The sequence below is a fragment of the Duganella sp. GW822-FHT06D06 genome, assembly GCF_058799615.1.
The window spans coordinates 285,868-399,011 of sequence record NZ_JBXALQ010000003.1 but is presented as its reverse complement, the minus strand read 5'-3'; the positions used below and the strand labels follow the sequence as shown (position 1 = coordinate 399,011).

Annotated in this window: 100 protein-coding genes, 4 tRNA genes and 1 pseudogene (2 of these 105 only partly in view); 72 read left to right on the top strand and 33 right to left on the bottom strand. The window is 63.3% G+C overall.

Annotated features, from left to right (window positions below; all coding sequences use genetic code 11):
- A protein-coding gene (locus tag AC1RMD_RS07915) for a GGDEF domain-containing protein (protein WP_492925335.1) crosses the window boundary here: on the bottom strand, positions 1–731 show its 5' portion. 1,090 nt of this gene lie to the left of the window's left edge; only the first 731 of its 1,821 coding nucleotides appear in the window; it begins with the start codon at positions 729–731; the stop codon falls past the left edge of the window.
- Positions 732–897: 166 nt separating this feature from the next.
- Between AC1RMD_RS07915 and AC1RMD_RS07910 the strand changes: the two genes are divergently transcribed.
- The 6 genes from AC1RMD_RS07910 to AC1RMD_RS07885 all read left to right on the top strand — a co-directional run bounded on the left by AC1RMD_RS07910 (position 898) and on the right by AC1RMD_RS07885 (position 11,399).
- A complete protein-coding gene (locus tag AC1RMD_RS07910; RefSeq protein WP_492925333.1) occupies positions 898–1,542 on the top strand; it encodes a methylamine utilization protein in 645 nt (214 codons plus the stop codon).
- Positions 1,543–1,556: 14 nt separating this feature from the next.
- Entirely contained in the window at positions 1,557–3,974 is a 2,418-nt protein-coding gene (locus AC1RMD_RS07905; RefSeq protein ID WP_492925331.1) for a putative bifunctional diguanylate cyclase/phosphodiesterase, read from the top strand.
- Between the two features lie 232 nt (positions 3,975–4,206).
- A complete protein-coding gene (locus AC1RMD_RS07900) occupies positions 4,207–5,205 on the top strand; it encodes a DUF5694 domain-containing protein (RefSeq protein WP_492925329.1) in 999 nt (332 codons plus the stop codon).
- Between the two features lie 157 nt (positions 5,206–5,362).
- Positions 5,363–7,534, top strand: coding sequence for a prolyl oligopeptidase family serine peptidase (locus tag AC1RMD_RS07895; RefSeq protein WP_492925327.1), 2,172 nt, complete (start codon positions 5,363–5,365; stop codon positions 7,532–7,534).
- Entirely contained in the window at positions 7,531–10,014 is a 2,484-nt protein-coding gene (locus tag AC1RMD_RS07890; protein WP_492925325.1) for a zinc-dependent metalloprotease, read from the top strand. The genes AC1RMD_RS07895 and AC1RMD_RS07890 overlap by 4 nt, the downstream gene beginning before the upstream one ends.
- A gap of 182 nt (positions 10,015–10,196) precedes the next feature.
- Positions 10,197–11,399: an ammonium transporter gene (locus AC1RMD_RS07885; RefSeq protein ID WP_492925323.1), complete on the top strand. Its 1,203-nt coding sequence runs from the start codon at positions 10,197–10,199 to the stop codon at positions 11,397–11,399.
- Positions 11,400–11,402: 3 nt separating this feature from the next.
- Here AC1RMD_RS07885 and AC1RMD_RS07880 read toward each other — a convergent pair whose 3' ends face one another.
- Positions 11,403–11,978 (bottom strand): XRE family transcriptional regulator, encoded by a 576-nt coding sequence (locus AC1RMD_RS07880; RefSeq protein ID WP_020703322.1) that lies wholly within the window; start codon positions 11,976–11,978, stop codon positions 11,403–11,405.
- A 171-nt stretch (positions 11,979–12,149) separates the two neighbouring features.
- Between AC1RMD_RS07880 and kbl the strand changes: the two genes are divergently transcribed.
- Genes kbl through AC1RMD_RS07865 form a run of 3 tightly spaced genes read left to right on the top strand, consistent with a single transcriptional unit; the run spans position 12,150 to position 15,788 of the window.
- Positions 12,150–13,355, top strand: a complete 1,206-nt coding sequence (gene kbl / locus AC1RMD_RS07875; protein ID WP_492925320.1) for a glycine C-acetyltransferase — start codon at positions 12,150–12,152, stop codon at positions 13,353–13,355.
- 26 nt (positions 13,356–13,381) lie between these two features.
- On the top strand, positions 13,382–14,353 hold the full coding sequence (locus AC1RMD_RS07870; protein WP_492925318.1) for an NAD-dependent epimerase/dehydratase family protein: 972 nt from the start codon (positions 13,382–13,384) through the stop codon (positions 14,351–14,353).
- A gap of 31 nt (positions 14,354–14,384) precedes the next feature.
- Positions 14,385–15,788, top strand: a complete 1,404-nt coding sequence (locus AC1RMD_RS07865) for an L-serine ammonia-lyase (protein WP_492925316.1) — start codon at positions 14,385–14,387, stop codon at positions 15,786–15,788.
- Here AC1RMD_RS07865 and AC1RMD_RS07860 read toward each other — a convergent pair whose 3' ends face one another.
- Entirely contained in the window at positions 15,789–18,539 is a 2,751-nt protein-coding gene (locus AC1RMD_RS07860; protein WP_492925314.1) for a putative bifunctional diguanylate cyclase/phosphodiesterase, read from the bottom strand.
- 190 nt (positions 18,540–18,729) lie between these two features.
- Here AC1RMD_RS07860 and thrC point away from each other — a divergent pair, with 190 nt between their 5' ends.
- The 3 genes from thrC to moaD are packed head-to-tail and all read left to right on the top strand — an operon-like array spanning position 18,730 to position 21,679.
- Positions 18,730–20,208 (top strand): threonine synthase, encoded by a 1,479-nt coding sequence (gene thrC / locus AC1RMD_RS07855; RefSeq protein WP_492925312.1) that lies wholly within the window; start codon positions 18,730–18,732, stop codon positions 20,206–20,208.
- 2 nt (positions 20,209–20,210) lie between these two features.
- Complete coding sequence (locus AC1RMD_RS07850) at positions 20,211–21,425, top strand: molybdopterin molybdotransferase MoeA (protein WP_492925310.1); 1,215 nt, start codon at positions 20,211–20,213, stop codon at positions 21,423–21,425.
- Positions 21,425–21,679, top strand: coding sequence for a molybdopterin converting factor subunit 1 (moaD, locus tag AC1RMD_RS07845; RefSeq protein WP_492925308.1), 255 nt, complete (start codon positions 21,425–21,427; stop codon positions 21,677–21,679). Before AC1RMD_RS07850 ends, moaD begins: the two co-directional genes overlap by 1 nt.
- A 1-nt stretch (position 21,680) precedes the next feature.
- Here the strand turns inward: moaD and AC1RMD_RS07840 are convergent, their stop codons facing one another.
- Positions 21,681–21,929 (bottom strand): hypothetical protein, encoded by a 249-nt coding sequence (locus AC1RMD_RS07840; RefSeq protein WP_492925306.1) that lies wholly within the window; start codon positions 21,927–21,929, stop codon positions 21,681–21,683.
- A gap of 38 nt (positions 21,930–21,967) precedes the next feature.
- Between AC1RMD_RS07840 and AC1RMD_RS07835 the strand changes: the two genes are divergently transcribed.
- The gene (locus AC1RMD_RS07835; RefSeq protein ID WP_492925304.1) at positions 21,968–23,221 is read left to right on the top strand and encodes a TIGR03862 family flavoprotein; all 1,254 of its coding nucleotides are present in this window, start codon (positions 21,968–21,970) and stop codon (positions 23,219–23,221) included.
- Here the strand turns inward: AC1RMD_RS07835 and AC1RMD_RS07830 are convergent.
- The 5 genes from AC1RMD_RS07830 to hpnD all read right to left on the bottom strand — a co-directional run bounded on the left by AC1RMD_RS07830 (position 23,208) and on the right by hpnD (position 27,321).
- Positions 23,208–24,014, bottom strand: a complete 807-nt coding sequence (locus tag AC1RMD_RS07830; protein ID WP_492925302.1) for a head GIN domain-containing protein — start codon at positions 24,012–24,014, stop codon at positions 23,208–23,210. The two genes, AC1RMD_RS07835 and AC1RMD_RS07830, sit on opposite strands and share 14 nt — an antisense overlap.
- 12 nt (positions 24,015–24,026) lie before the next feature.
- A complete protein-coding gene (locus AC1RMD_RS07825) occupies positions 24,027–24,824 on the bottom strand; it encodes a DUF1700 domain-containing protein (RefSeq protein ID WP_492925300.1) in 798 nt (265 codons plus the stop codon).
- 4 nt (positions 24,825–24,828) lie between these two features.
- Complete coding sequence (locus AC1RMD_RS07820) at positions 24,829–24,966, bottom strand: hypothetical protein (RefSeq protein WP_492925298.1); 138 nt, start codon at positions 24,964–24,966, stop codon at positions 24,829–24,831.
- A gap of 116 nt (positions 24,967–25,082) precedes the next feature.
- Positions 25,083–26,480 (bottom strand): hydroxysqualene dehydroxylase HpnE, encoded by a 1,398-nt coding sequence (gene hpnE, locus AC1RMD_RS07815; RefSeq protein WP_492925296.1) that lies wholly within the window; start codon positions 26,478–26,480, stop codon positions 25,083–25,085.
- A 7-nt stretch (positions 26,481–26,487) separates the two neighbouring features.
- On the bottom strand, positions 26,488–27,321 hold the full coding sequence (gene hpnD, locus AC1RMD_RS07810; protein WP_492925294.1) for a presqualene diphosphate synthase HpnD: 834 nt from the start codon (positions 27,319–27,321) through the stop codon (positions 26,488–26,490).
- 146 nt (positions 27,322–27,467) lie between these two features.
- Here hpnD and AC1RMD_RS07805 point away from each other — a divergent pair, with 146 nt between their 5' ends.
- Entirely contained in the window at positions 27,468–27,902 is a 435-nt protein-coding gene (locus tag AC1RMD_RS07805; protein ID WP_492925292.1) for a VOC family protein, read from the top strand.
- A complete protein-coding gene (locus AC1RMD_RS07800; protein ID WP_492925291.1) occupies positions 27,899–28,303 on the top strand; it encodes a VOC family protein in 405 nt (134 codons plus the stop codon). The genes AC1RMD_RS07805 and AC1RMD_RS07800 overlap by 4 nt, the downstream gene beginning before the upstream one ends.
- 16 nt (positions 28,304–28,319) lie before the next feature.
- Here the strand turns inward: AC1RMD_RS07800 and AC1RMD_RS07795 are convergent, their stop codons facing one another.
- Both AC1RMD_RS07795 and hpnC read right to left on the bottom strand, forming a co-directional pair.
- Entirely contained in the window at positions 28,320–28,484 is a 165-nt protein-coding gene (locus AC1RMD_RS07795) for a hypothetical protein (RefSeq protein ID WP_492925290.1), read from the bottom strand.
- A gap of 111 nt (positions 28,485–28,595) precedes the next feature.
- Complete coding sequence (gene hpnC / locus AC1RMD_RS07790) at positions 28,596–29,414, bottom strand: squalene synthase HpnC (protein ID WP_492925289.1); 819 nt, start codon at positions 29,412–29,414, stop codon at positions 28,596–28,598.
- 207 nt (positions 29,415–29,621) lie between these two features.
- Here hpnC and AC1RMD_RS07785 point away from each other — a divergent pair, with 207 nt between their 5' ends.
- The 14 genes from AC1RMD_RS07785 to AC1RMD_RS07720 all read left to right on the top strand — a co-directional run bounded on the left by AC1RMD_RS07785 (position 29,622) and on the right by AC1RMD_RS07720 (position 44,773).
- Complete coding sequence (locus tag AC1RMD_RS07785) at positions 29,622–30,707, top strand: efflux RND transporter periplasmic adaptor subunit (protein WP_492925287.1); 1,086 nt, start codon at positions 29,622–29,624, stop codon at positions 30,705–30,707.
- On the top strand, positions 30,704–33,793 hold the full coding sequence (locus AC1RMD_RS07780; RefSeq protein WP_492925285.1) for an efflux RND transporter permease subunit: 3,090 nt from the start codon (positions 30,704–30,706) through the stop codon (positions 33,791–33,793). Before AC1RMD_RS07785 ends, AC1RMD_RS07780 begins: the two co-directional genes overlap by 4 nt.
- Positions 33,794–33,955: 162 nt before the next feature.
- A tRNA-Leu gene (locus tag AC1RMD_RS07775) sits at positions 33,956–34,042 on the top strand.
- 32 nt (positions 34,043–34,074) lie between these two features.
- Entirely contained in the window at positions 34,075–35,415 is a 1,341-nt protein-coding gene (gene tig, locus AC1RMD_RS07770; protein ID WP_492925283.1) for a trigger factor, read from the top strand.
- 83 nt (positions 35,416–35,498) lie between these two features.
- Positions 35,499–36,116, top strand: coding sequence for an ATP-dependent Clp endopeptidase proteolytic subunit ClpP (clpP, locus tag AC1RMD_RS07765; RefSeq protein WP_408014816.1), 618 nt, complete (start codon positions 35,499–35,501; stop codon positions 36,114–36,116).
- Positions 36,117–36,289: 173 nt separating this feature from the next.
- The gene (gene clpX / locus AC1RMD_RS07760; RefSeq protein ID WP_008448338.1) at positions 36,290–37,558 is read left to right on the top strand and encodes an ATP-dependent Clp protease ATP-binding subunit ClpX; all 1,269 of its coding nucleotides are present in this window, start codon (positions 36,290–36,292) and stop codon (positions 37,556–37,558) included.
- 283 nt (positions 37,559–37,841) lie between these two features.
- Positions 37,842–40,253, top strand: coding sequence for an endopeptidase La (lon, locus tag AC1RMD_RS07755; RefSeq protein WP_492925280.1), 2,412 nt, complete (start codon positions 37,842–37,844; stop codon positions 40,251–40,253).
- A 213-nt stretch (positions 40,254–40,466) separates the two neighbouring features.
- On the top strand, positions 40,467–40,739 hold the full coding sequence (locus AC1RMD_RS07750; protein ID WP_020703299.1) for an HU family DNA-binding protein: 273 nt from the start codon (positions 40,467–40,469) through the stop codon (positions 40,737–40,739).
- A 60-nt stretch (positions 40,740–40,799) separates the two neighbouring features.
- Positions 40,800–40,875 (top strand) — tRNA-Val (locus AC1RMD_RS07745).
- A 39-nt stretch (positions 40,876–40,914) separates the two neighbouring features.
- Positions 40,915–40,991, top strand: a tRNA-Asp gene (locus AC1RMD_RS07740).
- A gap of 25 nt (positions 40,992–41,016) precedes the next feature.
- Positions 41,017–41,093, top strand: a tRNA-Asp gene (locus AC1RMD_RS07735).
- A gap of 238 nt (positions 41,094–41,331) precedes the next feature.
- Positions 41,332–41,922, top strand: a complete 591-nt coding sequence (locus AC1RMD_RS07730; protein ID WP_492925278.1) for an FxDxF family PEP-CTERM protein — start codon at positions 41,332–41,334, stop codon at positions 41,920–41,922.
- 191 nt (positions 41,923–42,113) lie between these two features.
- Positions 42,114–44,024 carry a SurA N-terminal domain-containing protein gene (locus AC1RMD_RS07725; protein WP_492925276.1) on the top strand — a complete coding sequence of 637 codons (1,911 nt, stop codon included), beginning with the start codon at positions 42,114–42,116 and terminating at the stop codon, positions 44,022–44,024.
- A 233-nt stretch (positions 44,025–44,257) separates the two neighbouring features.
- On the top strand, positions 44,258–44,773 hold the full coding sequence (locus tag AC1RMD_RS07720; RefSeq protein ID WP_492925274.1) for an FxDxF family PEP-CTERM protein: 516 nt from the start codon (positions 44,258–44,260) through the stop codon (positions 44,771–44,773).
- A 67-nt stretch (positions 44,774–44,840) separates the two neighbouring features.
- On the opposite strand, the gene mnmH is transcribed toward AC1RMD_RS07720, so the two are convergent.
- Both mnmH and AC1RMD_RS07710 read right to left on the bottom strand, forming a co-directional pair.
- The gene (mnmH, locus tag AC1RMD_RS07715) at positions 44,841–45,905 is read right to left on the bottom strand and encodes a tRNA 2-selenouridine(34) synthase MnmH (protein WP_492925272.1); all 1,065 of its coding nucleotides are present in this window, start codon (positions 45,903–45,905) and stop codon (positions 44,841–44,843) included.
- Positions 45,902–46,564, bottom strand: coding sequence for an arylesterase (locus AC1RMD_RS07710; RefSeq protein ID WP_492925270.1), 663 nt, complete (start codon positions 46,562–46,564; stop codon positions 45,902–45,904). The genes mnmH and AC1RMD_RS07710 overlap by 4 nt, the downstream gene beginning before the upstream one ends.
- 31 nt (positions 46,565–46,595) lie before the next feature.
- Between AC1RMD_RS07710 and AC1RMD_RS07705 the strand changes: the two genes are divergently transcribed.
- Complete coding sequence (locus AC1RMD_RS07705; RefSeq protein ID WP_492925654.1) at positions 46,596–47,324, top strand: ABC transporter ATP-binding protein; 729 nt, start codon at positions 46,596–46,598, stop codon at positions 47,322–47,324.
- A gap of 61 nt (positions 47,325–47,385) precedes the next feature.
- Positions 47,386–48,882 carry a S41 family peptidase gene (locus AC1RMD_RS07700; RefSeq protein WP_492925268.1) on the top strand — a complete coding sequence of 499 codons (1,497 nt, stop codon included), beginning with the start codon at positions 47,386–47,388 and terminating at the stop codon, positions 48,880–48,882.
- 14 nt (positions 48,883–48,896) lie between these two features.
- Here the strand turns inward: AC1RMD_RS07700 and AC1RMD_RS07695 are convergent, their stop codons facing one another.
- Positions 48,897–50,402 carry an NAD(P)H-hydrate dehydratase gene (locus tag AC1RMD_RS07695; protein WP_492925266.1) on the bottom strand — a complete coding sequence of 502 codons (1,506 nt, stop codon included), beginning with the start codon at positions 50,400–50,402 and terminating at the stop codon, positions 48,897–48,899.
- A gap of 97 nt (positions 50,403–50,499) precedes the next feature.
- Between AC1RMD_RS07695 and AC1RMD_RS07690 the strand changes: the two genes are divergently transcribed.
- The 5 genes from AC1RMD_RS07690 to AC1RMD_RS07670 all read left to right on the top strand — a co-directional run bounded on the left by AC1RMD_RS07690 (position 50,500) and on the right by AC1RMD_RS07670 (position 55,714).
- Complete coding sequence (locus AC1RMD_RS07690) at positions 50,500–54,132, top strand: hydantoinase B/oxoprolinase family protein (RefSeq protein ID WP_492925264.1); 3,633 nt, start codon at positions 50,500–50,502, stop codon at positions 54,130–54,132.
- Complete coding sequence (locus AC1RMD_RS07685) at positions 54,129–54,662, top strand: GNAT family N-acetyltransferase (RefSeq protein ID WP_492925262.1); 534 nt, start codon at positions 54,129–54,131, stop codon at positions 54,660–54,662. Before AC1RMD_RS07690 ends, AC1RMD_RS07685 begins: the two co-directional genes overlap by 4 nt.
- A gap of 50 nt (positions 54,663–54,712) precedes the next feature.
- Positions 54,713–54,925 carry a helix-turn-helix domain-containing protein gene (locus tag AC1RMD_RS07680; RefSeq protein WP_492925260.1) on the top strand — a complete coding sequence of 71 codons (213 nt, stop codon included), beginning with the start codon at positions 54,713–54,715 and terminating at the stop codon, positions 54,923–54,925.
- A 21-nt stretch (positions 54,926–54,946) separates the two neighbouring features.
- On the top strand, positions 54,947–55,453 hold the full coding sequence (locus tag AC1RMD_RS07675; protein WP_492925258.1) for a Clp protease N-terminal domain-containing protein: 507 nt from the start codon (positions 54,947–54,949) through the stop codon (positions 55,451–55,453).
- Positions 55,454–55,576: 123 nt separating this feature from the next.
- Complete coding sequence (locus AC1RMD_RS07670; protein ID WP_332852201.1) at positions 55,577–55,714, top strand: hypothetical protein; 138 nt, start codon at positions 55,577–55,579, stop codon at positions 55,712–55,714.
- Here the strand turns inward: AC1RMD_RS07670 and AC1RMD_RS07665 are convergent, their stop codons facing one another.
- A complete protein-coding gene (locus AC1RMD_RS07665) occupies positions 55,715–57,355 on the bottom strand; it encodes a response regulator (protein ID WP_492925256.1) in 1,641 nt (546 codons plus the stop codon).
- Between the two features lie 268 nt (positions 57,356–57,623).
- Between AC1RMD_RS07665 and purL the strand changes: the two genes are divergently transcribed.
- Entirely contained in the window at positions 57,624–61,709 is a 4,086-nt protein-coding gene (purL, locus tag AC1RMD_RS07660; protein ID WP_492925254.1) for a phosphoribosylformylglycinamidine synthase, read from the top strand.
- A 34-nt stretch (positions 61,710–61,743) separates the two neighbouring features.
- Here the strand turns inward: purL and AC1RMD_RS07655 are convergent, their stop codons facing one another.
- Entirely contained in the window at positions 61,744–62,379 is a 636-nt protein-coding gene (locus AC1RMD_RS07655; RefSeq protein ID WP_492925252.1) for a hypothetical protein, read from the bottom strand.
- Between the two features lie 92 nt (positions 62,380–62,471).
- On the opposite strand from AC1RMD_RS07655, the gene AC1RMD_RS07650 reads away from it, so the two are divergent.
- The gene (locus tag AC1RMD_RS07650) at positions 62,472–63,488 is read left to right on the top strand and encodes an AraC family transcriptional regulator (protein ID WP_492925250.1); all 1,017 of its coding nucleotides are present in this window, start codon (positions 62,472–62,474) and stop codon (positions 63,486–63,488) included.
- Here the strand turns inward: AC1RMD_RS07650 and AC1RMD_RS07645 are convergent.
- From AC1RMD_RS07645 to AC1RMD_RS07615, 7 genes are all read right to left on the bottom strand, one after another.
- Positions 63,447–64,115 carry a DNA alkylation repair protein gene (locus AC1RMD_RS07645; RefSeq protein ID WP_492925248.1) on the bottom strand — a complete coding sequence of 223 codons (669 nt, stop codon included), beginning with the start codon at positions 64,113–64,115 and terminating at the stop codon, positions 63,447–63,449. The two genes, AC1RMD_RS07650 and AC1RMD_RS07645, sit on opposite strands and share 42 nt — an antisense overlap.
- 148 nt (positions 64,116–64,263) lie before the next feature.
- Positions 64,264–65,040, bottom strand: coding sequence for a peptidylprolyl isomerase (locus tag AC1RMD_RS07640; protein ID WP_492925246.1), 777 nt, complete (start codon positions 65,038–65,040; stop codon positions 64,264–64,266).
- 103 nt (positions 65,041–65,143) lie between these two features.
- Positions 65,144–65,923, bottom strand: a complete 780-nt coding sequence (locus AC1RMD_RS07635; RefSeq protein WP_217945215.1) for a peptidylprolyl isomerase — start codon at positions 65,921–65,923, stop codon at positions 65,144–65,146.
- 122 nt (positions 65,924–66,045) lie between these two features.
- Positions 66,046–66,318: a BolA family protein gene (locus AC1RMD_RS07630; RefSeq protein ID WP_492925244.1), complete on the bottom strand. Its 273-nt coding sequence runs from the start codon at positions 66,316–66,318 to the stop codon at positions 66,046–66,048.
- Entirely contained in the window at positions 66,315–66,944 is a 630-nt protein-coding gene (locus AC1RMD_RS07625) for a septation protein A (RefSeq protein ID WP_492925242.1), read from the bottom strand. Before AC1RMD_RS07625 ends, AC1RMD_RS07630 begins: the two co-directional genes overlap by 4 nt.
- A 13-nt stretch (positions 66,945–66,957) precedes the next feature.
- Complete coding sequence (msrB, locus tag AC1RMD_RS07620) at positions 66,958–67,353, bottom strand: peptide-methionine (R)-S-oxide reductase MsrB (RefSeq protein ID WP_492925240.1); 396 nt, start codon at positions 67,351–67,353, stop codon at positions 66,958–66,960.
- A 14-nt stretch (positions 67,354–67,367) separates the two neighbouring features.
- Complete coding sequence (locus AC1RMD_RS07615; protein WP_492925238.1) at positions 67,368–68,765, bottom strand: protein adenylyltransferase SelO; 1,398 nt, start codon at positions 68,763–68,765, stop codon at positions 67,368–67,370.
- A gap of 227 nt (positions 68,766–68,992) precedes the next feature.
- On the opposite strand from AC1RMD_RS07615, the gene AC1RMD_RS07610 reads away from it, so the two are divergent.
- The 4 genes from AC1RMD_RS07610 (at position 68,993) to AC1RMD_RS07595 (ending at position 76,614) form a co-directional block, all read left to right on the top strand.
- On the top strand, positions 68,993–70,639 hold the full coding sequence (locus AC1RMD_RS07610) for a 3-(methylthio)propionyl-CoA ligase (RefSeq protein ID WP_492925236.1): 1,647 nt from the start codon (positions 68,993–68,995) through the stop codon (positions 70,637–70,639).
- Between the two features lie 390 nt (positions 70,640–71,029).
- Positions 71,030–73,588: a TonB-dependent receptor gene (locus AC1RMD_RS07605; protein ID WP_492925234.1), complete on the top strand. Its 2,559-nt coding sequence runs from the start codon at positions 71,030–71,032 to the stop codon at positions 73,586–73,588.
- 833 nt (positions 73,589–74,421) lie between these two features.
- On the top strand, positions 74,422–75,435 hold the full coding sequence (locus tag AC1RMD_RS07600) for a porin (protein ID WP_492925232.1): 1,014 nt from the start codon (positions 74,422–74,424) through the stop codon (positions 75,433–75,435).
- Positions 75,436–75,525: 90 nt separating this feature from the next.
- Positions 75,526–76,614, top strand: coding sequence for a type II asparaginase (locus AC1RMD_RS07595; protein WP_492925230.1), 1,089 nt, complete (start codon positions 75,526–75,528; stop codon positions 76,612–76,614).
- 52 nt (positions 76,615–76,666) lie between these two features.
- Here the strand turns inward: AC1RMD_RS07595 and AC1RMD_RS07590 are convergent, their stop codons facing one another.
- On the bottom strand, positions 76,667–77,359 hold the full coding sequence (locus AC1RMD_RS07590; protein ID WP_492925228.1) for a DUF4197 domain-containing protein: 693 nt from the start codon (positions 77,357–77,359) through the stop codon (positions 76,667–76,669).
- 275 nt (positions 77,360–77,634) lie between these two features.
- Between AC1RMD_RS07590 and AC1RMD_RS07585 the strand changes: the two genes are divergently transcribed.
- On the top strand, positions 77,635–79,722 hold the full coding sequence (locus AC1RMD_RS07585) for a 3-hydroxyacyl-CoA dehydrogenase NAD-binding domain-containing protein (RefSeq protein WP_492925226.1): 2,088 nt from the start codon (positions 77,635–77,637) through the stop codon (positions 79,720–79,722).
- A gap of 353 nt (positions 79,723–80,075) precedes the next feature.
- On the opposite strand, the gene AC1RMD_RS07580 is transcribed toward AC1RMD_RS07585, so the two are convergent.
- Both AC1RMD_RS07580 and AC1RMD_RS07575 read right to left on the bottom strand, forming a co-directional pair.
- Positions 80,076–81,140, bottom strand: coding sequence for an early set domain-containing protein (locus tag AC1RMD_RS07580; RefSeq protein ID WP_492925224.1), 1,065 nt, complete (start codon positions 81,138–81,140; stop codon positions 80,076–80,078).
- 414 nt (positions 81,141–81,554) lie between these two features.
- Positions 81,555–83,252 carry an MFS transporter gene (locus AC1RMD_RS07575; RefSeq protein ID WP_492925222.1) on the bottom strand — a complete coding sequence of 566 codons (1,698 nt, stop codon included), beginning with the start codon at positions 83,250–83,252 and terminating at the stop codon, positions 81,555–81,557.
- A 198-nt stretch (positions 83,253–83,450) separates the two neighbouring features.
- On the opposite strand from AC1RMD_RS07575, the gene AC1RMD_RS07570 reads away from it, so the two are divergent.
- The 6 genes from AC1RMD_RS07570 to AC1RMD_RS07545 are packed head-to-tail and all read left to right on the top strand — an operon-like array spanning position 83,451 to position 89,579.
- A complete protein-coding gene (locus AC1RMD_RS07570) occupies positions 83,451–84,629 on the top strand; it encodes an acetyl-CoA C-acyltransferase (protein WP_492925221.1) in 1,179 nt (392 codons plus the stop codon).
- 3 nt (positions 84,630–84,632) lie between these two features.
- The gene (locus AC1RMD_RS07565; RefSeq protein ID WP_492925219.1) at positions 84,633–86,534 is read left to right on the top strand and encodes an acyl-CoA dehydrogenase; all 1,902 of its coding nucleotides are present in this window, start codon (positions 84,633–84,635) and stop codon (positions 86,532–86,534) included.
- Positions 86,535–86,560: 26 nt separating this feature from the next.
- Positions 86,561–86,863: a Dabb family protein gene (locus tag AC1RMD_RS07560; RefSeq protein ID WP_492925217.1), complete on the top strand. Its 303-nt coding sequence runs from the start codon at positions 86,561–86,563 to the stop codon at positions 86,861–86,863.
- A gap of 18 nt (positions 86,864–86,881) precedes the next feature.
- Positions 86,882–87,664, top strand: a complete 783-nt coding sequence (locus tag AC1RMD_RS07555; protein ID WP_492925215.1) for an SDR family oxidoreductase — start codon at positions 86,882–86,884, stop codon at positions 87,662–87,664.
- Between the two features lie 2 nt (positions 87,665–87,666).
- Positions 87,667–88,674 (top strand): NADP-dependent oxidoreductase, encoded by a 1,008-nt coding sequence (locus AC1RMD_RS07550; protein WP_492925213.1) that lies wholly within the window; start codon positions 87,667–87,669, stop codon positions 88,672–88,674.
- Complete coding sequence (locus AC1RMD_RS07545) at positions 88,674–89,579, top strand: SDR family oxidoreductase (RefSeq protein ID WP_492925211.1); 906 nt, start codon at positions 88,674–88,676, stop codon at positions 89,577–89,579. Before AC1RMD_RS07550 ends, AC1RMD_RS07545 begins: the two co-directional genes overlap by 1 nt.
- A 162-nt stretch (positions 89,580–89,741) precedes the next feature.
- Here the strand turns inward: AC1RMD_RS07545 and AC1RMD_RS07540 are convergent.
- A pseudogene (locus AC1RMD_RS07540) lies at positions 89,742–90,439 on the bottom strand (Crp/Fnr family transcriptional regulator); the annotation flags it as partial.
- Positions 90,440–90,649: 210 nt separating this feature from the next.
- On the opposite strand from AC1RMD_RS07540, the gene AC1RMD_RS07535 reads away from it, so the two are divergent.
- The 13 genes from AC1RMD_RS07535 to AC1RMD_RS07475 all read left to right on the top strand — a co-directional run bounded on the left by AC1RMD_RS07535 (position 90,650) and on the right by AC1RMD_RS07475 (position 100,970).
- Entirely contained in the window at positions 90,650–91,306 is a 657-nt protein-coding gene (locus AC1RMD_RS07535) for a BON domain-containing protein (RefSeq protein WP_492925209.1), read from the top strand.
- A 91-nt stretch (positions 91,307–91,397) separates the two neighbouring features.
- Entirely contained in the window at positions 91,398–91,925 is a 528-nt protein-coding gene (locus tag AC1RMD_RS07530; RefSeq protein ID WP_492925207.1) for an FxDxF family PEP-CTERM protein, read from the top strand.
- Between the two features lie 108 nt (positions 91,926–92,033).
- Complete coding sequence (locus AC1RMD_RS07525) at positions 92,034–92,471, top strand: hypothetical protein (RefSeq protein WP_492925205.1); 438 nt, start codon at positions 92,034–92,036, stop codon at positions 92,469–92,471.
- Positions 92,472–92,481: 10 nt separating this feature from the next.
- Positions 92,482–92,751: a hypothetical protein gene (locus AC1RMD_RS07520; RefSeq protein ID WP_492925203.1), complete on the top strand. Its 270-nt coding sequence runs from the start codon at positions 92,482–92,484 to the stop codon at positions 92,749–92,751.
- Positions 92,720–94,153, top strand: a complete 1,434-nt coding sequence (locus AC1RMD_RS07515; protein ID WP_492925201.1) for a putative bifunctional diguanylate cyclase/phosphodiesterase — start codon at positions 92,720–92,722, stop codon at positions 94,151–94,153. Before AC1RMD_RS07520 ends, AC1RMD_RS07515 begins: the two co-directional genes overlap by 32 nt.
- A gap of 106 nt (positions 94,154–94,259) precedes the next feature.
- Positions 94,260–95,609: a hybrid sensor histidine kinase/response regulator gene (locus AC1RMD_RS07510; RefSeq protein WP_492925199.1), complete on the top strand. Its 1,350-nt coding sequence runs from the start codon at positions 94,260–94,262 to the stop codon at positions 95,607–95,609.
- A 63-nt stretch (positions 95,610–95,672) separates the two neighbouring features.
- Positions 95,673–96,074, top strand: coding sequence for a hypothetical protein (locus AC1RMD_RS07505; RefSeq protein ID WP_492925197.1), 402 nt, complete (start codon positions 95,673–95,675; stop codon positions 96,072–96,074).
- Positions 96,071–97,516: a DUF7125 family protein gene (locus AC1RMD_RS07500; protein ID WP_492925195.1), complete on the top strand. Its 1,446-nt coding sequence runs from the start codon at positions 96,071–96,073 to the stop codon at positions 97,514–97,516. Before AC1RMD_RS07505 ends, AC1RMD_RS07500 begins: the two co-directional genes overlap by 4 nt.
- A gap of 253 nt (positions 97,517–97,769) precedes the next feature.
- The gene (locus AC1RMD_RS07495) at positions 97,770–98,204 is read left to right on the top strand and encodes a GNAT family N-acetyltransferase (RefSeq protein ID WP_492925193.1); all 435 of its coding nucleotides are present in this window, start codon (positions 97,770–97,772) and stop codon (positions 98,202–98,204) included.
- Between the two features lie 138 nt (positions 98,205–98,342).
- Positions 98,343–99,140, top strand: coding sequence for an alpha/beta fold hydrolase (locus AC1RMD_RS07490; protein ID WP_492925191.1), 798 nt, complete (start codon positions 98,343–98,345; stop codon positions 99,138–99,140).
- 221 nt (positions 99,141–99,361) lie between these two features.
- Positions 99,362–99,817 (top strand): SpoIIAA family protein, encoded by a 456-nt coding sequence (locus AC1RMD_RS07485; RefSeq protein ID WP_492925189.1) that lies wholly within the window; start codon positions 99,362–99,364, stop codon positions 99,815–99,817.
- Positions 99,818–99,950: 133 nt separating this feature from the next.
- Positions 99,951–100,325: a YajD family HNH nuclease gene (locus AC1RMD_RS07480; RefSeq protein WP_492925187.1), complete on the top strand. Its 375-nt coding sequence runs from the start codon at positions 99,951–99,953 to the stop codon at positions 100,323–100,325.
- Positions 100,326–100,424: 99 nt separating this feature from the next.
- Positions 100,425–100,970: a DUF4256 domain-containing protein gene (locus AC1RMD_RS07475; RefSeq protein WP_492925185.1), complete on the top strand. Its 546-nt coding sequence runs from the start codon at positions 100,425–100,427 to the stop codon at positions 100,968–100,970.
- Between the two features lie 31 nt (positions 100,971–101,001).
- Here the strand turns inward: AC1RMD_RS07475 and AC1RMD_RS07470 are convergent, their stop codons facing one another.
- The 4 genes from AC1RMD_RS07470 to ygfZ form a co-directional block, all read right to left on the bottom strand.
- Complete coding sequence (locus AC1RMD_RS07470; RefSeq protein ID WP_492925183.1) at positions 101,002–101,793, bottom strand: hypothetical protein; 792 nt, start codon at positions 101,791–101,793, stop codon at positions 101,002–101,004.
- Between the two features lie 82 nt (positions 101,794–101,875).
- A complete protein-coding gene (locus AC1RMD_RS07465) occupies positions 101,876–102,619 on the bottom strand; it encodes an NRDE family protein (RefSeq protein WP_492925181.1) in 744 nt (247 codons plus the stop codon).
- Complete coding sequence (locus AC1RMD_RS07460; RefSeq protein WP_492925179.1) at positions 102,610–102,897, bottom strand: DUF4936 family protein; 288 nt, start codon at positions 102,895–102,897, stop codon at positions 102,610–102,612. Before AC1RMD_RS07460 ends, AC1RMD_RS07465 begins: the two co-directional genes overlap by 10 nt.
- A gap of 1 nt (position 102,898) precedes the next feature.
- Positions 102,899–103,915, bottom strand: coding sequence for a CAF17-like 4Fe-4S cluster assembly/insertion protein YgfZ (gene ygfZ, locus AC1RMD_RS07455; RefSeq protein WP_492925177.1), 1,017 nt, complete (start codon positions 103,913–103,915; stop codon positions 102,899–102,901).
- A 155-nt stretch (positions 103,916–104,070) separates the two neighbouring features.
- On the opposite strand from ygfZ, the gene mltG reads away from it, so the two are divergent.
- Genes mltG through AC1RMD_RS07430 form a run of 5 tightly spaced genes read left to right on the top strand, consistent with a single transcriptional unit; the run spans position 104,071 to position 107,720 of the window.
- Positions 104,071–105,060: an endolytic transglycosylase MltG gene (mltG, locus tag AC1RMD_RS07450; RefSeq protein ID WP_492925175.1), complete on the top strand. Its 990-nt coding sequence runs from the start codon at positions 104,071–104,073 to the stop codon at positions 105,058–105,060.
- Between the two features lie 14 nt (positions 105,061–105,074).
- Entirely contained in the window at positions 105,075–105,698 is a 624-nt protein-coding gene (gene tmk, locus AC1RMD_RS07445) for a dTMP kinase (RefSeq protein ID WP_492925173.1), read from the top strand.
- A 42-nt stretch (positions 105,699–105,740) separates the two neighbouring features.
- Entirely contained in the window at positions 105,741–106,775 is a 1,035-nt protein-coding gene (locus tag AC1RMD_RS07440) for a DNA polymerase III subunit delta' (protein WP_492925171.1), read from the top strand.
- A 10-nt stretch (positions 106,776–106,785) separates the two neighbouring features.
- Complete coding sequence (locus AC1RMD_RS07435; protein WP_036622204.1) at positions 106,786–107,169, top strand: PilZ domain-containing protein; 384 nt, start codon at positions 106,786–106,788, stop codon at positions 107,167–107,169.
- 29 nt (positions 107,170–107,198) lie between these two features.
- Positions 107,199–107,720, top strand: coding sequence for a GNAT family N-acetyltransferase (locus AC1RMD_RS07430; protein WP_492925168.1), 522 nt, complete (start codon positions 107,199–107,201; stop codon positions 107,718–107,720).
- A 3-nt stretch (positions 107,721–107,723) separates the two neighbouring features.
- Here the strand turns inward: AC1RMD_RS07430 and AC1RMD_RS07425 are convergent, their stop codons facing one another.
- The gene (locus tag AC1RMD_RS07425) at positions 107,724–108,731 is read right to left on the bottom strand and encodes an alpha/beta fold hydrolase (RefSeq protein ID WP_492925166.1); all 1,008 of its coding nucleotides are present in this window, start codon (positions 108,729–108,731) and stop codon (positions 107,724–107,726) included.
- Between the two features lie 68 nt (positions 108,732–108,799).
- Between AC1RMD_RS07425 and AC1RMD_RS07420 the strand changes: the two genes are divergently transcribed.
- The 5 genes from AC1RMD_RS07420 to AC1RMD_RS07400 all read left to right on the top strand — a co-directional run bounded on the left by AC1RMD_RS07420 (position 108,800) and on the right by AC1RMD_RS07400 (position 111,957).
- On the top strand, positions 108,800–109,579 hold the full coding sequence (locus AC1RMD_RS07420) for a TatD family hydrolase (RefSeq protein WP_332852249.1): 780 nt from the start codon (positions 108,800–108,802) through the stop codon (positions 109,577–109,579).
- Positions 109,580–109,586: 7 nt separating this feature from the next.
- Positions 109,587–110,258 carry an ankyrin repeat domain-containing protein gene (locus AC1RMD_RS07415; protein WP_492925164.1) on the top strand — a complete coding sequence of 224 codons (672 nt, stop codon included), beginning with the start codon at positions 109,587–109,589 and terminating at the stop codon, positions 110,256–110,258.
- A gap of 135 nt (positions 110,259–110,393) precedes the next feature.
- Positions 110,394–111,317 carry a class I SAM-dependent methyltransferase gene (locus AC1RMD_RS07410; protein WP_492925162.1) on the top strand — a complete coding sequence of 308 codons (924 nt, stop codon included), beginning with the start codon at positions 110,394–110,396 and terminating at the stop codon, positions 111,315–111,317.
- A 59-nt stretch (positions 111,318–111,376) separates the two neighbouring features.
- Positions 111,377–111,625, top strand: a complete 249-nt coding sequence (locus AC1RMD_RS07405; protein WP_492925160.1) for a hypothetical protein — start codon at positions 111,377–111,379, stop codon at positions 111,623–111,625.
- A 131-nt stretch (positions 111,626–111,756) separates the two neighbouring features.
- Positions 111,757–111,957 (top strand): hypothetical protein, encoded by a 201-nt coding sequence (locus AC1RMD_RS07400; RefSeq protein WP_020703231.1) that lies wholly within the window; start codon positions 111,757–111,759, stop codon positions 111,955–111,957.
- Positions 111,958–111,969: 12 nt separating this feature from the next.
- On the opposite strand, the gene AC1RMD_RS07395 is transcribed toward AC1RMD_RS07400, so the two are convergent.
- Positions 111,970–113,144, bottom strand: partial view of a methyl-accepting chemotaxis protein gene (locus tag AC1RMD_RS07395; protein ID WP_492925158.1) — the 3' portion only. 436 nt of this gene lie beyond the right edge of the window; only the last 1,175 of its 1,611 coding nucleotides appear in the window; its start codon lies off the right edge, out of view — the gene reads right to left on this strand; its stop codon occupies positions 111,970–111,972.

Below are 113,144 nucleotides of genomic sequence, written 5' to 3'. Positions count from 1 at the left end.
CCGACGTCGCGCAGCACCAGCAGCTCGGCCTGGGTCTCGATGCCTTCGGCGATCACCAGCGTGTTGGACTTCTCGGCGATCTCCTGGATCGAACGCACGAACTGCAGCTTGACCGGATCGTGGTTGATGCCCTGGATAAAATGCATGTCGATCTTGACATACTCGGGCCGCAGCTCCGACCACAGCCGCAAGCTGGAGAAGCCTTCGCCGAGGTCGTCGATGGCGATCTGGAATCCCATGTTACGGTAGTGCAGTACCGCTTCGCGCATCAGCTCGTAGTCGTAGGTCGGCTGGTTCTCGGTCAGTTCGATGATGACGCGGTCCGGGTGGATGCCGATCTGGTGGATGTACTCCAGCGTCTCGCCGTGCGGCGCGTTGCGTTGCAGCAGGCATTCCGGGCTGACATTGAGGAACAGCTTGCCGGGCAGTTCAAGCTCGGCAAAGCGCTCCAGCACCACGCGCCGGCACAGGTGTTCGACCTCGACCGTCAAGTCGTTGGCGCGCGCCACCTTGAACAGATTCATCGGCGAGTGCAGCGGGCTGTCGGACGGCCCCCGTATCAAGCCTTCATAGGCGATGATTTCGCCGCTCTGCATGTGTACAATCGGCTGGAACAGCGCGCTCAGCTGACGGCGCGCCAGGATATCGTACAGGTGGGCGCGCAACACCGCCTCCTCGTCCTCGGCCTTGGGCGGAAGATAGATGATGTTGGGGCTGAGTACGGAATTCACGGTGAATGCTTGCCAAAAGTCGGTTTAACTGTACGATCTTAATGTGCTTTTGTGACCATATGATGACGTGCGGAAATAATCTGCGGCATAGCGCGAAAAACCGCGCCGTAGATTATTGCCCACGCGCTACAATCTAAGCTGTCCAACTTTCGAGACCAGGCTTCCCATGCACCGTCGCGCCGTCCGCCAAACCCTGTCGACCTTGTTATTGCTGAGCACGGCAAGCGCTGGCGCCACCGGCGTCACGGTGCAGGTATTGGACGCGGGCGGCAAGGCCCTGGCCGATACCGTGGTCTATGTCGAGCCGGAAGGCGGTCCGGCCAGCGGGCGCGCGCCGGCCACGGCCGAAATCGAGCAGAAGGGGCTGAAATTCGTGCCCCTGGTCAGCGTGGTGCAGACCGGCGCCAAGATCTTTTTCCCGAACAACGACAAGGTCAGGCACCACATCTATTCGTTCTCGCCGGCCCACAAGTTCGACCAGAAGCTGTATTCCGGCCAGTCGGCCCTGCCGCAGGTATTCGACAAGGCGGGCACGGTGGTGTTGGGTTGTAATATCCATGACAAAATGCTGGCCTATGTCAAGATTGTCGATACGCCGTACTTCGCCAAGACCGACGCCTCCGGCGCCGCCCGCATCGAGCTGCCGGCCGGCGGCAAGTACGTGGTCAAGGCCTGGCACTACAACACGGTCGGCGGCGCCACGCCGGAGCAGGTGGTGACGGTGAAGGCGGGCGAGGCGCCGGCCAGCGCCGCCTTCAAGCTGCCGATGAAACCGATCGTGGCCGACGACCCGTCGTCGGCCACGTATTAAAGGGTAGCCCGAGCATGCGCATGCGCTTCCGCAGCCTGGAGAGCCGTATCGTCACACTGTTCCTGGTGTTGATCGTGGCTGTGCAGGTGATCGGCCTGCTGGTGATCCAGCGCGGCATCGACAACAATGCGCGCCTGTCCATCAGCAGTGAACTGGGCAACGGTTCCAAGGTGTTCCGCCGCCTGCTGGACCAGAACGCGCAAAACCTGCGCTTCGGCGCCCGCCTGCTGGCGCGCGACACCGCCTTTGTCACCACCATCGGCAACAACGACGAGAACGATCGCGGCACCATCCTGTCGGCGCTGGACAACAGCGGCAAACGCATCAAGGCCTCGCTGTCGATGCTGATCACGGCCGACCGCAAGATCAGCGTCGCCACCAACAACAGCCAGGCGGCCGCGCTGGAGAAGCAGGTCGCCGGCATGCTCGACGCCGCCGAATCCTCGGTGGGCGCCAGCGGCATCGCCATCGTCGAACACCGGCCTTACCAGATCGTCGTCATGCCCATCCTGGCGCCGAGGACCATCGGCTGGATCGTCATGACCTTCCCGATCGACCGCCAGCTGGCCAGCGACATGCGTGAAATCAGCGCGCTGGACACCGCCGTGCTGACCCGCGACGCCCAAGGAAAATGGCTGGCCGTGGGCTCGACCTTCTCCGCCCCGGTCACGCAGAGCGTGGTCGACCAGCTGCAAGCCTTGCCCGGCACGCCGGTCGGCCCGTTCGACCTGACGCTGTCCGCCGGCCAGTACAGCGCGCGCCTGCTGGCGATCGGCCAGGATGACGGCCAGACCGCCAACGTCCTGCTGGCCCGTTCGATCGACGAGGCGACCGCCGAGTACAGCCGTCTTGAACGCTGGCTGATCGGCCTGACGCTGGGCGGCATCTTGATTTCGGCGTTGGCCATCGTGCTCACCGCCAAGCGCATCGCGCAGCCGATCAGCGAGCTGGCCGTCACCGCCAAGCGCCTGGAGCAGGGCGACTACAAGGGCCAGATCGACACCAGCCGCGAAGACGAAATCGGCGCGCTGGCGCATGCCTTCGACGCCATGCGCGAAGGGATCGCCAAGCGCGAACAGGAAATCCGCCGCCTGGCGTACTGGGACACGCTGACCAACCTGCCGAACCGCGCGCAGTTCGTGCTGCTGCTGAACGATGCGCTGGCCGATGCCGCCAGGCGCGAGGAAACCGTGTTCGTGCTGATGATGGACCTGGACCGCTTCAAGCACGTCAACGACGTGATGGGCCACAGCTTCGGCGACGCCTTGCTGCGCCAGGTGGCCGGCCGCCTGCAGCTGCTGCTGGCCAATCGGCGGCAATCGTCGGCGCAGGTGGCGCGCCTGGGCGGCGACGAATTCGCGGTGCTGCTGCCGGCTTCCGACCTCGATTCCGCGCGGCGCATGGCGGCCGAGATCCTGCAGGCGCTGGAGACGCCGCTGTCGCTGGAAGACCAGACGGTGGACATCGGCGCCGGCCTGGGCATCGCCGGCTACCCGGAACACGGCAACGACGGCGAGGCCTTGCTGAGCATGGCCGAGGTGGCGATGTACGCTGCCAAGCAGCGCAACGACGGCGCCGTGGTGTACGACGCGGCGATGGACAAGTCCAGTGAGAAGAGCCTGTCGCTGTTGACGGAGCTGCGCAACGCGATTGAGCGCGACGAGTTCCGCCTGCATGTGCAGCCGAAGATCAAGCTCGATACCGGCGAGGTGGTGGGCATGGAATCGCTGGTGCGCTGGGCGCATCCGGAGCGCGGCAATGTGTTCCCCGACGAGTTCATTCCCTTCGCCGAGCAGACCGGCTTTATCCGCGTGCTGACCCGCTGGGTGATGGAGAAATCGGCGCAGCTGTGCCAGGAGCTGACGGCCAAAGGCTATCCGCTCAAGGTGTCGGTCAACCTGTCCACGCGCGATCTGCTGGACCAGGACTTGCCGGCCAAGTTCGCCGAAACACTGGCGCGTTACCAGCTGGCGCCAAGCTCGTTCTGTCTGGAGATCACCGAGAGCGCCATCATGGACGACCCGGTGCGCGCCCAGCACACGCTGGAGCGGCTGAGCGCCATGGGCGTGGATCTGTCGATCGACGATTTCGGCACCGGTTATTCGTCGCTGGCCTACCTCAAGCGCCTGCCTGTGAATGAACTGAAGATCGACAAGTCCTTCGTGCTGAACATGGAGAACGACGTCGGCGACACCAAGATCGTCCGCTCCACCATCGACCTTGGCCACAACATGGGCCTGCGCGTGGTGGCCGAGGGCATCGAGAGCGAGGCCGTCTGGCGCCTGCTGGCTGACCTGGGCTGCGACCAGGGGCAAGGCTACTTCATGAGCCGTCCGATCCCCGGCGACCAGCTGATCGCGTGGCTGGAGAAGTGGCAGGCGCCGACCGCAAACGCGGCGCCGGACTACAACGCCGTCGATATCGGCAGCTGAATTTTCAGCGAGCCCCATCCTGCTCCATCCAGCTCCATCCCGGAAATTCGCATTTCGGTTGGCTGAATCTGCATTACGTCGCATTGTCTGTTACACCACTTCGCGGCCTCCTTAAGCTAGCGCGATTCCAATTATCCCAGGAGGCCCCATGCAGCGTCTACTCGCCGGTATCTTTGTTGCTGCCGTATTTCACGGTAACCTAAGCGCCGCTGAATTGTCCGCTCCGGCGTTCATGCCTGCCGCATTCAAGCTGCAAAGGGGACAGCCGAACGAGCTGATGGTGCTTGGCACCGCCCATCTGTCGCAATTGCCGAAGTCCTTCGATCCCGTCAATCTGAGCCTGCTGATGGACCGCCTCGCGGGCTGGCAGCCCAAGGCCATCGCCATCGAGGCGCTGTCCGGGGCGCAGTGCGCGTATTTGCGCAGCTATCCCGAGCGCTATGACGATACCGTCAAGACCTATTGCTGGGACCCGGCGCCGGCCGCCAGCGCCACCGGCCTGGGCGTGCCCGCCGCAACCGCGCAAGTGGACCGGATGCTGGCCGCGTGGCCGGCGGCGCCGACGGCCGGACAGCGGCGCAAGCTGGCATCGCTGTTGCTGGCGGCCGGCGAACCCGCCTCCGCAACGGTGCAGTGGCTGCGCCTGCCGCCCAGCGAGCGGCACGCCGGCGACGGCCTGAACGACAAGCTGGTGGAGATCCTGGACGGGCTGCGCCTGAAGCGCAATGAAGACTACCTGATCGCCGCCGCCCTGGCGGCCCGCTGCGGCCATGAGCGGGTGTACCCGATGGATGACCACACGGCCGACTCCAACGTCGCCGATGAAAAAGCCTACGGCGCGGCGATCATGAAAGCCTGGGATAACCCGTACAACGCGGCGCGCAAGCGCCAGGACGACGCCCTGCGCGACGGGCTGGCGACACCGGCCGGCGTGCTGGCGCTGTACCGGGCGTATAACAGCGCCGGCGCCGCCGAGCAGGTCTTCCGCGGCGACTTCGGCGCGGCGCTGGAAGAGCCGTCGCCCCAGCATTTCGGCCGCGGCTACGTCAGCTATTGGGAGGCGCGCAATTTGCGGATGGCCTCCAGCATCCGCGAGGCGTCGGCCTTGCAAGCTGGCAGCCGTACCCTGGTCGTCGTCGGCGCGTCGCACAAAGGCTACCTGGAAGCCTACCTGAACGCGATGCACGACGTCCGCATCGTCAGCACGGACGCCCTCTTGCGCGCCGAATAAAACACGCCGATAACGCATTCCTATCATTGCTTATTTGTCACAAAGCAAGCTATGATCGACCGCGTGGCGGGGTGTAAGCACCCGTGTCATTGAACGCCGGCGGCGCCGTAGCCCGGTCCGCCGCTTCCGAATATTCTTCGATCTTATGGACTTTCGCATGAAGCATTTGAAATGCGCGGCCCTGGCGGCCGCCGTGCTGCTGGCGCACAGCGCCTCCGCCCAAACCTGCGCCGTTTCCGGCCCCGGCATGAACTACCCGGTCACCCGCACCGTCGACCAGACCGACGACTACCATGGCGTCAAGGTGGCCGATCCCTACCGCTGGCTGGAAGACGCCAACAGCGACGAGACCCACGCCTGGGTCGTCGCGCAGAACAAGCTGACCCAGGACTACCTGTCGCAGATCCCCGGCCGCGACGCCATCAAGACCCGCCTGACCAAGCTGTGGAACTTCGAGCGTTTCAGCGTGCCGTTCAAGGAAGGCGGCCGTTACTTCTACAGCCGCAACGACGGCCTGCAAAACCAGGCGGTGCTGTACACGATGAAGACGCTGGCCGACGTGCCGCGCATGCTGCTCGATCCGAACACGCTGGCCGCCGACGGCACCGTCGCGCTGGCCGGCCTGGCGGTGAGCCCGAACGGCAAATACCTCGCCTACAGCACCGCCGCTTCCGGCTCCGACTGGAACGAGATCAAGGTGCGCGACATCGACAGCGGCAAGGACGTCGATGACCACATCAAGTGGGTCAAGTTCTCCAGCACCGCATGGCTGCACGACGGCTCCGGCTTCTTCTACAGCCGTTACGACGAGCCGAAGGAAGCGACCAAGCTGGCCGACGTCAACTACTTCCAGAAGCTGTACTTCCACAAGATCGGCACGCCGCAAAGCGCGGACACGCTGGTCTACGACCGTCCCGACCACAAGGACTGGGGCTTCGGCGGCGAAGTCACCGAAGATGGCCGCTTCCTGATCATCACCGCTTCGCAAGGCACGGAGAACAAGAACCGCGTCTACTACAAGGACCTGTCGCGCAAGGACGCCAAGGTGGTGCCGTTGCTGGAGGAGTTCGACGCATCGTATAACTTCATCGGCAACGACGGCCTGGTGTTCTGGTTCCGCACCGAGCGCAATGCGCCGCGCGGCCGCATCGTCGCCATCGACACCCGCAAGCCTGGTGTGCTGAACTGGAAGCAGATCGTGCCGGAGACCGCCAGCACCATGGTGTCGGCGTCGATCGTCAACAACCAGCTGCTGGTGGACTACCTGAGCGACGCCCACAGCGTGGTCAAGGTGTTCGACCTCAAAGGCAAGCCGCTGCACGACCTCGAGCTGCCTGGCCTGGGTTCGGCGGGCGGCTTCGGCGGCAAGCGTGGCGATGCGGAGACCTTCTATTCGTACACCAGCTTCACCACCCCGACCACCATCTACCGCTACGACCTGAAGGCCAACAAGAGCAGCGTGTATCGCCAGGCGAAAGTGGACTTCGACCCGGCCGCGTTTGAAACCCGCCAGGAGTTCTTCACCAGCCGCGACGGCACCAAGGTGCCGATGTTCATCGTCTCCAAAAAAGGCCTGAAGCTCGATGGCAGCAACCCGACCTACCTGTACGGCTACGGCGGCTTCAATGTGTCGCTGACGCCGTCGTTCTCGGTCGCCAACCTGGCCTGGTTGGAAATGGGCGGCGTCTACGTGATGGCCAACCTGCGCGGCGGCGGCGAGTACGGCGAATCGTGGCACGCGGCCGGCACCAAGCTGCAGAAGCAGAATGTGTTCGACGACTTCATCGGCGCAGCCGAGTGGCTGGTCGCGCACAAGGTGACGTCGCCGGCCAAGCTGTCCATCGGCGGCGGCAGCAACGGCGGCCTGCTGGTCGGCGCGGCGATGACGCAGCGTCCCGATTTGTTCGCGGCGGCGATCCCGCAGGTGGGCGTGCTGGATATGCTGCGCTTCCATAAATTCACCATCGGCTGGGCGTGGACTTCGGACTACGGCTCGTCCGACAACGCCGAGGAGTTCAAGGCGCTGGTCAAGTACTCGCCGCTGCACAACCTGAAGAAGGGCACCTGCTACCCGGCGACCATGATCACCACCGCCGATCACGACGACCGCGTGGTGCCGGCCCACAGCTTCAAGTTCGCCGCGACCGCGCAGGCCGACCAGGCGGGCGCCGCGCCTATCCTGATCCGCATCGACAGCAAGGCGGGCCACGGCGCCGGCAAGCCGACCACCAAGCAGATCGAGGAAGTGGCGGACCGCTGGGGCTTCCTGAGCCGGGCGTTGAAGATGGATGGTGCGACGGCGGCCGTCAAAGCGGCAGGCCAGCAGTGAGGGCCGCGCCAGTCGCCGGGCCGCTGCTGTGCGCCATCCTGATGCTGGGCGTGGCGCCGGCGGCGCCGGCGCTGGCGGCAGCCGCCGAAGGCGCGCCCGCGCCTTCGGCAAAGAAGATCGCCGATGTCACGCGCGGCCTGCAAGCGCAGCCGGGCTTCATCGACCTGTGGCGCGACACGGACAAGGGCAGGGTGCTGCTGTCCGTGTCGGCGCTGCAGCAACCCTTTCTGTTATTGAGTTCCTTGCCTTATGCGCTGGGCTCGAACGACGTTGGCCTGGACCGCGGCCAACCGGGCGAGATGCGCATGGTGCATTTCGAGAGGCACGGTGCGCGCCTGTTCCTCGTGCAGGAAAATACCAACTTCATCGCCGCCTCGGCCGACAAGGATGAACGCGCCGCCGTCACCGAATCGTTCGCCAGCGGCGTGCTGTGGTCCGGCGAAATCCTTGCCAGCGAAGGCGAGCGCCATCTGATCGATTTCTCCAGCTTCCTGCTGGCGGATCGCCACGGCGTCGGCGCGCGGCTGACCGCCACCAAGCAGGGTGCGTATCAGATCGATGCGGCGCGCAGCGCGGTGCTGGCGGAGCAGGCCAAGGCCTTCCCCGACAACGTCGAACTGGAAGCGCTGCTGACATTTGGCGGCCCCGGACAAGCCGAGTATGTGCGCCAGGTCGCGGCCGACGCCAACAGCCTGTCGCTGCGCCAGCGCATCAGCATGGTGCGCCTGCCTGCGGCGGGCTGGCAACCGCGCACTTATCACCCATATTCCGGCGGCTTCGACGTCAACTACTACGATTTCGCCACGCCGCTCGCCAGCAGCATCGACGTGCACTGGCAGGTGCGGCACCGCCTCGAGAAAACCGATCCGTCGGCGGCGCTCAGCACCGTCAAGAAGCCCATCGTCTACTACGTCGACCGTGGCGCGCCGGAGCCGGTGCGCTCGGCGTTGATCGCCGGCGCTTCATGGTGGGCCAGCGCCTTCGAGAAGGCCGGCTTCAAGGACGCCTACCGCGTAGAACTTCTGCCGGAAGGCGTGGATGCGATGGACATCCGCTACAACGTGATCCACTGGGTGCACCGCGCCACGCGCGGCTGGTCCTACGGGAACGCGCTGGCCGATCCGCGCACCGGCCAGATTATCCGGGGCGCCGTCACGCTCGGCTCGCAGCGCGTGCGCCAGGACATCCTGATCGCCGAGAGCCTGCTCGCGCCGTACGGCAAGAACGCCCCGGCCGACAAGCAGAAGCTGGCCGAGGCGATGGCGTTGGCGCGCCTGCGCCAGCTGGCCGCCCATGAAGTCGGCCACACGCTGGGCTTTGCCCACAACTTCGCGGCCAGCCGCATGGGCAATGGCTCGGTGATGGACTATCCGCATCCCATCCTCAAGCTGGACGCCAAGGGCAATGTCGATATCGCCGACGCCTACGGCGTCGGCGTCGGCCCGTGGGACGACTACATCGTCAAATACATCTACGGCGATTTCGGCGGCGGTGCGCAGGAACAGGCCGCGCTGGCCAAGCTGCGCGCCGACGCGCGCGCGGCCGGCATGCTGTACTCCGGCGACCAGGACGACCGCTCGCCCGGCTCCAGCCATCCGGACGGCTTGTTGTGGGACTTCGGCCCGGACTCGATCAAGACCTGGGACCAACTTGGCGCCGTGCGCCAACGCGCGCTGCAGACCTTCTCGGTCGACGTGCTGCCGGATGCCCGGCAGATCGGCGAACTGGAAGCGCGGCTGGTGCCGGTCTACCTGCTGCAACGCTACCAGGGCGAAGCGCTGGCGCGCCTGATCGGCGGCGGCGATTTCGATTACGCCAGCAGCGGCGAGGTCAAGGCCGGCCTGGCCAAGGCCGGCATCAAGGCCACGCCGGCCGCCGTGCAGCGCCAAGCCCTGAACCGGCTGGCGGACAGCCTGCGCGCCGAATACCTGGCGCTGCCGGCCGGCGTGCTCGATATCCTGACGCCACCGGCGATGGGCCATGAGCGTAGCCGCGAATACTTCGCCACCCGCATGGATACGGTGTTCGACGCCTTCTCGGTCGCCGAGGCGGGCGCCGCGCAGACCGTCGGCTTCCTGCTCGATCCGGCCCGCATCAACCGCGTCGCCTGGCAGCACGCGCGCGATGCGCAGCAGCCCGGTGTGCAGGAAGTGCTGTCGCTGCTGCTACAAAAGACCTGGAAGCGCGAGCCGGTGCCGGCCTCCGTGGCCGGCGGCGAGGCGGTGCAACTGGCGGCCAACTGGGTGGTGATCGACGCCACCTTGCATCTGCTCGATGGCGGCAAGCTGCACCCCCAGGTCGACGCGCAAGTGCGCCAGGCCGCGCGCGAACTGGCGCAATGGCTGCAAAAGAACCCCGGCAAAGGGGTTGCCGCCGACAGCCGCAAGCAGGCGGCAGGGCTGATTACTGCCTACCTGACAGATCCGCGCAGCGTCAAACTGCGCGCCATGCCCCTTATCCCACCCGGCGCACCGATCTGACCACAAATACCGTGCGCACCAAAATGACGCCTTATTTCGGTGCGCACGGCCTTGGTGCAAGTTCATGCACAAAATAAAAACACCTTGAAATCAAGTACTTAAAATTTGCACCAAATTGGAACGATTATTGCTTTTATCGATACTCGTAACTAATTTTTGCATTATTTTGGGGAGAGATTTTGATGGGTGGATACAAAGACGGCGCCGACGCATTGTTCATATTGCTTGGCGCCATCATGATTTTGGCCATGCATGCGGGCTTCGCGTTCCTGGAGTTGGGCACGGTGCGCAAGAAAAACCAGGTCAACGCGCTGGTCAAGATCCTGGTGGATTTCGCGGTATCGACGATCGCCTACTTTTTCGTCGGCTACAGCATCGCGTATGGCGTCAATTTCTTCTCCTCGGCCGAGGTGCTGGCCGCCAAGAACGGCTATGAGCTGGTTAAATTCTTCTTCCTGCTGACGTTTGCCGCCGCCATCCCGGCGATCATCTCGGGCGGCATCGCCGAGCGGGCGCGCTTCCATCCGCAATTGATCGCCACCGCGCTGCTGGTCGGCCTGGTCTATCCGTTCTTCGAGGGGATCGTCTGGAACCACCGCTTCGGCGTGCAGGAATGGCTGGCGTCCGCGTTTGGCGCCGAGTTCCACGACTTCGCCGGCTCGGTGGTGGTGCATGCGGTCGGCGGCTGGATCGCGCTGCCGGCGGTGCTGCTGCTGGGCGCGCGCCGTGGCCGCTACATGAAGAACGGCGCCATCGCCGCCCATCCGCCGTCGTCGATTCCCTTCCTGGCGCTGGGCGCGTGGATCTTGACGGTGGGCTGGTTCGGCTTCAACGTCATGAGCGCGCAGGCGTTGGACAAGATGAATGGCCTGGTCGCCGTCAACTCGCTGATGGCGATGGTCGGCGGCACGCTGGTCGCGCTGCTGATGGGGAAAAACGATCCCGGTTTCGTTTACAACGGCCCGCTGGCCGGCCTGGTGGCCGTCTGTGCCGGCTCCGACCTGATGCACCCGCTGGGCGCGCTGGCCACCGGTTGCATCGCGGGCGCCGTGTTTGTCTGGATGTTCACCCTGGCGCAGAACAAATGGAAGATCGACGACGTGCTGGGGGTATGGCCGTTGCACGGCCTGTGCGGCGCCTGGGGCGGTATCGCGGCGGGGATCTTCGGCCAGAAGGCGCTGGGCGGCATCGGCGGCGTGTCGTTCGCCGCGCAGTTGGGCGGCACCTTGCTCGGCGTGGCGATCGCGCTGGTGGGCGGCTTCGCCATCTACGGCGTGCTGAAGGCCACGCTGGGCCTGCGCCTGGACCCGGAAGAAGAGTTCCAGGGCGCCGACCTGGCTATCCACCGCATCAGCTCCACGCCGGAGCGTGAATCGAACTGGTAGCAATTAACGGTGTATCACCACCAGCAGCGCCTTCGCCTCGGTCTTGCCGACGTTGCGGATGATGTGCTGCTGGTCCCCCGGGTAGCGCGCCGTGCTGCCCAGCTTCATCTTCTTCTTGTCCGGTCCGACCTCCACTTCCACTGTCCCGTGCAGCAGCGTCAGGTGCTCCTGCGCGCCGGGATCGTGTCCCTGCGAAGCCAGTTCGCCACCCGGCGCCAGCGTCAGTTCATACCACTCGTACTTGCTGGCCAGTTCCAGCGGACCCAGGATGCGCAGCACGTAACCGGCGTGATGGCCGGGCAGGGTGGGGATCTCGTGCGCCTCGATCACGCGGACGGTCTCCGTCTGCCGTTCGGCCGTCGCCAGCAATTCGCCGATCTGCACGCCGAGCGCATTGGCCAGCCGCCAGGTGATGGCGATGGTCGGATTCGCCTTCTCACGTTCGATTTGGGACAACATCGATTTGGAGACGCCGGCGATGCGCGACAGGTCTTCCAGTGTCAGGCCACGGGCCAGGCGCAGCCGCTGGAGCGCGGCGCCCACTTCTGGAGGGGCATTCGTCGAAACGGGAGTTTTCATTGTTTTATTCGGCAGATAGGCTAAATTTCAAGTGAATCGCTGCGCGCGCATGGCTTGCGCAGTGCACTGGTGTTCTGTAAAATTCGATATATTGAATTTTAGTTCGACATAGCGGATTTCGCATAAGGCAGTGTAATTGCGGTGAAATCGTACCACACACAGGGACCCATCATGACCATTCCAGCTAAAACCAGCTTCTTCAGCGGCCTGCAACAGAACCTCGACCAGTTGCGCGAGCAGGGCCTCTACAAGCCAGAGCGCGTTCTGGCTTCGCGCCAGGGCGCGGAAGTGACGAGCGAAGATGGTCGAATGCTGATCAATATGTGCGCCAACAACTACCTGGGCCTGTCCGGCCAGGAATGGGTGGCGCAGGCCGCCATCGAGGCAACTGAGAAGTATGGTTACGGCCTGTCGTCGGTACGTTTCATCTGCGGCACCCAGACCGTGCACAAGCAGCTGGAGCAGGCGATCTCCAAGTTCCTCGGCACCGAAGACACCATCCTGTACGCGGCCGCCTTCGACGCCAACGGCGGCGTGTTCGAGCCGCTGTTCGACGAGAACGACGCCATCATCTCGGACGCGCTGAACCACGCCTCCATCATCGACGGCATCCGCCTGTGCAAGGCCGCGCGCTTCCGCTACGCCCACAACGACATGGCCGACCTGGAAGTGCAGCTGCAGGCGGCCGCCGGCAAGCGCCATAAAGTGATCGTCACCGACGGCGTGTTCTCGATGGACGGCACCATCGCCCAGCTGGACCGGATCTGCGACCTGGCCGACAAGTATGGCGCGCTGGTGATGATCGACGAATGCCACGCCTCCGGCTTCATGGGCGCGACCGGCCGCGGCACCCACGAGCACCACAACGTCATGGGCCGCATCGACATCATCACCGGCACCCTGGGCAAGGCCCTGGGCGGCGCGATGGGCGGCTTCACCTCGGCGCGCAAGGAAGTGATCGACATGCTGCGCCAGAAGTCGCGTCCTTACCTGTTCTCGAACACGCTGGCGCCGTCGATCGCCGGCGCTTCGCTGGCCGTGTTGCAAAAGCTGTCGGAATCGACCGAGCTGCGCGACCGCCTGCACGAAAACACCGCTTTCTTCCGCAAGGAGATCGAGCGTATCGGCTTCACCATCAAGCCGGGTACGCACCCTGTAGTTCCTGTCATGTTGTTCGACGCGCCCGTCGCGCAGAAATTCGCGGCACGAATGTATGAGCTGGGCGTTCTGCTCAGCGGCTTCTTCTACCCCGTGGTCCCGATGGGCCAGGCGCGGGTGCGTGTCCAACTGTCCGCGGCCCACACCCGCGAGCAGCTGGAAACCGTGCTCAAAGCATTCGAACAGGCAGGCCGTGAGCTCGGCCTGCTGAAGAACTAAACATGAAAATCGTCAGGAACAATAATATGAACACTCAAGTACGCATCCTCGTCATCGGCGCCAATGGCCAGATCGGCAGCGAGCTGGTAGAGGCGCTGGCCGCCCAGCACGGCGCGCAGAACGTCATCGCCGCCGACATCAGCCCGACCAATCTGTACAACGCGGCGCGCTACACCACGCTCAACGTGCTCGATAAGGTCGCGCTGTCGGCGCTGGTCGCCGACGAAGGCATCACCCAGGTCTACCAGCTGGCGGCGATGCTGTCGGCCACCGGCGAAGCGGCGCCGCTGAAAGCCTGGACGCTGAACATGGACGGCCTGCTGAACATCCTGGAAGTGGCGCGTGAGCGCGGCGCCATCGGCAAGCCGCTGCGCATTTTCTGGCCTTCGTCGATCGCCGCCTTCGGCCCGAACACCCCGGCCGTCGACACGCCGCAAACCACGGTGATGGATCCGACCACGATCTACGGCATCAGCAAGCTGGCCGGCGAGCGCCTGTGCGAGTACTACTTCATCAAGTACGGCGTGGACGTGCGTTCGATCCGCTACCCGGGCATCATCAGCTTCAAGTCGCCTCCGGGCGGCGGCACCACCGACTACGCCATCGCCATCTTCCACTCGGCGCTGCGCGGCGAGCGCTATGAATGCTTCCTCGGCCCGCAGACCGCGCTGCCGATGATCTACATGCCCGATGCGATCCGCGCCACCATCGAATTAATGGACGCGCCGGTCGAGCAAGTGAAGGTGCGGTCGGCATACAATGTGGCCGGCGTGTCGTTCAATCCGGAGCAGCTGGCCGCGGCGATCACCCGTGCGCTGCCGGACTTCAAGATCGGCTATAAACCCGACAGCCGTCAGGCGATCGCCGACACCTGGCCGCAAAGCCTGGACGACGCCACCGCCAGCGCCGACTGGGGCTGGAAAGCCCGCATCGGCGTTGACGAGATGGTCGCCGACATGCTGGCCAACGTCGATGTCCACCTGGGCAAAGCGGCATAATTCAACCCACTATAAAAAAGCGAGACAACTGATGGACATGAGCGTATTCGACCTGTTTAAAATCGGCATCGGGCCGTCGAGTTCCCACACCGTGGGACCGATGGTGGCGGCCCGCCGTTTTCTTCTCGATAGCGCTCCGCTGGACGACGTCACCGGCGTCACCGCCGAGCTGTATGGCTCGCTGGCGCTGACCGGCATCGGCCACGCCACCGACAAGGCGGTGATCCTCGGTCTGATGGGCGAAACCCCTCAGGATGTGGTGCCGACCAGCGTCGACCCGCAACTGGCGAAAGCTGAAGCGGCGGGTGAGCTTTTGTTGTTGGGCGCCCACAAAGTGCCGTTCAAGCGCGGCACAAACTTGATCTTCCACATGGCCGAATCGTTGGCCGAGCACCCGAACGGCATGCGCTTCACGCTGACCCGCGCCGACGGCAGCACCTTCGGCAAGGTGTACTACTCGGTCGGCGGCGGCTTCATTAAAGAGGAGGGCGAAGCCCACCAGGCCGCGCCGACGGTGGGCAGCGCGCCCGCCGCCGCGATCCCGTTCGCCTTCGACACCATGGACCAGTTGCTGGCCCACGGCGAACGCACCGGCCTGACCATCCCGCAGATGCTGCGCACGAACGAAAACGTCAAACGCACGGACGAGGAAGTGAACGCCGGCATCGACAAGATCTGGCAGGTCATGCACGACTGCATCGCCCACGGCCTGGACACGCCGGGCCAACTGCCGGGCGGCTTGAACGTCAAGCGCCGCGCCGCCAATCTGTGGAAGCAGGCCAGCGACGCCAAGGCCTCCGACAACCGCGCCAACGACTTGCCGCACGACGCGTTGCATCAGGTCAGCCTGTACGCGATGGCGGTCAACGAAGAAAACGCCGCCGGCGGCCGTGTCGTCACGGCGCCGACCAACGGCGCGGCGGGCATCATCCCCGCGGTGCTGCGCTACTACGCGGAAGACTGCAAACCGAGCGACCCGGTCACCGGCGTGCGCAACTTCATGCTGACGGCGGCCGCCATCGGCATGCTGTGCAAGCGTAACGCCTCGATCTCCGGCGCCGAAATCGGCTGTCAGGGCGAAGTGGGCGTAGCCTGCGCGATGGCGGCGGCCGGGCTGGTGGCGGCGCTGGGCGGCAGCAACGCCCAGATCGAGAACGCGGCCGAAATCGGCATCGAACACCACCTCGGCATGACCTGCGATCCGATCGGCGGCCTGGTGCAGATTCCCTGCATCGAGCGCAACGGCATGGGCGCGGTCAAGGCGATCACCGCCGCCTCGCTGGCGTTGAAGGGCGACGGCACCCACTTCGTCAGCCTCGACGAAGTGATCGAAACCATGCGCCAGACCGGCGCCGACATGCAGGCCAAGTACAAGGAAACCTCGTTGGGCGGCCTGGCGATCCATGTGATCACCGTCAACCACGCGGCCTGCTGATTATCCGGGGCGGATCGATTCCAGCATCAGCTGCTGGAACGCCGCCGGCAGCACTGGCTTGCTGAAGTAATAGCCCTGCACCTCGTCGCAGTGCTGTTCATGCAGGAAGGCCAGTTGCTCGATGGTTTCCACGCCTTCCGCGATCGTCTTCAGCCCCATGCTGCGCGCCATGTTGATGATGGCGCTGACGATGGCCCGGTCTTCGACATCGGTGCTGATGTCGCGGACGAAGGACTGGTCGATCTTCAGCTTGTAGACCTTGAACTTCTTCAGATGGCTCAGCGACGAAAAACCTGTGCCAAAATCGTCGATCGACATGCGCACGCCGCGTTCGTGCATCTCGTTCATGATCGCGATCGCGCCCTGCGGATCGTTCACCGCCACCGCCTCTGTCAGCTCCAGCTCCAGGTATTCGGGCGGCAGGCCTTCTTCTTCCAGTATCCGCGAGATCAGCTCCGGCAGCTCGCGGTTGCGGAACTGGATCGCCGACAGGTTGACCGCCATGACGACCGGCGGCAGGCCCTGATCCAGCCAGGCGCGCGCCTGGCGCACGGCCTGGCGCAGCACCCAGCTGCCGATCGACTGTATCAAGCCGCTTTCCTCGGCGGCTGGAATGAATTCCGCCGGCGACACCGGCCCCAGTTCCGGTGTGCTCCAGCGCAGCAGCGCCTCCGCGCCGACGATGCGCCGGTCGTCCAGCGATAACTGCGGCTGGTAGACCACATGCATTTGCTCGCGCTCCAGTGCATAGCGCAGCGCGTTGACCAGTTGCAGGTGGCGCGCGGCGCGCTGCTGCATGGCGGCGGTGAAGAAACGCAGCCCATGCCGGCCGCTGTTCTTGGCCTGATACATGGCGGCGTCGGCCCTTTGCAGCAGGGTTTCCATGTCGGCGCCGTCGGCCGGGTACATGGCCACGCCTATCGATCCCGTCACTTTCAGGTCGTGCGGTCCGACGCGGAACGGCTGGTCGATCAGCTCCAGCAGCTTGCTCGCCACATCGGCCGCTTCGTCGGCATTCACCTGTTGTAGCACGAAGATAAACTCGTCGCCGCCCAGCCGCGCGACGATGTCCTGTTCGCGCAGTCCGCCGCGCAGACGCTTGGCCAGTTCGCACAGCAACTCGTCGCCGACGCTGTGGCCCAGCGAGTCGTTGATGTCCTTGAAGTGGTCCAGGTCCAGCATCATCATCGCCAACGGCGCCTGGTTGCGGCGCGCCATGGCAAGTGCCAGGTGGGTGTGCTCCTGCAGCTGCGCGCGGTTCGGCAGGCCGGTCAGGGGATCGAAGTGCGCCAGGTACTGTATGCGTTCCTCGGCCCGCTTGCGGTCGGCCTGCTGGTCGAAGTTCTTCAGCGCGAACTCGACATCCAGCTGCATTTCCAGCAACAGTGTGCGTACCTCGTCGTCAAAGGCGTTGATCGTGCTGGCGTAGTGCGAGAACATGCCGACCACGCGGCCATTGCGGCGCAGCGGTATCGCCGCCGACGCCGCCCAGCCGTAGCGGGCGCCGATCTCATGCCAGGCCGTCGTTTCCGGCGCGTTGACGAAGTCCTGGCACCAATAGGGCTCGGCGCTGCGGAAGGCCAGGCCGATCGGGCCTTGTCCCTGCGGCACGTCGGCGTCCAGCGAGATGCGCAGGTTGGCCAGGTATTCGGTGCCGCTGCCGGCGGCGGCGGTCCTTGTGATGCTGCCGCTGGCATGATCGATCGTGCCGATCCAGGCCATCGCCATGCCGCCGTGGGTGACCACCGCCTGACAAATCTGTTCGAACAGTTCGGTCTCGCTGCGGCAGCGCACGATGGCCTGGTTGCACAGGCTGAGCGCCGAATACAGGCGGCTGACGCGCCGCATGTGCTCCAGCGCCGCTTCGCGTTCGCGGTCCAGCCGCGCCAGGCTTTGCTGGGTTTCGGCCAGCCAGCCCCAGACGCTGTTGCCGGCGTTGGGCGCCACCGCCAGCGGCGCGGCGAAGTCGCCCCGGCCCAGGCGTTCGATGGCGGCGCGCAGTTGATCGACGCCGCAGCCCAGTGCCGCGTCCAGGTTGCGCTTGGTGCGCCACAGGAGCACCACCAGCAGCAGCGAGATCAGCGCGAACACGGCACGGGCGATGCGGGCGTCGAAGGCCGCGTCCTCGACGGCCTCCCGGGTGCGCCGGTCGACGCTGGCGTTGACTTCGGCGATGGGCCGCATGATGCCCGCCTTGGCTTGATGGTAGGCGCCGTCGTAGAGCATGGCCACGGCGGCGGCAGGCACCTGCGCGCCGGCGCTGGCTCGCATGGCGATGGCCGCGTGCTCGGTGCCTGTCAGCTGGTCCGACTGCTGCTTGGCCGCCGAGAGGTGGGCCATTTCCTCGCCGCTGAATCCGGCCCGGCGCATCATCTCCAGCAGTGGGATGGCGGCGCCGGCGGCGCGCGGACGGCGCGTCGGCTCCAGCACCAGGTCCCAGTAGACATTGTCGTAGCTTTGCGGACGCGCAGCGCGGCCATCGCGGATCTCGATGATTTCCTGATAATGCAGCCGATACCGCTCATCGCCGGTGACCACGAAGCTGCGCGCCATGCGGGTCAGGTCGTCCGACGACTGGCGCAGTTCATCGACCATATTGTGGGACAGATAGCGCTGTTCATTGGCCTGGTCGATGCGCCTTTCCGTCCAGACATAGACCGCAAAAGCCAGGATGGCGATGAGCAGGCACCCCAGGCATAGCCAAAGAAAGTCTGCAAAACGGAGCGGCTGGCGGGTGTCTGGCGAGGTCATTGCATGGAGAGTCGTCGAGGCGTGGCATTTAGTATAAGGGCTTGGCCGAGCGCAAGGCCAGCCCCGCAGCCGGCGCCGATAGACATAAAACAACGCCGATTTCACGGGAATCGGCCGGGCGCACTATAATATCCGCTCGCTTTGTACCGTTCTGCCTTTTATCCGTCAGCTCAACCGGACTTTCTAATCTATGCAATACGTGTCTACCCGCGCCGCCGCTTCGGCCGCCGCCTCGTCTTCCCAACAATTCTCCGACATCCTTCTGGGTGGCCTGGCCGTCGACGGCGGCCTGTTCCTGCCGGCTTCGTACCCGCAAGTGACCGGCGCCGAGCTCGATGCATGGCGCCAGCTGTCCTATGCCGACCTGGCCTACGAGATCCTGAAGAAGTTCGCGACCGATATTCCGGATGCCGACCTGCGCGCCTTGACCGCCAAGACCTACACCAAGGAAGTCTACAAGAACGCCCGCCAGGGCGAAAAAGCCAGCCAGATCACGCCGCTGCGCATGCTGGAAGAGGGCGCCAACGGCACCAGACTGATGTTGCAGGCGCTGTCCAACGGCCCGACCCTGGCCTTCAAGGACATGGCGATGCAATTGCTGGGCAATCTGTTCGAATACACGCTGACCAGGCAGAACGCGCAACTGAACATCTTCGGCGCCACCTCCGGCGACACCGGCAGCGCCGCCGAATACGCCATGCGCGGCAAGCAGGGCATCCGCGTCTTCATGCTGTCGCCGCACAAGAAAATGAGCGCCTTCCAGACCGCGCAGATGTTCTCGCTGCAGGACCCGAACATCTTCAACATCGCCATCGAAGGCGTGTTCGACGACGCCCAGGACATGGTCAAGGCGGTCTCCAACGACCTGCCGTTCAAGGCCAAGCAGAAGATCGGCACCGTCAATTCGATCAACTGGGCGCGCGTGGTGGCGCAGGTGGTGTACTACTTCCGCGGCTACCTGGCGGCGACCACGTCGAACGACCAGAAGGTGTCGTTCACCGTGCCGTCGGGGAACTTCGGCAATATCTGCGCCGGCCACATCGCCCGCATGATGGGCCTGCCGATCGCCAAGCTGGTCGCCGCCACCAACGAAAACGACGTGCTCGATGAGTTCTTCCGCACCGGCGTCTACCGCGTGCGCAAGTCGGCCGAGACCTACCACACCAGCAGCCCGTCGATGGACATTTCCAAGGCGTCCAACTTCGAGCGCTTCATCTACGACCTGGTGGGCCGCGACGGCGAGCGCACCCGCGCGCTGTTCCAGAAGGTGGAAACCCACGGCGGCTTCGACCTGTCCGGCAAGCCGGGCGCCGACGGCGACGAGTTCAAGCAGGTGGGCAAGTACGGCTTCAAGTCCGGCAAGTCCACCCACGAAGACCGCCTGAACACCATCCGCGACGTGGCCGACGACTACGGCATCGTCATCGACACCCACACCGCCGACGGCATCAAGGTCGCGCGCGAGAACCTGGAGCCCGGCGTGACGATGATCGTGCTGGAAACCGCGCTGGCCGCCAAGTTCAACGAGACCATCCTCGATGCGCTGGGCGAGGACGCCGAACGTCCGGAAGGCTTCGAGAACATCGAGGACCTGCCGCAGAAGTTCGTCGTCATGCCGCCGGACGTGGAGAAGATGAAAGCCTACATCGCGGCCAACACCGGTCTGTAACGATGAGCGCACACAAGCCCCTGCTGCCGGTCGGCGAAGCGCTGGCCCTGATGGCCGCCGCCGCGCGGCCGGTGACCGAAGTGGAAACCGTGCCGACGCTGACGGCCAACGGCCGCGTGCTGGCGAAGGCGCAGGTATCGGGCATGAATGTGCCGGGCATGGACAACACGCAGATGGACGGCTATGCGGTGCGCGCCGCCGATTGCGTCAGCGGCAACGCCGCGCTGACGGTGTCGCAGCGCATACCGGCCGGCCACGTCGGCCAACCCTTGCTGCCGGGGACCGCTGCGCGCATCTTCACCGGTGCGCTGATACCGGAAGGCGCCGACGCTGTCGTCATGCAGGAACAGTGCGAGCTGGCGGGCAATGTGGTGACGGTCCGCCACGCGCCCAAGTCCGGCGAATGGATACGCCGCGCCGGCGAGGACATCACCAACGGCAGCATCATCCTGCCGGCCGGTACGCGCCTGCGCAGCCAGGAGCTGGGCCTGGCCGCTTCGGTCGGCCTGGCCGAGCTGCCGGTCAGGCGTCGGCTGCACGTGGCCGTGTTCTTCACCGGCGACGAGCTGGCGATGCCGGGCGAGCCGCTGGCGCCCGGCGCCGTCTACAACTCCAACCGCTTCACTTTGCGCGCGCTGCTGGAAAACCTGGGCTGCGAGATCACCGACTTCGGCATCGTGCCCGACTCCCTGGACGCCACCCGTTCGGTGCTGCGCGAGTGCGCGCAAGGGCATGACCTGATCATCACCTCCGGCGGCGTCTCGGTCGGCGAGGAGGATCACATCAAGCCGGCCGTCGAGGCGGAGGGCAAGCTGAATATGTGGCAGATCGCCGTCAAGCCGGGCAAGCCGCTGGCGTTCGGCGAGGTGGGGCAGGCCTTCTTTGTCGGCTTGCCTGGCAATCCGGTGTCGAGCTTCATCACTTTCCTGATGTTTGTGCGTCCGTTCATCCTGCGCCTGCAAGGCGTGACGGAGCTGCTGGCGCCGCGCGCGTTCATGATGCGCGCCGACTTCAACTGGCCCAAGGCCGACAAACGCAACGAGTTCCTGCGCGCGCGCATCAATGCCGCCGGCGGGCTCGAATTGTTCAATAACCAGAGTTCGGGCGTGCTGACGTCGACCGTGTGGGGCGATGGCGTGATCGACAATCCGCCCGGCCAGACCATCGCGGCCGGCGACACGGTTCGATTCATACCGTTTAGCGAGTTGATGCACTGATGGCTGTTACCGTAAAATTTTTCGCCAGCGTGCGCGAGTCGCTGGGCGCGTCGTCCGAGACGCTGGAGTTGCCGGCAGGCGTGGCCACGGTCGGCGCCCTGCGCGCCCACCTGGCCGCGCGCGGCGACGCCTGGCAGCAGGCCTTGGGCAGCCCGGCCTTGCGCATGGCTTGCAACCAGCTGATGTGCGGCGCCGACACGGCGCTGGCCGATGGCGCCGAGGTGGCGTTCTTCCCGCCGGTGACGGGCGGCTAGGCTACGGCTTCTTGCCCTTGCCGGCGTTGCGGGCGGCGCCCAGATCGTCGCACATGCCGCAGGCCTTGGCGTTGCAGTAGCGGCGCCAGGCCGCATAGGTGAAGATGCCTGCCGCCGCCAGCGCCCACACGGCGGCGCTCAGATAATCCTCGCGCGTGGTCGAGCCTTTGATCCATTCCACCGCCGCCAGTATCACGAACAAAGGCACGGCGGCCTGCAAATAGCGTTTAATCCAAAACATCGCGCCCATCTTGTCTCCTGTAACTATGCTTCTATCGGACCGAATTCATGCAGTCTAGTTTGACACCTTTTCGCGTTGCCGTCATCGGTGGCGGTCCCGCCGGCCTGATGGCCGCCCAAACCCTGGCGCGGGGCGGGGCGCAAGTCGACGTTTATGACGCGATGCCTTCGGTCGGCCGCAAGTTCCTGCTGGCCGGGCGCGGCGGCATGAACATCACCCACGCCGAGCCGTATGCGGATTTCGTCACGCGCTACGGCAAGGGCGCCGCGCCGCTGCGCGCCATGCTCGACGCCTTCGGCCCGCAGGATGTGCGCGACTGGGTGCATGGGCTGGGCGTCGATACCTTCGTCGGCACCTCGGGCCGTGTGTTCCCGGTCGACATGAAGGCGGCGCCGCTGCTGCGCGCATGGCTGCATCGCCTGCGCGAGAGCGGCGTGCAGTTCCACATGCGCCACCGCTGGCTGGGCTGGCGCGACGACGCGCTGGTGCTGAACACGCCCGACGGCGAGCTGCTGATGCGCGCCGACGCGGTGGTGCTGGCGTTGGGCGGCGGCAGCTGGGCGCGACTGGGCTCGGACGGCGCGTGGCTGCCTGTGCTGGCTGAACGCGGCGTCGGCGTGGCGCCGCTGGCGCCGGCCAACTGCGGCTTCGACGTCGACTGGAGCGAGCATTTCAGCAGCCGCCACGCGGGCGAACCGCTGACCACCGTCGCCATCATCTCCACCGGCGCGGATGGCAAGGAGTTCCGCAAGCAGGGCCAGTTCGTCGTCACCCAGGGCGGGGTCGAGGGCAGCTTGATCTATGCGCTGTCGGCCGCCTTGCGCGAGCAGATCGGCGCCGACGGCGGCGCCACGATCCACCTGGACCTGTTGCCGGACTTGCCGGCGCAACGGGTGGCGGACGAGGTGGCGCGGCCGCGCGGCGCGCGCTCGATGGCCAGCCATCTGCAAAGCCGCCTGGGCATCAAGGGCGTCAAGGCCGGCTTGCTGCGCGAGTGTTTGAGCAAGGAACGCTACGCCGACGAGGACCAGCTGGCGCAGGCGATCAAGCGCTTGCCGCTGCGCCTGCTGCGCGCCCGTCCGATCGACGAGGCGATCAGCAGCGCCGGCGGCGTGCGTTGGGATGCGCTGGAAGGGGCGATGCTGAAATCCGCGCCGGGCGTGTTCGTGGCGGGCGAGATGGTCGACTGGGAAGCGCCGACCGGCGGCTATCTGCTGACGGCCTGCCTGGCCGGCGGCCAGGCGGCGGGACGCGATGTGCTGGCCTGGCTGGGCCGCAAGCAGGCGACTATTCCCAGGTGACGTCGCCGGAACCGGTGCGGCTGACGTTGCGGTGGTCCGGATTGCCCATGACGCGGATATCGCCGCTGCCGCGCAAGGTCAGGTCCGCCGACTGCTTGGCGAAGACATGGCTGGTGCCCGAACCCTTCAGGTTGACCGTCACCTTGTCCGACGACAGGTGGCGCGCATCGAGGTCGCCGGAACCGGTCAGTTCCGCGTTCAGCGTCTTGCAGCTGCCGGACGACGTAATCTGGCCCGAGCCCACCATCTCCAGTTCCACGTTCTCGCTGCTGCCTGCGTTCAGGGTCAGGTGGCCGCTGCCGTGGGCGCTGGCGGTCAGTTCGCGATAACGTCCGGTGAAGTTGACGTTGCCGGAACCGTGCAGTTGCAACTCCAGCTTGTCGCCGCTGAAGCCGCTAACCTTGGTCTCGCCGCTGCTGCGCACCGCCAGTTCCTCCAACTGCGGCAGCACCAGCTCCACCTGCAAGGGATGGCGCGGATTGAGCAGCATGCCCTTGGTGCCGATGTGCAGGTCGCGGCCATCCTGGATGGTCTCGATATTGGCCAGCGAACGCTGTTCGCCGCGCACCTTCAGCGACGCCACCGGACCCTGGATCAAAATCAGGTCGATCGGGCCGCTGAGCTCGACGACGGTGGCCATGGCGTCGATCTTGCGGGTTTCGCTGCCGAGGGCGCGGCCGGCCGAACTGGTCGGGCTGGTGCTGCCGTAGGCCTTCAGCATGCTGTAGCTGACGCCGATCAGGACGAAGGACAGCAGCAGCAGGCTGGTACCGATTTTTAATAATGCGCGCATGGTCATGACTCCTTAGCGTCCGCGAAGCAGGGACAGGTTCATTGCTACATACCGTTTCAGACCGATCATGGTGTAGCGGGTGACGACGATGCTGACCAGGCACAGCCCGATCCCGCCCAGTATCAGGCCGAAACCGATCAGCGACTGGCTGGTGCGGGCGCCGTTGTCGAAATCGGTGGTGATGTGCAGGTCGCCGGTGGCAACCGCCTCGGCGCGGTTCAGCAGGCGGCCGCTGCGGCTCAGGTTCTCGTCGCCGCTGTTGCTGGTGTCGCTGCTGTCCGGGTCCTTGCTGACCTGGACGCCCATGTTGTTGATGGCCATGCGCCAGCCCTGGATGTCCTCTTCCTCGTTCGGGTCGAAGTGCGAATTGGTGAACTCCATCACATGGCGCAGCGGGCCTTCCAGCGCCAGCTCGTTCTGGCCCGACAGGCCGCTGGACACCAGCGCGATGCCGGCGATGTAGAAGGCGAAGGCGGAAACGTAGACAGCGCCCAGCAGCGAGGCATACACCATCGCCGGGATCACCATGAACAGGTTGAAAATGCAAAGGCCGATGAAGGAGACCAGCACGCGGGCCAGGTTGAGCGGGGTTTTCTTTTGCTCGAAGGCGCCCAGGTGCAGATTGGCGCGCAGCGTCATGGCGACCTTGCGCGGTTCGTCGAGCTCTTGGTAGACCTCTGCTTCGCTGCGGCCGGCCACCAGGCCGTCGATAAAGCGCTGCTCGTAGTAGGCCAGGGTCTTGGCCACCGTTTCCGGCGGCAGGCCGTGCATGGCCTGTTTGAGCGCGTCGAGGTATGCCTGCTTGTTCATGATGTCAAATACCTAATGTTGCGCTGCTGTGTGCCATGGCCATCGCGCCGCTCGCCACCGGTGCGGTCTGCACGATGGATACCGTGCTGGCCGCGACGAAGGCGATCAAGGCAAGGATTTTCAAGCTGAGAGAGATGTTCATGTTGATTCCAATATATGTCTTTTGTCGATGGTGCTACTGTACGCAAGCGCTCGCCCGGATGCCAACGGCATGTGACAGGCTGCATAAATGGCGGGGCAGGCGACAAAAACGGGGGACTAGATGGTAGCCCCCTTGAGCAAGCCGGCGGCGGCGACGCCGCTGCGCACCGCCGATTCCAGCGTGGCCGGGTAGTCGCCGGCGGTATAGTCGCCGGCGATGACCAGTCCCGGCAGGCCGCTGGCGTTGTCCGGCCGCGCCAGGCCGGGCGTGCAGGCGTAGGTGGCGCGCTTCTCGGTGATGACCTTGAACCAGGCCGGTCGTCCCAGCTCCGGCCGCTGGAATACCGCCGCCAGCTGCACCGCGACGGCTTCGGCCAGCAGGTCCTGGCGTTGGGCGGCGGCGCTGCCGGAGGCGCTGATGACCACCGCCAGCAAGCCGGCCTGTTTGGCGTCGAGCTGGCCGCGGTCGAACACGAACTGGCCCCATTGATACTGTTGCGGGTCGTCCAGCAGGGCGAAGAAGGGCAATTCCAGCCGCGTGGCCGGATCGTATTGCAGGTAGCAGGTGGTGATGGCTTCCGGCTCGAAGGCGGTCAGCTGGCTGCACAGGGCCGAGGTGTCGCAATCGGGGATGCCGTGCAGCAGGGCGGCGGTCTGGCTGGGGCCGGTGGCCAGCACCACGCCGCTGAAATAGGTGCTCCAGTTGCCGCCGACGGCCGCGCCGCTGATGTCGAGCTGCCACAAACGGCCTTCGATCGAGCGCAGCGCCTGCACCTTGGCGCCGGTGCGCACCGAGCCGCCGTGCGCTGCGACGTAGGCCGCCGCCGCCTCGGGCAGCAGGGCGGACAGGTCGACCCGCGGCAGCAGCATGTCCGAGGCGCTGCGTTTGGCGCCCAGGCTGTCGCGCAGCACGTTGAGGAAGACCTGGGCCGAGGCGCGTTCCGGCGGCGTGTTCAGCGCGGCCAGGCACAGCGGGCGCCACATCAGCTGGATCAGGCGCGGGGTTTGATCGAAACGCTCCAGCAGCTCGGTCACGCTGCAATCGGCGTGCAGGGTCCAGCCCATCCAGCGCGCGCTGGTGGAGAAGCGCGCCAGGCTGAGTTTATCGGCCCGTTCCAGGCCCTTGGCGCGCAGCAGCGCCAGCGCCAGGTGCAGCGGCGCGGGCAAGGGTAGGCCGGGCGCGACGAAATCCATGCCGCCGCTGCCGGCCGGGTAGCGCATTTGCAGCGGCAGGGACAGCAAGGCCGTATCGCGGTCGACGCCGGTCCGCCGCATCAGCCGCAGCGTTTCGCTGTAGGCGCCCAGCAGGATGTGCTGGCCGTTGTCGAGGTGGCGATGGTCGGTCTCGATGCGGCGGGCGCGGCCGCCCAGGGTGCGGGCCGCTTCGAACAGCGTGACCTTGTAGCCGGCGCGCGCCATCTCGACGGCGGCGGCGCAACCGGCCCAGCCGCCGCCGATCACGGCCACCGAACGCGAGGTCAGGCCCGGCTCGAGCTTGCCGGCGCGCTTGTTCATGCCTACCTCAGCCACGAATGTAGGTCTTCCACGCCAGCCAGAGCTTGCGGATGGGCGTCAGCGAGATGCGCTGGGTGAGGACATGGTAGCCGTCGGCTTCCACTTCGGTCAGCAGCGTGCGGTAGATGGCGGACATCATCAGGCCGGGACGCTGGGCGCGGCGGTCTTCCTGCGGCAGCAGCGCGAATGCTTCGTCGTAGACCTGTTGCGCGCGGGCGGCCTGGAAGGCCATCAGCTTCTCGAAGTTCTCGCTGTGGCGGGCGTTGAGCAGGTCGGCGGCGGTGACGTTGAACTGTTGCAGCTCACTGATCGGCAGGTAGATGCGGCCTTTGCGCGCGTCTTCGCCGACGTCGCGGATGATGTTGGTCAGCTGGAAGGCGTGGCCCAGTTTTTCCGCGTATTGCAGCGTTTCCGGCCTGGTCGCGCCGAAGATGCTGGCCGACAGGATGCCGACCACGCTGGCCACGTGCCAGCAGTACTTGCTCAGCGCCGCATAGTCGAGGTAGCGGGTCTGGTTGAGGTCCATCTCCATGCCGTCGATGATGGCTTGCAGGTGTTGTTGCTGCAGCTGGTAGACAGCCAGGTGCGGTTGCAGCGCCTGCGTCACCGGGTGGGTCTGCTGGCCTTCGTACATATTGGCGATTTCCTTGCGCCACCAGGATAGTTTGATGCGGGCGATCGACTCGTCGGTGCATTCGTCGACGGTGTCATCCACTTCGCGGCAAAACGCATACAAGGCGGTGATTGCACGGCGACGCTCCGCTGGCAGGAACAGGAAGCTGTAGTAGAAACTGGAGCCGCTCTGGGCGGTCTTTTGCTGGCAGTAGTCGTCGGGAGACATGGATAAAAAAGCAAGGATGACATCGAAGCCGCTATTCTATAGGTTAAGTGTAACAATGTGGCCACTGTCGGCACAGCGGCGGCGGATTGGGGTAGAGTTCATTGTTCTTAATTAGATAAGATTGCTCACTCGATAAGGAGACTGCTGTGGAGACCAAGGGCCGGCCGGAAGGAAGCAATACCATTACACCGAACTGCATCGTCAGCGATGTTGCGGGTGCGGTGGCGTTCTATCAGAAAGTGTTCGGCGCGCAGGAACTGTTGCGCTTGCATACGCCGGATGGCAGGGTGGTGCACTGCGAAGTGAAGATCGGCGATTCGCGCGTCAACCTGGGCGAATCGATGGACGGCTGGCCGGAGCAGCCGCTGCTGGCGCAGATCTACGTGGCCGACGCCGATGCCACGATGGCGCTGGCGATAGCGGCGGGCGCGCGTCAGTTGAGTCCGGTCGGCGACATGTTCTTCGGCACGCGCGAGGGGCGGGTGATGGATCCGTTTGGCAATACCTGGACCATCGCCACGCATAAGAAACACGTTACAGGCGAGGAGATGCAGCGCCTGTTGAATGAGATGTTCAAATGATACAAATTCGTGAGATCGATCATCTGGTGCTGCGCGTGGTCAGCCTGGAGCGCATGCTGGCGTTCTACTGCGGCGCGCTGGGTTGCACGGTCGAGCGGCGCCAGGATGAAATCGGCCTGGTGCAACTGCGCGCCGGCAGTTCCCTGATCGACCTGGTGCCGGTGGATGGCAAGCTGGGTAGTATGGGCGGCGCGGCGCCGGGCGCCGGGGGGCGCAACATGGATCACTTTTGTCTGCGGGTCGAGCCCTTCGACGAGGCGGCGATCCGCGCGCACATGCAGGCGCATGGCGTAGCGGCCGGGCAGCTTGAGTCGCGCTACGGCGCGGAAGGCGAGGGGCCGTCGATCTATCTGACCGATCCGGAGGGCAATGTGGTCGAGCTGAAGGGCCCGCCGGCCTGAGCCTGGTCTTGCGCCGCTAGCGCCGTAAGTTGCCGGCGCGGCGGCGTCCCGGCGGATCGGACAGCACCCGTACGATGACGCTGAACGGGATATTCCTGCGCACCAAAAACTCCGACGCAAAGGCCCGTCCCCGGCTTTGCAGCAGGTTGACGCCCAATTCCACCACTTTCGATGTTGCCATGTCCGGTCGCGAGGACCGATCTTCCGTCTGCGTCATGCCGCTTCTCCATTTGCCGCCAAGGTAGCATGGAGAAGGGAAATTGTGCAGAGGAAACGATCTAATCGTGCGCGGCTATTGCTTCTTCATCCGTACCGCGGCCCAGCAGATGCCCAGCCAATCGCGCCTGGCCAGTTTGGGGCGGTGCAGGAAGACGTCGTATTCGGCCGCTTCGATGGCGTCCAGGATGCGCAGGCCGCCTTGCACCACCAGGCGCAGCTCGAAACCGATGCGGCCCTTCAGGCGCAAGGCCAGCGGCGCGCCGCTCAGCATCAGCGCGCGGGCGCGATCCACCTCGAACTTCATCATCGAACGCCAGCGCGGCCGGGCGCTGGCGTGGTCGAGCGCCGCCGGCGAGATCGCGTAGCGGTTCAAATCCTCCAGTGGAATGTAGATGCGCTCCTTGTGGATGTCGATCGCCACATCTTGCAGGAAGTTGATCAGTTGCAGCGCGGTGCAGATGGCGTCCGAATCGCGGATGTTTTCCTCGTCGGCCCGGCCGTACAGATGCAACATCATGAAGCCGACCGGATTGGCCGAGCGGGCGCAATAATCCAGCAGCGCGTCGTAGGTGGCGTAGCGGCTCACCAGCACATCCTGCTTGAAGGCCGACAGCAGCTCGTACAGCGGCTTGAGCGGCAACTGGTGGTCGCGGATCGCCTGCGCCAAGCGTTCGAACATCGGCTCATGGCCGGTGCCGCCCGCCTCGATCTGCGCCAGCGCCGCCTCGTAGGCGTTCAGCGCGGCCAGCCGCTGTTCCGGCGTGGCGTCGCCCTCGTCGGCCAGGTCGTCGGCGCTGCGGGCGAAGGCGTAGATCGCTTCCACCGCCGGCCGCAAGCGGCTCGGCAGTAAAAATGATGCAACAGGGAAATTTTCGTAGTGTTCTACCGGCATAAATTGTATTGCTAAAAAGCATAGTTAAAATTAATGACGCAAAAGTCATTTGCAAACGGATAGGCTCGGCATATAATAAATTAACGGAAAGTCATTAATTTCCGAGCCGTAATAGTAGTGCCATCTACAGTCCAGAGCAAGCTAAAGGAATACACCGTGGTCGCCTTTAAAAATCAGCGTCAGATTTACCCCCTCATACTTAGTGTTTTGGCCGCCGCCGTACTGGCCGCCTGTTCCAAGCCCGCCGAGAAAACCGAAGACATCCGTCCGGTGCGCGCCATCGTGCTCACCAGCAACGATATCGATGTCAACGCCGAGTTTTCCGGCGAGGTGCGCGCCCGCGTGGAATCGCGCCTGGCCTTCCGCGTCGGCGGCAAGATCGTCGCCCGCAAGGTCGATGTCGGCAGCCTGGTCAAGCATGGCCAGCTGCTGATGCAGCTCGATCCGCAGGATTTGCAGCTGGCCCAGGCGCAGGCGCTGGCCGGCCTGCGCGCCTCCGAGACCAACCGCGACCTGGCCAAGGCCGAGCTCAAACGCTATCAGGAGTTGCGCAGCAAGAACTTCGTCAGCCAGGCCGTGCTGGACGCCAAGGATTCCACCTACAAGGCGGCGCAAGCCAATGTGGACGCCTCGCAGGCGGCCTATCGCGGCCAGTCCAACCAGGCGGGCTATGCCAGTCTGGTGTCCGATGTCGACGGCGTGGTGACCGCGGTCGACGCCGAAGTCGGCCAGGTGGTGCAGCCGGGCGCGCCGGTGGTGCGCGTGGCCAGGCAGGGCGAGAAGGAAATCGTCATCGGCCTGCCGGAAGACAAGGTCGAGACCCTGCGCCGTGTGCCGGACGTGCAGGTGCGCCTGTGGGCCGATCCGAAAAACGCGGTGGCCGGCAAGATCCGCGAAATTTCGCCGGTGGCCGATCCGTCCACCCGCACCTACACCGTCAAGGTGTCGATTCCGGACTCGCTGGCCGAAGCCAAGCTGGGCATGACCGCCGTGGTGCAGTTCGCCTCCAAGTCGGCCACGCCGCAGATCAAGGTGCCGCTGACGGCGCTGTATTATGAAAAATCGGCCTCGTCGGTGTGGGTGGTCGAGGGCGGCGTCGTCAAGCTGGTGCCGGTGACCATTGCCGGCGCGGCCGGCAACGAGATCGTGCTGGGCAGCGGCGTCAAGGCCGGCCAGACGGTGGTCACGGCCGGCGTCAACCTGCTCAAGCCGGGCCAGAAGGTCAAGATCCTCGGCAACGATCTGCCGGCGACCTCGGCTCCTGCGCCGGTGGTGGCGGGGGCCGCCAAATGATGGGCGGCTTCAATCTTTCGCGCTGGGCGCTGGAGCACATCCCGCTGACGCGCTACCTGATCGCGGTGCTGCTGATCGGCGGCATGCTCAGCTATTCCAACCTGGGCCAGGATGAAGATCCGCCGTTCACCTTCCGCGCGATGGTGGTGCGGGCCAACTGGCCGGGCGCGACCTCGCTGCAAATGGCCGAGCAGGTCACCGACAAGCTGGAGAAAAAACTGCAGGAGACGCCGGACATCGACGAGATCAGCAGCTACTCCAAGCCGGGCGAGACCACCATCATCCTGAAGCTGCGCGAATCGGCGCCGCCCAAGGAAGTGGCGCAATCCTGGTACCAGGTGCGCAAGAAGATCGGCGACATCCGTGCCACCTTGCCGCCGGGCGTGCAGGGTCCGTTCTTCAACGATGAGTTCGGCGATACCTATGGTTCCATCTTCGCGCTGTCGGGCGACGGCTTCACCTATGCCGAGATGAAGGACTACGCCGACTTCGTGCGCCAGCAGCTGCTGGGCGTGCCGCTGGTGTCCAAGGTCGAGCTGTTCGGCGTGCAGGACGAAAAGATCAACATCGAGTTCTCGCACAAGAAGTTCTCCCAGCTGGGCATACCGATCGAAGCCATCGCCAACCAGATCGCCACCCAGAACACGGTGGAGGCGACCGGCGTGCTGGTCACGCCGACCGACAACCTGCAAGTGCGCGTGACCGGTGCGCTGAAGACCGTCAAGGACCTGGAAGACCTGGAGCTGCGCGCCAACGGCACCACCTTCCGCCTGGGCGACTTCGCCACCATCAAGCGCCTGTACCAGGACCCGCCGGGTAACAAGATGCGCTTCAACGGCAAGGAAGTGATCGGCCTGGGCGTGTCGATGGAAAAGGGCGGCAACATCATCCAGCTCGGCAAGCACATGGAGAAGACCGTGGCCGCGATGAAGGCCAAGCTGCCGGTCGGTATCGAGCTCGAGCGCGTTTCCGACCAGCCTGAAGCCGTCAAGGCCTCGGTGGGCGAGTTCGTCCACACGCTGATCGAAGCGGTGCTGATCGTGCTGGCCGTCAGCTTTGTCGCGCTGGGCCTGCATACCAAGCCCAGGCTGCGGCTGGACGTGCGTCCCGGCCTGGTGGTGGCGCTGACCATACCGCTGGTGCTGTCGGTGACCTTCCTGTGCATGCGCATGCTGGACATCGACCTGCACAAGATTTCGCTGGGCGCGCTGATCATCGCGCTGGGCCTGCTGGTGGACGACGCCATCATCGCCGTCGAAATGATGGTGCGCAAGATGGAAGAGGGCATGTCGCGCTTCGACGCCGCCACCTTCGCCTACACCTCGACCGCGATCCCGATGCTGACCGGCACCCTGATCACGGTGGCGGGTTTCCTGCCGATCGGCCTGGCCAAGTCGGCGGCCGGCGAGTACACCTTCTCGCTGTTCTCGGTCAACGCGCTGGCGCTGGTGATTTCGTGGGTGGTGGCGGTGGTGTTCACGCCCTACATCGGCTACGTGCTGCTGAAGGTCAAGCCGCACGCCGACGGCGGCAGCGAGCACGACCTGTTCGACACGCCGGGCTTCCGCAGGTTCCGCGCGGTGGTCAACTGGTGCGTCGAATACCGCAAGACCACCATAGTCTTGACGCTGGTGGTGTTCGCGCTGGGCGTGTACGGTTTCAATTTCATCGAGAAGCAGTTCTTCCCGGACTCCAGCCGTCCCGAGCTGATGGTCGAGCTGTGGACGCCGGAAGGCACGACCTTCGCCGCCAACGAGGCGCAGGTCAAGAAGTTCGAAGCCTTCATCCGCAAGCAGGAGGGCGTGGTCAGCGTGACCAGCTACGTCGGCACCGGTTCGCCGCGCTTCTACCTGCCGCTGGACCAGATCTTCCCGCAGACTAACGTGTCGCAGATCGTCGTGCTGCCGAAAGACCTGCACGCGCGCGGCGCGCTGCGCGACAAGATCGTCGACATCTTCAAGCGCGACTTCCCGGAAGTGCGCGGCCGCGTCAAGCTGCTGCCGAACGGGCCGCCGGTGCCGTATCCGGTGCAGTTCCGCGTGACCGGCGGCGAAGTGGGCAAGGTGCGCGCCATCGCCGACCAGGTGAAGGACATCATGCGCGCCAATCCGAACACGCTGGGCGTCAACGACAACTGGAATGAATCGATCAAGGTGCTGCGCCTCGACCTGGACCAGGACAAGATGCGCGCGCTGGGCGTGACCTCGCAGACCGTGATGCGGGCGGCGAACACCATCCTGTCGGGCACCACCATCGGCCAGTTCCGCGAGGACATCAAGCTGATCGACATCCAGATCCGCCAGCCGATCGAGGAGCGCAACACCATCTCGATCCTGAACGACACGAATATCCCGACCGCCAGCGGCAAGTCGGTGCCGATCAGCCAGCTGGCGCGCGCCCACTTCGTGTGGGAGCCGGGCGTGGTGTGGCGGGAAGGGCGCGAATGGGCGATCACCGTGCAGTCCGACGTGGCCGACAACATCCAGGGCCCGACCGTCTCCGGCCAGATCGAACCGAAGTTGAAGCAGCTGCGCGACAACCTGCCGGCCGGCTACGCCATCAAGGTCAAGGGGGCGGCGGCCGACAGCGGCACGGCGGAAGCGTCGATCGCGGCCAACCTGCCGCTGGCGATCTTCATCATCTTCACCTTGCTGATGCTGCAACTGCACAGCTTCTCGCGGGCGCTGCTGGTGTTCCTGACCGGCCCGCTGGGCGTGGCGGGGGCGGCGATGGCGCTGTTGTTGCTGGGCCGTCCGCTGGGCTTCGTGGCCAACCTGGGCATCATCGCGCTGTTCGGCATGATCATCCGCAACTCGGTGATCCTGGTCGACCAGATCGAGCAGGATATCAAGGCCGGCCACGATCCGTGGACCGCGATCGTCGAATCGGCGGTGCGCCGTTGCCGTCCCATCATCCTGACGGCCGCCGCGGCGGCGCTGGCGATGATCCCGTTGTCGCGCTCGGTATTCTGGGGGCCGATGGCAGTGGCTATCATGGGAGGACTGATATTGGCCACGGCATTAACCTTATTATTCCTGCCAGCCTTGTATGCGGCATGGTTTAGAGTGAAAAAGCCGGTGAAATAAGGAAAATTCAGCGGAATGTTGGCGACATATTAAAAATCGTCACATTTCGCTGAAAAACCCGTTAAAATACCGCGTTGAAGTTGAAAGCTCTCGCAGAGTTCAGCGGGAATAGGGCGACCGTTTTCACTTACGGGTCGCCCTTTGCTTTTGTGCAAACATGCCGCGAGGATGGCGAAATTGGTAGACGCACCAGGTTTAGGTCCTGACGCCAGCAATGGTGTGGGGGTTCGAGTCCCCCTCCTCGCACCAACTGTATTACTATTTTTTTGGACGATTTTTACATGGCAACTGCAGTCGAAACCTTAGGCAAACTCGAACGTCGTATCACGATCTCCTTCCCGCTGACCGAGGTCCGCGCTGAAGTTGAGAAGCGTCTGAAAGTGCAAGCCAAATCGGCTAAGGCACCAGGCTTCCGTCCGGGTAAAGTTCCTATGAAAATGGTCGCAGCACAGTACGGTTATCAGATCGAGACCGAAGTGCTGAACGATAAAGTTGGCCGTGCTTTCAACGACGCCGCCAATTCCGCCGAACTGCGCGTAGCAGGCTACCCACGCATCGAGCCTAAGGAAGAGTCGGCGGAAGGCGTGCTGGCGTTCGACGCAACCTTCGAAATCTACCCGGAAGTCGTCGTTGGCGACCTGACCACCGTGGAAATCGAAACCGTCAAGGCCGACGTGTCGGAAACCGAAATCGACAAAACCATCGAAATCCTGCGCAAGCAGCGCGTGCACTTCCACACCAAGGGTGAAGCCGGTGAGCACGGCGACGGCGGCGCAGCGATTGCAGCCAACGGCGACCGCGTGACCGTGGACTTCGTCGGCTCGATCGACGGCGTTGAATTCCCAGGCGGCAAAGCTGAAGACTACGCTTTCGTGCTGGGCGAAGGCCGCATGCTGCCGGAATTCGAAGCAGCCACCATCGGTTTGAAAGTCGGCGAAGCCAAGACCTTCCCACTGGCTTTCCCGGAGGACTACCATGGTAAGGACGTGGCCGGCAAAACCGCATCGTTCACCATCACCCTGAAGAAACTGGAATGGGCGCACCTGCCGGAAGTCGACGGCGAATTCGCCAAGTCGCTGGGCGTGGCCGATGGCGACGTCGCTAAAATGCGCGAAGACATCAAAGTCAACCTGGAACGCGAAGTTGCCGGCCGTGTCAAAGCCCGCAACAAGGAAGCCGTGATGGATGCGCTGGTGAAAACCGCCACCCTGGACGTGCCACAGGCGCTGATCGCTCAAGACACCGAGCGCCTGGCCGAAATGACCCGTCAAGACATGGCTCAGCGCGGCATGAACGTCAAGGACATCCCGTTCCCACCAGAACTGTTCGCAGAAAAAGCCGAGCGTCGCGTACGCCTGGGCCTGATCCTGTCGCAACTGGTCGGCGAGAACAAGCTGCAAGCCCAGCCTGAACAAGTCAAGGCGCAAGTCGAAGACTTCGCACAGAGCTACGAAGACCCGCGCGAAGTGCTGAAGTACTACTACAGCGATCGTCGTCGCCTGGCTGAAGTCGAAGCCCTTGTATTGGAAGAAAACGTCGTTAACTACGTCCTGGGCCTGTCGAAAACGTCGTCCAAGGTCGTGGCCTTCGACGAACTGATGGGAAGCAACGCACAAGCGTAATCCAGCGTGGGCCGCAGACTTAAGATGATGTAAGATTAAGTCTCCGGCCTCTAGCTGCTTCACAAGGAAATGGAATGACTGGTATGAACCGTAATCCGGCGCTGGACACTGAAATGCTCGGCCTGGTGCCGATGGTGGTCGAACAAAGCGGCCGCGGCGAGCGCTCCTATGACATTTACTCGCGCCTGCTGAAGGAACGCGTAATCTTCATGGTCGGCCCCGTCAACGACCAGATGGCGAACCTGATCGTCGCCCAGTTGCTGTTCCTCGAGAGCGAAAATCCGGACAAGGATATCTCGCTGTACATCAACTCCCCGGGCGGTTCGGTGTCGGCCGGCCTGGCGATCTTCGATACGATGCAGTTCATCAAGCCTGACGTGTCGACGCTGTGCACCGGCATGGCCGCCTCGATGGGCGCCTTCCTGCTGGCGGCCGGCGCCAAGGGCAAGCGTTTTTCGCTGCCGAACTCGCGCATCATGATCCACCAGCCGTCCGGCGGCTCGCAGGGCATGGCTTCGGATATCGAAATCCAGGCCAAGGAAATCCTGTACCTGCGCCACCGTCTGAACTCGATCATGGCTGAACGCACGGGTCAAACCGTCGAGCAGATCGCCAAAGACACCGATCGTGATCGTTTCATGTCGGCGGAAGAGGCTGTAGAGTACGGTTTGATCGACAAAATGTTGTCCAGCCGGGCTTGATGCGTCCTTCGCAGCATTGCTAAATAAACGCCCGGGCGATTAATCGTTCGGGCGTTTCGTTTTTATTTCGGGTAGCATGTAGTCATAGGCGGGCTTTTCCAGACGCTAACTATTTCGATCACCTGCTTCCTGGCAACAGCTAAGCCATTCTGTAACCCAAAGAAAACTGCCCCATGTCAGACAAAAAATCCTCCAGCGGCGAAAAATTACTGTACTGCTCGTTTTGCGGCAAGAGCCAGCACGAGGTAAAGAAACTTATCGCCGGCCCATCGGTCTTCATCTGCGACGAATGCATCGACCTGTGCAATGACATCATCCGCGATGAAACTTCGGCCATCGAGTCGGTCACGGGCGCCAAGTCGGACCTGCCGACCCCGCATGAAATCAAGGACTTGCTGGACCAGTACGTCATTGGCCAGCAAACGGCCAAGCGCATCCTGTCGGTGGCGGTGTACAACCACTACAAGCGCCTCAAGCACCTGGGCAAGAAAGACGACATCGAACTGGCCAAGAGCAACATCTTGCTGGTCGGTCCTACCGGCTCCGGCAAGACCCTGCTGGCCCAGACCCTGGCCCGCATGCTGAACGTGCCGTTCGTCATCGCCGACGCCACCACCTTGACCGAAGCCGGTTATGTGGGCGAGGACGTCGAGAATATCATCCAGAAACTGTTGCAGAGCTGCAACTACGATGTGGAAAAAGCCCAACGCGGCATCGTCTACATCGATGAGATCGACAAGATCTCGCGCAAATCGGACAATCCATCGATCACCCGCGACGTTTCGGGCGAGGGCGTGCAGCAGGCGCTGCTGAAACTGATCGAAGGCACGATGGCGTCGGTGCCGCCACAAGGCGGCCGCAAGCATCCCAACCAGGATTTCGTGCAGATCGACACCACCAACATCATGTTCATCTGCGGCGGCGCCTTCGACGGCCTGGCCAAGGTGATTTCCAACCGTTCGGAAAAATCCGGCATCGGTTTCTCGGCCAGCGTGAAGAGCAAGAAGGAACGCAGCGCCAGCGACGTGCTGCTGGAAGCGGAACCGGAAGACCTGATCAAGTTCGGCCTGATACCCGAGCTGGTGGGCCGCCTGCCGGTGGTCGCCACGCTGTCGGAACTGACCGAGGAAGCGCTGATCCAGATCCTGGTCGAGCCGAAGAACGCACTGGTCAAGCAGTACGCCAAGCTGCTCGACATGGAAGGCGCCGAACTGGAAATCCGCCCGGCCGCCCTGCATGCGATCGCCAAGAAGGCGCTGGCCCGCAAGACCGGCGCGCGCGGCCTGCGTTCGATCCTGGAACACGCGCTGCTCGACACCATGTACGAGCTGCCAAATGAAACCAACGTCACCAAAGTGGTGATCGATGAAAATACGATCACCAGCGGCGCCAAACCTTTATTGATCTATCAAGATCAGGCCAAAGCGTCTGGTGAGAATTAAATAACTTGTGCACACTTACCCCACTCAGCAGAAAAATTCATTTCGCATCCGTGGGGCAAGGCGGTACAATTTAAATCAATAAAAGAATGCAGGCTTCATTCGGAAAGCCACACGTGACAGCGTCGTTTGTCACGCGTGGCTTTTTTATTTGACGCGTTTTTTTAGAACATGATTGGCTTCTTTGAAAATACTCTTTTTTAGGAGAATTATTTCTTGCAGGTCGGTCTTGTGATTCGGCGGAACAGCGCCCACATCATAATCACGCTTTCACATAAGGTACGCCATGACAACTTCCAAATTAACTGAGCAAACTCAACTGCCGTTATTGCCGCTGCGGGATGTTGTAGTTTTCCCGCATATGGTGATACCGCTGTTCGTAGGGCGCCCAAAATCGATCAAGGCGCTGGAAGCCGCTATGGAGCAGGGCAAGAGCATCATGCTTGCCGCGCAAAAAGCCGCTGCCAAGGACGAACCTTCTGCTTCCGATATCTACGAGATCGGCTGCGTGGCCAATATTCTGCAAATGCTGAAGCTGCCGGACGGCACCGTCAAGGTGCTGGTCGAAGGCGCCCAGCGCGCACGCATCAACCGCATCACCGATGCGCCGACGCACTTCATCGCCGATCTGACGCCGCTCGATTCCGAGCTGGGCGACGATTCGGAGATCGAAGCGATGCGCCGCGCCATCGTTCAGCAGTTCGACCAGTACGTCAAACTGAACAAAAAGATCCCGCCCGAGATCCTCGCTTCGCTGTCGGGCATCGACGACGCCGGCCGCCTGGCCGACACCGTCGCCGCGCACCTGCCGCTGAAGCTGGAGCAGAAACAGGTGATCCTGGAAATCTTCAGCGTGGCCAAGCGCCTGGAGCACCTGCTGGGCCAGCTGGAAGGCGAACTCGATATTCTGCAAGTCGAGAAGCGCATCCGTGGCCGCGTCAAGCGCCAGATGGAAAAGTCGCAGCGCGAGTACTACCTGAACGAGCAAGTCAAAGCCATCCAGAAGGAACTGGGCGAGGGCGAGGACGGCGCCGACCTGGACGAGCTGGAGAAAAAAGTCGCGCTGGCCAAGATGCCGAAAGAGGCGCTGGACAAGGCCACCGCCGAGTTGAAAAAACTCAAGCTGATGTCGCCGATGTCGGCCGAAGCCACCGTCGTGCGCAACTACATCGACACGCTGGTCAGCCTGCCCTGGAAGAAAAAATCCAAGGTCAACAACGACCTGACGAACGCCGAGAAAGTGCTGGAAGGCGATCACTACGGCTTGGACAAGGTTAAAGAACGCATCCTGGAATACCTCGCAGTGCAACAACGGGTCGACAAGCTGAAAGCGCCCATCCTGTGCTTCGTCGGTCCTCCGGGCGTGGGTAAGACCTCGCTGGGCCAGTCCATCGCCCGCGCCACCAACCGCAAGTTCGTGCGCATGGCGCTGGGCGGCGTGCGCGACGAGGCCGAGATCCGCGGCCACCGCCGTACCTACATCGGCTCGATGCCGGGCAAGGTGCTGCAGTCGCTGGCGAAAGTCGGCGTGCGCAATCCGCTGTTCCTGCTGGACGAGATCGACAAGATGGGTGCGGACTTCCGCGGCGATCCGTCGTCGGCCCTGCTGGAGGTGCTCGATCCCGAGCAGAACCACACGTTCTCCGACCACTACATCGAAGTCGATTTCGACCTGTCCGATGTGATGTTCGTGGCGACGTCGAACTCGTACAACATCCCGCCGGCGCTGCTGGACCGCATGGAAGTGATACGCCTGTCCGGTTACACGGAAGACGAGAAGACCAGCATCGCCCAGCGCTACCTGTTGCCGAAACAGATCAAGAACAACGGTCTGAAGGAAGACGAGATTTCGGTGGCCGAGTCGGCGCTGCGCGACATCATCCGCTACTACACCCGCGAAGCCGGCGTGCGTTCGCTGGAACGCGAAGTGTCTAAGATCTGCCGCAAGGTGGTCAAGATGCTGTTGTTGAAGAAGACCGAGAAGAAGGTCGCCGTCACCAACAAGAACCTGGACAAGTTCCTGGGCGTGCGGCGCTACGACTTCGGCGTTGCCGAGAAGGAAAACCAGATCGGCCAGGTCGTCGGTCTGGCATGGACCGAAGTGGGCGGCGATCTGCTGACCATCGAAGCGGTGCAGATGCCGGGCAAGGGCAACGTGATCCGCACCGGCACCTTGGGCGACGTCATGAAGGAATCGATAGAGGCGGCCCGCACCGTGGTGCGCAGCCGCGCCAACCGCCTGGGCATCAAGAACGAAGTGTTCGAGAAGGCCGACATCCACATCCACGTGCCGGAAGGCGCAACGCCGAAGGACGGTCCTTCGGCCGGCGCGGCGATGACGGTGGCGATGGTGTCGGTGTTTACGGGCATTCCGGTGCGCGCAGACGTGGCGATGACGGGCGAGATCACGCTGCGCGGCGAAGTGTTGCCGATCGGCGGCCTGAAAGAGAAGCTGCTGGCGGCCCAGCGCGGCGGCATCAAGACCGTGCTGATCCCCGAGCAGAACGTCAAGGACCTGGCGGACATCCCGGACAATGTCAAAAACAAACTGGAAATCGTGCCGGTGCGTTGGATCGACAAAGTGCTGGAAATCGCGCTGGAACGCATGCCGGTGGCGCTGACGGAGACGGTTCCGGTGGAAGCCGTGGCCGCCGCGGCGGTCAAGGCCGACGGCCAAACGGAAGTGGTAAAACATTAACTTTTACTAGTGTTTAGTAACTGCTGATGCACAAACAGGCGCTTTTATAGCGCCTGTTTGTTATTTGACCCCGTTTTTCTATGGTGCAGCGCTTGACACAGGGGCGGGCTGGCTTGTTTAATACGGCCTGAGATTTTTCTCGGCCTGACAACGGCATTCAAATGCCGTTATCTGCGGGCTAAAACGATATAACCTTTGTGACGGGGAATTGCTTTGAATAAGACTGAATTGATCGACCATATTGCTACTACCGCTGATATCTCGAAAGCGGCTGCTGCACGCGCACTCGACGCGGTGATCGACGGTGTAACCACCACCCTGCAAAAGAACGACAGCGTCACCCTGGTCGGCTTTGGCACCTTCTCCGTGAGCGAACGCGCTGCCCGTACCGGCCGCAATCCGCGCACCAAAGAAGAGATCATCATCGAGGCGGCTAAAGTTCCTAAATTTAAAGCTGGTAAAGCTTTGAAAGATGCTGTAAACTAACGGACTTCAGTGAGCAGCAAGCAGCTAACAAGCTAATGAGTTGCTCACTAAAGGCAAAACGGGCGGTTAGCTCAGTTGGTAGAGCGGAGCCCTTACAAGGCTTAGGTCGGGAGTTCGAGCCTCTCACCGCCCACCAGTTTTGCAGGTAGTAAAGTGTAGTACCCAGTGTTTTGTTGGAGCGGTAGTTCAGTTGGTTAGAATACCGGCCTGTCACGCCGGGGGTCGCGGGTTCGAGTCCCGTCCGCTCCGCCAACAAAATGCTAATGAGTTTGACCAAGGAGCGGTAGTTCAGTTGGTTAGAATACCGGCCTGTCACGCCGGGGGTCGCGGGTTCGAGTCCCGTCCGCTCCGCCAAGAACAAGATACCCCGCAGCTATTATTAGCTGCGGGGTTTTTCTTTTTCCGGCGCGTATTAATTCAATTCCCTTTCTTTGAATATCCCGCGTCGTTTTGTATATACGCTTTGGAAACAAATATTTACTGAAGGTATCGTGCGCGAGTGACTAGCTCATCAATAGTAAGATGCATCCTCGCAGTACTGAATCTAGATTAATTTTGTTATTCGATGGACAATTTACCAAGGGGATACACGATGGCTTTTAAGAAAATTGTTATTGCCGCAGCGATGCTGTGCGCATCGGCGGCCCAGGCGGCGCCGGTTTTTGCCGATAATTTCGACACCGATACACTGGCGCTGAACGCCACCAACTTCCACGGCGGCTGGGCTGTCGCCGGCGGCACCGTGGACGTCATCGGCGCGCCAGGCTTCTTCGATCTGGTGCCGGGCAACGGCCGCTATATCGACCTGGACGGCTCGAGCGGCCGCGCTGGCCTGCTGTTCAACTCGGTGGCGCTGAGCTCCGGCGTCACCTACAAGCTGTCGTTCAGCCTGGCGGGCAACAATCGCGGCGCGGGCAGCGACACGGTTGAAGTCGGTTTCGGCAGCGGCAGCCAGGTGTTCACCCGTTCGGCGGCCGATGGCTTCCAGACCTTCAGCCTGAACTACACCGCCAGCAGCAATGGCCTGGTGGGCTTCAGCTTCTCCGACCAGGGTCGCGACAACCAGGGCGCCTTGCTGGACAACGTGACCATCACCGCCGTGCCGGAACCGGAAACCTACGGCATGCTGCTGGGTGGCCTGGCTCTGATGGGCGTGCTTGCGCGCCGTCGCCGCCAGGGCTGATTGTCGGCCGTGTAACACCAAGCCCGCCTCGGCGGGCTTTTTGTTGTCCGGTGTGGCGGCGTGACTGTTTTGCCAAGGATTTACCCTTGCTATAGAGGGGGGCGCGCTGTAAAATCCGCCAACCGGAATTGGCGAACGCGAGTTCGCCTTTTTTGTATGTGCAAGTTCCACTCAATCCGAATTGGCAGACCATGTTTGAATTTATTCGTACCCATCAACGTTTGATGCAGATACTCCTGGCGATTATCATCGTCCCGTCGTTCGCATTCGTCGGCATCGGCAGTTACAAGAGCTTCGGCGACGACGCCAATACGATCGCCAAAATCGACGGCAAACCCCTGAGCCAGCAAGAGTTCGACAACGCCTTGCGCAGCCAGCTGGACAGCTACCGCCAGCGTCTGGGCGCGCAGTTCGACCAGAAGATGTTCGATACCCCGGAATTCAAGCAAAACATCCTCGACCAGCTGATCGCCGAGCGCGCCGTGGCTGCCGAAGTGGTGCGTTCGCACCTGAGCGTCAGCGACGCCCTGCTGCAAAAGACCATCAAGGAGCAGTTCGGTGGCGAGGGCGCGTTCGACATGGAGCGCTACAAGACCATCCTGGCCGCGCAAGGCATGACGCCGACCATGTACGACCAGCGCATGCGCCACGACATGACCCTGCAACAACTGGGCAACGCCATCCAGGCCACCGGCTTCGCGCCGCGCGCCGTGGCCAAGACCTTGTCCGACATCGGCGCGCAGGAACGCGAAGTGCAGGAGCTGCTGCTGCCGGTGACCGACTTCGTGCCGCAAGTGAAGATCACCGACGCGATGGTCAAGGCTTTCTACGACAAGAACGCCAAGTTCTTCGAAGTGCCGGAACAGGCCAAGATCGAATACGTGGTCTTCAACAGCGACGCCGTCATGAGCCAGATCGCCGTGACCGACGCCGAAGTGGCCGCGTATTACGCCGCCAACCAGGCCGGCTTCACGAGCGCCGAAAGCCGCCGCGCCGCGCACATCCTGATCGCGCTCAAGAAGGGCGCCAACGCCGCCGAAACCGCCGCCGCCAAGGCCAAGGCCGACGCCATCGTGGCCGAACTGCGCAAGACCCCGGGCGACTTCGCCAAGGTCGCCAAGGCCAAGTCGGAAGATCCGGCATCGGGCGAACTGGGCGGCGATCTGGACATCGTCACCAAGGGTGCGTTGCCGGCGCCGGTCGAAGCCGCCGTGCTCAAGCTGAAGCAGGGCGAGATCAGCGACGCGGTGCAATCGGAATTCGGTTTCCACGTGCTGACCGTGACCGCGCTGAAGCCAGCCGTGGTCAAGCCGCTGGACGAAGTGAAGAGCGATGTCGCCGAAGCGCTGAAAAAGCAGAAGGCCTCGAAGAAGTATTCGGAAATGGCGGAAGCCTTCACCAACACCGTCTACGAGCAATCGGACAGCCTGAAGCCGGTCGCCGACAAGCTGGGCCTGAAGATCGAAACGGCCGCCAATGTCTCGCGCACGCCGTCGCCGATGGCCGCCACAGCGCCGTACAACAACGCCAAGTTCCTGGCCGCGCTGTTCTCCAGCGAGTCGCTCAGCAGCAAGCGCAACACCGAAGCCGTCGAGACCGCGCCTAGCACCCTGGTGGCCGGCCGTATCGTCGAGTTCAAGCCTGCCAGCAAGCGTCCGCTGGCCGAAGTCGATGCCGCCATCCGTCAGCGCGTGTCGATGGAAGAAGCCGCCAAGCTGGCCGCCAAGACCGGCGCCGAGAAACTGGCCGCCTTCAAGAAATCCGGCGACGCCACCGGCTTCGGCGCGGCCAAGCTGGTCTCCCGTTCCAAGCCGGAAGGCGTGAACGGCCTGGCGGTGCAGGAAGTGATGAAGGCCGACACCGCCAAGCTGCCTGCCTACGTCGGCGTCGATGTGCCGGGCATGGGCTACGGCATCTACCGCATCGGCAAGGTGCAGCAGCCTGAAGTGCAGGACGAGGCGCGCCGCAAGTCGGAAGCCGAGCAGATCAATAGCATCGTTGCGCAGCAAGAAATGTACGACTACATCGAACTGCTGAAGCAAAAGGCCAAGGTCAAGATCCTGAAGCCTATCGAAAAAACCACAGTAGCAGAAGTGAAGTAATGCAGTCCTCCGGGAAGCGCAACGCGCTTCCCGGTTTCGTCCCGCCCCCGCCAGTACAGCGCGTTCGCGCCATCCTCAGCATTTCCCTTCCGTAGTCGCCCGCCTTCGTTTTTGCAAGTTAGTTGCCTTTTTAGAATAATTAATTGACATCAAAAATCGGCGGGTGTATTTTTTGAATTGCGTACCGAGCTCGTCGGTGCGCGTTGGGCTTCCACTTAACTACTGGGGAAAAAATGAAACTAACTTCACTTTTAGTCGGGACCGTGCTGGCGGCCAGTTCGATGGCCAGTTATGCCGCTGGCGATAGCCAGGCCATCAATGTTGGATTGAGCGGCAATCCGACCATAGGCTACAGCACCAACTTCGGTGCGACGCACCTGGTGGCGGGGACGTTCACCGATGTGTTTACTTTCAGCCCGTCGGTCGGTCCGAGCCTGGTTGATCTCTATATCCAGACCATGAATCTGCTCGGCACGCACGATATCGACTTTGTCTCCGCCGACCTGAACGGTAACGCCTTGACCTTCACGCCTAACGGCGCGGTCGAAAATGGCTGGCTCAACCCGTCCTTGGTGAATGGGCCGCTGGTATTGACGGTCTCCGGCATTTCGAACAGCGTCACGGCCAGCTATTCCGGCACGCTGAACGCGAACCCTGTGCCTGAACCGGAAACCTACATCATGATGCTGGGCGGCCTGGGCATCCTGTCCTACCTGGGACGCCGCCGTAAAACGGCCGAGCCAGCATAAGCGCGCAAGCACTACGCAGTCTGAACGGAGCCCCGTATCGCCTGGCGATCAGCGGGGCTTTGTTGTTTTAAATGCGTGCGGCGGCGATCAGCGCCAGCGCCGCCTTGCCGAAGGCGGCGGCGTCGATGTCGTCCAGTTCCAGCGGCAGCGCCTGGCCGAACTTGACGAAGTTGCGGTCGATCGAACGCAGGTAGGCCGGATCGTAGTGGTCGGCCAGCAGCTCCCCGACCAGCGCCGGCATGGCGCCGTCGACCGCCATTGCTTGCCAGCGCTTTATCGTCTCGCGGCCGTGCAGCGCCACCAGGTGTTCCAGCTGTTCGTTGAGCGAGGCCGGGCTGTCGGTGAAGTGCGCGTAGTCCTCCATCAGCAGGCGCACCCGGTTCTCGCGCGACAGCGTCAGCGCGATGCAGTCCGAGGCGCGCATGGTGTCCATCAGCGCGGCCGGCACCCGCAGGTTGCCGACCTTCTTGCTTTCCGATTCGACGAACACCGGCAGCGCCGGATCGAAGCCGCGCAGCGCCTGCCAGATGGCGGTCTCGAAGGCCTTCTGGCAGGGTTGCGGCCGGCTGGGCAGGTTGCCCAGCACCGAGCCGCGGTGCGCGGCCAGCTGCTCCAGGTCCAGCACCTGCGCGCCGTTCGCATGCAGCACTTCCAGCAGGCGGCTCTTGCCGCTGCCGGTGGTGCCGCAGACGACCTTGAAGTTCAAGGCCGGCGCCTGTTCCAGCGCGGCGTTGACGTGGGCGCGGAAGGCCTTGTAGCCGCCGTCCAGCTGCGCCGCCGGCCAGCCTATCTTGGCCATGATGTGCGCCAAAGAGCCGCTGCGGTTGCCGCCGCGCCAGCAGTAGATCAGCGGCCGCCACTCGCGCGGCTTGTCCAGCCACAGCGCCTCGATGTGGGCGGCGATATTCTTCGCCACCAAGGCCGCGCCGACCTTCTTGGCTTCGAACGAGTTGACCTGCTTGTACATGGTGCCGACGCGGATGCGCTGCTCGTCGTCCAGCACCGGCGCGTTGATGGCGCCGGGCAGGTGGTCGAGCGCATATTCGGCCGGGGTGCGGACGTCGATGATGGCGTCGAAGCGGTCCAGTTGCAGGAGCGCGTCGCCGAAGCCGATAATTTCTGGATACTTCATTTTGCCTTGATGCTTTTTTGGAGGACTGGCCAGATATTGGCCAGGATGGTAGGGTGGGCCGTGGCCAGCGGATGCAGGCGGTCGGGCTGGAACATCTGCGGCTGGTCGGCGATCCCGTCGAGCATGAACGGCACCAGCGGCGCCTTGATTTCCTTGCTCAGGGTGCCGTACATGGCGTAGAACTTGTCGGCATAGTCGCGCCCGTAGTTGGGCGGCATGCGCATGCCGATCAGGACCACCTTGGCGTCGGCCCTGGCGGCGGCCTCGGCCATCGCGCGCAGATTGGTTTCGGCGGCGGCCACCGGCAGGCCGCGCAAGCCGTCATTGGCGCCCAGCTCGATCACCACCAGCGCCGGCTTGTACTTGTGCAGCAGCGCCGGCAGGCGCGAGCGGCCGCCGCTGGTGGTCTCGCCGCTGACGCTGGCGTTGACCACGGTGGCCTGGATGTTCTGCTCCCTGAGTTTTTGTTCGGCCAGCGCGACCCAGCCGGCGCCGCGCGCCAGGCCGTACTCGGCCGACAGGCTATCGCCCAGCACCAGCACGGTTTTTGGTGCAGAATAGGCGCTCGCAGCCGCCGCTGCCAGCAGCAGGGCGGCCAAAGCCTGGCCCCGCAGTTTTCTTGATAAACCGTTTATCCAACCATTTAACACATTCAGCATGCCTGATTTCCCTAAAGCGTCTTCCCATTTCATGCCGGATGGACCGGGTTTGGCGGCCAGCGCCGTCGCCACGCCGGCCTCCGGCGCCGAGTCTGTCATCGCCGCCATCGCCGTCAGCGGCCTGGCCAAGCGCGTGGCCGACGCCAGCGGCGAACTGACGATCTTGCACGAGGTGGATTTTACCGTGCAAAAAGCCGAGACGCTCGCCATTGTAGGCGCTTCCGGCTCAGGCAAGTCGACTTTGCTCGGCCTGCTGGCCGGTTTGGACACGCCCAGCGCCGGCAAGGTGGTGCTGGACGGCGTCGATATCTACGCGCTGGACGAGGATGGGCGCGCCGCGCTGCGCAAGGAAAAGCTGGGTTTCGTGTTCCAGTCCTTCCAGTTGTTGCCGCACCTGACGGCGCTGGAGAACGTCATGCTGCCGCTGGAGTTGCGCGGCGCCGGCCACGCCCGCGCGAGCGCGGAAATGATGCTGGAGCGGGTGGGGCTGTCCAGCCGCCTGAAGCACTATCCCAAGTATTTGTCCGGTGGCGAGCAGCAGCGCGTGGCGCTGGCGCGCGCCTTCGTGACCGAGCCGCCGCTGCTGTTCGCCGACGAGCCGACCGGCAGCCTGGACGCCGCCACCGGCGAAGCCGTCATCAAGCTGATGTTCGAATTGAATCGCCAGCACGGCTCGACGCTGGTGCTGGTCACGCACGACCAGGCGATGGCGGCGCGTTGCAGCCGCACCATCACCATCGCGGCGGGGCGCCTGGTATGAGTTGACGGGCGTTTGTTTATATCGTAAGTTCTAGCCTTTCTTGCAACCTGATATAAACAATATGTTCAAATCCATTTGCCACGCCGGCGTCGCGACGCTGATGCTGGCCACCGGCGCACTGGCAGCGGCCGCCTCCATGCCGCAAGCGCCCGAGCAGTGGCGTCAGGCCGCCATCGCCGACATCGAGGCCGCCTACCGTATCACGTTGGACAATCACCCCGGCCCCCACGATCCCGCCAACCCGGCCTTTGTATCCAATCTCGCCCAGGCGCGCGTCGACGGCCTGGCGCTGGCGGCGCAGGTGAGCGACGCTTCCGGTTACCAGGCTGCGCTACAGCGTTTTAATACGCAAATCCATGACGGCCACGCCGGCGTTTACGTGCTGGGGAATGCGGTCAATATAGAACCGCGCTGGCCCGGCTTCGTGGTGGTATGGCGTGGCGACGGCATGCTGGTGTATGCATCCGAAGCGGGCGGCCCTCCGGCCGGCGCGCGCGTCGACGATTGCGACGGCAAGAACATGACCCAGCTGGCCGAGCAAAACTTTTTCGCCTTCGATGGCCGCGGCGAGGAACGCGGCAACTGGTGGGCGTACGCCCGCGAGGTCTTTATCGACCGCGGCAATCCCTTCATCGCGCGCCCGGTGCAATGCCGCTTCACCAGCAACGGCAAGCAGATCGTCCACACGCTCAATTGGCGGCCGCTCAGCGCGCAGGCCACCCAATGGCGCGCCGCCAGCTTCAACGGTCCCACGCTGCCGGTCGGCCTGAGCGAGCCGCGCGCCAAGCTGTTCTGGGCGGCGATGCCGACTTTCCAGCCCGACGAGGCCCAGCGCGCCAGCTATCGCGCGATGGCGGCGGAAATCCAGCAGCACCGCCAGCGCTATCTGGACGCCGACGCCATCGTCATCGATCTGCGCCAGAACCACGGCGGCTCGTCGGTCTGGAGCCGCGACTTCGCCCGCGCGCTGTGGGGCGAGGAACGCCTGACCCGTCTGCGCAAGGCTTACTCCGCGCAGCAGCAGATCTGGTGGCGTGCCTCGGCGGACAACAGCGCCTACGTGCGGCGCATGTCGGCCAAGCTGCGCGCCGAAAAACAGGATGGTTTTGCGGACGACATGGAGCGCGTGGCCGCCGCCATGGAGCAATCGCTGCAGCGCGGCGATAAATTCTATGCGCAGGAAAACTCGGCGGCGACGCCCGCCACCGGCGACCGCACCCTGGACCTGCCGGGCGATCCGCCGGCGTTCACCAAGCCGGTGTATGTGGTGGTGCCGGGCCAATGCGCCAGCGCCTGCCTGGACGCGCTGGACTACTTCACGCTGTTCCCGAACACCAAGCTGATCGGCGCACCCAGCTCGGCCGACTCCACCTACATGGAGGTGCGCACGCAGCAGCTCGATTCGGGCCTGGCCAAGGTCATCATCCCGAACAAGGTGTATGTCGGCCGGCCGCGCGCGAGCGGGCAGTTCTACTCGCCGGCGATCTACGTCAACGACGTGGAATGGTCGCAGCAGGCTTTCCTGAAAGCGATCGAGGCCGACCTGGCCAAGCGCTGAGCGCGGCCTTGCGGTCAGCGGCCGTGGTGCTGGACCATGCGGTTCAGCGCCACGCGGATCGCCGGCACCAGTTCGCCGGCGGTCAGGCCGATCGGGCCGGTGCCTTCGGTGACCAGCACATCGGCCGCCATGCCGTGCAGCCAGACCCCGGCCAGCGCGGCCTCCCACAAAGGCCAGCCTTGCGCCAGCAGGCTGCCGCACAGGCCGGACAGCACGTCGCCGGTGCCGGCGCTGGCCAGCGCCGGATTGCCGGTGGTGTTGATGACGGCGTCGCCGTTGGGCGCCGCGATCACCGTGCCGGAACCCTTCAACACCACATTGGCGTTCAGCTTGGCCGCCAGCCTGCGGGCCGCGCCCACGCGGTCGGACTGGACCTCGGCGATGGTGGTGCCCAGCAGGCGCGCCGCCTCCAGCGGGTGCGGGGTCAGCACGCAGCCGCCGGGCCGCTGCGCCAGCGCCGCCTGCAGCGCCGGTTCGGCCGCCAGCAGGTTGAGGGCGTCGGCATCGGCCAGCAGCGCGCTGTCGCTGGCGATGGCGCGCGCCAGCAGGGCCGAGGCCAGGCGCGAGGCGCCCAGGCCGGGGCCGATCACCAGCGTCGATGAGCGCATGTCGAAATCGTCGGCGAGCCGGCACATGAGTTCCGGCTGGCCGCTGTCGCAAGGCAGCGGGTCCTCCACGAACAGCGCGTAGACGCGGCCGGCGCCGCTGTTGAGCGCGGTGCGCGCGGCCAGCAGCGGCGCGCCGCTCATGCCGCGCGCGCCGCCGATCACCGCCACGTTGCCGTAGCTGCCCTTGTGCGAGTTGTGGACCCGCGTGCGCAAATGGCGCGAAAAGAACTTGACGTCGTTCAGGTGCAGCCGCGCCGGCGCGAAGTGGCTGATGTCGATGTCCAGCCGCGACACATCCACCAGGCCGGCGTAGTCGCGGCCGTCGCAGGTGTGCAGGCCCGGCTTGTTGCCGATGAAGGTGACGGTGTGGGTGGCGTGGATGGCCACGCCGTCCGGGCCGACGATGGCGCCGGTGTCGGCATCCAGGCCGCTGGGCAGGTCCAGCGCCAGCACCGAGCATTTAAGGCCGTTGACCGCCAGCGCCAGCTCGCGCTGTGCGCCGGCCAGCGGGCGTTGCAGGCCAAGGCCGAACAAGCCATCGACCACCAGCGTCCAGTCGGTGCCGGCCACTTCCGCCAGGTCCAGCTCGGCGAAGCGGGCGTCGCTGGTCTGGGCGCGCTGCAAGGCCACCGCGCGTTCGGTGGACGATGCCGCTGGCGGCGGAAAATGCAGGATGGTCACCTGCGCGCCGGCGTAGGCCAGGTGCGCCGCCGTCTCCAGCGCGTCGCCGCCGTTGTTGCCGGGGCCGGCCAGCACCAGCACCCTGGCCTTGGCGGTGGAGAACGGCAGCAGGTCCAGCGCGGCGTTGGCGCCGGCCTGGCCGGCCCGCTGCATCAGCACACCTTCCGGCAGCGCGGCGCCGGCCGCTTGTTCGATGGCGCGTATCTCCGCGCAGGAGTAGAGTGGGTTCATGCTGCAATTTTAGCATCTAATTTATGTTGTAAGGCCGCTGTCCGCTGCGCGGCCGAGCCACTACAATATACGCTTCAGTCATCGTAACGAGGCATGCATGGATTGGCAATTCTGGATCGACCGGGGTGGTACGTTTACCGACATCGTGGCGCGTCCTCCCGATGGCCGCCTGCGCACGCTCAAGCTGCTGTCCGAGCATCCCGAACAGTACGCCGATGCGGCGATCGCCGGCATCCGCCAGCTGATGGGCGTGGCCAAGGGCAAGCCTATTCCGGTGGCGCAGATCGGCGCCGTCAAGATGGGCACCACGGTCGCCACCAACGCGCTGCTGGAGCGCAAAGGCGAGCCGACCGCGCTGGCCATCACGCGCGGCTTCCGCGATGCGCTGCGCATCGCCTACCAGAACCGTCCGCGCCTGTTCGACCGCCACATCCTGCTGCCCGAGCTGCTGTACAGCCACGTCATCGAAATCGACGAGCGCATGGGCGCGCATGGCGACACCATTGTCGAGCTCGATATGGAAACCGCGCGCGCCGGCCTGGCCGCCGCCTACGACATGGGCCTGCGCTCGCTGGCCATCGTCTTCATGCACGGCTACCGCTATCAGGCGCACGAGGTCAAGGTGGCCGAGATGGCGCGCCTGATGGGCTACACCCAGGTCTCGGTATCGCACGAGGTCAGCCCGATGATGAAGCTGGTGGCGCGCGGCGACACCACCGTGGTCGACGCCTATCTGTCGCCCATCCTGCGCCGCTACGTCGACCAGGTGGCCAAGGAAATGCCGGGCGTGAACCTGCAATTTATGCAATCGAGCGGCGGCCTGACCGACGCCCGCGCCTTCCACGGCAAGGACAGCATCCTGAGCGGCCCGGCCGGCGGCATCGTCGGCATGGTCCGCGCCAGCAAGCTGGCCGGCTTCGACAAGGTGATCGGCTTCGACATGGGCGGCACCTCGACCGACGTTTCGCATTTCTCCGGCGAGTTCGAGCGCGTGTTCGAAACCCAGGTGGCCGGCGTGCGCATGCGCGCGCCGATGATGAGCATCCACACGGTGGCGGCGGGCGGCGGCTCCATCCTGCACTTCGACGGCAGCCGCTATCGCGTCGGTCCGGACAGCGCCGGCGCCAATCCGGGACCGGCCAGCTACCGGCGCGGCGGCCCGTTGGCGGTCACCGACTGCAACGTCATGCTGGGCAAGATACAGCCCAATCACTTCCCGCAGCTGTTCGGCGCGGAAGGCCGGCAGGCGCTCGACGCCCATGCGGTGCGCGCGAAATTCGCCGAACTGGCGGCGCGGATCAAGGTCGCCACCGGCAAAGAGACCACGCCGGAACAGGTGGCCGAGGGCTACATCGAAATCGCCGTCGGCAATATGGCCAACGCGATCAAGCAGATCTCGGTACAGCGCGGGCACGACGTCACCGAATACACGCTGACCAGCTTTGGCGGCGCGGGCGGGCAGCACGCCTGCCTGGTGGCCGACGCGCTGGGCATGACGACGGTGTTCGTGCATTCGCTGGCCGGCGTGATGTCGGCCTACGGCATGGGCCTGGCCGACCAGACCGCGATGCGCGAGGCCGCGGTGGAGAAACGCCTGAACCCGGAAGGGTTGGAGGAACTGGAAGCGCGCCTGCACGCGCTGGGCCGCCAGGCGCGCGCCGACCTGCAGCACCAGGGCGTGGAGGACGAGCGCATCGTGCTGATACGCCGCGTGCACCTGCGCTACGAAGGCACCGATTCGGCGCTGATCGTGCTGTTCGATACCACCGACAGCATGCAGGAACAGTTCGAGTCGGCCTACCGCAAGCGCTACTCCTTCCTGATGCCGTCCAAGGCGCTGATCGTCGAGGCGGTGTCGGTGGAGGCGATCGGCAAGTCCGACGCGCCGTCCGAATCGGTGGAGCCGGCGCCGCGCCGCGTGTCCGGCCTGATGCCGCATGCGGTGGTGCCGATGTACGCCGACGGCAAATGGCGCCAGACCAGCCTGTATCAGCGCGGCGCCACCCGCATCGGCGACATCGTCAAAGGCCCGGCCATCATCGCCGAGGCGAATGCGACCACCATCGTCGAACCGGGCTGGCAGGCGGAGGTGACGCTGCACGACCACCTGGTGCTCAAGCGCGTGGTGGCGCTGCCGGAGCGCCGTGCCATCGGCACCAACGCCGATCCGGTGATGCTGGAGATCTTCAACAACCTGTTCATGTCGATCGCCGAGCAGATGGGGCTGCGCCTGCAGAACACCGCATACTCGGTCAACATCAAGGAACGGCTGGACTTCAGCTGCGCCATCTTCGACGCCGACGGCAACCTGATCGCCAACGCGCCGCACATGCCGGTGCACCTGGGCTCCATGGGCGAGAGCATCAAGACCGTGATGCGCGAGAACGCCGGGCAGATGCGCGCCGGCGACGTCTTCATGCTCAACGATCCCTACAACGGCGGCACCCATTTGCCGGATGTGACGGTGATCTCGCCGGTGTTCGACGAGGCCGGCGCGGAGATCCTGTTCTACGTCGGCTCGCGCGGCCACCATGCGGACATCGGCGGCACCACGCCGGGCTCGATGCCGCCGGATTCGCGCGTGATCGAGGAAGAGGGCGTGTTGATCAATAACTTCAAGCTGGTCGACGGCGCCGCGACCGGCGCCGCCTGCGGCCAGCTGCGCGAGGCCGAGACGCGGGCCATGCTGGCCGGCGCGCGCTACCCGGCGCGCAATCCGGACCAGAATATGGCCGACCTGCGGGCGCAGGTGGCGGCCAACCAGAAAGGCGTGGACGAGCTGCGCAAGATGGTGGCGCACTTCGGCCTGGAGGTGGTGCAGGCCTATATGGGCCACGTGCAGGACAACGCCGAGGAAGCGGTGCGGCGCGTGATCAGCGCGCTGAAGGACGGCAGCTACACGCTACAACTGGATAACGGCGCGCAGATCCAGGTGGCGGTGCGGGTCGACCAGGCGGGCCGCAGCGCGGAAATCGACTTCACCGGCACCTCGCCGCAGCTGGAGAACAACTTCAACGCGCCGTCGGCGGTGTGCATGGCGGCGGTGCTGTACGTGTTCCGCACGCTGGTGGACGACGAGATTCCGTTGAACGCCGGCTGCCTCAAGCCGCTGAAAGTACTGATACCGCCGGGCTCCATGCTCAATCCGCACTATCCGGCGTCGGTGGTGTCGGGCAACGTGGAGACGTCGACCTGCATCACCAACGCGCTGTATGGCGCGCTGGGCGTGATGGCGGCGGCGCAGGGCACGATGAACAACTTCACCTTCGGGAATGCGCAGTACCAGTACTACGAAACCATCAGCGGCGGCTCGGGCGCCGGGCCGGGCTTCGACGGCACCAGCGTGGTGCAGACCAATATGACCAACTCGCGCCTGACCGATCCCGAGATCCTGGAGTTCCGCTTCCCGGTGCGGCTGGAGAGCTACGCGATCCGCGAAGGCAGCGGCGGGGCGGGGCGGTGGCATGGCGGGAACGGCGGCACGCGCAGGGTGCGCTTCCTTGAAGCGATGACGGCGGCCATCCTGTCCAACAACCGCATCCACGCGCCGTTCGGCATGGCCGGCGGCGCGCCGGGCGCGCTGGGCCGCAATACCGTGGTGCGGGCCGATGGCCGCATCGAGCAATTGGCGCACATCGGCAAGACCGATATGCAGCCCGGCGACATATTCGTCATCGACACGCCGGGCGGCGGCGGCTACGGCCCGGCCGGCGGCGAGGGCGGACGATGACGCCGCTGCAAGCCGGCAGCTTCCTGCTGCGCCCCTTCATCGCCGCCGACGCGCCGGCCTTCGCCGCGGGCGTGCGCGAATCGATGGATAGCGTCGGCGTCTGGATGCCCTGGGCGCACGCCGAGTACTCCGAGCAGCAGGCGCTGTCCTGGTTCGACTGGTGCGACGCCAGCCGCGCCGACGGCAGCGCGCATGAATTCGGCATCTTCATGGCGGACGGCACGACGCTGGTCGGCGGCGGCGGCTTGAACCAGCTGAACCTGGTGAACGGCTTCTGCAACCTGGGTTATTGGGTGCGCGCCTCGGCCCAAAGGCGGGGCGCGGCGGCGGCCACCGTGGCGGCCTTGTCGCGCTATGCCTTCGAGCAGCTGAATCAATCGCGGGTGGAGATCGTCGTCGTGGCGGGCAATGAGCCCAGCGTCGCAGTGGCCCGCAAGGCCGGGGCCACGCATGAATGCCTGGCCCGCAACCGGCTCAAGCTGCGCGGCCTGTCGGTGGACGCCCACGTCTTCTCCATGATACCGGCCTAGTCTCGTCAATTTAAGTTGACAACCTCGGATCTGTCAACTAAAGTTGACGCATGACCGATCTCCATCACCTCAAGATACCTACCGAACCCGGCGACGCGCTGGCGGCCGTGCTGGCGTTGCGCGAGCTGGCCGACCGGGTCGAGCAAAAAGCGGTGCGCAAGGCGCTGGAGGACGGCTGGACCTGGGCCCAGATCGCGGAGGCGCTGGGCGTCTCCAGGCAGGCCGCCCACAAAAAGCACGCGGCGAACCTGGCGCGCGGCTGAAAACCCCGAGGAGAATAGACGATGTTCGCAAAGCTGAAACAGCGCTGGCAAGACATGCGCACCATAGCCGATTTGTCGAAGGGCGCGGAGCGCCGCGCCTTGCAGGCGGGCCAGCGGCACCCCGGCGCGGAGCACTACGCGCTGGCCGCGCTGGACCTGGCGGACGGATCCGCGCTGCGCGTGTTCCAGCGCGTCGGCGCCGATCCGGAGGCCTACCGCGCCGCGCTGGCGAACCGCCATGCCGAAGCGCTGTCGGCGATGGGACTGCAGGCCGATGCCGGCCTGCCGGCGCCTGAAGCCGTGGCGGCCGGATGGCTGTTCGACGCCCAGCCGTCCGGCCAGTCATTGATGCAAACCCTGTGCGAGGTCCAGCGCCGGCTGCCGGCACCGCTGTGCGGCGCCCATGTCCTGCTGGTGGTGGCCGGCATGCGCCACAGCGCCGCCGGGCGCGCATTCGGCGCCATCGATGTCGAAGCGCAGGCGCTGGGCCGCGCCGCCGAGGATGAGCTGCGGGCGATGATGGCCTGACGACGCGTGATCCGATACCGGCGGCATCGGCAAACGGTACCGCCGATTCCCGGCTTGTCCGGCACAGGGAGGCGGCGTACAGTTTTGGTTCGATGAACAGCTGGAGGGGAGGACTCGGTGCGTATGCTACTCAAGCTCCTGCGCGGGCGCAGCTCGGCGAACCGCGCGATCTGGTCGGCCTTCCTGCTGTGCGCCATGTATTTCGTGACGTGGTACCTGATCTCCCACCTGTCCAACTTCCCCGGCTCGCTGATCTTCTAGCTACGCCACCGTCGCGATACCGTACTTGCGCTGGGTGTGCGAATACTGCGCTTGCAGCGCCTCCAGCGACGGATGGGCCGGATCGATCTTGCGCATGCGCTCCAGCAGGAACGAGCATTGTTCGGCCAGCGGCACTTCCCAACCCAGATCGTCCAGTTGCTTGAGTATCGCCGACGTCGCCGCCGGCAGCAGCGACATATTGGCCGGCGCCTTGCGCAAGGCCGCGTTGAGCGTGTCGACCGCCGCCCGCAGGTCGCCCTGGCTGCGCTGTTCGGACGCGTGGGCGATCAGCTCCTCCACATGATGCTTGATCTGTTCGCCCATGCCTTCGGCCAGGTCGTGGCGACCGGCTTTTTCAAACACCTGCACCGCATCGTCCATCGAGACGCCGCTTTCGGTGTCGTTCATCAGGTTCAGCATCAGCTCGGACGCCTGCTGGTCCAGCTTGACGTTCAGGCAGCTGTGCACCAGGCCGATTTTCAGGCCGGTCGACAGGCCGCGGCTGGCGCCGATGGCGGTGACGGCGTTGGCCAGCTCGGTCGCCGCGCCGCTGATATTGCCCGTCATTTCCTGCAGCAGGCCGGCGGCGATCGCGCGGCAGGCGTCGACGTTGGCGCTGCCGCGCAATGAGCGTTCCATGTCGCGGATCACGCCGCTGGCCTGGTTGGCGTCGCCTTTCTTGACCAGGGTCTTGACCAGTTTGACGTGGTCTTCGGGATCGCGGAACTCGGAGTACTTGGCCTTGGCCACCACCTGTTTGAACGCCTTCTCGGCGACGCCGACATCGCCCGTTTCAAAGGCCACCTCGCCCAGGTGCCGCAGGCGCCGCACCATATTGGGCGAGATCGCGACGGCATCCTCGAGTATCTTCTTGGCCGATTCCTGCTGGCCCAGCGCCTCGTGCGTGCGCGCCAGCAGATCGTAGGCCGCCATGAACTTGGAGTTCTGGATCAGCAGCTCCTGCAAGGTCTCCTGCGCCTCGATGTACTTCTGCTGGCCGAACTGGCAGCGCGCCATGCCCAGGTGCGCCCAGGCGACAGGGCGGTTCATCAGGATGACCTGGTACACCACTTCGGCGTCGGCCAGCTCGTCCTGCGACACCAGCAGCTCGGCGCGCAGCCGCGCGAACTCGATCGCGTAGCGGGGATTCTTTTCTTCCGCGATGCCGCATTCGCCGATGGCCTTGCGGATGTTGCCCATTTCAAGCAGCTGGTGGACCGGCAGGAACACGTCGCGCCGTTCGACCGCCTTGCGCACGCGCTGCATCAGCGCGTCCACGGTGAAGGGCTTGAGTACGTAGTCGGTCGGGGTCAGTTCGGCGGCGCCGATCACTTTGCTGTAAACGCCTTCGGAGGTGAGCATGATGAAGATCGTCGACGCCGAGATCAGTTTGTGGTGGCGCAGGTCTTCCAGCAGCTGCTGGCCGTCCTGGCCATTGTTTTCGCCGCTGCCGTTGCCCAGGTCGTATTCGCACAGGATGATGTCGAACGGTTTTTTGCTCAGCTGGCGGATGGCCGTGCCGGAGCTGACCGCGTAATCGATCTTGGTGATGCCGGACTGGTTAAGCACGTTGTGCAGGTTGCCGCGCATCCCCGGATTCGGGTCGACGATCAGCACCGACAATTCACTATATTCCGCCATGTTACGCATCCAAGCTAAAGTTAAATCTAGCATACTCCATGGCAAGTCAAAATGTTATGAAAACCGGGTGCCCGGCCCCGCCCTGGGGCATATTCGGCCCCAAAATGGCTGCGAATGTTGCTTTGTAGGCACTTTTCGAGCCGAATTGGCGCTGTATAGACCGCGTGGTAAGAGGTATAATGCGCGCAAAGGAAATTCTGCATTACAAGTATCTCGTGCTCCATCTACCTTTAATCCGCAGCCACGCTGCATCAACCATCCTCCAACCATGTTGATTCTGCCGGGCTCCAACGCCCTGTCCGCATTCCGTAGCCAACGCCTGTTAACTCAACTGCAAGCCGCGCTGCCTGCCGTCGCCGCCGTCCAGGCGCGCTATGTCCATTTCATCGATGCCGCCGAGCCGCTGTCGGCCGACGACACCAGCCGCCTCGGCGCGCTGCTGACTTACGGTGAGCCGGCGCATGCCGACAACACCGACGGTCTGGTCGAAGAGTTCTTCGTCATTCCGCGCTTCGGCACGATCTCGCCGTGGGCCTCCAAGGCCACCGACATCGTCCACAACTGCGGCATGGCGCACATCAAGCGCGTCGAGCGCGGCATCGCCTTCCGCATCAATCTGAAGACCGGCATTTTGGGCAGCAGCATCGGCGCCGCCAAGAAGCTGTCCGATGAAGAAGTGCAGGCCGTGGCGGCATTGCTGCACGACCGCATGACGGAATCGGTGCTGCGCCATCCAGACGAAGCGGCCGGCTTGTTCCGCACGCTGGAAGCGAAGCCGCTGGAATCGGTGGACGTGATCGGCATGGGCAAGGCCGCGCTGGAAAAGGCCAATACGGACCTGGGCCTGGCGATGTCGGACGACGAGATCGAATACCTGGACGCCGCCTTCACCAAGGCCGGCCGCAATCCGACCGACGTTGAGCTGATGATGTTCGCGCAGGCGAACTCGGAGCACTGCCGCCACAAGATCTTCAACGCCGATTGGACCATCGACGGCGAAGTGCAGACCAAGTCGCTGTTCGGCATGATCAAGAACACCCACCAGCTGCAGCCGAAAGGCACCATCGTCGCCTACAGCGACAACTCGTCGATCATGGAAGGCGCGGAAGTGATGCGCTTCTTCCCGCAGGGCGAAGCGCACCAGTACGCGACTATGACCGAGTTGACGCACACGCTGATGAAAGTGGAAACCCACAATCACCCGACTGCGATCTCCCCATTCCCTGGCGCCTCCACCGGCGCCGGCGGCGAGATCCGCGATGAAGGCGCGACCGGCCGCGGCGCCAAGCCCAAGGCCGGCCTGGCCGGCTTCACCGTGTCGAACCTGATGTTGCCGGGCGCCGTACAAGCCTGGGAAAACGATGCCGACGTCACCGCGCCGGTGGCCGACTACCGCAACTCCGGCACGGGTTTGAGTAAACCTTACGGCAAGCCGGACCGCATCGCCTCGGCCTTGCAGATCATGATCGAAGGCCCGCTTGGCGGCGCCGCGTTCAGCAATGAATTCGGTCGTCCGGTGTTGGGTGGTTACTTCCGTACCTACGAACAGAATATCGGCAAGCAGTTCGCCGGCGCGCACGACACCGTGTTCGGCTATCACAAGCCGATCATGATCGCCGGCGGCATCGGCAACATCTCCGGCCAGCACACGCACAAGAACGACATCCCGGTCGGCAGCCTGCTGGTGCAGCTGGGCGGTCCTGGCATGCGCATCGGCATGGGCGGCTCGGCCGCTTCGTCGATGGCCACCGGCACCAACACCGCGGACCTGGACTTCGACTCGGTCCAGCGCGGCAATCCGGAGATGGAACGCCGTGCGCAGGAAGTGATCAACGGTTGCTGGCAGCTGGGCGCCAACAACCCCATCATCTCGATCCACGACGTCGGCGCCGGCGGTTTGTCGAACGCCTTCCCGGAGATCACCAACGACGCCAAGCGCGGCGCGATCTTCGACTTGCGCAAGATCCCGCTGGAAGAAAGCGGCATGGCGCCGAAGGAAATCTGGTCCAACGAATCGCAAGAGCGCTATGTGCTGGCGATCGCGCCGGACAGCCTGCCGATGTTCAAGGCGCTGTGCGAGCGTGAGCGCTGCCTGTTCGCCGTGGTCGGCACCGCGACCGAAGAACGTCAACTGAAACTGATCGATCCTGAACTGGGCAACGAGCCGGTCGACATGCCGATGGATGTCCTGCTGGGCAAGCCGCCCAAGATGCAGCGCGACGTGCACCACGTGCAGAACGAATTCCCGGCCATCGACCTGACCGGCATCGACCTGGAAGAAGCCGCCAAGCGTGTGCTGCTGCTGCCTACCGTTGGCGACAAGTCCTTCCTGATCACCATCGGCGACCGCACCGTGGGCGGCATGTCCGTGCGCGACCAGATGGTCGGTCCATGGCAGGTGCCGGTGGCCGATTGCGCCGTCACCGCGATGAGCTTCGAAGGCTACCTGGGCGAAGCGATGTCGATGGGCGAGCGTACCCCGCTGGCCGTCATCAACGCCGCCGCGTCGGGCCGCATGGCGGTCGCAGAGGCGATCACCAACATCGCCGCCGCGCCGATCAAGGATATCTCCGACATCAAGCTGTCCGCCAACTGGATGGCCGCCTGCGGCCAGCCTGGCCAGGACGCGGCGCTGTTCGACACCGTCAAGGCGGTCGGCATGGAGCTGTGCCCGGCGCTGGGCATCAGCATCCCGGTCGGCAAAGACTCGCTGTCGATGCGCACCACCTGGAAAGACGAGGGCGATGCCAAAGCTGACGGCTTTGGCACTGCCAAAGCCGTCACCTCGCCTGTATCGCTGATCGTCTCGGCCTTCGCGCCGGTGCACGACGTGCGCAAATCGCTGACGCCACAGATCAAGACCGATGCCGGCGACACCGCCATCATCCTGATCGACCTGGGTCGCGGCAAGAACCGCATGGGCGCGTCGGCGCTGTCGCTGGTCATGGGACAGCTGGGCAACGAGACGCCGGACGTGGATAGCGCGGAAGACCTGAAGGGCTTCTTCACCGCCATCCAGCAACTGAACAACGACGGCAAGCTGCTGGCCTACCACGACCGTTCCGACGGCGGCCTGTATGGCACGCTGACCGAGATGGCCTTCGCCGGCCGCGCGGGCCTGTCGATCAACCTCGACATCCTGACCCTGGAACAAGGCCATGGCGCCGACCAGGGCGATGCCAAGAACTGGGCCGGCCAGATCGCCGAACGCCGCAACGAGCAAACCCTGCGCGCGCTGTTCTCCGAAGAGCTGGGCGCAGTGATCCAGGTTCGCGCTGAAGAGAAGTCGCTGGTGATGGACGTGCTGCGCACCTTCAACCTGGGCGCATGCAGCCATATCATCGGCAAGCCGAACGACCGTGGCGTGATCGAGTTCACCCGCGACGCCAAGATCATCTACAACAAGCAGCGCTCGGAACTGCACCGCCTGTGGAGCGAGACCAGCTGGCGTATCGCCCGCCTGCGCGACAATCCTGCCTGCGCCGATGCCGAGTACGACCGCATTTTGGACGTCACCGATCCTGGCATCACCCCCAAGATCACGTTCGACCTGACCGAGAATGTGGCCGCGCCGTTCCTGGCGACCGGCGTGCGTCCTCGGGTCGCCATCCTGCGCGAGCAGGGCGTCAACTCGCACATCGAGACCGCGTACGTGATGCACCAGGCGGGCTTCAACGCCGTCGACGTGCACATGAGCGACCTGATTGCCGGCCGCGTCAAGCTGGATGACTTCCAGGGCATCATCGCCGTCGGCGGCTTCTCGTACGGCGACGTACTGGGTGCCGGCGAAGGCTGGGCCAAGACCATTCTGTTCAACGCCGCGCTGGCCGAGCAGTTCGCCCGCTTCTTCGCGCGCACCGACAGCTTCGGCCTCGGCGTGTGCAACGGCTGCCAGATGATGAGCAACCTGAAGTCCATCATCCCGGGCGCGCATGCGTGGCCTAAGTTCACCACCAACAAATCGGAGAAATTCGAAGCGCGCTTCGCGATGGTGGAAGTGCTGGACTCGCCGTCGATCTTCTTCAACGGCATGGCCGGCACCCAGACCGCGATCGCCATCGCCCACGGCGAAGGCTATGCGGACTTCACGCAGACCGGCAACATCAACGAGGCCGTGGCAGCGATGCGCTTCGTCGATAATCGTGGCGCGGCCACCGAAGCCTATCCGTACAATCCGAACGGTTCGCCGCAAGGCCTGACCTCGGTGACCACGGCCGACGGCCGCTTCACCGTGATGATGCCGCACGCCGAGCGTGTGTTCCGCTCGGTGCAGCAGTCGTGGCATCCGGAAACGTGGGGCGAGGATTCGCCTTGGATGCGGATGTTCCGCAACGCCCGCAAGTTTGTCGGGTAAGTAAGCAAAAAGGCCGGAGCGATCCGGCCTTTTTCTATATCCAACCCAGCAGGCCGCCGAAGACCGCCAGCGCCACCGTCACGCCGCCGGCAAGCGTCGCCACCACGCCGACCTGGCGCTTCAGCGACGGCATGTCGTGGACCCAGTAGGCCACGACGAAGAACGGCAGGTAGCCGATCAGCCAGATCAGCCACGGCGCCCGCAGGTTCCATGCGGGCCATTCCCACACCAGCGCGCCGATGTGGTTCAGCCAGACTTCCACGCACACGCACAGCACCGAATTGACGGCCGCCAGCAGCCAGCGGTTGTTGATGCCCGCGATCTTCAGCTTGCGGTCGGCGGGCAGCGTACGCGCCGCATACAGGCCCATGATGGCGAACATGAAGCTGATTTCGATGTTCAGGCCGATCAGCAGTACGAAGGCGGAGCCGTTCGGCGTGCTCCAGGCCGGTGCGAAGCCGGAGAAGTGGAATAGCAGGCTGTTCCAGATCTCGTTGACCCAATCCATCAGCCAGAACGCCAGGCCCGCCAGCACCACATTCCAGCGCCTGGCGGCCGCCTGTTCGCCGTAGGCGTGGATCACCAGCAAGAGCAGGGGAATGATGTACCACTGAAAATGCGACGAGTTACGTACCAGTTCCTGCGCCTGGGCGGCGGATGCTGCGATCATGAGTTCCTCCCGTGGTTGAAATGGAACGATATTAGGCGCGGCGGCCATTGCTGGCTTGACAATGCAGGTCATAATTTTTGACAATCCAGGCCATGAGAAAAATTGAGCACGCCATTCCAGCTACTTACGTCCGCATGCTGTTTGACTACCTCGAAGGGCAAGGCCGGGCTGCGGAGGCGATCCTGGCGGAGGCGGCGCCGGCGCCGGACGGCGGGGAGTCGTCGTATTCCGTGCCGCATTGGCGGATGCTGCTGGAGCGCGCCGCGCGGCATTTGGATGAGCCGGCGATCGGCCTGCTGGTTGGCGCAACGATCAGTCCCGCGCATCTGGGGCCATTAGGTTACGTACTACTGGCATCGAGCGGCGTTCCGGCGGCATTGGAGCGCTACGTGCGCTATCAGCGCCTGCTGCATGACGTCAGCCCGGTCGGCTGGCGGCTGGAAGGTGATCTGCTGGTGCTGGAGTGGAGCGCGGAGTCGCGGAATGTGGGCCTGCTGGTTAATCAGTGCGGCATGGCGGCGCTGGTGCAATTCGCCCGCGATATCACCGGCACCGACGTGACGCCGATGGCGGTCCATTTCGTCGAGCCCCGGCCAGCCGATTTGGCGCCGTATTCGGCGCTGTTCCGTTGCCCGATATTATTTGGTGCCGCGGCTACCAGAATCGACTATGCGCACGGTTTGCTGGCCTTGCCGCTGCGGTTGCCTGATTCGGGTTTGGTGGCGATGCTGGAACGTCAGGTGCAGATCCGCCTGGCCGAATTGCCGCAAAAAGATGATCTGGCGCGGCAAGTCCGTCGTTGTATCGCTGGTTGGTTGATTAAGGGCGATCCGCTATTGGATAATATCGCCGCCGAAATGCATATGTCAGGCCGCACGCTGCGCAGAAAGCTGGAGCAGGGCGGTTGGACATTCAAAGCTCTATTGGATGATACCCGCCTTCAAATGGCATACGAATACTTGCGGGATAAACGCCTGGCGTTGCCTGAGGTCGCACTGTTATTGGGGTATTCCGAACAGAGTGCCTTTAGTCGCGCCTTTATGCGTTGGACCGGTGACACACCACGCCTATATCGCAGAAAGGTGTTTATTGGCCTCGCGATAACTTAGTGCCGAAAGTCGCTGTTTTTCTTTCAGCGTGAATGCCCGAATTGCTTCCGGGTTGTGGCGTGCATAATCCCGCAATGCCCAACCGATTGCCTTCTGTATGAAGAATTCTTTTTCATGCGCCAGCGCGAGGGAGTAATTGAAAAGCCGACCGGTATCGACTTTGTCGCGCCACCCCAGCTGATGCAATAGAGCGATCCGGCGCACCCACATATTCTCGTGTTGTATGGCCTGGTCCATGCCGTCGTGGCGGAAGCGTAAAACGTCGCCTATGACCGAGGCCAGCGCGTCGACCGTATCCCACCAGGATTTCTGCTGTGCCAATTCAAGCAACTTGGGAATATGCCCAAGCTCGAGTTCCTTGCTGTGCATGTCCAGCAGGTCGATCGCCACGTACTGATATTCCCTTTGCGGCAGCTGCCACAATTCGAAGGCGTATTGGAGGAGATTATCCGCTCCGCTGCCTTTTAAAGATTTCAATAGCTGCTTTGTAGTCAGCCGGCGCTGCGGTGTTCCCACGCCCAGAAAATCAAAATGGTCGCGCATATAGGCCCGCATGGCAGGGGCGCGGTCGGGCGTGGCGGCGGAGGTAAGGGCGGCGTCGAGGGTGGCGCGGAATTCTGGATTCATGTCGAAAGTATAGATGATTTCTTGGGCCGCCCCACAACCAAGCCAGTACTTGGCGCGTTCCAGCCAGATGCTGGCTTGTAAGGGTTATGCAACCCCAAATAAAAAGAGCGCCTCAATGAGGCGCTCTTTAAACATCCGAGTAAGCAGATTACTGGATCTTGGCTTTCTTGGTCAGCTCGTCGCGGAAGGCGGCGATTTTACGCTGCTGCAGGGCTTCCGCTACCTGGCCTTTAACTTCGTCCAGCGTAGGCAGTTTGGTGGCGCGGGATTCTTCCAGTTTGATGACGTGGAAACCGTATTCGGTTTTAACCGGAGTCTGGGTAATCTCGCCGTTTTTCAGGGCAATCATCGCGTCCGAGAACGGCTTGACCAGTTTGCCTGGAGCCATCCAACCCAGATCGCCGCCATTATTGGCCGAACCGTCTTTCGATACCTTGGCCAATTCTTCGAATTTACCGCCGGCTTTCAGCTTGGCGATAATATCCTTGGCTTCCTGTTCGGTCGCTACCAGAATATGACGCGAGTGATATTCTTTGTCGCCCATGGTGGCTTTGTACTTGTCGTACTCAGCTTTGATTTCGGTATCTTTAACCGGATTCTTTTTAACGTAATCCGCCAGCATCGCATTGATGATAATGCTTTGACGGGCGTTTTCAATGGCGGCCTTGACTTCAGCCTTGGTGCCGAAACCTTGTTTATCGGCTTCCTGGATCATTACTTCGCGGCCGATCAGTTCTTTCTTGACCATTTCGCGCAGTTGCGGGCTATCAGGCTGCTGGCCTTGCGAGACCACTTGCTTGACCATTTGATCTACTTTGGCGGCTGGAATAGCCTTGCCATTCACGGTCGCGACGTTTTGCGCGTATGCCGGTGCTGCAACGGCAGCGATCAGTGCTAACAACAGGTGGGCTGGCTTCAACATCATTATTAAATCCTATAAAAAAACAAGAAATCGCACTCGGGCGGTGCATTGTACCGACGCAGAATTAAAAACGGCGCCCCGCAGGGCGCCGCCTTCATCTGTAACATTACTGCACTTTTGCTTTCTTGACCAGTTCTTCTTGGTAGGCCTGCAATTTCTTCTGGGCCAGCGCCTCCGCAACTTGCGGCTTCACTTCTTCCAGGGTAGGCAGCTTGGCCGCGCGGATGTCGTCCACTTTGATCACGTGGAAGCCGTTCGGGGTTTGAACTGGCTTCTCGGTGACCTGGCCTTTTTGCAGGCCAACGAATGCAGCCGAGAACGCCGGTGGGAAGGACGATGGAACGGCCCAATCCAGATCGCCGCCATTAGCTGCGGAACCGGTGTCTTTCGATGCTTTTGCCAGCTCTTCGAATTTGGCGCCGCCCTTGATCTTGGCGATCACGTCGTTCGCTTCGGCTTCGGTCGCCATCATGATGTGACGGACGTGGTATTCCTTGTCGCCGTTCTGGGCCACGAAGCGGTCGTACTCAGCCTTGATGTCGGCGTCCGAAACCGGGTTCTTCTTCATGTAGTCGCCGACCAGCGCGTTGACGATGATGGCCTGGCGTGCGTTCTCGATTTGCGTCTTGACCGCTGCATCTTTACCGAAACCTTGTTTTTCCGCTTCCTGCATCATCACTTCACGGCCGATCAGGTCTTTCTTGATCAGATCGCGCAGTTGTGGCGAGTCAGGCTGCTGGCCTTGAGCGACAACTTGCTTGACCACAGCGTCCACGCGCGAGGTTGGGATGGCTTTGCCATTAACTACGGCAACGTTTTGTGCGAAAGCAGGTACGGCGGCAACGGCGAGAAGTGCAATCAGCAAACTGGCTGGCTTGAAAGTCATTATTAATTCCTGTAAGGGGAAAGTTTTAGCGAAATTGCCTGGGCAGGAGTTGGGTCAGCTATCAGTCTTTGTGTTCAATTATTTTGAAACCGATAGCGACCGTTCCCAGACCAAGCGCTACATCATACTTCGGACGGAGCCAATGCGGTAATGGCCAATGCATGAATTTCTTTATGCATCATATCGTGCACGGAATCATACACGAGTCGATGTCTTGTGACGAGCTTGAGCCCTTCGAATTGTAACGAAACAATTCTAACGTTGTAATGACCCCCACCCGAGGCGGCTCCGGCATGGCCGGCGTGCAGCGCCGAGTCGTCGTCCAGCGTCAGCTCCAGCGGCGCCAGGGCGGCCTGCATGCGGCTGCGCATGCGCTCCATCCGCGTATCGGTCATGCTTGGTCCTTCATGTGGCGCGACAGATAGATTGTCTGGCCGACGATAAACACAAACATGATCGCGGTCGAACCAAACGCTTTAAAGCTGACCCACGAGCTGGTGTCGCCTTTAAACAAAACGAAGGCGACATACCAGTTCAGGAAGCCCATTGCGATAAAGAAGCTGATCCAGGCCAGGTTCAGGCGGGTCCAGATCAAGTCCGGCAATTGGATGATTTCTTCCATCGACTTGCGCATCAGATTCTTTTTAAAGACGAACTCGCTTATCAGCAGGCCCGATGCAAAGAACCAATAGACGATGCTCAACTTCCATTTGATGAAATCTTCGTCGTGCAGGTAAATGGTCAGGCCGCCGAAGAATATAAACATGGCCAGCGAGAACCACAGCACGAAGTCGACCTTGCGTCCGCGCAGCTTGATGTAGCCAATTTGCGCCATCGTTGCCAGGATGCCGACCAGTGTGGCGATGACGATCGGCGCCTGGTCGGGCGTCACCGTGCCGCCGGAGATGATGCTGCTCAGGTAGGTGTTGACGAGGTGTTGTGCCGCGTCGGGATTCCATCCCGACAGCTTGAAGGCAGCGAAGAACAGCAGCAGGGGGATCAGGTCGAACAGAAATTTCATGTTGTCTCGCACGTTAGAGTGGGTCGAAGCGCAGCGAGGCCGAATTGATGCAATAGCGCAATCCGGTTGGAGGAGGACCGTCCGGGAACACATGACCCAGATGGGCGTCGCACACCGCGCAAATGATTTCGGTGCGCAGCATACCATGGGTACGGTCGGTTTTTTCAATGACATTTGCGGGATCGAGCGCTTCGAAGTAGCTCGGCCAGCCGCAACCGGAATCGAATTTGGCGTCGGAACGGAACAGGGGCGTGTCGCAGCAAACGCAGGTGTAGATGCCGTGTTCGTGATGATCCCAGAACTTGCCGGTAAAAGCGCGCTCGGTGGCGGCATGCCGGGTCACTTGATATTCCATAGGGTCCAGCATGGCGCGCCATTCGGCGTCGGATTTCGTTACCTTATTGCTCATGGCTTAGTACTCGCTTAAGAAGAACAGCTTACTTCAAGATGGGATGCCCAGTCAGGCGGCAAGGCGGCGTATTGATCGTGCTCGGGCTGTTCGTCGTATGGGCGCTGCAAAACTGTCAGCAAACGCTCCACTTCAGTAAAGTCCTTGTTTTGTGCTTTTTCAATGGCGACTTGCGCCAGGTAATTGCGCAGCACGTATTTGGGGTTGACCTGGTCCATCGCAAGCTTGCGCTCAGCGTCGTCGCTGGCCTCCGCTTGCAGGCGGGCGCGGTACTGGATGGCCCAGGCGTCGAAGGCCGGGCGGTCGATGAACAGGTCGCGCAGCGGTTCGTCGCCGCTGGCGTCGGCCGACTTCAAACCGCCCAGGCGCCGGAAGAAGAGCGTGAAATCGACGCTGTTGGCTTGCATCAGCGCGAACATGGCGTCAAATAGCGTGCGGTCGGCGTCGCTGTGCCGGGCCAGCGAGGTCAGGCCCAGCTTGGCGTGCAACAACTCGTCCATCTTGGCGGCGAACGCTGGTTGGTAAACGTCGAGCGCGGCCTGGGTTTCGTCCACTTCGCCGATCAGCGGCAGCAGCGCCTGGCCCAGCGCATAGCAATTCCAATGGCCTACCTGTGGCTGGTTGGCGTAGGAATAGCGTCCCTGCTGGTCGGTGTGGTTGCAGATGTGATCGGAATCGAAGGCCTCCATGAAGCCGAACGGGCCGTAATCCAGCGTCAGGCCCAGGATGGACATGTTATCGGTGTTCATCACGCCGTGCATGAAGCCTACCGCCTGCCAGTGGGCGATCATATGCGCGGTGCGGCGCGTGACTTCGGTCAGAAATGCCTTGTAAGGATTGGCTTCCGCGCGCAACTCCGGATAAAACCGCTCGATGACGTAGTCGGCCAGCTGTTTCAGCTCGTCATTCTTGTTGCGGTAGAACCAGTGCTCGAACGAGCCGAAGCGCACGAAGCTGGGCGCCATGCGCACCACCACGGCCGAGGTTTCCGCGGTCTCGCGCATCACGCCCTGGTCCGAACCGGCCACCGACAGCGCGCGCGAGGTCGGGATGCCCAGTCCGTGCATCGCTTCCGAGCACAGGAACTCGCGGATCGACGAGCGCAACACTGCGCGGCCGTCGCCCATGCGCGAGTAGGGCGTCAGGCCGGCGCCTTTCCATTGCAGTTCCATCGGACCTTCAGCGGTGGCGACGTCGCCGAATAGCATGGCGCGGCCGTCGCCCAGCTGGCCGGCCCAGACGCCGAACTGGTGGCCGGAATACACGGCCGCCAGCGGCAGCGCGCGTTCCGGCGCGGCATTGCCCGCCAGGACGTCGAGGCTGTCGGCGACTTGTTCAGGCGTCAGCCCGACCAGCGCAGCGGCCGGCGCGCTGACGGCGACCAGATAGGGCGCCGGCAGCGGGGTGGGCATCAGGCGGGTGTAAAAAGCGGGCGGCAGGGACGCAAAAGAATTGTCCAGCGGCAGTTTGGAGGCAGTAATGGCAGTTCCCGTTTCGGTGTAAGGCCCCGCAGGGCGTGAGCTTGCGATTTTACCGCAGCAAGCGGCTGCTGCGGTGCAGCATCGAAATGCATTGACGGTCGGCGCGCGGGCACACCAAACTCGTTCATACAAAGCCAACTTTCCGGGAGTCCGCCTACATGTATCCACAGAGTCCGCTGATGGGCCAGATGATGAATCAGCCGCTGCTCGTGTCCAGCATCCTGGACTTCGCCGCGCGGCACTATGCCAACAGCGAGATCGTTTCGCAGCGGGTTGAAGGCGACCTGCACCGCTACACCTTCCGCGATTGCCAGCAGCGCGCCAAGCGCCTGGCCAACGCCTTGCACGGGCTGGGCGTGCGGATCGGCGACCGCGTCGCCACGCTGGCCTGGAACGGCTATCGGCATCTGGAAGCCTATTACGGCGTATCCGGCTCCGGCGCCGTGCTGCATACGCTGAATCCGCGCCTGCATCCCGACCAGCTGGCCTACATCTGCAACCATGCCGAAGACCAGTACCTGATGTTCGACTTCTGCTTCCTGCCGCTGGTGGAGGCGTTCGCGCCGCTGTGCAAGGGCGTCAAGGGCTACATCCTGTTCGGCGCTGCCGACCGCATGCCGGCCGAGACGAAAATTCCCAACCTGCTGTGCTACGAGGACCTGATCAACTCCCATTCGCCCGAGTACGAATGGCCGCTGTTCGACGAGAATTCCGCCTGCACGCTGTGCTACACCTCCGGCACCACCGGCAACCCCAAGGGCGCGCTGTATTCGCATCGCTCGACCGTGCTGCACGCCTACGGCTCCGCCATGCCCAACGCGCTCAACGTCTCTTCGCGCGACACGGTGATGCCGGTAGTGCCGATGTTCCACGTGAATGCCTGGGGCTTGCCGTATTCGGTGCCGCTGTCGGGCGCCAAGATGGTGTTCCCCGGCCCGGCGCTGGACGGCAAGTCGGTCTACGAATTGATGGAAAAGGAAAAGGTCACGTTCTCGGCCGGCGTGCCGACCGTGTGGCTGGGCCTGATCAACCACGCGATGCAGAACAAGCTGAAGTTCTCGACCTTCCGTCGCACGGTGATCGGCGGCTCGGCCTGTCCGCCGGCGATGATGAACACGCTGATCGACGAGTTCGACGTCGAGGTGATCCACGCCTGGGGCATGACGGAAATGTCGCCGCTAGGCACGGCCGGCGGCCTGCTGACCAAGCACCTGGAACTGAGCCGGGAAGCGCAGCGCAAGATTTTGCAGAAGCAGGGCCATGCGATTTACGGCGTCGACATGAAGATCGCCGACGACGACGGCAAGGAACTGCCGTGGGACGGCGTCAGCTACGGGCACCTGATGGTCAAGGGGCCGTGGATCATCTCGCGCTACTTCAAGGACGAGGGTGGCGACGTGCTGGAAGACGGCTGGTTCCCGACCGGCGACGTGGCCACCATCGATGCCGACGGCTTCATGCAGATCACCGACCGCAGCAAGGACGTCATCAAGTCCGGCGGCGAGTGGATAGGCACGATCGACCTGGAGAACGTCGCCATGTCGCACCCGGCGGTGATGCAGGCGGCCTGCATCGGCGTCGCCCATCCGAAGTGGGATGAGCGGCCCCTGCTGGTGGTGGTGCTGCGACCTGGCCAGGACCTCAGCCGCGAAGACTTGCTGGCGCACTTCCAGGGCAAGGTCGCCAAGTGGTGGCTGCCGGACGACGTGGTGTTTGCCGAGGCGCTGCCGGTCGGCGGCACCGGCAAGATCCAGAAAAATAAACTGCGCGAGCAGTACCGGGACTATCGGCTGCCGTCTATTTAAGACTGGCCGCCGGCCGGGTGGGTAGCATATTCAAGACGGGGCGATACGCCCCGTTTTCATAGCTACCCGCGCTTCGTAATCGGCCGCTATTGCAAACGATTGCAATTACACCTCATCTCCCACCTTACTTAGCTGGCCCATGCAGGCCAATGCTGAAAGTCGTGGTCTGTTGCGTTAAAAACCCATAGTTGTCTAATTTCTGCGACATCTCCCGCCCTATTCAGAGAAATTTTTGCAAGTTTTATGCAATCGATTGCAAAAGAGCTCTCATCGGATCTACTATGCTTTCTATGGCCGACAGGTGTGTTCGCGCCGAACATGAGGGCTTTCCGCTGTCATGGAGCAATTTTCACACCTTACATACGAAGTTAAAAAAACCAGGAGACATCAATGTCAAACCGTAACAAGGGGGAGACCCATGCCTATCGAGTCAAGCCGATCGCCGCTCTGATTGCATCTTCTTCATTCGCCGCGCTCATTTCAGGACACGTTTATGCGCAAGACGTGCCGTCCAAGGAATCCAATGCGGCAGGCGAGGACAGCAAGTCTTCTGATGTGTTGAACCTGAATCGTGTGGTGGTGACCGGTACCTCGCAGGGCAAGTCGAAGATGCGCAGTTCGGTTTCTGTCACGGATGTCAATCAACAGCAGATCATGGATTTCTCGCCACGGTCCGAAGCCGAGGTGTTGCACCTAATTCCAGGCATCCGTGCCGAAAGCTCCGCCGGGCCCGGGGGCAACTCGAACATCACCGTGCGCGGCTTGCCGATCTCTTCCGGCGGTTCCAAGTTTGTACAGTTGCAGGAAGATGGCCTGCCAGTGGTCGAGTTCGGCGACATGAACTTTGGCAATAACGACTATTTCATCCGCTTTGACAGCAACGTCGATCACATCGAAACGTTGCGTGGTGGATCGGCCGCGACCTTCGCCTCGCATGCGCCTGGTGCGGTGATCAACTACATCAGCAAGACCGGCGAGGAAGAGGGCGGCGCGATCGGCATCACCCGTGGCCTGAACTTCAACGAGACGCGGGTGGATGGCGACGTCGGCGGCAAGTTGAGTCCAACGCTCCGCTACCATGTTGGCGGTTACTTCCGCGACGGTGAGGGGCCGCGTGCCAGCAGTACCAATGCGCTGCATGGCTACCAGCTCAAAGGGAATATGACCAAGACCTTTAATGGCGACAATGGCTACTTCCGCGTGTCATTCAAGGCCCTCAGTGAGAGCGCGCCCACCTATACCAGCATGCCGGCACTGGCCAGCGTCAGCGGCAAGACCGTAACGAGCATGCAAGCCATTCCGGGCATCGACATCCTCAGGGACTCGCAGACCTCGATCTACAATCTGACGATGCCGGTGGTCGGTCCGATCGGCACTGCCGCCGGCGTCGCCGACATATCCAAAGGCATCACGGTCAAGTCGCAGGCCTTGGGCATGGAGTTCAAGAATACCATCGGGGGCGGATTCGTCGTCAGCGACAAATTCAACATTAGCAAGACATCGAGCGCATTCCAGACCCAATTCTGGAGCGCCAATACTTTGGACGGCATGCTGAAAGGCTTCGGCGCAGGCGCTTCCGCCGTCTATTTCAACGGTCCCAGGGCCGGTCAGGCAGTCACTACCGCCAACCTGCAATCGGGCCTGGTGTCGCAAGGCGCGGCGATCAATGAACAGTCGCCCGACATGGGGCACTATGTCAATGACCTGGGCCTGAGCCGCAGTTTCGACGTGGGCAGCGCCAAGCTCAATGCCAAGGCGGGATATTATCGTTCCAAACAGGACATCGTTCAGGTCTGGCAAATCAGCGAACGGCTGATGGAAATCGGTAAAAATGGCGCGATCATCGACGTTAAGGACGGCGCCGGCGCGATGCTGACCACGGCGGGCCTGACTGGCTACAACAATCAGTGGGGTGCTTGCTGCGCACGTGACGTTGACGCCCACTACGTGACGGATGCGCCTTACTTGTCCCTCAATGCGGAGATCGGTTTGTTTGACCTGGAAGGGGCGGTTCGCCATGACTCCGTCCATGCGAGCGGACACTATGCCGGCCCCAAGCAAGTGGCCGGCGGTCTTGACGTGAACCGCGATGGCGTCATCACCGGTGCGGAGCGCAATGTCTATCTGGTCGATAGCGCCAATCCCAGCCCGATCGACTACAAGACAGGCTACACCTCGTATTCCCTGGGCGGCAATTACCGCTTCAGCAAGGACATCAGCATGTTTGCCCGTATCAGCAAGGGCGGGCGGGCGATCGCCGACCGCCTGTTGTTCTCGCCGTTCGTCAACCCGGTCACCGGCAAGCTGGCGGCCGGCCTGGAAGCGCAGGCGGTGGCCACCGTCAAGCAGCAGGAAATGGGCGTCAAAGTGCGCGGCAGGAATGACTGGGGCACTTATGCCTTGTTTGGTACCGTGTTCACCGCAACGGTGGATGAATTCGACTACGACCAGACCCGTACCGTGGGACCCAAGCTCAATGTTGTCGGTACCAAGGCCAACGGTCTGGAGATTGAATCGGTCTTCACATCGGGCAATTTCTCCATCAACGCCAATCTGACCTATACCGAGCTGAAGGTCACCAAGGATCTGGTCGGCACCGCGCAAGGGAACAGCACCGTGGGGAAAGTCCCGGGTGGCGTGCCCAAGCTGCTGTACACGCTGGCGCCGCGCTACAGCATCGGCCCGGTGACGGTGGGGGCGATTATTGTGGGCCAGTCCTATGTCTGGAACGATACCTACAATACGTTCAAGGTCAACGGCCGCAGCATCGTGAACGGATTCGTGAACTACGCGTTGACGGCCGACACCACCCTCAGTGTCAATGCCAGCAATCTGTTCAATAAACTGGCCTCCTCCAGCGGCGTGGGGGGACCCAGCGCCCAAAATATCGTGGAGCTGCGTCCGGAAACAGGCCGGGCAATCAGCATCGCGCTGCGCCATTCGTTCTGAACACGCCGCAGGGGTAATTTTGGCGGCGACGCCGGCACGCTAGTCCAGGAGCAGAGGGCAAGGTCGACGACAGTCATTGTCGTCGACCTTGCCCTTTTTGTTGTTTGCCGGCGGGGTGTGGGGCCATCGGCAGTTCGGGCAGTAACATCAGCATCAGCATCAGCAAGCCCAGGCCGGCCAGCACCGTGCCGGTGGTGAAGATGCTGGCGATGGCGTGGCGATAGATGTCGGCCGTGGCCGTTCGTTCGTGCAGACGTGGTGCAGGGCGGTCCTCAGCTCGTCGGCCAGGGCGATGGCTTCCCTGGGGATGGCGTTCAATATCGGTAGGCTAGCTATCTATCTCAAGCCATGCCCGGCCGGGTTGGTAACAAAATTAAAACTCAGCTCGAAGTCCGAGTATGACATTTCATACTCGGGCGCCGGCGCCTGGCCCCACACAATTCAAAAGAACCTCATGTAATCAATGGTTTGGATCGATTGTCCGGCCTGCCATTCCCATGGCACGGATAGTGCTATCTCTGTTGTGAAAAGTTTATTCGATGACGGCCATCCGCCTCGAAGCGCTTTTTATACAAATAAAACGGAGACAAAGAAAAATGAACAAAGTAATTCCCGCCCGAACGCGCAGGCCAGTTTCATGACCTGAGCGCCGGCACCGCCAGTCTGGCGGCGCCGCTTGCGCGCCACTCATCGCTAACTTCACGGCTGACCGAGCCCGGACCTTGCTCCCGCAGGTCCGGCGGGTATCGCTGCACCCTCGATTTTCCGGGTGCGGCGTTCCCGTGTGCCCGGTCGCGTGGTTCTACCTTTCGCACAAACTTATTGGATCTTTTATGAAAGCATCATTAGTAGCTGGTCTCTTGCTCGCCTCCGCCTCCGCCGCCGGCGCCGCCTCGGCGCAATCCGGCGTCACCGTCTACGGCATACTGGACGCGGGCATCGCCCGCGAAACAGGGGGCGCCGGTGGCGCGGTCACCAAGCTGGCCAGTGGCGTGCAGTCCGGCAGCCGGCTGGGCTTCAAGGGGCAGGAGGACCTGGGCAATGGCATGAACGCCCACTTCGTGCTGGAGAACGGGCTCGATCTCGACACCGGCAAGGCGCGCCAGAACGGCGCCTTGTTCGGCCGCCATGCCTATGTCGGCCTGACTACCAGCGCCGGTACCGTCAACCTGGGCCGTCAATGCAACCCGATCTTCATCGCGCTGGACGGCATCGACCCCTTTGAAACCGGCTATACCGGCGCCGCCACCAATCTGATGAGCATCGGCACGGCACGCACCAACAACACCATCAGCTATGCAACGCCCCAGCTGAACGGCTTGTCGGCCACCGTGATGTATGGTTTGGGCGAACAGGCCGGCGATAGCAGCTTGGGCCGTACCATCGCTTTTTCCATCGACTACGCGGCGGGCCCGCTGGTGGCAACCTTGGCATATGACAGCCTGAAGCTCACTTCCTTCAATACGATGAAAGCGGTCCTGCTGGGCGCGAGCTACAACTTCGGCCCCGCGACGGTGCACGCCGCGTTTGAAACCGAAAAGGACGACGTCGGCGGCGATTTCCGCGACTTCCTGCTGGGCGCGTCGGCGCCGTTCGGACAAGGCAAGTTGCTGGCCTCGTATGTGAAAAAGCAGGACCGTTCCGCGACCCAGCGGGGTGGAAGACAGTTTGCGGTGGGCTATATCCACACGCTGTCCAAACGCACCAACCTCTACAGCTCATTCGGCACCATCCGCAACGAGCTGGCCGCCACCAATGTGGTGGGCGATGCCTCCAGCGGCGGCAGCGCGCCGGCTGCAGGAGATGGATCGCGAGCACTGGCGGTCGGAATCCGGCATAAGTTCTGACATTTCGGCGAATAAAACCCACAAAGCAGCACCGGGGTTTGAACCGTTTCGGGATCGGACCCCATCCCCCTAATCTTTCTTGGAGACTCTATGTACGTTCCTATTTCCTCCCGTTTGTTGTCCGCGCTGTGCGCCTTGGCGTTGCTGGCCGGGGCCGTTCCTGCGGTGCGCGCCGCTGACGCCGCGCCATCGGCCCACGTCACCATCCTGGCCACCGGCGGCACCATCGCCGGCAGCGGCGCCACCAGCACCACCACGGTCGGCTACACCGCCGCCACGGTCGGTGTCGAGCGCCTGATCCAGGCCGTGCCGGAACTGGCCAAGGTGGCCCAGGTCAAAGGTGAGCAAGTGTTCCAGATCGCCAGCGAAAACATGAGCAACGAGCATTGGCTGACCCTGGCCAAGCGCGTCAACGTGCTGTTGGCCCAGCCCGATGTCGACGGCATCGTGATCACCCACGGCACCGACACGCTGGAAGAAACCGCTTACTTCCTGGACCTGGTCGTCAAGAGCAAGAAGCCGGTCGTGCTGGTCGGCGCCATGCGTCCGGGCACCGCGCTGTCGGCCGACGGTCCGATCAACCTGTACAACGCCGTGCTGCTGGCCGCCAGCCAGGAAGCCGTCGGCAAGGGCGTGCTGGTCGCGATGAACGACCAGATCCACGGCGCCCGCGACGTCACCAAGACCAACACCTCGACCCCGGACAGCTTCAAGACGCCGGAACTGGGCATGCTGGGCTACTTCCAGGGCAACAAGCCTTACTTCTACCACGCGTCGACCCGCAAGCACACGGTCGACACCGAGTTCGACATCAGCAAGCTGGACGTGCTGCCGCAGGTCGACATCGTCTACGGCTACGCCAACGTCAGCCCGGTCGCGCTGAACGCATTGGTGGCCGCAGGCGCCAAGGGCATCATCCACGCCGGCGTCGGCGACGGCAGCCTTGCATCGAAAGTCTTGCCTTCGCTGACGGCGGCCCGCAAGCAAGGCGTGCTGATCGTGCGCTCGGCCCGCGTCGGCCAGGGCATCGTGGCCCGCAACGGCGAAGCCAACGACGATGAGCTGGACTTTGTGGTCTCCGATACGCTGAACCCGCAAAAAGCCCGCATCCTGCTGATGCTGGCGCTGACCAAGACCAGCGACAGCAAGGCAATCCAGCGCATGTTCTACAGCTACTGAAACGGGTCGAAAAAAAAGCCCGGCGAACCGGGCTGAGGGAGGAGGCCCGCTGTTACTTGAGGGCGCCGAACACCTTGCCGATCAGCTTGCTACCGGCGCCGAGCGGATCGGCGCGGATGGCCTTTTCTTCCTCGCCTATCATCGTGTACAGGCCGTCCAGCGCGCGCTGGGTCACGTAGCCTTCGACCGTGGTCTGTTCCTTGGCCAGCACGCCCAGCTTGGGCGCCATCGCCATCGCGGTGTTGTACTTGTTGGCCAGGTCGGAGCGGTCGGTGACCTTTTTCACGATCGGCAGGAACTGCAGCGCCAGTTTCGGCGCGGTCTTCTCGCGGAAGAAATCGGTCACCGAGGTGTCGCCGCCGGTCAGGATGTTCTTGGCGTCGGTGACGCTCATGGACTTGACGGCGTCCAGCAGCAGCGGCTTGGCCAGCGGCACCGCCGCCTCGGCCGCGTGGTTCATCTGCAGCACCAGCTCGTCGAGCTGCTGGCCCTTGCCGGTCATCTTCAGCAGCGGGCGCGCCTGCTCGAGGATCTTCGGCAGCGGGATGCGCACCTTCTCATTGTTGAGGAAACCGTTCTCCGCGCCGAGCTTGGCGACCGCCAGCGACGAGCCCTTGTCCAGTGCCGCCTTGAGTCCGCCGGTGGCGTCCTGGTTGCTCAGGTCGGCGAGCGAAAGCGCATAGGCGCTGGCCGCGACCAGGGTCAGGGGCAGCAGCAGGGCGATCGAGCGGCGGGAAATGTGCATGGTAAAACCTTATAAGTTGGCCAGGCCGGCGGCCGCCGGCAAGCCGCTACTTTACCGCAGTGCCGCTCACGCCGCCAGCGCCGGCCTCTGGCCAAAAAGCGGTTTCTCCGCAATCGAAAGCGCTGTCCGAAGCGGCAAGTTTGCATGGCTGCCCGCCGGGCCATCCTGTACCATGCGATAAGGTCAATAAAAAAATAATACGACCGTTCTTTTATGCGGTATAGTGAGTGGGCTGACGATCTTATTAAAGCTCCACTAAAACATAAGGAAGAGACATGACTGCTGAATATCAAGTCCGCGGCACGGTTGCCGTCATCACGCTGAACAATCCGCCGGTCAACGGCCTGGGCCTGGCCACCCGCACAGCGGCGGTCAAGGGCATCCAGCAGGCGCTGGCGGACGACGCCGTCAAAGCCATCGTCATCACCGGCGCCGGCAAGGCCTTCTCGGGCGGCGCCGACATCAAGGAATTCAATTCGCCGAAGGCGCTGGCCGAGCCCAGCCTGCACACGCTGATCGCCACCGCCGAAAGCTCGACCAAGCCGGTGGTGGCCGCCATCCACACCGTCTGCATGGGCGGCGGGCTGGAGCTGTCGCTGGGCTGCCACTACCGCGTGGCGATGCCGGGCGCGCAGATCGCGCTGCCGGAAGTCAAGCTGGGCCTGCTGCCGGGCGCCGGCGGCACGCAGCGCCTGCCGCGCGTGCTGGGCCTGGAGATGGCGTTGAACATGATCGTTTCCGGCACGCCGGTACTGTCCGACAAGCTGGCCGACACCGCGCTGTTCGACGCCGTGTTCGCCGCCGATGCCGACCTGGTCGCCTCGGCCGTGGCCTTTGCCGTAACCATCGCCGATGCGCGTCCGCTGCCGAAAGTGCGCGACCGCAAAGTCGACTACCCGAACCACGAAGCCTTCCTGCAATTCTCGCGCAACACCGTCAAGGCCATGTCCGGCCCGTTCCCGGCGCCGCTGGAGTGCGTGGAAACGGTGGCCGCCTCGGTCACGATGAAATTCGAAGACGGCATGAAGTTCGAGCGCGAACGCTTCCTGCACCTGATCCAGACCACCGAATCGAAAGCGCTGCGCCACGCCTTCTTCGCCGAGCGCGTCGCCAGCAAGGTGCCGGACGTCCCGGCCGATACGCCGGTGCGCGCCATCAAGCAGGCCGCCGTGATCGGCGCCGGCACCATGGGCGGCGGCATCGCCATGAACTTCCTGAACGCCGGCATCCCGGTGGTCATGCTGGAAACCAGGCAGGAGGCGCTGGACAAGGGCTTGGCGACGATCCGCAAGAACTACGAAAACACCATGAAAAAGGGCAAGCTGACGCAGGAGAAGTTCGACCAGCGCATGGCCCTGGTCAGCGGCACGCTGGCGTATGAGGACATCGGCCAGGCCGATATCGTGGTCGAGGCCGTGTTCGAGGAGATGGGCGTCAAGGAAGCCGTGTTCCGCAAGCTGGACGAAGTGATGAAGCCGGGCGCCATCCTGGCCTCCAACACCTCGACTTTGGACCTGAACCAGATCGCCGGCTTCACCAAGCGTCCGCAGGACGTGATCGGCACCCACTTCTTCAGCCCCGCCAACGTGATGAAGCTGCTGGAAATCGTGCGCGGCGCGCAGACCGGCAAGGACGTGCTGGCCACCGCGCTGGCGCTGTCGAAAAAACTCAGGAAGACCGGCGTGGTGTCGGGCGTGTGCGACGGCTTCATCGGCAACCGCATGATCGAGCAGTACAGCCGCCAGGCCGGCTTCCTGCTGGAGGAGGGCGCCTTGCCGGAGCAGGTCGACAAGGCGGTCGAGAAGTTCGGCTTCGCCATGGGGCCGTTCCGCATGGGCGACCTGGCCGGCAACGACATCGGCTGGGCCATCCGCAAGCGTCGCTACGTGGAGAAGCCGGAAATCAGCTACTCCAAGACCGCCGACCTGCTGTGCGAGATGGGCCGCTACGGCCAGAAAACCGGCGCCGGCTGGTACGACTACAAGGCGGGCGACCGCAAGGCCTATCCGAACGAACAGGTCGACGCCATGATCGTGCAGCACTCGGCCGACATCGGCGTGGCGCGCCGCAAGATCAGCGACCAGGAGATCGTCGAACGCCTGGTGTACTCGATGGTCAACGAAGCGGCCCACATCCTGGAAGAGGGCATCGCCCTGCGCGCCTCGGACATCGACATGGTCTACCTGACCGGTTATGGCTTCCCGCTGTTCCGCGGCGGCCCGATGTTCTACGCCGACACGGTGGGCTTGCCGAACGTGCTGGCGGCGATCAACAAGTACGCCCAGGGCCACCAGGGCAGCGCCTGGAAACCGGCGCCGCTGCTGGTCAAGCTGGCCGACGAGGGCAAGGGCTTCAATAGTTGATGTGGGGGAAAACTCACACCTCCAAAAAAATTTTCCGGGGTGTGAGTTTTTTCAAAAATATGTACTATACTTTCCACATAGCATCAAACAAACCTTCGAAGCCCTAAAAAACGGTTCGGGTTGCAGCGTGAGCAGCACGTTACTAACCAGCGTTTTTCTGGAGGCAGACATGAAGCGTGTCATATCTCGCCCGTAGAGGCGGAGTCCAATAGTTCCTCGATACTTTGCAATGCGTAGCCAGCCTTTGAGCTGTGCCGGGCAGCTTGGCGTCGATATCAGATACCGGTAAGAAGTTCGATAAGATTCACGCTTTCTCGTTTAAGCGCCTGGGCCGCCATTTTTGGCGGTTTTTTTTATTGGCGCTGCGTGACGGTCAGCACGGGCGCGTCGGGCGTGGCGACGTTGAGCGCGAAGGTGTAGGTGCCGGCTTGCGGCGTGTCGAACCACAGGTCGCGGCCGGCCCAGGCCAGCGGCTGCGCCTTGTCGGCCAGCAGCTTGCCTTGCTGGTCGTCCCGGCCCAGTTCGACCATACGAAAATCCTGCGAGCCGACCCTGAACCGGCTCACCCCCTTGGGCAGCGCGACGTCGACGCTGAAGACGCCGGCCTCCACCTGCTTCAACGGCGTGGCCGTGGTCCACTTGTTCATCGTGCCGCGCAGGTACAGCGGTTCCTTGCTCAACTCGGCCACGGTGGCCGGCGCCGAGGGCTGGAATTCGATCAGCGTGTCGTCCGGCCAGCTGCTGTCGCGCAGCGGCATGGTGAAGTACTTCTGGCGCCGCCCCGCCGAGATCAGCTGCCGCCGCGCGCCGTGCACCAGCGTCACGCTGTCCGACGGCCATGGCGCCGAGGTGCCGTAGTGGATCCTGGACGACATGCACCAGTCGCCGCCGCCCAGCGCGGCGGTGGCGAGGGCCCGCAGCGCGAAATTGATTTCCTTTTTTGCGATGGCAATCATCACTTCGCATTCGAGCCGGATATCGCCCAGCCTGCGCATATCGGCCGGCACGCCGGCGCTCTTGATTTCCGGCGTGCCGCTGAAGGTGCCGCTCTTGCGGTTGAGGATGATGTCGGCGTCGCTGTCATCGGCCGCCTGGCTGCGCGGCAGCACGAAGCCGCCGTCGGCGCCGACCGGCACGGCGATGCTGGTGTCGCCGCCGGCGATGCGCAAGGTGATGCCGTTGATGAACACGCCCGGCTGCCGCGGCTTGAGAATGAAGCGCAAGGTGTCGGCATCCGGTGCCCGCTTGCGGCCGTGCTCGAACGCGTCCAGGCCGGCCAGCATATTGCGATACGAGCGCAGCTCCGGATTCCTGATGCCGCTGACCTCGACCGCCTGGACCTCTTCGGCCGGCGTTTCCTGCGCGCCGGCGCCGCCAAGGTGGAGGAACATCAGGCTGGCTATCGTCAATCGGATCATGGCGTTCGGCGTGTTATTTTTGATAAGCCAGACTATAGCGCAAAAGGCGTGCACAGGGCGGGTCCTGTTTTTTCGGCTTTTACTAAACCCCGATAACCACTACTACCCAGCGCTAACCATCGATATTTCGTGCGACCCCGCGCTATTTTCGGAACTAAAAACTACTAACCACCTCTAACGAATACAGGCAAAAAAATATAGCGGCGTTTAGCATTCAGCACGGCATTTTTAGTAAGCGATAGCGCGCTGTAGTACTGGTCAGTAGTGGTCGGCAGCGGCAACCGCAATGCCTGCACGGGCACCAGCGAGGCCACCGCAAGATCAGGATATGCAGCCGCCGCGTAGCCCTAAAGCGTGAGGAACAAAAAAAATAGCCGCCATCGCTGGCGGCTATTTCAGGCTAAGCAAGGCGGCTTAGTCGTTGGCGTAGATGTTGTTGTCCTTGGTTTCGCTGACGAACAGCGCGCCGATCACGGCCGTGATCAGGGCGATGATGATCGGATACCACAGGCCGTAGTAGATGTCGCCCTTGAACGCCACCAGCGCGAACGAGATGGTCGGCAGCAAACCGCCGAACCAGCCGTTACCGATGTGGTAAGGCAGGGACATCGAGGTGTAGCGGATGCGGGTAGGGAACATCTCCACCAGCATGGCGGCAATCGGACCGTACACCATGGTCACATACAGCACCAGGATGAACAGCACCGCCACCACCATCGGCTTGTTGATCTGCGTTTCGTCAGCCTTGGCTGGATAGCCCGCGGCCTTGATGGCGCCGCCGACTTCCTTCTTCAGCGCGGCTTCAGCGTCCTTGCTGGCCTTGTCGAAGTTCAGGCCGTCAGGCGTCATGGTGGCGGTGAAGGCGGTGATTTCCTTGTCGCCCACCTTGATCTTGGCGACGGTGCCGGACGGCGCATCTTGCGTGGTGTAGTTCACCGAAGCGTTCGACAGCATGCCGGCGGCGATGTCGCACGACGAAGGGAATTTCTTGGTCGCGGTCGGGTTGAACAGGAAGTGGCACGATGCCGGATCGGCGATCACCACCACTGGCGAGTTCTTCAGTGCCGTTTCCAGCGCCGGATTGCCGTAGTGGGTCAGCGCGCCGAACAGCGGGAAGTAGGTCACCGCGGCCAGCACGCAGCCGCCCAGGATGATCCACTTGCGGCCGATCTTGTCCGACAGGATGCCGAAGAAGATGAAGAACGGCGTCGCCAGTGCCAGCGACAGGGCGGTCATGATGTTGGCGCTGGCGCCGTCGATCTTCAGCACCTGGGTCATGAAGAACAGCGCGTAGAACTGGCCGGTGTACCACACCACCGCCTGGCCCATGGTCAGGCCGACCAGCGCCAGGATCACGACTTTCAGGTTGCGCCACTGGCCGAAGGCTTCGCTCAGCGGTGCTTTCGAGGTCCTGCCTTCGGCCTTCATCTTGGCGAAGGCCGGCGACTCGTTCATCGACAGGCGGATCCACACCGAAACACCAAGCAGCAGCACCGATACCAGGAACGGCACGCGCCAGCCCCAGGCAGCGAACTCTTCTTCGCCGATGGCGGTGCGGGTGCCGAGAATCACCAGCAGCGACAGGAACAGACCCAGCGTGGCGGTGGTCTGGATCCACGAGGTGAACGAACCGCGCTTGTCGTGCGGCGCATGCTCGGCCACGTAGGTGGCCGCGCCGCCGTACTCGCCGCCCAGCGCCAGGCCTTGCAGAATGCGCAGCGAGACCAGGATGATCGGCGCCGTGATGCCTATCGCCGCATAGCCGGGTAGCAGGCCGACAATGAAGGTCGAGGCGCCCATGATCAGGATGGTGATCAGGAAGGTGTATTTACGGCCGATCATGTCGCCGAGGCGGCCGAACACCAGCGCGCCGAACGGGCGCACAATGAAACCGGCGGCAAACGCCAGCAGTGCGAAAATAAAGGTGGTGGTCGGTTCGCCGATGAAGAACTGCTTGGCGATGATCGGCGCGAGCGAACCGTACAGATAGAAATCGTACCATTCGAAAACCGTGCCCAGCGAGGATGCAAAGATCACCTTGCGTTCCTCCGGCGTGATCGCGCCGGACTTGGGCAGGTTGCGCGGATCGGCAGTGCCTGATGTTGTCGTCATTTTTATCTCCTGTAATTTTTTTGGATTTCCCCAGCCGAGATAGTTACATTTTCGTCAGCTTGAGCGCAGTGTGCATCGCGAACCTTACGCAAAGCTTGCTCCAAACTTACGCGAAACTTACTTGAATAATTTGCGAACGACCGTACTAAAATATGCTATTCTGGTTTCACTAAAAACACCCACTCATAGGAGACTTTCATGATCGACGCCGTCATTGTTTCAACCGCCCGTACTGGTTTGGCCAAGTCGTGGAAAGGCGCGTTCAACATGACGCACGGCGCCACCCTGGGCGGCCATGCGCTGCAGGCGGCGATCAGCCGCGCGGGCATCGAGGCGGGCGAAGTGGAAGACGTGCTGGTCGGCTGCGCCAATCCCGAGGGCGCCACTGGCGGCAACATCGCGCGCCAGATCGCCATCCGCGGCGGCTGCCCGGTCACCACCGGCGGCATGACCATCAACCGCTTCTGCTCGTCCGGCCTGCAGACCATCGCCAGCGCGGCCCAGCGCATCATCGCCGGCGAAGGCGACATCTACGCCGCCGGCGGCGTGGAATCGATCTCCTGCGTGCAGCAGGAAATGAATATGCACATGTACAAGGAAGTCTGGCTGTCGCAGCACAAGCCGGAAATCTACTGGCCGATGCTGCAGACGGCGGAAACCGTGGCCAAGCGCTACAACATCAGCCGCGAGCGCCAGGACGAATACGGCGTGCAGAGCCAGCAGCGCGCCGCCGCCGCCCAGGCGGCCGGCCGCTTCGATGCCGAAATTGTGCCGATGACCACCACCATGGGCGTGGCCGACAAGGCCAGCGGCATGCTGCTGACCAGGGAAGTGACGATCTCGGCCGATGAAGGCATCCGCGCCGATACGACCTATGAAGCGGTCTCGAAAATCCGCAGCGCGGTGCCGGGCGGCGTCATCAGCGCCGGCAATGCCAGCCAGTTCTCGGACGGCGCCTCGATGGCCATCGTGATGAGCGCGCAGACCGCCGCCGCCAAGGGCTTGCAGCCGCTGGGCATCTTCCGCGGCTTCGCCGTCGCCGGTTGCGAACCGGACGAGATGGGCATCGGCCCGGTGTTCGCGATTCCCAAGCTGCTGAAGAAGGCCGGTCTGAAGGTCGAGGACATCGGCCTGTGGGAGCTGAACGAAGCCTTCGCCGTGCAGGTGCTGTACTGCGCCGACACGCTGGGCATCCCGCTGGACCGCCTCAACGTGAACGGCGGCGCGATCGCCGTCGGCCACCCGTACGGCGTGTCGGGCGCGCGCCTGACCGGCCATGCGCTGCTGGAAGGCAAGCGCCGTGGCGTCAAATATGTGGTCGTCACCATGTGCATCGGTGGCGGCCAGGGAGCGGCGGGCCTGTTCGAAGTGGTGTAAGCCATGCCGTCCTTCCTGCTGTCGCGCCGCGACCTCGCCTTCATGCTGTACGAATGGCTGGATGCGGAGGCGCTGACCCGGCGCGCCCGCTTCCAGGACCACAACCGCGAAACCTTCGATGCCGCCCTCGATACGGCCGAGCAGCTCGCCACCGGGCTGTTCGCGCCGCACAACAAGAAAGGCGATAGCGAGGAGGCGCGCGCCGTGCAAGGCGAGCGCTGCCTCAGCGTCGAACTCATCCCGGAGGTGAAGACGGCGCTGGACGCCTTCTGTGCCGCCGGCCTGATGGCGGCCGGCCAGGACTACGAGCACGGCGGCATGCAGCTGCCTGTGGTGATGCAGAAGGCGCTGTCGGCGTACTTCACCGCGGCCAACGTCTCCACCAGCGCCTACACCTTCCTGACCATGAGCGGGGCCAACACCCTGCTCAAGAGCGGCACGCCGGAACAGGTGCGGCGCTACGCCGAACCGATGTTCGCCGGGCGTTTCTTTGGCACCATGTGCCTGTCGGAGCCGCAGGCCGGGTCCAGCCTGTCCGACATCGTCAGCCGCGCCGTGCCCGATCCGCAGCCCGGCCTCGACGGCGAGCGCCAGTTCCGCCTGAGCGGCAACAAGATGTGGATCTCGGCCGGCGAGCACGAACTGTCGGACAACATCGTCCACCTGGTGCTGGCCAAGATCCCCGGCCCGGACGGCAAGCTGATTCCCGGCGTCAAAGGCATCTCGCTGTTCGTCGTGCCCAAGTTCCTGGTCCACGAAGACGGCAGCCTCGGCGAGCGCAACGACGTCGTGCTGGCCGGCCTGAACCACAAGATGGGCAACCGCGGCACCAGCAACTGCCTGCTCAACTTCGGCGAAGGCAAGTTCCAGCCGCAAGGCCAGGGCGGCGCCATCGGCTACCTGGTCGGCCAGCCGCACCAGGGCCTGGCCAATATGTTCCACATGATGAACGAGGCGCGCATCGCCGTCGGCCTGGGCGCCGCGGTGCTCGGCTACACCGGCTACCTGCACGCGCTGGACTACGCCCGCAACCGCCCGCAAGGCCGCCATCCCGCGCAAAAAGATCCGGCCCAGCCGCAACTGCCGATCATCGAGCACACCGACGTGCGGCGCATGCTGCTGGCGCAGAAGGCCTATGTCGAAGGCGGCCTCGGCCTGGTGCTGTACAGCGCCCGCCTGGTCGACGAGCAGCACAGCGCCGAAACGCCGGAAGCGCGCGAGCATGCGGGCCGTTTGCTGGACTTCCTGACGCCGATCACCAAATCCTGGCCGTCGCAATGGTGCGTGGAGGCCAACAGCCTGGCGATCCAGGTGCACGGCGGCTACGGCTACACGCGGGAATACAACGTCGAGCAGTTCTACCGCGACAACCGCCTGAACGCCATCCACGAAGGCACCCACGGCATCCACGGCCTCGACCTGCTGGGCCGCAAGGCCAGCATGCAGGACGGCGCGCTGTTCAAAGCCTTCGGCGCCGAGCTGCGCAAGACGGTACGCAAGGTGCGCGGCAGCGTCGGCGCGCCAGATGCGCTGCCGGCCGGGCTATCGGAGTTGGCCGGCATCGGCAAGGAGCTGCTGGCGCACGCCGATGCATTGGATGCCGCTTGGCAAGCAGTGGAACTCGTCACGCAAAAGCTGTATGCTGCCGGCGACCTGAATAAAACCCTGGCCAACGCCAGCCTGTACCTCGAAGCGGTCGGCCACGTGGTGGTCGCCTGGATCTGGTTGCAGCAGGCCTTGCTGGCCGCCGCCGGCTTGGAAGCCGGCGATGCCGATTTCTATCGCGGCAAGCTGCAAGCCTGCCGCTACTTCTTCCGCTGGGAACTGCCGAAAGTCGAACAGCAGCTGGAACTGCTGGCCAGCATAGACACCACCACGCTCGACATGCGCGACGCGTGGTTTTAAACAAGCGATAACCAAAGCGAGACCAGATGATCAAGCACATCGTAATGTGGAAATTGAAGGACCATGCCGAAGGCGCCGACCGCGCCACCAACGCGGCCAGGATGAAGGCGCTGCTGGACGCTTGCGTCGGCCTGGTGCCCGGCCTGCTGAAGCTGGAGGCCGTCGTGGCCCAGCCCGGCCTGGAAGCGACTTATGACGTGATGCTGTACTCCGAATTCACCGACAAGGCCGCGCTGGACGAATACCAGAACCATCCCGACCACGTGGCCATGAAGCCTTTCTTCGTCGCGGTGCGCGATGCGCGCCAATGCATGGACTACGAAATCTAACAGTTAAGGACACCCGCAATGCGTACAACTCAAGAATTGTTTTCCCTGGCCGGCAAGACCGCGCTGATCACCGGCGGTTCGCGCGGCCTGGGCCTGCAAATGGCGCTGGCGCTGGGCGAGCAGGGCGCCAGGGTGGTCATCTCCTCGCGCAAGCAGGCGGAACTGGATGAAGCGGTGGCCTTCCTGAGCGGCCACGGCATCAGCGCCCACGCCATCGCCGCCGACCTGTCGCAGGACGCGCATGCGGACGCGCTGGTGACGGCCGCGCTGGCCCAGCTCGGCCATATCGACATCCTCATCAACAACGCCGGCGCCAGCTGGGGCGCGCCCGCCGAAGACCATCCGCTCGAAGCATGGGACAAGGTGATGAACCTGAACATCCGCAGCATCTTCGTGGTGTCGCAGCTGGTCGGCAAGCGCTCGATGATTCCGCGCGGCTACGGCCGCATCATCAACATCGCCTCGATCGCCGGCCTGGCCGGCAATCCGCCGGGCACCATGCAGACCATCGCCTACAACACCTCGAAAGGCGCGCTGGTCAACTTTACGCGCACGCTGGCGGGCGAGTGGGGCCGTCACGGCATCACCGTCAACGCGCTGGCGCCGGGCTTCTTCCCGTCGAAGATGACCAAGGGCCTGCTGGAAAAACTGGGGCCGGACGAGCTGTCCAAGGACGCGCCGCTGGGCCGCCTGGGCGACGACGAAGACCTGAAAGGCGCGGCGGTGCTGTTCGCCTCCGACGCCGGCAAGCACATCACCGGCCAGATCCTGGCGGTGGACGGCGGCGTGTCGGCGGTTTGACCATGACCGCGCTACCCAAGACTTACCAGCGCATCGTGATGGCGGCGCGTCCGCGCGGCCCGGTGGCGGCGGAGAACTTCCGGCTGGAGACGGTGGACGTGCCCGAGCTGGCCGACGGCGAGGTGCTGATCCGCAATCACTATCTGTCGCTGGACCCGTACATGCGCGGGCGCATGAGCGCGGCCAAGAGCTACGCCACCTCGCAAGCGCTGGACGAGACCATGATAGGCGGCACCGTGGGCCAGGTGCTGGCATCGCGCAACGACTATTTCAAGGTTGGCGATGCCGTCGGCGGCATGCTGGGCTGGGCCGAGATGGGCGTGTCCGACGGCGTGCTGCTGCGCAAGCTCGACACCACGCGCATTCCTTTGTCGGCCTATCTGGGCGTGGTCGGCATGCCGGGCATGGCGGCCTGGTACGGCTTCCATCAAATCCTGGAAGCGGGCGCCGGCGATACGGTGCTGGTGTCGGCGGCCAGCGGCGCGGTCGGCAGCGTGGTCGGGCAACTGGCCCGGTTGCGGGGCTGCCATGTGGTCGGCATCGCCGGCGGGCCGGAGAAGTGCGAGTACGTCGTCCAGCAGCTGGGCTTCGATGCCTGTGTCGACTACAAGGCCGGCAATCTGGAGGCCGACCTGGCCGCCGCCACGCCGGACGGCGTCGATGCGATCTTTGAAAACGTCGGCGGCGCCTGCCTGGACGCGGCGCTGGCGCGCACCAATCCCTACGCCCGCGTGGCGCTGTGCGGCCTGATCGCCGGCTTCAACGGCCAGGAAATGCCGATCAAGAATTCGCGCCTGCTGCTGATCAACCGCCTGATGCTGCGCGGCTTCATCGTCACCGAGCATATGGAATTCTGGCAGCAGGGCTTGCAGGAGCTCGCTGTGCTGGTCGCCAATCACCAGATCAAATACCGGGAATCGGTAGCGGACGGCCTCGCGGCCGCGCCGCAAGCATTCATGGGCCTGCTGCAAGGGCGGAACTTCGGCAAACAACTGGTCAAACTCACCTAATGAAAACATTCAAAGACAAGGTCGTCGTCATCACCGGCGGCGCAAGTGGTTTGGGCCGTGAATTCGCCAATGTGGCGGCGCGCGAGGGCATGAAGCTGGTGCTGGCCGACGTGCAGGGCGATGCGCTGCAACGCGCCGTCGACGAGCTGACGGCGCAGGGCGCCAGCGTGATCGCCCGCCTGTGCGACGTGCGCAAGGGCGAGCAAGTGCAGGCGCTGGCCGAAGCGGCCGTGGCGAAATTCGGCGCCGTGCATCTGCTGTTCAACAACGCCGGCGTCGGCTCCGGCGGCCTGATCTGGGAAAACACCGAGGCCGATTGGGAATGGGTGATGGGTGTGAACGTCTGGGGCGTGATCCACGGCGTGCGCATCTTCACCAAGCTGATGCTGGAGTCGGCCAGGAACGATCCGTCGTTCGAAGGCCACATCGTCAACACGGCGTCGATGGCGGGCCTGCTGAACGCGCCGGCGATGGGCGTGTACAACGTCTCCAAGCATGCGGTGGTGTCATTGTCGGAGACTTTGTACCAGGATCTGCAACTGGTCGGCGCGCCGATCGGGGCGTCGGTGCTGTGCCCGTATTTCGTGCCGACCGGGATCAGCCAGTCGCACCGCAACCGACCCGAGGACGTGCGCATGACGCAGGGCCCGACCGCCAGCCAGCTGGCGGCGCAAGCGATGACGGACAAGGCGGTATCGTCCGGCAAAGTGTCGGCCCCGGACGTGGCGGAGATCACCTTCAAGGCCATCGCCAACGGCGACTTCTACATCTACTCGCACCCGGGCGCGCTGGCCGGGGTGCAGGAACGCATGGAACACATCGTCGCCGGCACCAATCCCGGCGATCCGTATGCCGCCACGCCGCATGTGCGCGAAGCGCTGCGGGCCAAGATGAAGCTGGCCTGACGCCTATTTGGGGAAAACGATAATGGCCTGGGCATCGTCCGGTGCCGTTTGGTCCTGATCGCTCGCCGGCCGTTTGCGGCGGTCCTCCTGTCCAGACCGCCGGCTGAGGTTGTCGCCGCGCAGGCGCCATTCGCGATGCGGTATCGCCGGCGTGATCTGTGGCGCCATCAGCCGCGCAGACTCTTTGCGCATCACCTCGTAGCATTCGCAGACGTGTTGTTCAAGCCCGATCCGCGTCAACACGCGGATGCGGCCGCGCCGGCAGCTTATCAGCCCCAGCGCCTGCAGGCGGCGGGCCGCTTCGGTGATGCCTTCGCGCCGCACGCCCAAGATCGTCCCCAGTGCCTCCTGCGTCACCACCAGCTCGCTGGTATTCGAATGGTCCAGTGTTTGCAGCAGCCAGCGGCACAGGCGCTGCGTGGTCGAATGATGGCTGTTGCAGACCGCAGTTTGCGACATCTGAGTCATCAACCCTTGCGTATAGCGCAACAATCGATCGAACAGCGGCCCCTTGCGATGAAACTCCTCCAGCAAGCGGTTCGCCCACAAGCGGTAACCGTAACCTGCGCTGTGCACGACCGCCCGGTTGGGCGTGGTGGCGCCGCCCATGAACAACGATACGCCTAGCAACCTTCGTTGCCGACACTGGCAATTTCCGAGGCGCCGCCATCTTCCAACTCATATTGAATGGAGACGATGGCCGTGGTCGGGAAATAGACGTACATCAATTGTCCCCCGCAGTGATACAAGATGTCGCCCTGGGCTAGGCATATCAGTTCCAGATGCGGCGACAGGCGGCCGAACTCCGCGTCGCTCAGCGTTGCCAGCAGCCGGTTTTGACTAAACGCTGCGGTATTCATGGATTCCTCGAATGTCGTATTGCTATGAAAATGCTCATAGCCAAGGCTGGCAGCATTCGGCGCGCTGGTCTGTGGCCTGGCATACATGCATTGTGGAAATAATGATGCAAAAAAGCTACGCCCAATAGTTGTGTGCGGAAACCCACAGAACGACATCGCCGCCGCGGTCACGATGGCTTATTGAACAGGATTAGCGATGGGGAAACGTTGATGTATACCGACCGGCAACTACAACTGGACGTCATGGCCCAGCTCGCCTGGGATCCTGCGATCAATGCCGCCCAGGTCGGCGTCGATGTCCATGAAGGCGTCGTCACCCTGGCAGGGCAGGTGGGCACACTGGGCGAAAAATGGGCGGCCGAGCAACTGGTGTTGCGTTTGGCGGGCGCACCGGCGCGCAGCGAGGCGCTGGTTGTGCAGCTTGCTGGCAGCGGGCGGCGCAGCGACGGCGCGTTGATGCGGGCGGTCGAGCACGCGCTGGCATGGCAGACCGCGGCGCCGGCCACCCGGCTCAAGGTCGCGGTCGATGGTGGCTTCGTGCAACTGACGGGCGACGTCGATTGGCAGTATCAGCGCCTGGCAGCCGAGCAGGCCGTGCGCAACCTCACCGGCGTGCGCGGCGTCGACAACGCCATCGCGATCAAGCCTGCCGTTGCGCTGAGCGCCTTGAAACACGATATCGAAGGCGCGCTATTGCGCTGCGCCCGGCGCGACAGCGCCCATCGGGTCGAGATACGGCTACAGGATGACCAGGTGACGCTGTGCGGCTTCGTCTCCACCTGGGAGGAGCGGGTGTGCGCCATCCATGCCGCCTGGGGCGCGCCGGGCGTACGCAAGGTTGTTGATGAAATGCAGATGCGGATTTAGGCGCACTGCCGTGTTGCCGCCTCGTAGTCCGGCGGTGTGGGACTCTTCCCGGTATCCGGGCCATGCAGTGCTTTTTCTAGGGATGTAAATAATGAAAACTAAGTTCGTATTGGCCAGCCTGGCCTTGCTCGCCGCCAGCGGCATGGCGTCGGCGAATAACATCAGCATCGACGCTGGGGTCTTGCCTTTGAGTCCGGCAAACCCCTACGGCCACCTGTTCGTCCACGACGCCTCCGCCTTCACGGATACCATCGACTTCATCGTCAGTACCGGCAGCCTGGGCGCGTCGGCCAATGCGCTCAATGTCGAGTTCAGGGGGCTGGATGTGTTCCATATCCAGGGCCTGAGCTATACGGTCTGGGGCGGCACCTCGGGCACGGACACGGTCTGGTACGGCACTTTCCCAGGCAATAACATCAGCGTCGACATCGGCTTGAACCTGGCCGGCGCCTACCATCTGGTGGTGACCGGGGTGGCGGACGGCTTGAATGGCGGCGCCTACGGCATGGCGCTGATTTCCGCCGTGCCGGAACCGGAGATGCTGTTCATGATGCTGGCCGGACTGGGCATTGTGGGCGCGGTAACGCGGCACAAAAAACCCGCGGGAAAAGCGGCTTAAGGCAGATAAAAAACCGCTCCACCGAGCGGTTTTTTATCGTGTAGCTCATCAGCGAACCAAGTGTCGCCCCGGCACACGGGCCGGGCGGCTGTTTTTGATGGAAATATCATGACCGCTGAAAAGTACTATCCGCAAGCCGTCCTGATGTGGTTGGAGACGAATCAACCGGTGCTGGTGTCCCGCCGTTCCATGCAGCTGTGGCGCGCCGTTCACCAGCAGTTGGCGCCGATTGTGGGCGATAACGGCTTCATGGCCTTGTTCTGCCGCTGTGTCGATCTGTGCGGCGTCCGTTTCCCCTGGCTGCGCAACACGCCCGCGCGCAGTTCCGCGATGCATTCGTTCGATTTGCTGGGCGCGCAATTGGCGGGACGCAGCGCGGCCGAAGGGCTGGCGGCCAGCCGCGGCCTGTTCAGCATGTTCTATGAATTGTTGCTGCTGTTGGTGGGCGAGCCGCTGGCGGCCGGCGTGATCGACGCCGCCTGGCGCGACCGGCTCCAGCATCAGCGGATCTACAGTGCCTTGCCGCCGCCCATCAAACCCGCATGAAAGGTTCACCATGAGTAGCAATGTCGCCAACCAATCCCGACCGGAACGCCGTTGCGGACCGCAGGAGGGGGCGCACGACCGGCGCAGCGCTGGACGGACGGTGCTGGCCGGCGGCGAGCTGCTGCTGGCGGCACGCGAGGCGCTGCTGGTGGCGCGCGAACTGGCCGCCGAGCAGCGCGACGCCGTGCTCGAACAGCAAAGCAAGGAGCTGGGATTGCGGCAAGCGCAGATCGCCGAGCGCGAGCGCCATGCGCAGCGCCGCCTGCGCGCGCGCGCGTGAACTCAGCAGGTTGCGCGATGCCAATGCGCAGCTGGTCATGGCCACGCTGGGCGCGCATGAGCTGACCGAAGAGGTGCGGCGCGCCAAGGACCGCATGGGCTACCTGGCGCACCATGATTTCCTGACCAGCTTGCCGAACCGTGTGCTGCTGATGGAGCGCCTGGGGCAGGCGATCGCCATGGCGGCGCGCCAGGGCAGCCGGATGGCGGTGTTGTTTGTCGACCTGGACCGCTTCAAGGTCATCAACGATTCGCTGGGGCACGCGATCGGCGATCTGCTGTTGCAGGCGGTCGGCCAGCGCCTGCTGTCGGTGCTGCGCACCACCGACACCGCCTGCCGGCAGGGCGGCGACGAGTTTGTCGTGCTGCTGGCCGAGGTGGCCAACGAACGCGCGGTGGCCGAGCTGGCCGATACGCTGTGCCGCGCCATCGCCGAGCCTTACCTGCTCGACGGCGAGTCGGTCCACATCGGCGGCACCATAGGCATCAGCTTGTACCCGGAAGACGGCAGGGATGGCGAAACGCTGATACGCAACGCCGACATGGCCATGTACCACGGCAAGCATAGTGGCCGCAACCGCAGCTACTTCTATCGTCCGGAGATGAATCTGCGGGTGGTCGAACGCCAGCGCATCGAGGCCGACCTGCACCGCGCGCTGGAGGGGGGCGAGTTCATGCTGCACTACCAGCCGCGCATCAACCTGGCCAGCGGCGCCATCACGGGCGCCGAAGCCTTGCTGCGTTGGACCTGTCCCGAGCACGGCGCGGTGGCGCCGTCGCGCTTCATTCCGGTGGCCGAGGACTGCGGCCTGATCGTGCCGCTCGGCGAATGGGTGTTGCGCGAAGCGTGCATGCAGGTCGCGCGCTGGAAGAGCGCCGGCCTGGATCCCGGCGTGATCGCGGTGAATATCTCGGCGCTGGAATTCCGCGACGACGGCTTTGTCGGTCGCCTGCGCGCCATCCTGGCCGACAGCGGCGTGACGCCGGCCTGCCTGGAGCTGGAACTCACGGAAGGGGTGCTGATGCATGACGCCGGCGCCAGCGCGGCCATCCTGCACGAACTCAAGGAAATCGGCGTGCTGCTGGCGATCGACGATTTCGGCACCGGCTACTCCAGCCTCAGCTATCTGAACCGCTTTCCCATCGACGTGCTGAAGATCGACCAGTCCTTCGTGCGCGATATCCATGCCGCGCCGGGCGACGGCGTCATCGTCAGCGCGGTGATCGCGATGGGCCGCAGCCTGGGTCAGCGGGTGGTGGCCGAAGGCGTCGAGGAGGCGGGGCAGCTGAGTTTTCTGCGCGCCCACCATTGCGATGAAGGCCAGGGCTATCTGCTTGGCCGGCCCATGCCCGCCAGCAGCTTCGGCGCGCTGCTTGCCACCGGTGGGAAAATCCCGCCGTAGTATTTCCCTGTTGGAGGCCAAAACCGGTTAAGGTGTCGGACATAACCGTCATAAGCTGAAGCGCAGCGTTGTTCCGATCGAATTTACCAGGCGTTTTCCCCTCATCATGAATGACAACGCAGTACCCGATCCCGCCGCCGCCTCAGACATGCCGGCGCTGCAAGCCTTGCATGACAAGGAAGTGAACGACTTGCGCGCGCTGATCAACCAGTTGCTGGTCCAGCTGGAATTCCTGCGTCAGCAACACGCCAGCGCGCAAACGCTGGAGAGCCATGTGGTGCAGCTGCGCGAAGCCAATGAGCATCTGGTGCTGGCCACGTTCAGCGCGCAGGACAAGCAGGCCAGCGCGGAAGACGCCACGCAGCGCCAGACCAGCTTCCTGTCGATGCTGGCGCACGAGCTGCGCAATCCGCTGCAGCCGATCGCCCACGCCAACGCCTTGCTGGGCAAGCTGGCCGACAGCAATCCCGAACTGGTACGCCTGCAAGCGATCATCGAGCGTCAGATCGGCCACATGTCGCGCCTGATCGAGGACTTGCTCGACGCCTCCCGCATCAGCAGCGGCAAGATCGGCCTGGACAAGACGCCGCTGTTGATCGCCGATGTGCTGGCGGCGGCGGTGGATGCGAGCCAGCCGCAGATCGATGCGCGCCAGCAGCAATTGAAAGTCGTGCTGCCGCCGGGAACGACGCATGTGTATGGCGACCGCATGCGTCTGGCGCAGGTGTTTTCCAACCTGCTCAACAACGCCTCCAAGTTTTCGCCGGAGCACGAGGTCATCGTGGTGACGGCCAAGGTGGTCGGCCGCATGGTGCAGGTGTCCGTGCGCGACCATGGCATGGGCATACCGGCCGAATTGCAGCCGGTGATCTTCGACCTGTTCACGCAGGGCCTGCAATCGTTGGACCGCGCGCAGGGCGGGCTGGGCATCGGCCTGACGCTGGTGCGCTCGCTGGTCGAGATGCACGGCGGGACGGTGCTGGCGCACAGCGACGGACTCGGACTGGGCAGCACGTTCAATGTGTTGCTGCCGATGAGCGTGGCGGCCGCGACGCGGCCCGCGCTGCCGCTGCCGGCCTTGCCCAGCCCGCACCGCCGCCGTATCCTGCTGGTCGAGGACAACCACGACGCCAACGAAACGCTCAGCCAGTTGCTGGAACTGGGCGGCCATACCGTGGTTCAATGTTACGATGGCGCCCTGGCGGTCGAGCAGGCGCTGGCGCAGCAGTTCGATGTGGTGATCTGCGACATCGGATTGCCCGGCCTGGATGGCTTCGCCGTGGTGGAAACCATCCGCGCCGCCCTGGCGCCGCGTGCGCCGTATTTCATCGCCACGTCGGGCTATAACCAGCCGCAGGACCGCGCGCGCGCGGTGCGCAGCGGCTTCGACCATTATCTGGTCAAGCCGGTGGCGATCGCGATGCTGCTGGCCCTGATCGACTTGCATGTACATTGACGCTATTGCCGGTTTGCCGGTACGAACGATTCTTATCGCTTTACTGAATGAATATCCTCACCTATGGCGACTAACGACGAATTGCACCAGATAATCGCGCGCACTGTGACGCGCCGCGCCGACGCCGGCGCGGCGGACAGCGTAGTGCTGTGGGAACGGCTTTCCATTGAGTTGATTGCCATTATCGGGCGCATAGGCTTCAACACGATGTACGCCCGCAGTATCCACGTGGTGCGTGTTCAATATCCGTGGCTGGCGGAGGACGCCGACCCACGGTTCGAGAAACTGAGGACCAGCCTGGAACGCCAGGCGCCGGCGCTAGCCGCCGAGGCAAGCATCGCCTTGCTCAATACTTTCATCGACACGCTGATCCAATTGATCGGCGAGCCCTTGACCACTGCAATACTGCGATCGGCCTGGGACCACGATACCGTGAACACCGCCGCTAAGGGAATACAACAATGATCGATAAAGTCAAAATCCAGCGTCTGCCAACGGGCGTGCCGGGCCTGGACGAGCTGCTGGGCGGAGGGATCCCGGAGTATTCCTTCAATCTGTTGGCGGGCACGCCGGGCAGCGGCAAGACCACGATGGCGCACCAGATGATGTTTTCGCTGGCGGGTCCGGACCGGCGCGCGCTGTTCTTTACCGTGCTGGGCGAGCCGCCGCTGAAGATGCTGCGCTACCAGCAGCAGTTCCCGTTCTTCGACATCGGCAAGGTCAACCAGTCGATCAAGTTCGTCAACCTGGCGGCCGACCTGCTCGAGGGCGACTTCGACCAGGTGCTGGCGCGCATCGCCGATGAAGTGCGCGATTTCGCGCCCAGCCTGGTGTTTGTCGATTCCTTCCGCTCGGTGGTGCAGTCGGCCCAGGGCATGGAGCGCGGCGCCGCCGGCCTGCAGCACTTTGTACAGCAGCTGGGCATGCAGATGACCAGCTGGCTGGCGACCACCTTCCTGATCGGCGAATACCTGGCGCCGGAGGCCGAGTCCAGCCCGGTGTTCACGGTGGCCGACGGCATCATCTGGATGTCGCAGCTGGTGCATCGCGACGCGCTGGTGCGCAAGATCCAGGTGGTCAAGATGCGCGGCCAGGCGCAGAGCCTGGGCGTCCACACCTTCCGCATCAACGACAGCGGCGTGGAGATCTTCCCGCGCGCGATGCTGAAGGCGGCCGGCAACCATGTGTCGATCGGCGGCCACCAGCGGCTGTCGATGGGGGTGCCGGAGCTGGACCGCATGATGGGCGGCGGCGTGCCGGCCGGTTATTCGCTGCTGCTGGTCGGGCCGTCCGGCTCGGGCAAGTCGGTGCTGGCCACGCAGTTCCTGGCCGAAGGCGTGGCCCAGGGCGAGGCCGGCGTGATCGCCGCCTTCGAGAAGAGTCCGAACCAGTTGCTCAGCCATCACTTGAACACGCTGATCGAAAACGGCAGGGTGGGCGTCATCAACACCCGCACGCTGGATCTGTCGATCGATGAGATCCTGCACGACCTGGTCGAGATGATCGAACGCCTGCAAGCGAAGCGGGTGGTGATCGACTCGCTGTCCGGCTTCGAGCTGGCGCTGGCGTCGCCGTTCCGCGACGATTTCCGCGAGTCGCTGTACCGCATGGTGGCGGTGCTGACGGCGATGGGCGTGACAGTGCTGATGACGGCCGAGCTGGAAGACCGCTACGAAATGCTGCGCTTTAGTTCCTACGGCAACGCCTTCCTGGCGGACGCCATCGTCATGCAGCGCTACGTCGAGCTGGAAGGGCAGCTGAAGCGGGTGATCTCGGTGGTCAAGGTGCGCGCAAGCGACCACAGCAAGGAGATCCGCTTCTTCGACATTACCGCGTCCGGCCTCGTCGTCGGCGAACCGGCCACGCAATACGCAGGACTGCTGACCGGACGCGCTGTGGCTTCCTAAGCTTCGGCCATGAAGAGCAAGGCAGCAAAAAAACGACGCGGACGCCCAGGCCGAACGCATCTATCAGGCCTGGAAGGCGCGCACTGCCGCTGCCGCTGCCGCCGCCGCGTCGCGAGCGCACTAGGACGCTAACCTCTGGGCGGTGTATCCGCAACGGCTGGCCAGTTCGGCCAAGGAGCGCGTGTGCATGGACTTTCACGAGCGGCGTCTTGCATGCGACAATCCTGCTTCCCCCCAACGAGCCTGCACGCCGATGACCAACACCGCCAAGCACGACATCCGCACCGGAGACTGGAGCGCCCTCAATGCCGACGCCAAGCTGATACGCTTTGAAGTCTTCGTCGAAGAACAGAAAGTCCCCGCCGAACTGGAAATGGACCACATGGACGCGGTCTGCCTGCACGCGGTGGCCTACGATGCCAGCGGCACGCCGGTCGGCACCGGCCGCCTGCTGCCGGACGGCCACATCGGCCGCATGGCGGTGCGCCAGGTCGCGCGCGGCAGCGGCGTCGGCGGCGCCTTGCTGCAAGTGCTGATGGCGCAGGCACGCAGCCGTGGCGACACGCAGGTGGTGCTGAGCGCGCAATCGCACGCCGCGCCGTTTTACCAGCGCCACGGTTTCGCCATCGACGGCGACGAATTCTTTGAGGCAGGCATCGCCCACATCAACATGCAGTTCACCTTTTAAGGAGCGCAGCCATGACGCACATGCCGACGCTTGACTAAGCTTCGAGGAATTGTTAGGATGAGTTCGCTTTGAAAACGCCCTCCCGGTTCGCCGGGAGGGCGTTTCATTTTGGTTCCTCCAACAACAAAGGAACCTTAAATGAATAAGTACTTTGAAATCAGCCCCGGCGCTGGCGACACCCTGGGATATCAGCGCCTTGGCAATGGCCCTGTCCACGTCCTGATCATGCATGACTGGCTGGGCGACCACTCCATCTACAGCGCCGTCCTGCCCCATCTGGACGGTCAGGCGTTTAGCTTCGTCTTTGTCGATCTGCGTGGCTATGGGCTTTCCATCGGATTGATAGGCGAATGCACCGTGGAAGAGATCGCGTCAGATTGCCTCAGGCTCGCCGACCGGCTCGGTTGGGCACGCTTCCATGTCGTCGGCCATTCGATGACTGGAATGATCACACAACGTCTTGCCGCCGACGCGCCGTCTCGCATCGCGAGTGCGGTCGCGGTGTGCCCCGTCTCTGCCGCCGGGAATCGGCTGAGTCCGGAGGCCCGGGCCTTCTTTGCCAGCACGATCGAAGATGACGAGGCACTTTGGCGTCTGTTCAAATTTGTCGGTGGCGGGCTCTCCGACGAGTGGATTGCTCGCAAAGTCCAGCAAAGCCGCGTTTCGCTCGCTCCCGCGTGCCGCGCGAAGTACCTCGAAATGCTGGTCACGGCAGATTTTGTTGACGACGTTCGGGGCCTTGAAACGCCGTACTTGGTGCTTGTCGGTGACAAGGATCCGGGATTCGATTCCGCGGCGATGGAGCGCACCTTTCTATCGTGGCACCCGAACGCGATACTTCGCGTCATCTCCGACTGCGGTCATTACCCGATGCAGGCGGCGCCACGTGATTTGGCCACCGTTGTCGAAGACTTTTTGAGGCGCCACGCCGATTGACCTGGCTGGAGAAACGCCGAATCGCGCGGACATGTTCGGGCACGGCCCGGATGGTCCGCGGTAGGCCGGAAGGCCAAGTCCGGCGGGTGGGCAGTCGTACCTGCAATGTCAACGACGGAATGTTTGCAAACGGGGAGAAGTCCATATACAGTCGTTCGCTGAACTTGAAGCGGATGTAAAGAATGAGCAAAAATCCACACCACTGACATGCGGAATTTTATATGACAATTGATGTTAGCAAGTCGATCGCCATTGACGGGAGTACGCTTCTTGAAAGTGGCAACGGTAAATTTTGTTTTCGGCGCTTAACGCCGGGCGTGTTACTTGTCACTATCAGTGGAAACGATCAAGGACAGTTCGGCACTATCGCTCTTGATGAGATACGTCTCGAAATATTACGGCATGGAAGCCTCGAATTATTGGTTGACGCTGAGCAGGCGGAGTTGGTAACTGTCGAGGTTAGTCAGGAGTGGACCCGGTTCTTCACAATGACGAGAGACCAGCTCAGACGGGTTAGCGTGCTGACCGGATCTAAACTCGTCAACTTAACGGTGGCCATTGCCCAGCATCTTTCGCAGACTGGAAACCTCATACAGATCTACACAGACAGAAGTCTATTTGAGGCCGCTCTGGCAAAAGCAAGCACTGCACAAGTCATCAAAAACGCCAAATCCTAAAGGATCGCTAGCTGGCAAAATGCCAGGGTATCCTCTTGGTTGAGGCGTGCGTCGGCTTGGGGGGGGCAGCGGCCGAGCCGGCCGACGGTGGGCGCTGCCGGCCTACATCTAACAGCAAGGGAAGGAAATAAACATGACCGTTGGAAAAAAACCGGACGCCGCGCGACTGGACAAAATTGTGGCCGACGCACGGCGCGCGGCCGACCAGCGCGAGTTGGGCTATCGCGAGCGCTCGCTGAAAATGTATCCGTGGGTGTGTGGGCGCTGCATGCGCGAATTCACGCATACCAATGTGTCGCAACTGACAGTGCACCATCGTGACCACAATCACGACAACAATCCGCCTGATGGCAGCAACTGGGAATTGCTGTGCCTTTACTGCCACGATAACGAACACTCGCGTTATCTTGAGGCCGACCGGGGACCTGGTCTGAAATCGGCCGAGGTCGCGCCGGCAACGCATAATCCGTTTGCCTCGTTGGCCGGTCTGATGAAAAAGCGGGAATAAAACCAGGGTGGCGTCGACGGTGTGAATAGGTAGAATCGGCCAAAGGCGGGAATCGGCTGCTTCGCGCGGGTAAGCGACTTGCATAAGGGAGGTAATGAAATGGAACAAGAATTTCTTGCCGAGTTGATCAAGACTCTCAAAGCTCGGTTCGCGAAAAATATGCATCGTCACACAGGAGTCGACTGGAATTCAGTGCAAGCGAAACTGGAAGCTAGTCCTGAGAAAATCCAGGCACTCAACGAAATGGAGCGAACCGGCGGCGAACCGGATGTCGTTGGTTTTGATGAGAAGACCAGTGAGTTCATTTTCTGTGATTGTTCACCTGAAACTCCGATAGGCCGACGCAGTATTTGTTATGACCGCAAGGCTTTCGATTCACGAAAAGAAAATAAGCCGAGTGGAAACGCAATGGAGGTTGCGTCATCGATAGGTATTGACATGCTCACGGAAAAACAATATCGAGAATTGCAAGAGCTTGGAGAGTTCGACAGGAAAACGTCGAGCTGGGTGACTACGCCAGCCAAGATAAGAGATCTTGGTGGTGCGCTCTTCTGTGATCGTCGCTATGATCATGTTTTCGTGTATCACAACGGGGCTGAATCTTACTACGCCACAAGAGGTTTTCGCGGCCGGCTCAAGGTTTAATTGCCGATAAACGCATCAGAGTCGGCGACGGCTAGTTCTCGTACTTTTTGAGGAGGGCGCCCAGGCGGGCGGGGCCATGCGCGCCATACCATTGCCAGATGGCTTCGGCTTGTCGGCGGTTTTGTTCGTAGTAGGTTTTGTTCAGGGCCAGCCAGGCGGTGGTCGAGAACAGCGGTTTGTCGAGCCGGGTGAATTCCTTGCCGTAGCGTGCCGCGACGGTGGCGTCCATGTCGTCCTGCGACGCCAGCGAGACGGCGAAGCCGTCGATGCGGTGGCGGCGCAGCTTTTCGAAATTGGTGTCGGGATTGGCGGCGCCCTGGTCGACTTCGACGCCGCGTTCGCGCAGCGCCTTGATGTGCGGCGCGCCGTGCGACAGGCCGATGATGCGGCCCCGCATCACCACGGCCGGGTCGCCATTCTTGGCCAGGCCATCGCTGCTGCGCACAAACACCACGCTGTGCAAGGCCAAGCCGCGGGTGGGGTCGGGTTTGCCGTGCTTGTCGAGCGGGTAGACGATATGCGGCGAGGCGCCGACCACAGCAGGAGAGAACAGCGAGGTGGCGTCGATCTTGCCGGCTTCCATGCTCAGGCGCAGACGCGGCGGCGGCATGCGCACCATCACGGTGGTGCAGCCGGCGCTGGCGGCCGCTTCGCGGGTCAGGTCGGCCAGGGCGCCCGCTGCTGGTTTACCTTCGTTGGGACCGGCGCCCAGATAGTAGGGCGGTACGGCCTGGTCGGTGTAGCCGAAACGCAGAGGCGCGCAGGCAGCGGCGGCTTGCCCGGCCAGCAGGACCAGGAAAGAAACCGATAACAGTGCAGACAACAACGGCGATACACGCATGGGCGTTCAGCAAGTGATGAGCCTGCGGCGGGCCGGGCTGGCCATGCGCAAACAGGTCTGCTTGCTAGTGTATCAGCATCTCTTGCAAGGTCGCAGGCGCGTCGGCGTAGAGCTTGACCACGGTGGAGGTGCGGGTGCCGTAGCTTGGGCTCTCGATGCGCACCGCCGACAGCATGCGTTCCAGGTCCAGCGGCACGCCGGTTTCCGGCAGGCGCTGGTCGGGCGCGGGCGTGGTGTCGGCCAGCATTTCGAAGTAGGCGTCGTCGGGCGCGCCCAGGCATAACAGGCTGGCGAACTGGGCCTTGGTCTTCAGGACCTTGGGCCACGGCGCATCCAGCAGCGCGTTCGACAGGCCGTACACGCCCGGTTCCAGCGGCTTGCCGTTGCGCGGGTCGTCGTCGCCGCGGTTGGAGAACCAGATCAGCGTGGCGCCGTCGCTCAGCACCAGGTTGAAGCCGTTGTAGGCGCCGGCGTCGGCGCGGATGGCGTCGACGTATTCCTGCGGCGTCATGTTGCCGGCCAGGTAGTCGGCCACCAGGTGGCCGCGCGAGGGCGCGTTGTCGCGGTGCTCGGCCGGGGCGCGGATGTTGGTGATGGCGGCAAAGCGGGAGGCTTTGCTGTCGGCCGCCGGCTGGGTGATGCCCATCCAGCTGCCGCCGGCCTGCAAGTCGCGGCCGGCGAAGATTTGCGGATGCTCCGGCCACGGGGCCGCCGGCGCGGTGGCGCGCTGGTAGAACTCATCACGGTTGGCGGCTGCCACCAGCGGTACCGCCGGTATGACCCGCCAGGCAAAAACGATCAGGCACATGTGGCTAAATCCATAAACAATTCGGTGTGGCGCGGGCCGGCGGTCCAGGCGGACAGGCCGGCCAGTTCGACGGCTTCATCCAGCGCGGACGCGAAGCCGGCCGGCGTGGCGGCATACACTTCCATCCACGTCTGCTTGCCGTCCCTGGCTTCGGGGCGGCGCTTGAGCTGGCAAACCACGCCATGCCGCACGCCCAGCGCCGCCTGCATCGGGACGACCGCCGCCAGCAAGGACGCCGCGTCGGCATCCTTGACCTGATAGTAAATGTAGAGATCCATGCTAGAGATCGAGTGGGTCCAGCACGTAGGGCATGTCGAGGAAGGTCAGCGGCGCGCCGCCGGCCGAGCCGAGACGGACCGAGGCCGCTTCGATGGCGGCCAGCTTCATTTCGACCAGCGCGTCGATGCCGCCTTTGCCGTTGGGGGCGGCGTTGACGACCATGCCGCAAGGCTGCTCGGGATCGGCGGTGGCAAACACTTCAACACCGGCTGCAGCGGCGGCATCGGCGATGCTGACCAGCGTGGTGCGCCGCTTGAGCTTGCCCAGATACTGGCTGCGGGCGACGATTTCCTGCCCCGGATAACAGCCCTTCTTGAAATTAACCGCGCCCAGCAGCTCGAAATTGATCATCTGCGGGACGAACTGTTCCTGCGTCGCCTTGGTGATCTGCGGAATGCCGGCGTGGATCTCCGACAGATGCCAGGCATCGGTGCGGCCCACCGACAGCTTGGCGGCCAGCTCCGGCGCCACCGTCTGCGCGACGGCGGCCGACATCAGCCACTGGTAGCGCGGCGCGCCGAAGACATCGGCCACGCGGATCAGCGTGCCCAGCGGATGGTCGACCTTGGTGAACGGCTTGGCCGGCAGCGGGTCGAACCAGTTTTGCAGCGCGTCTTCGGCCATGCCGCCGCCGAGGCCCAGCACCACCTGATTGGCCGGCGACTCGCTCGCATCGCTGAGCTTGGTCTTGGCGCGCAGCACGAACATCGCCAGCCGCTTCTGCACCGGCGCCTGGATCTCGCGCGGCAGTTGCAGGAAGATGGTGGTTTCGTTACGCCACATCAGGAACGAGGCCAGCAGCCGGCCCTTGGGCGAGCAGTAGCCGGCCAGGCGGACTTCGCCCAAGCCCAGGTGCTCGACGTCGTTGGTCAGCTGATTGTGCAGGAAACTGGCCGATTCCTCGCCGTCCAGCGCGATCAGGCCCTGGTCGCTGATCGGCGCGACAAAGCCGACGGCGAGCTGGGTGGTGGTCAGCGGCTGGGCTTGCTGAGCTAAAAGTTCATTCCAAGAAGACATAATTTCCATTAATTTGACGATTAAAGCATTATCATTACGGGCTCATTATAGTGATGTCGGACGGATCGCGTCGGATACCGCGCAAAACGCGCACTGGCGGACTGTGCCAAGAAGTGGCAAGCTGTGCGACTTGTTCCAACCCTATGGCTTTAACAATGGCTTTTATCAAAAAAATCATCACCTTGTGCATCATGCTGGCGATCGCCGGCGGCGGCTACTTTATCTATTGGTCCCAGCACCCGATCATCGGCGACGAGATCGAAGCCATTGAATTCACCATCGCGCCCGGCAGCGGCGCTCACGCCGCCGGCCAGCAGATCGCCGAAGCGGGCGTGCCGATCGAACCCTTGCTGTTCAACCTGCTGGCGCGCGTGACCAACAAGAGCGGCAAGCTGAAAGCCGGCGCCTATGAACTCAAGCCCGGCACCACGCCGCTGCGCCTGATCGACCAGCTGGTGCGCGGCGAATTCGCGCAGGAGCAGCTGACCATCATCGAAGGCTGGACGTTCCGCCAGATGCGGGCCGCCATCGCCGCCCACAAGGGCATGAAGCACGATACCGTCGCCATGTCGGACAAGGAAGTGATGCGCGCCATCGGCTCCGAGTACAAGCAGGCGGAAGGCTTGTTCTTCCCGGACACCTATCTGTTCGCCAAGGGCGCCAGCGATTTGCAAATTTACAAGCAGGCGCACGCCATGCTGCTGAGCCGCCTGAACGACGCCTGGGACAAGCGCGATCCGGCGCTGCCGTACAAGACACCGTACGAGGCGCTGACCATGGCCTCCATCGTCGAAAAGGAAACCGGGCAAAAGTCCGAGCGCGGCATGATCGCCGGCGTGTTCGTCAACCGCCTGAAGCTGGGCATGCTGCTGCAAACCGATCCGACCGTGATCTACGGCATGGGCAACAAGTACGACGGCAAAATCCATAAATCGGATCTGGAGACCGACACCCCTTACAATACCTATACGCGCGCCGGTTTGCCGCCGACCCCGATCGCCTTGCCTGGCGTGCAATCGCTGGCGGCGGCGCTGTCCCCGGCCAAGACGCCGGCGCTGTATTTCGTCTCCAAGGGCAACGGCACCAGCCAGTTTTCCGATAATTTGACCGACCACAATCGGGCAGTGAACAAGTTTCAAAGATAAGTTTTAGAGAATTCATGACTCAACACCGCGGTAAATTCATCACCTTCGAAGGCATAGACGGCGCCGGAAAATCGACCCACATCGCCTACGTCGGCGACTACCTGAAGGCGCGTGGCGTCGATCTGGTCAGCTCGCGCGAGCCGGGCGGCACGCCGCTGGGCGAAAAACTGCGCGAGCTGGTGCTGCACGAAAAAATGCACCTGGAAACCGAGGCGCTGCTGATGTTCGCCAGCCGCCGCGAACACATCGCGCAAGTGATCGAGCCGGCGCTGCATCGCGGCGCCTGGGCCATTTCCGACCGTTTCACCGACGCCAGCTTCGCCTACCAGGGCGGCGGGCGCGGCATGGACCTGGCCAAGCTGGAAGCGCTGGAGCAGTGGGTGCATCCTCATCTGCAACCGGACCTGACGCTGCTGTTCGACGTGCCGCTGGAAGTGGCGCGCGCGCGGCTGGACGCCACCCGCTCGCTGGACAAGTTCGAGCAGGAAAAGGCCGATTTCTTCGCCTCCACCCGCAACGAGTACCTGCGCCGCGCCACCCAGTTCGCATCCCGTTTCCGCGTGATCGACTCGACCCAGTCCATCGCGGACATCCAGGTCCAGATCGCCGCCATCCTCGATCAATTGCTTGCACTTTAAAAGTATTGCATAAGCGCTTGTTTTAAAACAGAATACCAAATAATGAGCAATTCCATATATCCGTGGCAGGAAGCGTCCTGGCAGCAGTTGCAACTGCTGCGCCAGCGCATGCCGCACGCCATCCTGTTTCATGGCGCCGCCGGGATAGGCAAATCCGACTTCATCGAACGCTTCGCCCAGGGCTTGCTGTGCGAGGCCGTGCTGCCGGACGGCCACGCCTGCGGCCAGTGCGCGTCGTGCGGCTGGTTCTCGCAGCAAAACCATCCGGATTACCGCCGCGTGCGGCCGGAAGCGCTGGAAGACGAGCCCACCGGCGACGGCGAGGAGGGCGACGGCGAAGCCAAGAAGACGGCCAAGTCGGCCAAGGCGCCGTCCAAAGAGATCAAGATCGAGCAGATCCGCAACCTGGCGGACTTCATGAACATTTCCACCCACCGCCAGGGGCTGCGGGTGGTGGTGCTGTATCCGGCTGAGGCGCTCAACATGCCGGCCTCCAACGCGCTGCTGAAGACGCTGGAAGAACCGCCTCCGGGCACGGTGTTCCTGCTGGCCTCCAACAGCCTGGACCGGCTGCTGCCGACCATCCTGTCGCGCTGCCGCAAGTTCGCGCTGCCGATGCCGAGCCACGCCGAGGCGCTGGCCTGGCTGAAGGCGCAAGGCGTGCCGGACGCCGACAGCTGGCTGCGCGAGCAGGGCGGGGCGCCGCTGGCGGCCATGGCGCAGGCCGAAGTGGGCAATCGTGACGATCTGGAAGTATTGCTGCAACTGCTGGCCCATCCCAGCGTGGAAGGCGCGTTGAAAGTTGCCGACAAACTGCAAAAAGTGCCGTTGAGTGCACAAGTTTCATGGTTGCAGCGCTGGCTTTATGATGTGTTTTCCTACAAACTGGCAGGTAACATCCGGTACTATCCGCGTTACCAGAAGGAGTTAGCCAGCCTGGCCGGCAAGATCCACGTCAGCCGCCTGCTGGCCGCGATCAAGGGCGCCAACGAGCGCCGCGCGACGGCCGATCATCCGCTGTCGCCCAAGCTGTTCCTGGAGGATATGTTGCTCGATTACGCCGCCTGCTGCGCCTGAAAGGGATTGAATGTCTGCTGCCAGCCCGCTCGACCCGAATACCGTGCCTGCCGTCGCGCGGCCGACGGTATTGTCGCTGGCCATCAAGGAGAAGGCCGCGCTGTACGCGGCCTATATGCCTTTCCTGAAGAACGGCGGCATGTTCGTGCCGACCCAGAAGCCCTACAAGATAGGCGACGAGATCTACCTGATCCTGGCGCTGATGGACGACGTCAACAAATACCCGATCGCCGGCAAAGTCGCCTGGATCACGCCGCCCGGCGCGCATAACAACAAGGCGCAAGGCATAGGCGTGCACTTCCCGGAAGACGAAAGCGGCCAGCGCGCCCGCCTGCGCATCGAAGAAATCCTCGGCGCGGCGCTGCGTTCCTCGCGCGCCACGCATACGCTATAGTTTCAACATACTCCCTCACCGTTTCCGACATGACCACAGCTTTCCGCCATCGCCTCGCCACGCTCGACGACCTGCCAACCATCGTCGCCATCTACAACACCACCATCGCCTCGCGCGAAGTCACGGCCGATACCGAGCCGGTGTCGGTGGAGTCGCGCCTGGGCTGGTTCCATGAGCACACGCCGGAGAAGCGCCCGCTGTGGATCATCGAGCAAGCCGGCGATAGCTCGGCCACGCCGGAAATCCTGGGCTGGCTGTCGTATTCGAACTTCTATGGCCGTCCGGCGTACTCGGGCACGTCGGAGATTTCGATCTACCTCGCCGAGGCCTGGCGCGGCAAGGGCGTGGGCGGCTACTGTATCGCCCAGGCCATCGCCCACGCGCCGGCGATCAAGGTGCACACCTTGCTGGGCTTTATCTTCGGCCACAACAAGCCCAGCCTGGGCCTGTTCGCCAAGTTCGGTTTCGAGACCTGGGCCAAGCTGCCCAAGGTTGCCAATCTGGACGGCATCGAGCGCGACCTGATCATCCTGGGCAAGCGGGTCGGCTGACCGCTATTTGAGCGCGCGGTCCACCGCCGCGCGGATCTGGTCGGTTGCGCAGACCACCGCCGAGTGGCCGCAATCGCCTTCCAGCACCGTGGTCGTGGCCTGGATCTGGCGTGCGAACGCCAGCGCCGGCGCCGGGTTGACGATCAGGTCCTGGCGCGGGTTGATGATGTGCACCCGTGCCTTGACCTTCCTGGCAGCGTCGTCGCCGATATCCTGCGTCAGGAAGGCGCGCATTTGCCAGCGCATGTCGTTGGCGTCGGCCGCGTCCGGGTCGTCCTCGACCGTCTCGGCGATGAACTTGTCCACGTCGGCCGGCTTGGTCTTGGCCGCGCGATAGGCCGGTGTGTCGAAATTCAGCGAAAAAATCTGGTGGTACAGCGCCAGCTTGGGGTTTTGCTTGTAGTCGCCGTTGGCGTACTGCGGGTCGGCCAGCATGGCCGCCTCCTCGGTGCGCCAGAACAGCAGGTCGTAGCTGGTCTGGCGCGGCGTGCCGGCGATCGGCACGGCCACGTCCATGTAGCCTGGATGGCTGACCATCCACTGGAACGCCTGCGTCCCGCCCATCGAGTAGCCGACGATGGCGTGGACGTGCTTGAGGCCCAGCTTTTCGCTCAGCAGCCGGTATTCGGACTCCACCATGTCGCGCACATTGAAGGCCGGGAAGGCCGTGCCGTGCTGCGCCGCACTGTTGGACGGCGAGCAAGCCACGCCGTTGCCGATCGCATCGATGACGATCACGTAGTGCCCGGCGGTATTGAACAAGCCTTTGGGACCCAGTAGCGAGACCGCTTCGCCGCTCTTGCCGGTGTGCCAGGGCAGGAACACGACGGCGTTGGAGCGGGCCGCGTTCAGCGTGCCGATGGTGCGGTAGCCCAGCTTGCAATCCTTGATGACGGCGCCGCTTTCCAGCCGGACGTCGCCGAGGTCGGCAAACTGCTGGGGCGGCGCGTCGGCGGCGCTGGCGAGCAGCGGCAGGGCAAGTGCGAGGGCAAACGGAAGGCGGCGCAACATCAGGCAAACTCCTGAAGTGAATGGGAACGCCGATTCTAGGCCAGGCGCGCTTAGGTTACAATCACGGCATGTTTATCGATTCCCATTGCCACATTAATTTCCCCGAGCTGGCTGCTCGCATGCCCGAGATCCTGGCCAAGATGGCCGACAACAAAGTCACCCACGCGCTGTGCGTGTCGGTCGACTTGCCGGATTTCCCACAAGTGCTGGCGCTGGCCCACGAGTATCCGCACATCTACGCCTCGGTTGGCGTGCACCCGGATTATGAGGACACGCCTGAACCGACCGTCGAACAACTGGTGGAGCTGTCCAACGACCCGAAGATCATCGCCATCGGCGAGACCGGGCTGGACTACTTCCGCCTGCAAGGCGACCTGGAATGGCAGCGCGAGCGCTTCCGCACCCACATCAAGGCTTCAAGAATCACGCGCAAGCCTTTGATTATTCACACCCGCAACGCCAGCGAAGACACCATCCGCATCATGCGCGAAGAGGGCGCAGGCACCGAGGCGGGCGGCGTGGCCGGCGTGATGCACTGCTTTACCGAGTCGCTGGAAGTGGCGCGCGCGGCGATCGAGATGGGCTTCTACATCTCGTTTTCCGGCATCGTGACCTTCAAGAGCGCCAAGGATTTGCAGGCGGTGGCGCTGGAAGTGCCGCTGGAACGCATTCTGATCGAGACCGATTCGCCCTACCTGGCGCCGATGCCGCATCGCGGCAAGATGAACGAGCCGGGCTTCGTGGCCCATGTCGGCGAGTACATCGCCAAGCTCAAGGGTGTGCCGGTGGAGCAGGTCGCGGAACAGACCACGGCCAATTTCTTCAAATTATTCAACGTGGTAGCGTGATATTTTAATGCTGAATCTATCCAAACGCCGCTTGCTGCTGGCCGTCCTGGCCGCCACCCTGACTTTGCCGGCGCTGGCAGCCGAGCAAACCGACGATGAAGTCGACCTGTTCCGCGCGGCGCAGCTGGATAACGTCTCCGGCGTAAAAAAGCTGCTGGAACGCGGACTGAGCCCCAATCTGCGCGAGCCGGGCGGCGAAACCGCGCTGATCGTCGCGATGCGCTACGAGGCCTACCGGGTCGCCACCTTGCTGATGGATCAACCAGGCATCGACCTGGAAGCCAAGGCGCCCAACGGCAATACCGCGTTGATGATGGCGGCCTTCCGCCAGAACAAGAACGTGGTGCTGGACATGCTCAAGCGCGGCGCCCAGGTGAACCAGAAGGGCTGGGCCGCCTTGCACTACGCGGCGGCGGCCGGCAGCACCGAGATCACCTCCATCCTGCTGGAGCACCACGCCTACATCGACGCCGAATCGCCGTCCGGCATGACGCCGCTGATGATCGCCGCCCGCGAGGGCCAGGAAAAAGTCGTGGAATTATTGCTGGAGCAGGGCGCCGACGCCACCCTGAAAGACGGCGGCTTCCACCAGACCGCCGCCGAGTTCGCAACCCACGCGGACAAGCCGTGGATCACCAAAACCATCAACGCCCACCTGGCCGCCAAGGCCAAGCGCTAAGGGCGTAGCGAATTGACAAGGCCCGAATTGGCGGGTTTTTGGCGCTTATCTCCACGTTTGGTTGGTCAACATTGTTGACGATAATGGTTCTAGTGCATTGCCTCCAGACACAATGTGCATTAACCAAGGATATCCATGCTGAACGAACGCGAGATTGAAAGCTGCTATCTGGGGCAATTCATTCCAGTCCACTACCATCACAACATGCTGATGGATCAAAACCGCATGCACGGCTTCAAGTCGGCCATCGACTACGCCGTCAAGCCGGGCGCCAAGGTGCTGGAGCTGGGCGGCGGTACCGGTGTGCTGTCGTGGTTCGCGGCGGCCAAAGCGGACAAGGTGTATTGCGTCGAGTTCAATCCCGACATGGTCAAGGAAGCGCGCAAGATGCTGGCGCTCAATCCCAACGGCGAAAAGGTCGAAGTGGTCCATGCTGATGCCTTCGAATACCTGCCGCCGGAGCCGGTCGATGTCGTCATCTGCGAGATGATCCATGTCGGCATGCTGCGCGAGAAGCAGGTGGAAGTCATAGAATCGTTCAAGCGCCGCTACATCGAGCGTTTTGGCGGCCCGTTGCCGGTGTTCCTGCCGGAAGCGGTCATCATGGCGGTCCAGCCCTTGCAGCAGGAGTACGATTTCGAAGGCTTTTACGCGCCCATCGTGCAATTCCAGGAAACCAATGTGATCTACCCGGGCACTGTGGAAGTGGCGCAGCCTGCGGTGTACAGCATCATCGACTTCAACCAGCCGAACGACCTGACCTACGCGTGGCAGGGCAAGTTCGTGGTCGAGCGCAACGGCGAGATCAACGCCATGCGTTTCGTCACCAAGAACATCCTGGCCGTGGTGTCCGAGCGATCCACCACCATCGACTGGCTCAACCACTACATGACGCTGCCGCTGGCCAACCCGGTCAAGGCGCGCGAAGGCGATGTGCTGCAAGTGAGCTTCCAATACCGCGCGGGCGGCTCGATTCCGTCGCTGCAAGCCTCGCTGCGCGCCGAAATCCTGTACGAAGCGGCGCTGCAACCGGCCAGCTACGTGCCGGCCTACGCTTAAAAAGCTCTTCACGAAGGTCGTTCTGAAGCGTATATTTCGTCTTTTGCAGAAAGAAATATATGGAACAGAACGACCAGCGCTACCTCATCCAGCAGAACAAGATCGCCGACGGCGACCAGAAACCACCCGTATTTGCCAAAGTCATGCGCAGCAAGGAAGGCGCGTTTGAAGGCGTTTCCTTCATCAAATCGAAGGAAAAGGCCACGATCTTGACGATCGAACAAGCCAACCAGGCGATCGAATGGGCTGCCAAGAAGAAGCCGAACGCCCACGAATACGTCACCAAGATCATCTGCGTCGGTCAATAATCCCCATTCATTCCCCGTTTCACGCGATTGATCGCGGTTTTCTGCCGTTGGTCGCATGCCAATTGCCCGCCGGGGAAGGCCGCATTACAGTGGCAGCATTAACAACGCATCAACTGGATCGGGAGCATCACATGTTCGGATTTCTGCTGTGGCTGGTTTTGCTGTTCCTGTGCTGGCCGCTGGCTCTGCTGGCGCTGGTGCTGTATCCGCTGTTTTGGCTGATCACCTTGCCGTTCCGCCTGATCGGCATCGGCGTCGAAGGCGTGTTCGAGCTGCTGCGCGCCGTGGTCATGCTGCCGGCGCGCATCCTGCGCGGCTCGCCAGGCCGCTGATCTTCCGGCCGTTCAGGCCAGTGTTTGCAGGGCGATGCGGGGGCTGCCGGCCGGCGCCAGGCGCGGCGCCCGCGCCACATCATCCAGCCGGAAGACACCCACTACCTGCGACAAATGTTCGGCCTGCTCGCGCATGCTTTGCGCGGCGGCGGCCGCCTGTTCCACCAGCGCCGCGTTTTGCTGGGTCACGTCGTCCATCTGGATGATCGCTTCGTTGATCTGGGAGATGCCGTTGGTCTGCTCGGTGCTGGCGTTGCCGATCTCGGCCAGGATGCTGGTCACCCGCATGACGCTGGCCACCACCTCATCCATCGTGCTGCCGGCCTGGTTGACCAGCTCGGCGCCGGCGTCGACCTGCTGCACCGAATTGCTGATCAGCTCCTTGATTTCCTTGGCCGCCGCCGCCGAGCGCTGGGCCAGGTTGCGTACCTCGGAGGCGACCACCGCGAAGCCGCGTCCCTGTTCGCCGGCGCGGGCCGCTTCCACGGCGGCGTTCAGCGCCAGGATGTTGGTCTGGAAGGCGATGCCGTCGATCACACCGATGATGTCGACGATCTTGCGCGACGAGGCGTTGATCGCACCCATGGTGTCGACCACCTGGGCCACCACGTTCTTGCCTTTGATGGCGACGGCGGACGCGGTCTTGGCCAGTTGATTGCTTTGCTGGGCGTTCTGCGCGTTCTGCTGCACCGTGCTGGTCAGCTCTTCCATCGATGAAGCGGTTTCTTCCAGCGCGCTGGCCTGGCGCTCGGTGCGGGCCGACAGGTCGAGGTTGCCGGTGGCGATCTCGGCCGAGGCGGTCACCATGGTGTCGGTGCCGCTGCGGACCTGGCTGACGATGCCGGTCAGGCTGCTGTTCATGTCGCGCAGCGCCTGCATCAATTGCCCGGTTTCGTTGGTGGAGTTGACTTCGATGCGGGCCGACAGGTCGCCGTCCGCCACGCGCCGCGCCATGCCGACCGCCTCGTTCAGCGGCACGGTGATGCTGCGGCTGGCGCGCCAGCCGATCACCAGGGTCAGCACCACGGTCAGCGCGGCGATGCTCAGCATCAGCATGCGGGCGTCGCTGAAACTGGCGCGGGTCTGTGCGGCTTCATCGATCATGCGTCCACGCTGGAGCTCGGTCATTTGATCGAGCTTGGACACATACAGTTTCTCCGACGCGGCGATGGCGCCGGCCAGCAGCG

What these genes read in the sequence shown, in the direction of transcription:
- lon (WP_492925280.1), top strand. Translation starts at nt 37,842, where the DNA reads ATGACAACTTCCAAATTAACTGAGCAAACTCAACTGCCGTTATTGCCG.
- AC1RMD_RS07490 (WP_492925191.1), top strand. Translation starts at nt 98,343, where the DNA reads ATGAATAAGTACTTTGAAATCAGCCCCGGCGCTGGCGACACCCTGGGA.
- AC1RMD_RS07440 (WP_492925171.1), top strand. Translation starts at nt 105,741, where the DNA reads ATGAGCAATTCCATATATCCGTGGCAGGAAGCGTCCTGGCAGCAGTTG.
- AC1RMD_RS07640 (WP_492925246.1), bottom strand. Translation starts at nt 65,040, where the DNA reads ATGATGTTGAAGCCAGCCCACCTGTTGTTAGCACTGATCGCTGCCGTT.
- thrC (WP_492925312.1), top strand. Translation starts at nt 18,730, where the DNA reads ATGCAATACGTGTCTACCCGCGCCGCCGCTTCGGCCGCCGCCTCGTCT.
- AC1RMD_RS07415 (WP_492925164.1), top strand. Translation starts at nt 109,587, where the DNA reads ATGCTGAATCTATCCAAACGCCGCTTGCTGCTGGCCGTCCTGGCCGCC.
- hpnE (WP_492925296.1), bottom strand. Translation starts at nt 26,480, where the DNA reads ATGAACAAGCGCGCCGGCAAGCTCGAGCCGGGCCTGACCTCGCGTTCG.
- AC1RMD_RS07575 (WP_492925222.1), bottom strand. Translation starts at nt 83,252, where the DNA reads ATGACGACAACATCAGGCACTGCCGATCCGCGCAACCTGCCCAAGTCC.
- AC1RMD_RS07570 (WP_492925221.1), top strand. Translation starts at nt 83,451, where the DNA reads ATGATCGACGCCGTCATTGTTTCAACCGCCCGTACTGGTTTGGCCAAG.
- AC1RMD_RS07885 (WP_492925323.1), top strand. Translation starts at nt 10,197, where the DNA reads ATGGGTGGATACAAAGACGGCGCCGACGCATTGTTCATATTGCTTGGC.
- AC1RMD_RS07700 (WP_492925268.1), top strand. Translation starts at nt 47,386, where the DNA reads ATGTTCAAATCCATTTGCCACGCCGGCGTCGCGACGCTGATGCTGGCC.
- AC1RMD_RS07910 (WP_492925333.1), top strand. Translation starts at nt 898, where the DNA reads ATGCACCGTCGCGCCGTCCGCCAAACCCTGTCGACCTTGTTATTGCTG.
- purL (WP_492925254.1), top strand. Translation starts at nt 57,624, where the DNA reads ATGTTGATTCTGCCGGGCTCCAACGCCCTGTCCGCATTCCGTAGCCAA.
- AC1RMD_RS07400 (WP_020703231.1), top strand. Translation starts at nt 111,757, where the DNA reads ATGTTCGGATTTCTGCTGTGGCTGGTTTTGCTGTTCCTGTGCTGGCCG.
- AC1RMD_RS07705 (WP_492925654.1), top strand. Translation starts at nt 46,596, where the DNA reads ATGCCGGATGGACCGGGTTTGGCGGCCAGCGCCGTCGCCACGCCGGCC.
- AC1RMD_RS07690 (WP_492925264.1), top strand. Translation starts at nt 50,500, where the DNA reads ATGGATTGGCAATTCTGGATCGACCGGGGTGGTACGTTTACCGACATC.
- AC1RMD_RS07550 (WP_492925213.1), top strand. Translation starts at nt 87,667, where the DNA reads ATGACCGCGCTACCCAAGACTTACCAGCGCATCGTGATGGCGGCGCGT.
- AC1RMD_RS07730 (WP_492925278.1), top strand. Translation starts at nt 41,332, where the DNA reads ATGGCTTTTAAGAAAATTGTTATTGCCGCAGCGATGCTGTGCGCATCG.
- AC1RMD_RS07460 (WP_492925179.1), bottom strand. Translation starts at nt 102,897, where the DNA reads ATGGATCTCTACATTTACTATCAGGTCAAGGATGCCGACGCGGCGTCC.
- AC1RMD_RS07820 (WP_492925298.1), bottom strand. Translation starts at nt 24,966, where the DNA reads ATGAACATCTCTCTCAGCTTGAAAATCCTTGCCTTGATCGCCTTCGTC.
- ygfZ (WP_492925177.1), bottom strand. Translation starts at nt 103,915, where the DNA reads ATGTCTTCTTGGAATGAACTTTTAGCTCAGCAAGCCCAGCCGCTGACC.
- hpnD (WP_492925294.1), bottom strand. Translation starts at nt 27,321, where the DNA reads ATGTCTCCCGACGACTACTGCCAGCAAAAGACCGCCCAGAGCGGCTCC.
- AC1RMD_RS07410 (WP_492925162.1), top strand. Translation starts at nt 110,394, where the DNA reads ATGCTGAACGAACGCGAGATTGAAAGCTGCTATCTGGGGCAATTCATT.
- AC1RMD_RS07665 (WP_492925256.1), bottom strand. Translation starts at nt 57,355, where the DNA reads ATGGCGGAATATAGTGAATTGTCGGTGCTGATCGTCGACCCGAATCCG.
- AC1RMD_RS07480 (WP_492925187.1), top strand. Translation starts at nt 99,951, where the DNA reads ATGACCGTTGGAAAAAAACCGGACGCCGCGCGACTGGACAAAATTGTG.
- AC1RMD_RS07655 (WP_492925252.1), bottom strand. Translation starts at nt 62,379, where the DNA reads ATGATCGCAGCATCCGCCGCCCAGGCGCAGGAACTGGTACGTAACTCG.
- AC1RMD_RS07475 (WP_492925185.1), top strand. Translation starts at nt 100,425, where the DNA reads ATGGAACAAGAATTTCTTGCCGAGTTGATCAAGACTCTCAAAGCTCGG.
- AC1RMD_RS07420 (WP_332852249.1), top strand. Translation starts at nt 108,800, where the DNA reads ATGTTTATCGATTCCCATTGCCACATTAATTTCCCCGAGCTGGCTGCT.
- AC1RMD_RS07605 (WP_492925234.1), top strand. Translation starts at nt 71,030, where the DNA reads ATGTCAAACCGTAACAAGGGGGAGACCCATGCCTATCGAGTCAAGCCG.
- AC1RMD_RS07465 (WP_492925181.1), bottom strand. Translation starts at nt 102,619, where the DNA reads ATGTGCCTGATCGTTTTTGCCTGGCGGGTCATACCGGCGGTACCGCTG.
- AC1RMD_RS07500 (WP_492925195.1), top strand. Translation starts at nt 96,071, where the DNA reads ATGATCGATAAAGTCAAAATCCAGCGTCTGCCAACGGGCGTGCCGGGC.
- kbl (WP_492925320.1), top strand. Translation starts at nt 12,150, where the DNA reads ATGACCATTCCAGCTAAAACCAGCTTCTTCAGCGGCCTGCAACAGAAC.
- AC1RMD_RS07830 (WP_492925302.1), bottom strand. Translation starts at nt 24,014, where the DNA reads ATGCGCGCATTATTAAAAATCGGTACCAGCCTGCTGCTGCTGTCCTTC.
- AC1RMD_RS07545 (WP_492925211.1), top strand. Translation starts at nt 88,674, where the DNA reads ATGAAAACATTCAAAGACAAGGTCGTCGTCATCACCGGCGGCGCAAGT.
- AC1RMD_RS07430 (WP_492925168.1), top strand. Translation starts at nt 107,199, where the DNA reads ATGACCACAGCTTTCCGCCATCGCCTCGCCACGCTCGACGACCTGCCA.
- AC1RMD_RS07795 (WP_492925290.1), bottom strand. Translation starts at nt 28,484, where the DNA reads ATGGCAACATCGAAAGTGGTGGAATTGGGCGTCAACCTGCTGCAAAGC.
- AC1RMD_RS07905 (WP_492925331.1), top strand. Translation starts at nt 1,557, where the DNA reads ATGCGCATGCGCTTCCGCAGCCTGGAGAGCCGTATCGTCACACTGTTC.
- AC1RMD_RS07685 (WP_492925262.1), top strand. Translation starts at nt 54,129, where the DNA reads ATGACGCCGCTGCAAGCCGGCAGCTTCCTGCTGCGCCCCTTCATCGCC.
- AC1RMD_RS07535 (WP_492925209.1), top strand. Translation starts at nt 90,650, where the DNA reads ATGTATACCGACCGGCAACTACAACTGGACGTCATGGCCCAGCTCGCC.
- AC1RMD_RS07520 (WP_492925203.1), top strand. Translation starts at nt 92,482, where the DNA reads ATGAGTAGCAATGTCGCCAACCAATCCCGACCGGAACGCCGTTGCGGA.
- AC1RMD_RS07650 (WP_492925250.1), top strand. Translation starts at nt 62,472, where the DNA reads ATGAGAAAAATTGAGCACGCCATTCCAGCTACTTACGTCCGCATGCTG.
- AC1RMD_RS07505 (WP_492925197.1), top strand. Translation starts at nt 95,673, where the DNA reads ATGGCGACTAACGACGAATTGCACCAGATAATCGCGCGCACTGTGACG.
- tig (WP_492925283.1), top strand. Translation starts at nt 34,075, where the DNA reads ATGGCAACTGCAGTCGAAACCTTAGGCAAACTCGAACGTCGTATCACG.
- AC1RMD_RS07870 (WP_492925318.1), top strand. Translation starts at nt 13,382, where the DNA reads ATGAACACTCAAGTACGCATCCTCGTCATCGGCGCCAATGGCCAGATC.
- hpnC (WP_492925289.1), bottom strand. Translation starts at nt 29,414, where the DNA reads ATGCCGGTAGAACACTACGAAAATTTCCCTGTTGCATCATTTTTACTG.
- AC1RMD_RS07565 (WP_492925219.1), top strand. Translation starts at nt 84,633, where the DNA reads ATGCCGTCCTTCCTGCTGTCGCGCCGCGACCTCGCCTTCATGCTGTAC.
- AC1RMD_RS07880 (WP_020703322.1), bottom strand. Translation starts at nt 11,978, where the DNA reads ATGAAAACTCCCGTTTCGACGAATGCCCCTCCAGAAGTGGGCGCCGCG.
- AC1RMD_RS07560 (WP_492925217.1), top strand. Translation starts at nt 86,561, where the DNA reads ATGATCAAGCACATCGTAATGTGGAAATTGAAGGACCATGCCGAAGGC.
- AC1RMD_RS07595 (WP_492925230.1), top strand. Translation starts at nt 75,526, where the DNA reads ATGTACGTTCCTATTTCCTCCCGTTTGTTGTCCGCGCTGTGCGCCTTG.
- AC1RMD_RS07590 (WP_492925228.1), bottom strand. Translation starts at nt 77,359, where the DNA reads ATGCACATTTCCCGCCGCTCGATCGCCCTGCTGCTGCCCCTGACCCTG.
- mltG (WP_492925175.1), top strand. Translation starts at nt 104,071, where the DNA reads ATGGCTTTTATCAAAAAAATCATCACCTTGTGCATCATGCTGGCGATC.
- mnmH (WP_492925272.1), bottom strand. Translation starts at nt 45,905, where the DNA reads ATGAAGTATCCAGAAATTATCGGCTTCGGCGACGCGCTCCTGCAACTG.
- AC1RMD_RS07630 (WP_492925244.1), bottom strand. Translation starts at nt 66,318, where the DNA reads ATGACCGATACGCGGATGGAGCGCATGCGCAGCCGCATGCAGGCCGCC.
- AC1RMD_RS07530 (WP_492925207.1), top strand. Translation starts at nt 91,398, where the DNA reads ATGAAAACTAAGTTCGTATTGGCCAGCCTGGCCTTGCTCGCCGCCAGC.
- AC1RMD_RS07600 (WP_492925232.1), top strand. Translation starts at nt 74,422, where the DNA reads ATGAAAGCATCATTAGTAGCTGGTCTCTTGCTCGCCTCCGCCTCCGCC.
- AC1RMD_RS07825 (WP_492925300.1), bottom strand. Translation starts at nt 24,824, where the DNA reads ATGAACAAGCAGGCATACCTCGACGCGCTCAAACAGGCCATGCACGGC.
- AC1RMD_RS07835 (WP_492925304.1), top strand. Translation starts at nt 21,968, where the DNA reads ATGCAGTCTAGTTTGACACCTTTTCGCGTTGCCGTCATCGGTGGCGGT.
- AC1RMD_RS07625 (WP_492925242.1), bottom strand. Translation starts at nt 66,944, where the DNA reads ATGAAATTTCTGTTCGACCTGATCCCCCTGCTGCTGTTCTTCGCTGCC.
- AC1RMD_RS07435 (WP_036622204.1), top strand. Translation starts at nt 106,786, where the DNA reads ATGTCTGCTGCCAGCCCGCTCGACCCGAATACCGTGCCTGCCGTCGCG.
- AC1RMD_RS07485 (WP_492925189.1), top strand. Translation starts at nt 99,362, where the DNA reads ATGACAATTGATGTTAGCAAGTCGATCGCCATTGACGGGAGTACGCTT.
- AC1RMD_RS07865 (WP_492925316.1), top strand. Translation starts at nt 14,385, where the DNA reads ATGGACATGAGCGTATTCGACCTGTTTAAAATCGGCATCGGGCCGTCG.
- AC1RMD_RS07900 (WP_492925329.1), top strand. Translation starts at nt 4,207, where the DNA reads ATGCCTGCCGCATTCAAGCTGCAAAGGGGACAGCCGAACGAGCTGATG.
- AC1RMD_RS07515 (WP_492925201.1), top strand. Translation starts at nt 92,720, where the DNA reads ATGCGCAGCGCCGCCTGCGCGCGCGCGCGTGAACTCAGCAGGTTGCGC.
- AC1RMD_RS07800 (WP_492925291.1), top strand. Translation starts at nt 27,899, where the DNA reads ATGATACAAATTCGTGAGATCGATCATCTGGTGCTGCGCGTGGTCAGC.
- AC1RMD_RS07840 (WP_492925306.1), bottom strand. Translation starts at nt 21,929, where the DNA reads ATGGGCGCGATGTTTTGGATTAAACGCTATTTGCAGGCCGCCGTGCCT.
- AC1RMD_RS07585 (WP_492925226.1), top strand. Translation starts at nt 77,635, where the DNA reads ATGACTGCTGAATATCAAGTCCGCGGCACGGTTGCCGTCATCACGCTG.
- AC1RMD_RS07510 (WP_492925199.1), top strand. Translation starts at nt 94,260, where the DNA reads ATGAATGACAACGCAGTACCCGATCCCGCCGCCGCCTCAGACATGCCG.
- AC1RMD_RS07695 (WP_492925266.1), bottom strand. Translation starts at nt 50,402, where the DNA reads ATGAACCCACTCTACTCCTGCGCGGAGATACGCGCCATCGAACAAGCG.
- AC1RMD_RS07405 (WP_492925160.1), top strand. Translation starts at nt 111,377, where the DNA reads ATGGAACAGAACGACCAGCGCTACCTCATCCAGCAGAACAAGATCGCC.
- tmk (WP_492925173.1), top strand. Translation starts at nt 105,075, where the DNA reads ATGACTCAACACCGCGGTAAATTCATCACCTTCGAAGGCATAGACGGC.
- AC1RMD_RS07425 (WP_492925166.1), bottom strand. Translation starts at nt 108,731, where the DNA reads ATGTTGCGCCGCCTTCCGTTTGCCCTCGCACTTGCCCTGCCGCTGCTC.
- AC1RMD_RS07495 (WP_492925193.1), top strand. Translation starts at nt 97,770, where the DNA reads ATGACCAACACCGCCAAGCACGACATCCGCACCGGAGACTGGAGCGCC.
- AC1RMD_RS07525 (WP_492925205.1), top strand. Translation starts at nt 92,034, where the DNA reads ATGACCGCTGAAAAGTACTATCCGCAAGCCGTCCTGATGTGGTTGGAG.
- AC1RMD_RS07720 (WP_492925274.1), top strand. Translation starts at nt 44,258, where the DNA reads ATGAAACTAACTTCACTTTTAGTCGGGACCGTGCTGGCGGCCAGTTCG.
- AC1RMD_RS07725 (WP_492925276.1), top strand. Translation starts at nt 42,114, where the DNA reads ATGTTTGAATTTATTCGTACCCATCAACGTTTGATGCAGATACTCCTG.
- AC1RMD_RS07780 (WP_492925285.1), top strand. Translation starts at nt 30,704, where the DNA reads ATGATGGGCGGCTTCAATCTTTCGCGCTGGGCGCTGGAGCACATCCCG.
- AC1RMD_RS07675 (WP_492925258.1), top strand. Translation starts at nt 54,947, where the DNA reads ATGTTCGCAAAGCTGAAACAGCGCTGGCAAGACATGCGCACCATAGCC.
- clpP (WP_408014816.1), top strand. Translation starts at nt 35,499, where the DNA reads ATGAACCGTAATCCGGCGCTGGACACTGAAATGCTCGGCCTGGTGCCG.
- AC1RMD_RS07645 (WP_492925248.1), bottom strand. Translation starts at nt 64,115, where the DNA reads ATGAATCCAGAATTCCGCGCCACCCTCGACGCCGCCCTTACCTCCGCC.
- AC1RMD_RS07635 (WP_217945215.1), bottom strand. Translation starts at nt 65,923, where the DNA reads ATGACTTTCAAGCCAGCCAGTTTGCTGATTGCACTTCTCGCCGTTGCC.
- AC1RMD_RS07555 (WP_492925215.1), top strand. Translation starts at nt 86,882, where the DNA reads ATGCGTACAACTCAAGAATTGTTTTCCCTGGCCGGCAAGACCGCGCTG.
- AC1RMD_RS07580 (WP_492925224.1), bottom strand. Translation starts at nt 81,140, where the DNA reads ATGATCCGATTGACGATAGCCAGCCTGATGTTCCTCCACCTTGGCGGC.
- AC1RMD_RS07615 (WP_492925238.1), bottom strand. Translation starts at nt 68,765, where the DNA reads ATGCCCACCCCGCTGCCGGCGCCCTATCTGGTCGCCGTCAGCGCGCCG.
- AC1RMD_RS07895 (WP_492925327.1), top strand. Translation starts at nt 5,363, where the DNA reads ATGAAGCATTTGAAATGCGCGGCCCTGGCGGCCGCCGTGCTGCTGGCG.
- AC1RMD_RS07610 (WP_492925236.1), top strand. Translation starts at nt 68,993, where the DNA reads ATGTATCCACAGAGTCCGCTGATGGGCCAGATGATGAATCAGCCGCTG.
- AC1RMD_RS07850 (WP_492925310.1), top strand. Translation starts at nt 20,211, where the DNA reads ATGAGCGCACACAAGCCCCTGCTGCCGGTCGGCGAAGCGCTGGCCCTG.
- AC1RMD_RS07680 (WP_492925260.1), top strand. Translation starts at nt 54,713, where the DNA reads ATGACCGATCTCCATCACCTCAAGATACCTACCGAACCCGGCGACGCG.
- AC1RMD_RS07860 (WP_492925314.1), bottom strand. Translation starts at nt 18,539, where the DNA reads ATGACCTCGCCAGACACCCGCCAGCCGCTCCGTTTTGCAGACTTTCTT.
- msrB (WP_492925240.1), bottom strand. Translation starts at nt 67,353, where the DNA reads ATGAGCAATAAGGTAACGAAATCCGACGCCGAATGGCGCGCCATGCTG.
- AC1RMD_RS07670 (WP_332852201.1), top strand. Translation starts at nt 55,577, where the DNA reads ATGCTACTCAAGCTCCTGCGCGGGCGCAGCTCGGCGAACCGCGCGATC.
- clpX (WP_008448338.1), top strand. Translation starts at nt 36,290, where the DNA reads ATGTCAGACAAAAAATCCTCCAGCGGCGAAAAATTACTGTACTGCTCG.
- moaD (WP_492925308.1), top strand. Translation starts at nt 21,425, where the DNA reads ATGGCTGTTACCGTAAAATTTTTCGCCAGCGTGCGCGAGTCGCTGGGC.
- AC1RMD_RS07710 (WP_492925270.1), bottom strand. Translation starts at nt 46,564, where the DNA reads ATGCTGAATGTGTTAAATGGTTGGATAAACGGTTTATCAAGAAAACTG.